Origin of the sequence: Amycolatopsis lexingtonensis (assembly GCF_014873755.1) — a bacterium.
GTDB classification, from domain to species: domain Bacteria; phylum Actinomycetota; class Actinomycetes; order Mycobacteriales; family Pseudonocardiaceae; genus Amycolatopsis; species Amycolatopsis lexingtonensis.
Map to the genome: position 1 here is coordinate 2,556,450 of NZ_JADBEG010000001.1, position 115,343 is coordinate 2,671,792.

Annotated in this window: 92 protein-coding genes (2 of these 92 cut by a window edge); 34 read left to right on the top strand and 58 right to left on the bottom strand. The window is 72.9% G+C overall.

Annotation, left to right across the window (positions count from 1 at the left end; all coding sequences use genetic code 11):
* On the bottom strand, positions 1–127 hold the 5' portion of the coding sequence (locus tag H4696_RS11840; RefSeq protein WP_086859689.1) for an LLM class flavin-dependent oxidoreductase. The gene continues 896 nt to the left of window position 1, outside the view; only the first 127 of its 1,023 coding nucleotides appear in the window; it begins with the start codon at positions 125–127; the stop codon falls past the left edge of the window.
* Positions 128–257: 130 nt separating this feature from the next.
* Between H4696_RS11840 and H4696_RS11845 the strand changes: the two genes are divergently transcribed.
* Both H4696_RS11845 and H4696_RS11850 read left to right on the top strand, forming a co-directional pair.
* Positions 258–722 (top strand): hypothetical protein, encoded by a 465-nt coding sequence (locus H4696_RS11845; protein ID WP_086859687.1) that lies wholly within the window; start codon positions 258–260, stop codon positions 720–722.
* A gap of 93 nt (positions 723–815) precedes the next feature.
* Positions 816–2,513, top strand: a complete 1,698-nt coding sequence (locus H4696_RS11850) for an alpha/beta fold hydrolase (RefSeq protein ID WP_249026985.1) — start codon at positions 816–818, stop codon at positions 2,511–2,513.
* Here the strand turns inward: H4696_RS11850 and H4696_RS11855 are convergent.
* The 4 genes from H4696_RS11855 to H4696_RS11870 all read right to left on the bottom strand — a co-directional run bounded on the left by H4696_RS11855 (position 2,497) and on the right by H4696_RS11870 (position 6,298).
* A complete protein-coding gene (locus H4696_RS11855; RefSeq protein ID WP_225955657.1) occupies positions 2,497–3,843 on the bottom strand; it encodes an alpha/beta hydrolase family protein in 1,347 nt (448 codons plus the stop codon). The genes H4696_RS11850 and H4696_RS11855 overlap by 17 nt on opposite strands.
* 51 nt (positions 3,844–3,894) lie before the next feature.
* Positions 3,895–4,347, bottom strand: a complete 453-nt coding sequence (locus H4696_RS11860) for a MarR family winged helix-turn-helix transcriptional regulator (protein WP_249026984.1) — start codon at positions 4,345–4,347, stop codon at positions 3,895–3,897.
* Positions 4,348–4,380: 33 nt separating this feature from the next.
* The gene (locus H4696_RS11865; protein ID WP_086859684.1) at positions 4,381–5,319 is read right to left on the bottom strand and encodes an alpha/beta hydrolase fold domain-containing protein; all 939 of its coding nucleotides are present in this window, start codon (positions 5,317–5,319) and stop codon (positions 4,381–4,383) included.
* 433 nt (positions 5,320–5,752) lie between these two features.
* Complete coding sequence (locus tag H4696_RS11870; protein WP_086859682.1) at positions 5,753–6,298, bottom strand: TetR/AcrR family transcriptional regulator; 546 nt, start codon at positions 6,296–6,298, stop codon at positions 5,753–5,755.
* A gap of 127 nt (positions 6,299–6,425) precedes the next feature.
* Between H4696_RS11870 and H4696_RS11875 the strand changes: the two genes are divergently transcribed.
* Complete coding sequence (locus H4696_RS11875; protein ID WP_086859680.1) at positions 6,426–7,991, top strand: cytochrome c biogenesis protein DipZ; 1,566 nt, start codon at positions 6,426–6,428, stop codon at positions 7,989–7,991.
* On the opposite strand, the gene H4696_RS11880 is transcribed toward H4696_RS11875, so the two are convergent.
* Positions 7,978–8,400 carry a TetR/AcrR family transcriptional regulator gene (locus H4696_RS11880; RefSeq protein ID WP_249026983.1) on the bottom strand — a complete coding sequence of 141 codons (423 nt, stop codon included), beginning with the start codon at positions 8,398–8,400 and terminating at the stop codon, positions 7,978–7,980. The genes H4696_RS11875 and H4696_RS11880 overlap by 14 nt on opposite strands.
* A gap of 81 nt (positions 8,401–8,481) precedes the next feature.
* Between H4696_RS11880 and H4696_RS11885 the strand changes: the two genes are divergently transcribed.
* Both H4696_RS11885 and H4696_RS11890 read left to right on the top strand, forming a co-directional pair.
* The gene (locus H4696_RS11885; protein ID WP_086859677.1) at positions 8,482–9,942 is read left to right on the top strand and encodes an aldehyde dehydrogenase; all 1,461 of its coding nucleotides are present in this window, start codon (positions 8,482–8,484) and stop codon (positions 9,940–9,942) included.
* Positions 9,939–11,321: an MDR family MFS transporter gene (locus H4696_RS11890; protein WP_086859676.1), complete on the top strand. Its 1,383-nt coding sequence runs from the start codon at positions 9,939–9,941 to the stop codon at positions 11,319–11,321. The genes H4696_RS11885 and H4696_RS11890 overlap by 4 nt, the downstream gene beginning before the upstream one ends.
* Here the strand turns inward: H4696_RS11890 and H4696_RS11895 are convergent.
* Positions 11,285–11,770 (bottom strand): carboxymuconolactone decarboxylase family protein, encoded by a 486-nt coding sequence (locus H4696_RS11895; RefSeq protein ID WP_086859674.1) that lies wholly within the window; start codon positions 11,768–11,770, stop codon positions 11,285–11,287. The genes H4696_RS11890 and H4696_RS11895 overlap by 37 nt on opposite strands.
* Positions 11,771–11,942: 172 nt before the next feature.
* Between H4696_RS11895 and H4696_RS11900 the strand changes: the two genes are divergently transcribed.
* Together H4696_RS11900 and H4696_RS11905 are read left to right on the top strand one after the other, a co-directional pair.
* Positions 11,943–12,704, top strand: a complete 762-nt coding sequence (locus H4696_RS11900; protein ID WP_086859673.1) for a GNAT family N-acetyltransferase — start codon at positions 11,943–11,945, stop codon at positions 12,702–12,704.
* A gap of 10 nt (positions 12,705–12,714) precedes the next feature.
* Entirely contained in the window at positions 12,715–13,413 is a 699-nt protein-coding gene (locus H4696_RS11905; RefSeq protein ID WP_158104300.1) for an alpha/beta hydrolase, read from the top strand.
* Between the two features lie 14 nt (positions 13,414–13,427).
* On the opposite strand, the gene H4696_RS11910 is transcribed toward H4696_RS11905, so the two are convergent.
* A complete protein-coding gene (locus H4696_RS11910) occupies positions 13,428–15,080 on the bottom strand; it encodes a DUF6461 domain-containing protein (RefSeq protein WP_086859670.1) in 1,653 nt (550 codons plus the stop codon).
* Positions 15,081–15,123: 43 nt separating this feature from the next.
* On the bottom strand, positions 15,124–15,456 hold the full coding sequence (locus H4696_RS11915) for a cupin domain-containing protein (RefSeq protein WP_086859697.1): 333 nt from the start codon (positions 15,454–15,456) through the stop codon (positions 15,124–15,126).
* Between the two features lie 72 nt (positions 15,457–15,528).
* Here H4696_RS11915 and H4696_RS11920 point away from each other — a divergent pair, with 72 nt between their 5' ends.
* Together H4696_RS11920 and H4696_RS11925 are read left to right on the top strand one after the other, a co-directional pair.
* Positions 15,529–16,467, top strand: coding sequence for a GlxA family transcriptional regulator (locus H4696_RS11920; RefSeq protein ID WP_086859668.1), 939 nt, complete (start codon positions 15,529–15,531; stop codon positions 16,465–16,467).
* A 51-nt stretch (positions 16,468–16,518) separates the two neighbouring features.
* A complete protein-coding gene (locus tag H4696_RS11925) occupies positions 16,519–16,884 on the top strand; it encodes a hypothetical protein (RefSeq protein WP_086859666.1) in 366 nt (121 codons plus the stop codon).
* 155 nt (positions 16,885–17,039) lie between these two features.
* On the opposite strand, the gene H4696_RS11930 is transcribed toward H4696_RS11925, so the two are convergent.
* From H4696_RS11930 to H4696_RS11955, 6 genes are all read right to left on the bottom strand, one after another.
* On the bottom strand, positions 17,040–17,468 hold the full coding sequence (locus H4696_RS11930; RefSeq protein WP_086859664.1) for a nuclear transport factor 2 family protein: 429 nt from the start codon (positions 17,466–17,468) through the stop codon (positions 17,040–17,042).
* Positions 17,465–18,346: an SDR family NAD(P)-dependent oxidoreductase gene (locus tag H4696_RS11935; RefSeq protein WP_211299671.1), complete on the bottom strand. Its 882-nt coding sequence runs from the start codon at positions 18,344–18,346 to the stop codon at positions 17,465–17,467. The genes H4696_RS11930 and H4696_RS11935 overlap by 4 nt, the downstream gene beginning before the upstream one ends.
* Positions 18,343–19,629 carry a phthiocerol/phthiodiolone dimycocerosyl transferase family protein gene (locus tag H4696_RS11940; RefSeq protein WP_086859660.1) on the bottom strand — a complete coding sequence of 429 codons (1,287 nt, stop codon included), beginning with the start codon at positions 19,627–19,629 and terminating at the stop codon, positions 18,343–18,345. Before H4696_RS11940 ends, H4696_RS11935 begins: the two co-directional genes overlap by 4 nt.
* Positions 19,626–20,798 (bottom strand): FAD-dependent monooxygenase, encoded by a 1,173-nt coding sequence (locus H4696_RS11945; RefSeq protein WP_211299670.1) that lies wholly within the window; start codon positions 20,796–20,798, stop codon positions 19,626–19,628. Before H4696_RS11945 ends, H4696_RS11940 begins: the two co-directional genes overlap by 4 nt.
* Positions 20,788–27,819 carry an amino acid adenylation domain-containing protein gene (locus H4696_RS11950; RefSeq protein ID WP_192782259.1) on the bottom strand — a complete coding sequence of 2,344 codons (7,032 nt, stop codon included), beginning with the start codon at positions 27,817–27,819 and terminating at the stop codon, positions 20,788–20,790. Before H4696_RS11950 ends, H4696_RS11945 begins: the two co-directional genes overlap by 11 nt.
* Positions 27,820–28,150: 331 nt before the next feature.
* On the bottom strand, positions 28,151–28,921 hold the full coding sequence (locus H4696_RS11955) for an inositol monophosphatase family protein (RefSeq protein WP_086861995.1): 771 nt from the start codon (positions 28,919–28,921) through the stop codon (positions 28,151–28,153).
* Between the two features lie 27 nt (positions 28,922–28,948).
* Between H4696_RS11955 and H4696_RS11960 the strand changes: the two genes are divergently transcribed.
* Entirely contained in the window at positions 28,949–29,848 is a 900-nt protein-coding gene (locus H4696_RS11960) for a LysR substrate-binding domain-containing protein (RefSeq protein WP_086861996.1), read from the top strand.
* A 128-nt stretch (positions 29,849–29,976) separates the two neighbouring features.
* Here H4696_RS11960 and H4696_RS11965 read toward each other — a convergent pair whose 3' ends face one another.
* Positions 29,977–30,585 carry an NAD(P)-dependent oxidoreductase gene (locus H4696_RS11965; RefSeq protein WP_086861997.1) on the bottom strand — a complete coding sequence of 203 codons (609 nt, stop codon included), beginning with the start codon at positions 30,583–30,585 and terminating at the stop codon, positions 29,977–29,979.
* A 144-nt stretch (positions 30,586–30,729) separates the two neighbouring features.
* On the opposite strand from H4696_RS11965, the gene H4696_RS11970 reads away from it, so the two are divergent.
* Together H4696_RS11970 and H4696_RS11975 are read left to right on the top strand one after the other, a co-directional pair.
* Entirely contained in the window at positions 30,730–31,773 is a 1,044-nt protein-coding gene (locus H4696_RS11970; protein WP_086861998.1) for a DUF2235 domain-containing protein, read from the top strand.
* Positions 31,774–31,913: 140 nt separating this feature from the next.
* A complete protein-coding gene (locus tag H4696_RS11975; RefSeq protein WP_192782260.1) occupies positions 31,914–36,479 on the top strand; it encodes a DUF6531 domain-containing protein in 4,566 nt (1,521 codons plus the stop codon).
* Positions 36,480–36,481: 2 nt separating this feature from the next.
* On the opposite strand, the gene H4696_RS11980 is transcribed toward H4696_RS11975, so the two are convergent.
* The 5 genes from H4696_RS11980 to H4696_RS12000 all read right to left on the bottom strand — a co-directional run bounded on the left by H4696_RS11980 (position 36,482) and on the right by H4696_RS12000 (position 41,312).
* Positions 36,482–37,081, bottom strand: a complete 600-nt coding sequence (locus H4696_RS11980) for a TetR/AcrR family transcriptional regulator (protein ID WP_086859045.1) — start codon at positions 37,079–37,081, stop codon at positions 36,482–36,484.
* Between the two features lie 28 nt (positions 37,082–37,109).
* Positions 37,110–38,117, bottom strand: a complete 1,008-nt coding sequence (locus H4696_RS11985) for a hypothetical protein (protein WP_086859044.1) — start codon at positions 38,115–38,117, stop codon at positions 37,110–37,112.
* Positions 38,114–39,553, bottom strand: a complete 1,440-nt coding sequence (locus tag H4696_RS11990) for an FAD-dependent oxidoreductase (protein WP_086859043.1) — start codon at positions 39,551–39,553, stop codon at positions 38,114–38,116. The genes H4696_RS11985 and H4696_RS11990 overlap by 4 nt, the downstream gene beginning before the upstream one ends.
* Positions 39,554–39,616: 63 nt before the next feature.
* On the bottom strand, positions 39,617–40,414 hold the full coding sequence (locus tag H4696_RS11995; RefSeq protein ID WP_086859042.1) for an alpha/beta fold hydrolase: 798 nt from the start codon (positions 40,412–40,414) through the stop codon (positions 39,617–39,619).
* 229 nt (positions 40,415–40,643) lie between these two features.
* Positions 40,644–41,312: a TetR/AcrR family transcriptional regulator gene (locus H4696_RS12000; protein ID WP_086859041.1), complete on the bottom strand. Its 669-nt coding sequence runs from the start codon at positions 41,310–41,312 to the stop codon at positions 40,644–40,646.
* A gap of 128 nt (positions 41,313–41,440) precedes the next feature.
* On the opposite strand from H4696_RS12000, the gene H4696_RS12005 reads away from it, so the two are divergent.
* From H4696_RS12005 to H4696_RS12015, 3 genes are all read left to right on the top strand, one after another.
* Complete coding sequence (locus tag H4696_RS12005) at positions 41,441–42,349, top strand: SDR family NAD(P)-dependent oxidoreductase (protein ID WP_086859040.1); 909 nt, start codon at positions 41,441–41,443, stop codon at positions 42,347–42,349.
* A 76-nt stretch (positions 42,350–42,425) separates the two neighbouring features.
* Entirely contained in the window at positions 42,426–43,292 is an 867-nt protein-coding gene (locus H4696_RS12010; RefSeq protein WP_086859039.1) for a helix-turn-helix domain-containing protein, read from the top strand.
* On the top strand, positions 43,289–44,068 hold the full coding sequence (locus tag H4696_RS12015) for an SDR family NAD(P)-dependent oxidoreductase (protein ID WP_086859038.1): 780 nt from the start codon (positions 43,289–43,291) through the stop codon (positions 44,066–44,068). The genes H4696_RS12010 and H4696_RS12015 overlap by 4 nt, the downstream gene beginning before the upstream one ends.
* Here H4696_RS12015 and H4696_RS12020 read toward each other — a convergent pair.
* Positions 44,053–44,499, bottom strand: a complete 447-nt coding sequence (locus H4696_RS12020) for a MarR family winged helix-turn-helix transcriptional regulator (protein WP_086859037.1) — start codon at positions 44,497–44,499, stop codon at positions 44,053–44,055. The genes H4696_RS12015 and H4696_RS12020 overlap by 16 nt on opposite strands.
* Before the next feature lie 63 nt (positions 44,500–44,562).
* Between H4696_RS12020 and H4696_RS12025 the strand changes: the two genes are divergently transcribed.
* Entirely contained in the window at positions 44,563–45,252 is a 690-nt protein-coding gene (locus tag H4696_RS12025) for an SDR family NAD(P)-dependent oxidoreductase (RefSeq protein ID WP_086859036.1), read from the top strand.
* Positions 45,253–45,292: 40 nt separating this feature from the next.
* Positions 45,293–51,577: an SDR family NAD(P)-dependent oxidoreductase gene (locus H4696_RS12030; protein ID WP_086859035.1), complete on the top strand. Its 6,285-nt coding sequence runs from the start codon at positions 45,293–45,295 to the stop codon at positions 51,575–51,577.
* On the opposite strand, the gene H4696_RS12035 is transcribed toward H4696_RS12030, so the two are convergent.
* A complete protein-coding gene (locus H4696_RS12035; protein WP_086859034.1) occupies positions 51,561–52,460 on the bottom strand; it encodes an SAM-dependent methyltransferase in 900 nt (299 codons plus the stop codon). The genes H4696_RS12030 and H4696_RS12035 overlap by 17 nt on opposite strands.
* A 79-nt stretch (positions 52,461–52,539) precedes the next feature.
* Between H4696_RS12035 and H4696_RS12040 the strand changes: the two genes are divergently transcribed.
* Positions 52,540–53,100, top strand: a complete 561-nt coding sequence (locus H4696_RS12040; protein WP_192782261.1) for a TetR/AcrR family transcriptional regulator — start codon at positions 52,540–52,542, stop codon at positions 53,098–53,100.
* A 169-nt stretch (positions 53,101–53,269) separates the two neighbouring features.
* Positions 53,270–54,040, top strand: a complete 771-nt coding sequence (locus tag H4696_RS12045) for a hypothetical protein (RefSeq protein ID WP_143265043.1) — start codon at positions 53,270–53,272, stop codon at positions 54,038–54,040.
* Between the two features lie 5 nt (positions 54,041–54,045).
* On the opposite strand, the gene H4696_RS12050 is transcribed toward H4696_RS12045, so the two are convergent.
* Both H4696_RS12050 and H4696_RS12055 read right to left on the bottom strand, forming a co-directional pair.
* Positions 54,046–55,146 carry a hypothetical protein gene (locus tag H4696_RS12050; protein ID WP_086859031.1) on the bottom strand — a complete coding sequence of 367 codons (1,101 nt, stop codon included), beginning with the start codon at positions 55,144–55,146 and terminating at the stop codon, positions 54,046–54,048.
* Positions 55,147–55,245: 99 nt separating this feature from the next.
* On the bottom strand, positions 55,246–55,824 hold the full coding sequence (locus H4696_RS12055) for a TetR/AcrR family transcriptional regulator (protein WP_086859030.1): 579 nt from the start codon (positions 55,822–55,824) through the stop codon (positions 55,246–55,248).
* Between the two features lie 70 nt (positions 55,825–55,894).
* On the opposite strand from H4696_RS12055, the gene H4696_RS12060 reads away from it, so the two are divergent.
* Positions 55,895–57,442 (top strand): FAD-dependent monooxygenase, encoded by a 1,548-nt coding sequence (locus H4696_RS12060; protein ID WP_086859029.1) that lies wholly within the window; start codon positions 55,895–55,897, stop codon positions 57,440–57,442.
* 122 nt (positions 57,443–57,564) lie between these two features.
* The gene (locus H4696_RS12065; protein ID WP_086859047.1) at positions 57,565–57,984 is read left to right on the top strand and encodes a barstar family protein; all 420 of its coding nucleotides are present in this window, start codon (positions 57,565–57,567) and stop codon (positions 57,982–57,984) included.
* Between the two features lie 82 nt (positions 57,985–58,066).
* Here the strand turns inward: H4696_RS12065 and H4696_RS12070 are convergent, their stop codons facing one another.
* The gene (locus H4696_RS12070) at positions 58,067–58,708 is read right to left on the bottom strand and encodes a hypothetical protein (protein WP_143265042.1); all 642 of its coding nucleotides are present in this window, start codon (positions 58,706–58,708) and stop codon (positions 58,067–58,069) included.
* Positions 58,709–59,261: 553 nt separating this feature from the next.
* Here H4696_RS12070 and H4696_RS12075 point away from each other — a divergent pair.
* From H4696_RS12075 to H4696_RS12090, 4 genes are all read left to right on the top strand, one after another.
* Entirely contained in the window at positions 59,262–62,057 is a 2,796-nt protein-coding gene (locus H4696_RS12075; protein ID WP_086859027.1) for an AfsR/SARP family transcriptional regulator, read from the top strand.
* A 147-nt stretch (positions 62,058–62,204) separates the two neighbouring features.
* The gene (locus H4696_RS12080; protein ID WP_158104296.1) at positions 62,205–64,250 is read left to right on the top strand and encodes a phage tail tip lysozyme; all 2,046 of its coding nucleotides are present in this window, start codon (positions 62,205–62,207) and stop codon (positions 64,248–64,250) included.
* 11 nt (positions 64,251–64,261) lie between these two features.
* Entirely contained in the window at positions 64,262–64,639 is a 378-nt protein-coding gene (locus tag H4696_RS12085; RefSeq protein WP_086860131.1) for a hypothetical protein, read from the top strand.
* A 19-nt stretch (positions 64,640–64,658) separates the two neighbouring features.
* Complete coding sequence (locus tag H4696_RS12090; RefSeq protein WP_086860133.1) at positions 64,659–65,870, top strand: sigma 54-interacting transcriptional regulator; 1,212 nt, start codon at positions 64,659–64,661, stop codon at positions 65,868–65,870.
* On the opposite strand, the gene H4696_RS12095 is transcribed toward H4696_RS12090, so the two are convergent.
* The 5 genes from H4696_RS12095 to H4696_RS12115 are packed head-to-tail and all read right to left on the bottom strand — an operon-like array spanning position 65,779 to position 72,710.
* The gene (locus H4696_RS12095) at positions 65,779–66,585 is read right to left on the bottom strand and encodes an amidohydrolase family protein (protein WP_086860135.1); all 807 of its coding nucleotides are present in this window, start codon (positions 66,583–66,585) and stop codon (positions 65,779–65,781) included. The two genes, H4696_RS12090 and H4696_RS12095, sit on opposite strands and share 92 nt — an antisense overlap.
* Positions 66,585–68,378 (bottom strand): hypothetical protein, encoded by a 1,794-nt coding sequence (locus tag H4696_RS12100; RefSeq protein WP_086860137.1) that lies wholly within the window; start codon positions 68,376–68,378, stop codon positions 66,585–66,587. Before H4696_RS12100 ends, H4696_RS12095 begins: the two co-directional genes overlap by 1 nt.
* Entirely contained in the window at positions 68,365–69,708 is a 1,344-nt protein-coding gene (locus tag H4696_RS12105; RefSeq protein WP_192782262.1) for a hypothetical protein, read from the bottom strand. The genes H4696_RS12100 and H4696_RS12105 overlap by 14 nt, the downstream gene beginning before the upstream one ends.
* Before the next feature lie 6 nt (positions 69,709–69,714).
* Positions 69,715–71,412, bottom strand: a complete 1,698-nt coding sequence (locus H4696_RS12110; protein WP_086860139.1) for a hypothetical protein — start codon at positions 71,410–71,412, stop codon at positions 69,715–69,717.
* 32 nt (positions 71,413–71,444) lie between these two features.
* Complete coding sequence (locus H4696_RS12115; RefSeq protein WP_143265072.1) at positions 71,445–72,710, bottom strand: RNA polymerase factor sigma-54; 1,266 nt, start codon at positions 72,708–72,710, stop codon at positions 71,445–71,447.
* A gap of 162 nt (positions 72,711–72,872) precedes the next feature.
* On the opposite strand from H4696_RS12115, the gene H4696_RS12120 reads away from it, so the two are divergent.
* A complete protein-coding gene (locus tag H4696_RS12120) occupies positions 72,873–73,367 on the top strand; it encodes an SRPBCC family protein (protein ID WP_086860143.1) in 495 nt (164 codons plus the stop codon).
* On the opposite strand, the gene H4696_RS12125 is transcribed toward H4696_RS12120, so the two are convergent.
* Positions 73,355–73,876 (bottom strand): 2'-5' RNA ligase family protein, encoded by a 522-nt coding sequence (locus H4696_RS12125; RefSeq protein ID WP_086860145.1) that lies wholly within the window; start codon positions 73,874–73,876, stop codon positions 73,355–73,357. The genes H4696_RS12120 and H4696_RS12125 overlap by 13 nt on opposite strands.
* A gap of 45 nt (positions 73,877–73,921) precedes the next feature.
* Between H4696_RS12125 and H4696_RS12130 the strand changes: the two genes are divergently transcribed.
* Positions 73,922–75,583: an MOSC and FAD-binding oxidoreductase domain-containing protein gene (locus H4696_RS12130; RefSeq protein ID WP_086860147.1), complete on the top strand. Its 1,662-nt coding sequence runs from the start codon at positions 73,922–73,924 to the stop codon at positions 75,581–75,583.
* A gap of 405 nt (positions 75,584–75,988) precedes the next feature.
* Here H4696_RS12130 and H4696_RS12135 read toward each other — a convergent pair whose 3' ends face one another.
* A complete protein-coding gene (locus tag H4696_RS12135; RefSeq protein WP_169734981.1) occupies positions 75,989–77,212 on the bottom strand; it encodes a DUF222 domain-containing protein in 1,224 nt (407 codons plus the stop codon).
* A 161-nt stretch (positions 77,213–77,373) separates the two neighbouring features.
* On the opposite strand from H4696_RS12135, the gene H4696_RS49965 reads away from it, so the two are divergent.
* The 3 genes from H4696_RS49965 (at position 77,374) to H4696_RS12145 (ending at position 79,342) form a co-directional block, all read left to right on the top strand.
* Entirely contained in the window at positions 77,374–77,583 is a 210-nt protein-coding gene (locus H4696_RS49965; RefSeq protein ID WP_249026994.1) for a DUF6444 domain-containing protein, read from the top strand.
* Positions 77,514–78,725, top strand: coding sequence for an IS66 family transposase (gene tnpC, locus H4696_RS12140; RefSeq protein WP_143265073.1), 1,212 nt, complete (start codon positions 77,514–77,516; stop codon positions 78,723–78,725). Before H4696_RS49965 ends, tnpC begins: the two co-directional genes overlap by 70 nt.
* Positions 78,726–79,180: 455 nt before the next feature.
* Positions 79,181–79,342 carry a hypothetical protein gene (locus tag H4696_RS12145; protein ID WP_086860151.1) on the top strand — a complete coding sequence of 54 codons (162 nt, stop codon included), beginning with the start codon at positions 79,181–79,183 and terminating at the stop codon, positions 79,340–79,342.
* A 2-nt stretch (positions 79,343–79,344) separates the two neighbouring features.
* Here the strand turns inward: H4696_RS12145 and H4696_RS12150 are convergent, their stop codons facing one another.
* The 3 genes from H4696_RS12150 to H4696_RS12160 are packed head-to-tail and all read right to left on the bottom strand — an operon-like array spanning position 79,345 to position 81,303.
* Entirely contained in the window at positions 79,345–79,671 is a 327-nt protein-coding gene (locus H4696_RS12150) for a hypothetical protein (protein WP_086860153.1), read from the bottom strand.
* A gap of 32 nt (positions 79,672–79,703) precedes the next feature.
* Positions 79,704–80,498: an SDR family NAD(P)-dependent oxidoreductase gene (locus tag H4696_RS12155; RefSeq protein ID WP_086860154.1), complete on the bottom strand. Its 795-nt coding sequence runs from the start codon at positions 80,496–80,498 to the stop codon at positions 79,704–79,706.
* A 4-nt stretch (positions 80,499–80,502) separates the two neighbouring features.
* Entirely contained in the window at positions 80,503–81,303 is an 801-nt protein-coding gene (locus tag H4696_RS12160) for an alpha/beta hydrolase (protein WP_086860156.1), read from the bottom strand.
* 140 nt (positions 81,304–81,443) lie between these two features.
* Here H4696_RS12160 and H4696_RS12165 point away from each other — a divergent pair, with 140 nt between their 5' ends.
* Positions 81,444–82,406, top strand: a complete 963-nt coding sequence (locus tag H4696_RS12165) for a LysR family transcriptional regulator (RefSeq protein ID WP_086860158.1) — start codon at positions 81,444–81,446, stop codon at positions 82,404–82,406.
* A gap of 1 nt (position 82,407) precedes the next feature.
* Here the strand turns inward: H4696_RS12165 and H4696_RS12170 are convergent, their stop codons facing one another.
* From H4696_RS12170 to H4696_RS12250, 17 genes are read right to left on the bottom strand one after another with little or no spacing between them, the layout of a single operon-like run.
* Positions 82,408–83,139: a phytanoyl-CoA dioxygenase family protein gene (locus tag H4696_RS12170; protein ID WP_143265074.1), complete on the bottom strand. Its 732-nt coding sequence runs from the start codon at positions 83,137–83,139 to the stop codon at positions 82,408–82,410.
* The gene (locus tag H4696_RS12175) at positions 83,139–84,077 is read right to left on the bottom strand and encodes an ATP-grasp domain-containing protein (RefSeq protein ID WP_086860161.1); all 939 of its coding nucleotides are present in this window, start codon (positions 84,075–84,077) and stop codon (positions 83,139–83,141) included. Before H4696_RS12175 ends, H4696_RS12170 begins: the two co-directional genes overlap by 1 nt.
* Positions 84,074–84,868 (bottom strand): serine/threonine-protein kinase, encoded by a 795-nt coding sequence (locus tag H4696_RS12180; RefSeq protein WP_086860163.1) that lies wholly within the window; start codon positions 84,866–84,868, stop codon positions 84,074–84,076. The genes H4696_RS12175 and H4696_RS12180 overlap by 4 nt, the downstream gene beginning before the upstream one ends.
* Positions 84,868–85,614: a hypothetical protein gene (locus H4696_RS12185; protein ID WP_086860165.1), complete on the bottom strand. Its 747-nt coding sequence runs from the start codon at positions 85,612–85,614 to the stop codon at positions 84,868–84,870. The genes H4696_RS12180 and H4696_RS12185 overlap by 1 nt, the downstream gene beginning before the upstream one ends.
* Positions 85,611–87,863 carry a hypothetical protein gene (locus H4696_RS12190; RefSeq protein ID WP_086860167.1) on the bottom strand — a complete coding sequence of 751 codons (2,253 nt, stop codon included), beginning with the start codon at positions 87,861–87,863 and terminating at the stop codon, positions 85,611–85,613. The genes H4696_RS12185 and H4696_RS12190 overlap by 4 nt, the downstream gene beginning before the upstream one ends.
* A gap of 4 nt (positions 87,864–87,867) precedes the next feature.
* A complete protein-coding gene (locus H4696_RS12195) occupies positions 87,868–89,337 on the bottom strand; it encodes a baseplate J/gp47 family protein (RefSeq protein ID WP_086860169.1) in 1,470 nt (489 codons plus the stop codon).
* A complete protein-coding gene (locus tag H4696_RS12200) occupies positions 89,334–89,855 on the bottom strand; it encodes a hypothetical protein (protein ID WP_086860171.1) in 522 nt (173 codons plus the stop codon). The genes H4696_RS12195 and H4696_RS12200 overlap by 4 nt, the downstream gene beginning before the upstream one ends.
* Before the next feature lie 10 nt (positions 89,856–89,865).
* Positions 89,866–90,198, bottom strand: coding sequence for a hypothetical protein (locus tag H4696_RS12205; protein WP_086860173.1), 333 nt, complete (start codon positions 90,196–90,198; stop codon positions 89,866–89,868).
* Positions 90,198–92,210, bottom strand: coding sequence for a hypothetical protein (locus tag H4696_RS12210; protein ID WP_086860175.1), 2,013 nt, complete (start codon positions 92,208–92,210; stop codon positions 90,198–90,200). Before H4696_RS12210 ends, H4696_RS12205 begins: the two co-directional genes overlap by 1 nt.
* Positions 92,210–92,752, bottom strand: a complete 543-nt coding sequence (locus H4696_RS12215; RefSeq protein WP_143265076.1) for a hypothetical protein — start codon at positions 92,750–92,752, stop codon at positions 92,210–92,212. The genes H4696_RS12210 and H4696_RS12215 overlap by 1 nt, the downstream gene beginning before the upstream one ends.
* An 11-nt stretch (positions 92,753–92,763) precedes the next feature.
* Entirely contained in the window at positions 92,764–93,255 is a 492-nt protein-coding gene (locus H4696_RS12220) for a hypothetical protein (RefSeq protein WP_086860178.1), read from the bottom strand.
* A complete protein-coding gene (locus tag H4696_RS12225; protein WP_192782263.1) occupies positions 93,252–95,135 on the bottom strand; it encodes a hypothetical protein in 1,884 nt (627 codons plus the stop codon). Before H4696_RS12225 ends, H4696_RS12220 begins: the two co-directional genes overlap by 4 nt.
* On the bottom strand, positions 95,132–97,798 hold the full coding sequence (locus tag H4696_RS12230; protein WP_086861729.1) for a hypothetical protein: 2,667 nt from the start codon (positions 97,796–97,798) through the stop codon (positions 95,132–95,134). The genes H4696_RS12225 and H4696_RS12230 overlap by 4 nt, the downstream gene beginning before the upstream one ends.
* Positions 97,795–97,989, bottom strand: coding sequence for a hypothetical protein (locus H4696_RS12235; RefSeq protein WP_086861730.1), 195 nt, complete (start codon positions 97,987–97,989; stop codon positions 97,795–97,797). Before H4696_RS12235 ends, H4696_RS12230 begins: the two co-directional genes overlap by 4 nt.
* 12 nt (positions 97,990–98,001) lie before the next feature.
* Complete coding sequence (locus H4696_RS12240) at positions 98,002–98,463, bottom strand: hypothetical protein (RefSeq protein WP_086861731.1); 462 nt, start codon at positions 98,461–98,463, stop codon at positions 98,002–98,004.
* Between the two features lie 13 nt (positions 98,464–98,476).
* Positions 98,477–99,673 (bottom strand): hypothetical protein, encoded by a 1,197-nt coding sequence (locus H4696_RS12245; protein ID WP_086861732.1) that lies wholly within the window; start codon positions 99,671–99,673, stop codon positions 98,477–98,479.
* A gap of 59 nt (positions 99,674–99,732) precedes the next feature.
* The gene (locus H4696_RS12250; protein WP_192782264.1) at positions 99,733–100,485 is read right to left on the bottom strand and encodes a hypothetical protein; all 753 of its coding nucleotides are present in this window, start codon (positions 100,483–100,485) and stop codon (positions 99,733–99,735) included.
* 173 nt (positions 100,486–100,658) lie between these two features.
* Between H4696_RS12250 and H4696_RS12255 the strand changes: the two genes are divergently transcribed.
* The 3 genes from H4696_RS12255 (at position 100,659) to H4696_RS12265 (ending at position 107,459) form a co-directional block, all read left to right on the top strand.
* Entirely contained in the window at positions 100,659–103,475 is a 2,817-nt protein-coding gene (locus H4696_RS12255; RefSeq protein WP_249027202.1) for an AfsR/SARP family transcriptional regulator, read from the top strand.
* A gap of 466 nt (positions 103,476–103,941) precedes the next feature.
* Positions 103,942–105,915, top strand: coding sequence for a hypothetical protein (locus tag H4696_RS12260; protein ID WP_086864367.1), 1,974 nt, complete (start codon positions 103,942–103,944; stop codon positions 105,913–105,915).
* Positions 105,916–105,917: 2 nt separating this feature from the next.
* Complete coding sequence (locus H4696_RS12265; protein WP_225955660.1) at positions 105,918–107,459, top strand: hypothetical protein; 1,542 nt, start codon at positions 105,918–105,920, stop codon at positions 107,457–107,459.
* A 15-nt stretch (positions 107,460–107,474) separates the two neighbouring features.
* Here H4696_RS12265 and H4696_RS12270 read toward each other — a convergent pair whose 3' ends face one another.
* From H4696_RS12270 to H4696_RS12290, 5 genes are all read right to left on the bottom strand, one after another.
* Complete coding sequence (locus H4696_RS12270) at positions 107,475–107,720, bottom strand: hypothetical protein (RefSeq protein WP_086857678.1); 246 nt, start codon at positions 107,718–107,720, stop codon at positions 107,475–107,477.
* A 72-nt stretch (positions 107,721–107,792) separates the two neighbouring features.
* Entirely contained in the window at positions 107,793–109,637 is a 1,845-nt protein-coding gene (locus H4696_RS12275) for an OmpL47-type beta-barrel domain-containing protein (protein WP_086857677.1), read from the bottom strand.
* Between the two features lie 61 nt (positions 109,638–109,698).
* Positions 109,699–113,562 (bottom strand): ThuA domain-containing protein, encoded by a 3,864-nt coding sequence (locus H4696_RS12280; RefSeq protein WP_420831559.1) that lies wholly within the window; start codon positions 113,560–113,562, stop codon positions 109,699–109,701.
* A gap of 95 nt (positions 113,563–113,657) precedes the next feature.
* Complete coding sequence (locus tag H4696_RS12285) at positions 113,658–114,635, bottom strand: multicopper oxidase domain-containing protein (RefSeq protein WP_169734890.1); 978 nt, start codon at positions 114,633–114,635, stop codon at positions 113,658–113,660.
* Between the two features lie 18 nt (positions 114,636–114,653).
* Positions 114,654–115,343, bottom strand: the 3' portion of a protein-coding gene (locus H4696_RS12290; protein ID WP_086857674.1) for a TIM barrel protein. It continues 165 nt past the right edge of the window; only the last 690 of its 855 coding nucleotides appear in the window; its start codon lies off the right edge, out of view; its stop codon occupies positions 114,654–114,656.

A 115,343-nucleotide genomic window follows, 5' to 3' on the forward strand; every position in this document is an offset into this window, starting at 1 on the left:
CCACGCCGAGCTCCTCGGCGGCGATCGCCAGGTCTATCGACTGGTGCAGGAAGTCCGCCGCCGACCGGGTCTCGGAGTGCGCGCCCGGCGACCAGTGGCCGAACGACAGGAAGCCGATTTTCTTCACGCCCCTCCCAGCGTCCGGCGGCCGCGTTTGATTCCCGGGTGTGAGCAGGCCGACCGGTGTCGCTCGATCCGGTGAACCGCGACCCGTGCCCGGCCCGGCCGGGTACCCCGCCGGAAACGAGGAGGTGCGCATGCCCGACAACGACCTCACCGGGTTCCTGCTCATCGGGCTGGTCATCGTGCTGGCCGACGGCCAGGTGCTCTACCGCGGCGCCCGCCGCTACTGGGACGGCACGGGCGGTGGGGAGGAGACCGGCTCGATGGCGTGGCCCGTGGTGACCGTCTTCCACCTGGTCGCGTTGGGCGTCCTGGCGCTCCTGTCGGTGGTCGGCCCGCAGTGGTCGGGCTCGGCGGCCGCGCTGGTCGGCCGGCTCGGCGTGTTCCTGCTGCTGCTGGCCGTGGTCCACGTGCTCACGCTCGCCGTGCTGGCCCGCGGCCGCCAGGACCGGATCGTCGAGGCCCGCTTCCAGGAGCGCGAGGCCGAACGGCCGGGTGGCGAGCTCACCGAGCCCACCGTCGCCCCGGTGCCCGGCCAGGAGGGCCGGCACCCGGAGGTGAGCCCCGACCTCGGGCACCACGGGCCGTACCGCACCTGAGCGGGTTCACCGGTTCGAGGTCAATCATGATCTTCGTGCTGCCTCTCCCCGGCCCGTCGTGCTTGGATTTCCGGGGCGACGAAGGGAACTGCGGTGCGAACGTCCCGGGCAGGGTTGGCGGTGGCCGTCTCGGTGCTGGTGGTGACGACGGCGCCCGCCGCCGCGACCACGCCCGATCCGCTGGCGCCGTACCTGACGCAGCAGGTGTCGTGGGGTGGCTGCCCGTTCGCGAAGCGGATCGAAGCGCAGCCGACGCAGTGCGCGCGGATCACCGTCCCGCGGGACTGGGCCGCGCCCGGCGCCGGCACCGACCTGAAGGTGTCGATCAGCCGCGCGGCGGCGACCGGGAGCCGGCGCGGGGGGATCCTGGTCAACCCCGGCGGCCCCGGTGGCCAGGGCACCTCGCTCGCCGGCGTGCTGGCCGGGCTGGAACCGTCGCTGAACGAGCACTTCGACCTCGTCGGCATGGACCCGCGCGGCACCGGCCAGGAAGGCGGCGACGACGCCGGGTTCGTCTGCCGGGTGCCCACCGGGCGGCTTCCGCAGGACGACGACCTCGACGCCCGTGACCGTTCGCCCGGCAGCATCACGAAGCACCAGCGGGCGCCGCGGGCGGTGGCCGAGGCGTGCCAGAGCGACGCGGTCGCGCCCTACATCACGACGTGGCAGACCGCGCACGACATGGACCTGATCCGCGCGCTGCTGAAGGACGAGAAGCTGAACTACCTCGGCTTCTCCTACGGCACCTGGCTGGGCGCAAAGTACGCGTCGCTGTTCCCGGACCACGCCGGCAAGTTCGTGCTCGACTCCAGCGTCAACTTCGAAGGCCGGCTGCAGGCCGCGTTCGAAGCCTTCCCGAAGATCGACCAGCGCCAGTTCGACGACGTCTACGCGCCCTGGCTGGCCCGCCGCTACCCCGAGCAGCTCGGCAAGACCGCCGGCCAGGTCCGGGCGAAGTGGGAGCGGCTGCGCGCGTTCTTCAAGCGCGAAGGCCTGTCGCCGGACCTCTTCGACCACGTCTTCGTCGGCAACGGCAGCACGCGCCAGTGGCTGGCCGGCGCGCTGATCCTGACCAAGGGCGCCGAGGCGCTCGACGCCACCTCCGCCCCGCCACCCGCGGCCCTGAAGGACGACCTCGACGACGTCTCGCGCGCGGTGTTCGGCGTCCCGGCCGCCCGGCTGACCACGGCGGACGTCGTGCGGACGCTCGCGGCGCCCGAGCCGGACTACGCCGACGTGCCCGGCACCCGGCTGGCGGTCGCGTGCGCCGACCAGCCGTCGCGGAATTCGGGCTGGTACAAGCTGCTCAGCGACCTGCAGGGGCCGAGGTACCCGCTGTTCGGCTGGGCGTACGGCCTCAGCGAGCCGTGCGGCTACTGGTCCGAGCTCCCCCGGCACGAGCTGCCGAAGCTGCCACCGAGCGCCGCGAAGAACGTCCTGGTCGTCCAGGGCGAGTTCGACCCGCAGACCGGCTACGAGCAGGCCGAGGCGGCGGCGCGGGCGGCCGGTGTCCCGATGGTCTCGGTGGCGGATTCGCCGTTCCACGGCCAGTACGCGGTGAGCGGCAATTCCTGTGTGGACGATCTGGTGAACGGGTTCTACCTCGGCACCGCCCGCCCGGCGGCGACCATCTGCCCCGGCGTCCCGCTTCCCGGGGACAAGGAGGTCTTCCCGGTCGAGGGCCCGGCGGGCGAGCCGGAAGCCGCACCGGAACCGGCGCCGCGGGACGGTCTTTCGGCCGCGCGGCACCGGCTCCAGGACACGATCAGCGCCGTCAACCGCGGGCGCTGAACCCGCCGGTCAGCCGCGGCGGGTCGAACCGCACGTACCGCCCCGGCTCGCCCAGCGCGGCGGCGGCTTCGTTCAGGCGCGCGGGCTCCGCGACGTCGGCCCAGCGCCCGGACTCGATGCGGGACTCCAGCGCCTGCAACGCCGCGATGCTTTCCGCCGGCCGGAACGCGCAGTGGCCCGTGGCCCCGACGTACGCCTGGCGCAGCAACGGCCCGCGACCGGCGCGGTGCACCTGCCCGGCGTACCAGTCCTCCTGTTCGACCGGCACGAGCTGGTCGAAGGTGGTGTGGATGTCCAGCGCCGGGACGCGCAGCCGGCCGGTCGCCATCGACGTGCGCGCGAGGGTGCCGATCGCGCGCGGGTCCGGCCGGATGTCCGCGTCGCGGGTCAGCGCCGCCAGGTCGGCGTCCAGGTCGAGACCGGCCGCCCGGTACAGGGCGCGGACCTGGCGGGCGTGGCTGCTGCCCGCGAGCAGCGCCCGGTAGTCGACGCCCGCGGTGGCCGCGCTGTTGCCGCCCGCCGCCAGCTCGACCTGGTAGCGGCCGCTCACCACGAAGCCGAGGACGAACTGCGAGAGTTCTTGCTGCTGCTGGACTTCCTGGCCCGGGTAGTCGGTCGGCGCCGGCGGGGTCGGGCCGGTGAACCAGCCCGCCTCGTTGAAGAACGCGGCGGCCAGCGCGATCCGCGCGCGACCCGCCGGGGTGGCCTGGGCATCGGTCGCGAGCCGGGTCAGCGCCGCGGCCGACGCGCTCGCTTCGTCCGCGCTGGCGAACCGGACCAGCTTGACGTCCTGGCCCGGCGCGAGCAGGCGGGCGAGCGCGTATTCGCCGTGCAGCTGGTAGTCGTTCAGGTTGAGCGCGCCGGCGACGAGGCCGCAGGTACTCAGCACGCCGTCGAGCCGCGGGGTTTCGGCTTCGAGCGCGCTGACGAGCCCGCCCATCGACGTGCCCCACCCGATCGTGCGCCGCGGCTTGCCGGTCACCCGCTCGAGCGCGGCCAGCGCGCCGAACTGGTCGTCGACGGCCGAGGCGAGCGCCCACCACGACGGGCCGCTGTAGGACGACCCGACCAGCGCGTACCCGCGGGCGAGCAGCGCGTCCCTGGTCTCTGTGTTCGGCGCGTCCTGCGCGGCGAGCGGCCCGAACCCGTGGCTGTAGAGGATGGTCGTGCCGTTCCAGGCGGCCGGCACGTCGGCCACCCAGGTGGCGCCGCTCGCCAGCTGTCCTGTGTGGTGCCCGGCAGCGGAGGCGACCCCCGCGGTCAGGCCGAGCGCCGTCACCATCGAAACGGCCAATGCGGTCACGCGGCCGTACCACCTGCGCATGCTCATGCGGGCAGGGTGCCACGCCGCCGGGACGATGTACAGGTTTCCTGTACTTATTCAGTGGGACGGCCGGTCCGAAAGCGCCGAATGGCAGGCGACGACGTAGTCGCGGAACCGGGCGGCGTCCCCCGCGTCCAGCTTCGCGAGCATCCGCTGTTCGAGTGCGGCCACGTCGTCGCGGACGCGGTCGAGGACCTCGCCGCCGGGACCGGTCAGCCGGATCACGCGCCGCCGCCGGTCGCGCGGGTCGCCTGCCCGCGCGATGAAGCCCTGCCGTTCCAGCGCGACCACCATGTCGGCCATCGTCTGGTCGGTGACGAACGAGTTCCGCGCGAGCTCCGCCGTGGTGAGCCCCGACCGCCGCTCCAGCACGGTGAGCGCGGTGTACTGCAACGGCGTGAGCGCGACCGGGCGCAGCACCTCGTCCAGCCGGGCCCGGACGGCGAGCTCGAGCTGTTTCACCAGGTACAGCAGGCCGGGCCCAGGCCGGCCGGCGGGGATTTCGGACACCGAACCATGGTGACCGACCGGCGCCCCCCGCGCTCAGGCGGGCCGCGCGAGCAGCCGCCTCAGCCACGACTCCCGCGCGGCGACGCACGCCTTGGCGACGGCCGACTCCGGGGCGATGTCGTGGAAGCCGTGGAACGCGCCGCCCCAGACGTGCAGTTCGGCCTCGCCACCGGCGGCCCAGACGGCGCTCGCGAACGCGACGGCCTCGTCCCGGAACACCTCGGCCGCGCCGGCGTCGACGAACACCGGCGGCAGTCCACTGAGGTCGGTCGCGCGGGCCGGGGCCGCGTACGGCGAGACGTCACCGGTGCCCCGGCGGTCGCCGAGGACCATCGTCCACGCCGTGAGGTTGCTGGTCCGGTCCCAGACGCCGACGCCGTCGTACTCGCGCGCCGACCCGGTCTCGTTGCGGTCGTCGAGCATCGGGCACTGGAGCAGCAGGCCGGTCACCGCCGGGCCGCCGCGGTCCCGGGCCAGCAGGGTGGCGCCGGCGGCGAGCCCGGCCCCGCCGCTGCCGCCGAAGACGACCAACCGGTCGAACCCGAGCGCGGCCGTCCACTTCAGACCGGCGTAGCAGTCCTCCACCGGCACCGGGTCGGGGTGTTCGGGCGCCCGGCGGTACTCGACGGTGACGGCCACGGCGTCGTGCTCCAGCACCCATTCGATGAGCGGGTGGACGGAGGCGAACCGGTCGCCCATGACCATCCCGCCCCCGTGGGCGTGGTAGATCCCCAGCCCACTGCGGCGGCCATCGGCGCGTTCGAGCACGGAGACGGTGATGTCGGCGCCGCCGTACCCGGGGATGGTGTGGTCGGTCCAGGTGACCGGGCGGCCGCCGATCTGCTCCTCGATCGAGGGGAACGGAAGTGCCCGGTAGCGGCCGAGCTGCTCGGCGGTCATGCCGACGGGCACCCGGCCGGCGAGGGCGGGCAGGAGGGCGGCGAGTTCGGGGTCGTACACGGGCTCGGCCATCCGCCCGAGCTTAGGGATGTCGCGTTGACAACCGGTATACGCGGTGCTGGGGCCGTTCCGGAGGGTCTTGAACGACTCGTTCACCTCGTCCGGTGTCAGGGCTCCGGCAAAGTCGCGTCGGTGCGGTCCGCAGCGGTGCGCCGACGTCTTGAATGAGTCATTCAGGACGTGCGAAGACCTGAATGACTCATTCAAGACGTGGGGCGAGCGGGTCAACGGCGGCGAAGTGCCCTGGCCGCGTGACTTTGCCGGGACCCCGGCCGTGATGTCGTGAACGACTCGTTCATGTCGTCTGGTGCGGTGAACGACCCGTTCATGACGTGCGGGCAGCCGGATCGGCCGTGCTGATCCGACTTTGCCGGAGCCCTGCCGTCCGGTGTCACGAACGACTCGTTCATGACACCGGGCACGGCCGCGGTAGTGGCCGAGCGGGCTACCGGTCCGTCCCGAAGGCGCGCAGGAACGTGTCCACGATGACGTCGGCCGCCTGCGCGTCGCTCAACCCGGGCATGTCCCGCGTCGCCAGGTGCACCAGCTGGCCGAGCACGTTGCCCGGCCAGCGCTCGGGCACGCCGTCGCGGAGCAGCCCCTCGTCGGTGGCCCGCTGCAGGAAGCGGTCCACCTCCTCGACCGACCGGCGGCGCCGCTTCCAGATCTCCGGGTCCGTGCGCATCATCGCGAGTTCCGCGGGCCACTTGCGGTTGACGCCGACGATCTCCTCGACGTACCGGTGCAGGGCCACCGGCACCGGCGCCTCGCGGAGGCGGGCTGTCTCGATGGCCGCCTCGATCGCGTCCAGGCGGGCCTCGTACACCGCCGCCAGCAGCTCTTCGCGGCCCGTGAACCGGCGGTACACCGTGCGGCGGTCCACGCCGGCCTCGGCGGCGATCGCCGCGATGCTCGTGGCCGGGTCGTCGGCGAGCATGCGGGCGCCCGTCGTCAGCAGGAGTTCGAGGTTGCGCGCGGCGTCGGCTCTCACCCCCTCAACATACGCTCCGCTGTCGCCCTCATGCCGGTAACCGCCACAGTGCTGAGACGATGACGAAACCCTTACCGCCCGTTCGCGCCGCGGCTGACCGGGTGCGTCCGCGGCTAATTTCGGGCGGGTGCCCACCCTCGTCCTCGCCGGCCTGCTCGCCGGGATCGTCACCAGCCTCTCGCCGTGCGTGCTGCCCGTCCTGCCCGTCGTCCTGACCGCCGGGGCGCGCCGGCCCTGGGGTGTCGTCGGCGGGCTGGTGACCAGCTTCAGCCTCACGACGCTGTTCGGTTCGCTCGTGCTCACCGCGCTCGGCCTGCCCGCCGGGCTGGTGCGGGACGCGGGGATCGTGGCGCTGGTCCTGCTGGGGATCGGGCTGCTGGTCCCGCGCGTGGGCGAGTTGCTGGAACGGCCGTTCGCCCGGCTTCGGGGCCGAGCGGCCGCGCCGGGTCGCGGCGGGTTCGCCACCGGACTCGCGCTGGGGCTCGTCTACGTGCCGTGCGCGGGCCCGGTGCTGGCCACCATCGCCGTCGTCGGGGCGACACACCGGATCGGCTTCGACAGCCTGCTGCTGACCGCGGCTTTCGGCGTGGGCACGGGCATTCCGCTGCTCGTGCTTGCCGCTTCGGGTGGCGCGCTCGCCCGCCGCGCGCGGTTCCTGCGGGCGCACGCCCGCGGGCTGCGCGCCACGACCGGGGCCGCGCTGCTGCTGGTCGCCGCCGTCACCGCGTTCGACCTCGCCGCGCCGCTGCAGCGCGCGGTACCCGACTACACGGCCGCCGCGCAGCAGGCCGTCGGCGCGGAGCAGCTCGACCGGCTGACCCACGCGCCGGAGTTCACCGGCATCACGACGTGGCTCAACACCCCCGGCGGGCAGCCGGTGTCCCTGCGCGCGCGGCGCGGCAAGGTCACGGTCGTCAGCTTCTGGACCTACAGCTGCATCAACTGCCAGCGGGCGCTCCCGCACCTCGAGCGGTGGTCCGACACCTACCGCGACGCCGGGCTGACGGTCGTCGGCGTGCACACCCCGGAGTTCGCGTTCGAGCACGACCCCGGCAACGTCGCCGACCAGGCCAAGGCGCTCGGCGTGACCTACCCGGTCGCCGTCGACGACGAATACGCCACCTGGACCGCCTACGGCAACCAGTACTGGCCGGCGGCCTACCTCGTCGACGCCACCGGGCAGGTCCGCCGCACCAGCTTCGGCGAAGGCGGGTACGCGGACTTCGAACAGCAGATCCGCGCCGCGCTCACCGACGCCGGGGCGACTTCCCTCCCCCGGCCCACCGACGTCCCCGACACGACCCCGACCGGCGGGCTGACCCCGGAGACGTACCTCGGCGCCGAGCACGCTCCCCTGGCCTCCAGCGGCAGCCACGTCGCGGCCGGGCAGACCCGCGGCTACACCTTCCCGGCCGCCGTCGACCCCGACACGTTCGCACTGGACGGCACGTGGACGGCGGACCCCGAGCACCTGACCGCCGGCCCCGGCGCCCGGCTGCGGCTGTCCTTCCGCGCCACTTCCGTCCACTTGGTACTCGGCGGGACGGGAACGGTGACTGTCGATGGCACGCGGACCTTCGCGGTCGGCGGCCCGCCGACGCTGTACACGGTGCTGGACGGGCGGTCCGGGCCCGGCGAGGTGACGTTGTCGCTCAGCCCGGGGACGCAGGCGTACTCCTTCACGTTCGGCTGACAGCGGCCCCGCGCAGCCGCTGCGCCTCGAGCAACGGCGCGCCGGCGTCGCGCAGCGCCTTGCGGCACGTGACCAGCGCGTCCCACGGCTCGAGCCCATCCAGCCCGGACGCGGCGGGGCAGAGCTGTTCGACCTCGTCGCGGTGGACCTCCGCCACCAGGTCCTCGCGGGTCGGGAAGTTGCGGTACAGCGTGGCGATGCTCACCCCGGAGCGCCGCGCGACGTCCTTCATCGAAGCCCGTGATCCGTTGTCCGCGAACGCTTCCCGCGCGGCCGCGACCAGCGCGTCGAAGTTCCGCCGGCGTCGGCCCGCCAGGTCAACGCCGCCACGCCGGGCTACACCGCCACCGGTCTCACCGGCTTCCAGGGCACCCGCAGCGTCGAGGAAGGCCGCCTGCCCTGGTGACACTGTGCACCGCCTCACACCTGCGTCCCTTCGTCCACCTAAGTGCTACATTGATGTGACAGAAGACAACGCAGGAGGCGCACAGTGATCACCCGGAACCAACTCTTCGTCGGCGGCTCGTGGACCACCCCGAGCAGCACCGAGCCGCTCGACATCGTTTCCCCCCACAACAACTCCGTGCTCGGGCGTGCCGTGCAGGCGCTGCCCGCCGACGTCGACCGGGCCGTCGCGGCCGCCCGGAAGGCGTTCGACGAAGGTCCGTGGCCGCGGACCGCGCCGGCGGAGCGGATCGCCGTGATCCGGCGGCTGACCGCCCTGCGCGAGAAGCGCGCCGACGAGATCGCGGCGCTCATCTCGGCGGAGAACGGCTCGGCGCTGTGGTTCACCAAGGCCGGCCAGCCCGGGCTGACCCGGCAGGCCAACGCCTACCTGAAGGCGGCCGAGGAGTTCGGCTGGGAGCAGACGCTCGAGCCGTCGGACCCCGCCGCGCCGTTCCGGTCGGTCGTGCGGCGGGAGGCGGTCGGCGTGGTCGCCGCGGTCATCCCGTGGAACTCGCCGTTCTCCTCGGCGCTGGCGAAGATCATCCCCGCGCTGCTCGCCGGCAACACCGTCGTCCTCAAGGTCTCGCCCGAGAACACGCTGAGCATGAGCCTGCTCGCCGACCTGCTGGCCGAAACCGGCCTGCCCGAAGGCGTCGTCAGCGTGCTGCCCGCGGACCACGAGACCAGCGAGTACCTGGTGAAGCACCCGGACGTCGACAAGATCGCGTTCACCGGTTCGACCCGCGCCGGGCGCCGCATCGCGTCGCTGGCCGGTGAGCAGCTCAAGCGGGTCAGCCTCGAGCTCGGCGGCAAGTCCGCCGCCGTGTTCCTGCCCGACGCCGACCTGCCCGCGGCGATCCAGGGCGTCAAGTTCGGTTCGCTGCTCAACAACGGCGAATCGTGCATCGCGCAGACGCGGATCCTCGCGCCGCGCAGCCGCTACGAAGAGGTCGTCGCCGGCCTCAAGGAGCTGATCGAGTCGCTGCCGGTGGGCGACCCCGCCGACGACAAGACGTTCATCGGCCCGATGATCCGCCGGGACCAGCAGCAGCGCGTCCTCGACTACGTCCGCACCGGCATCGAAGAGGGCGCCCGGCTCGTCACCGGCGGCCCGGACGTCCCGGCGGGGCTGGAAGCGGGCAACTACGTCACGCCCACGCTGTTCGCCGACGTCGACCCGTCGATGCGCATCGCGCAGGAGGAGATCTTCGGCCCGGTGCTGGTCGTCCTCCCCTACGACGACGAGGACGACGCCGTCCGCATCGCCAACGACTCCGAATACGGCCTCTCCGGCGGGGTGTGGTCGGCCGACCCGGCGCACGCGCTGGCCGTCGCGCGCCGCATCCGCACCGGCACGATCACCGTCAACGGCGCGCCGATCGGCTTCGACGGCCCGTTCGGCGGGTTCAAGGCCAGCGGCCTCGGCCGCGAATACGGCGCCGTCGGGCTCGGCACCTACACCGAATACAAGACCATCACCGTTCCGGAAAAGAAAGACCGATGACTCTCGACACCCCCGCCAGACCCGCGGTGCGCCCGGCGATGGCGGCCCTCTTCCTCGCCGTCCTGCTGGCCGCACTGGACCAGACCATCGTGGCCACCGCGCTGCCGAAGATCGCCGCCGACCTCGGCGGGTTCCGCGACATCGCCTGGATCACCGCGGCCTACCTGCTCGCCTCGACCGCGGCCACGCCGCTGTGGGGCAAGCTCGGCGACATGCTCGGGCGCAAGCGCCTGTACCTCATCGCCACGACGGCGTTCCTGATCGCCTCCGCGCTCTGCGGCCTGGCCCAGGACCTGCCCCAGCTCGTCGCCGCCCGCGCCCTGCAGGGCCTCGCGGGCGGCGGGATGATCGTCCTGACCTTCGCGCTCGTCGGCGACATCGTCGAACCCGCCGAGCGCGGGCGCTACCAGGGCCGGTTCGGCTCGGTGTACGGCGTCGCGAGCATCGCCGGCCCGCTGCTCGGCGGGCTGTTCACCGACCACCTCTCGTGGCGGTGGGCGTTCCTGGTCAACGTGCCGGTCGGGCTGGTCGCCGTGGCCCTCGCCGCGCGCGCCCTGCCCGCGGCGCCCCGCCGGACGGCCGTCGCCCGCGTCGATTACCCGGGCGCGCTGCTGCTGGCCGGCGCGGCCACCGCGCTGGTCCTCATCACCTCCTTCGGCCCCCGGTGGGGCTGGACCTCGCCGGGCACGCTGGCGCTCGCGGTCGCGGCGATCGCCTTGGTGGCACTGGTGATCCCGGTCGAACGCCGCGCCGCGGCACCGGTGCTGCCGCTGACGATGTTCGCCTCGCGGACCGTCGTCATCGCCGCGCTGGTCGGGTTCATCGCCAACGTCGCGATGTTCAGCGTCCTGGTGTACCTGCCGACGTACCTCCAGGTCGTCGACGGCGTGTCGGCGACCCTGTCCGGGGTGCACCTGCTGCCGCTGGTGCTCGGGCTGGTCGTCAGCCAGTCGTTCGCCGGCCGCTGGGTGGCGAACCCGGCACGGGTCCGGCCGGTACTGGTGACCGGCATGGCGCTGAACGTCGCCGGGCTCCTGCTGCTGAGCACGCTGACGCCCGGCCTCTCGCAGCTCGCCGTGATCGGCTACTTCGCCGTCACCGGGATCGGCATCGGCATGGTCCCGATGGTCGCGCTGACGGCCGCGCAGAACTCGGTGCCGACCACGGACATCGGGGCCGCCAGCGCCGTGGTGACCTTCGCCCGGTCGATCGGCGCGGCGTTCGGGGTGGCCGTCTTCGGCACCCTGCTGGGCGCCGACGTCGCCGGCCACATCGGCGGGGCGTTCCTGGCGATCGTCCCGGTCGTCGTGGCCGGCACCGTCCTCGCCGGACTGCTGCGACGTCACTCGGCGAGCGCGGCGAACATCCCCGCCTCGTAGGAACCGCCCTTCTGGTGCACGAGCACGGCCAGCCGGTTGGCCGCGTTGATCAAAGCGACCAACGCGACCAGCGCGGCGGCCTGTTCGTCGTCGTAGTGCTCGCGCATCCGCGCCCAGGTTTCGTCGGACACGCCTTCGTGCGCGTCCGCGAGCCGGGTGCCCTCCTCGGCCACGGCGAGGGCGACCCGCTCGGCTTCGGTGAACACGGTCGACTCCCGCCACGCGGCGACGAGGTTGAGCCGCACGGACGTCTCCCCCGCGGCCGCGGCGTCCTTGGTGTGCATGTCGATGCACCAGCCGCACCCGTTGATCTGGCTGGCCCGCAGGCTCACCAGCTCGCGGGTGGTCGCGGGCAGCGGGGACCGCTCGAGCACGTGGCCGAGGGCGGCGAACCGCTTCGCCAGCCGGCTGCCGGTTTCGGTGCTGAACAGGTCGAGACGGGTTTCCATGGCTTCGTCCTCACTCGTGTCGCGGGGTGAACGGCCTCAAGACACCGGCGGGGCCTGCCTTGTGACAGCCGGGATGTGTACATCCGGTTTACGGCGGTCCGGCGGCGTAGACGGGACGTCGATCTTCCCGCACTAGCGTGGCCGCAGCGTCACGCGAGAGAAAAGGAAAACGATGGAAAACGGCACGACCGGCCGGGCCGCACGGGCTTGGCTCGGCGCGATGGCGCTGTTCGCCGATACCCAGCCGGGCGGCTTCTTCCGCGAAGGCGCGGGCGGCACCGCCGAGCTGGTCTCGGGCGCGCCGATGCCCCTGCTCAACGGCGTCATCAGCGTCGCCCAAGAGCCGGACGCCGGCGAGATCGCCGAGTTCGCCGGCTCGGCGCGGCTGGCGGCCGCGGCGTGGAGCGTCCAGGTCCGCGGCGAGCGGGCCGGCGACCGGATCGCCGCGGTGGCGGCGGCCCACGGCCTGAACCAGCGGGCACTGCTGCCCTTCATGGTGAAGGACATCGACGGCGGCGACGGCACCCCACCCGACGGCCTCGACGTCCGGCGGGTGTCCGGTGTGGACAGCGACGTGTACCGGACCACGATGGCCGCCGGGTACGAAGGCCCGGACGCGCTGTTCGCCGTCTTCGCGCGGCCGTCCGTGCTCGACCACCCCGCCATGCGCGGGTACGTCGCCGAGCTCGACGGCACCCCGGTCGCGACGTCGTTCGGCGTACTGGTGGACGACCTGGTGGGCGTGTTCAACATCGGGGTCCCGCCGCGGTACCGCCGCCGGGGCTATGGCCGCGCCGCGACGGCCGCGGTGCTGCGCGAGGGGTACGCCCTCGGTGCGCGGACGGCGTTCCTGCACGCCAGCCCGCTGGGCGTGCCGCTCTACGAGGCGATGGGGTTCACCCACGCCGAAAACTGGTCGCTGTTCACCGCCTGAAAGAGGAAGCATGACCGAACCGAAGAACCTCGTGCTCGTGCACGGCGCCTGGCACGGACCCTGGTGCTGGGAGCTGCTCGTGCCCGAGCTGGCCGAGCGCGGCTGGACGGTGTCCACTGTGGACCTGCCGAGCACGTCCGGCGACGCGGCGGCCGGGATGCACGCCGACGCCCGCGCGGTCCGGGAGCACCTGGCGTCGATCGCGGGCCCGGTGACCGTGCTCGCGCACTCCTACGGCGGCGTCCCGGCCACCGAGGCCGCCGGAGCGAACGTCCGGCAGCTCATCTACCTGGCCGCGCACGTACTCGACGCCGGCGAGTCCGTGGTGACGCCGCTCGGCGGGCCGTGGTTCCCGCCGGAAACGGACTTCACGCCGGGCGCCGACCCGATCCCGGCCCTCTACCACGACGTCCCGACCGGCCGGGCGCGAGCGGCGGTGGCCCGGCTGCGGCCGCAGAGCGCGAAGGCGTTCACCGAGGAGCTGACCCGCGCGGCCTGGCGGGACATCCCGTCGGCGCTGATCGTCTGCGACGACGACCGGAGCCTGCCGGCGCTGTTCATCGAACGCGCCGTCGAGGAGGGCCGGGTGGGCGTGGTCCGGCACCTGCCCGGGGGTCACTCGCCGTTCCTGGCCCGGCCGGCGGAGCTGGCCGGGCTGGTCGACGAACTGGCGCGGGACCGGACGGCGCCCGCTGCGCCGGTGGGCTGAACCGCGCCCGTCGCTCAAGCGCCGGGGATCCGGTACCCCACCCCGGCGCGTTCGATGACTTCCAGGTCCCCGGCGTCGAGCCCGCGGCCGGTGAACCGCTCCACCGCCACGAGGCCCTTCTCGTCCAGGTCCCGGTAGTCCTCGAAGTCGAGCCCGGCGAGCGCCGCCACCACCTCCGGGTCCGCGGCCGGCTCTCCCAAGCCCGGCTCGAACGATGCCATTACCTCGCCGTCGCGGGCGAAGGACAGGCGCGTGACCGCGTTGACGTTCCAGAACATGCTCGCCGCCCGGCCGCCCTGCGAGACCGCCGTCAGGACCTCCTCGTGCGAACCCAGGTAGCCGTTCTCCTCGATCGCCAGCACGACGCCGCCGAGGTCCAGCACCGACAGCCACGGGTCGCCGTACGCCTCCCGCAGTTCGGGCAGGGGCTCCGGCCGGTCCGGGTCCGCGCCGAAGCCGCGCACCACCTCCGCGGCGGGCAGTCCGGTGACCACCGTGACCGTCGCCGCCACCGTCAGGCGCGACTGCCGGATCCAGCGGTAGCGCACCTCGGGCCGGTCCGCGAGCGGCGGTTCGGGCTCGCCGCGCAGGCGGTGGCCGAGGCGGTCGGCGCGGGCGTGCACGCGGGGCGGTTCGGCGGGCGCCGCCCAGATCCAGAGGGCGTAGCTCTCGGCGTCCGGGTCGTCGCGGCCGTAGGCGTGCACGCGGACGCGGTACTCGCCGGGCCACGGCGGCGTCGTCACGCTCGTCCCCGCCGACGGCGCCAGGCTCGCCGAGCCGTGTTCCGCGCGCCAGCCGACGTCCACGACCTCTTCCCAGCCGGCCGTCTCCACCTCGGTGGGCGGCTCGGCGAGCACCCGCACGCTGACCCCCACGTGCCCGGCCTCGACACCGGTGCGGATCACCACGCCGCCGGTGGCGGCTTCCACCAGGCCGTTCTCCGCGAAGTCGCCGAACGCCGGGAAAGCACCCTCGGTCAAGGCGAACACGTGGTCGCGGACGTCCACGGACGTGCTCGCGGACCGCGGCAGCCGGTACTCCGCCCGCTCCTTCTCCCGCACGGCCTCGGCGTACCCGGCGGGCATCGGCACCGCGCGGAGCAGCCCGGCCGCCACGCCGAGCGCCGTCCCGACGATGGCCGCGATCCCGGGCTGCCCGGCCTCGCGCGCCGCGATCGCCGTGGTGACCAGCGCGATCGACAGGTAGGCGCCGCCGTGCGCGGCCGCGATCGCCGCTTCGTCACCTTCGGCGGTCAGGAGGGGTGCGAGCGCTTCGTCAGCCGCGACGGCCGCGGTCAGGTCCGCCACGAGAGCGAGCAGGTCGGGCCGGAACTGGGCCAGCAACCGCGTTTCCCGCACCGCTTCCGCTTCGCTGTCGGAAGAGAGGAAGCCGAACGAGCCGGACTGCGGCGGCGTCAGCTCCCCCGTTACCGGCGGCGCCGGGATCACCAGCGCGGCCAGGGTCAGCTCGACCGCGCCGTGCACGCGCTCGACCACCCACGACGGCACGGACCGCAACGAGCGCACGACCTCGGCTTCGGGCCAGTCCGGGAACCGCGGCGGCGGTTCGAGCGCCAGCCGGCCCAGCGCCGCCGCCGGCGCGGGCGGGAGCACGGCACGGACGACGGGCACGGCGGCGGCCACAGCGGCCGCGAGATTTTCCCCCATGCGGCCACTTTGCCAGAACCGGAGTGTGCCGACGAGGCGCGGGTCAGCCCTCGGGGTAGAACAGGAACAGGGTGCAGCCGGTGGCGCTCGCGGGCACGTGCCAGGACCCGGCCGGTGCGTGCAGGAACGTGCCCGCCGGGTAGTCGCGGGCGCCGTCGTGGAACGTGCCCGCGACGACGAAGACCTCCTCGGGCCCGGGTTCGTGGACGTCGCGGCGCGGCCACGACGTGCCGGCGTCCATTTCCAGGACGCCCGCGTGCGCGCTCCCATTGGTCCACAGTGGACGGAAGCGGATGCCGGGGAACAGTTCGCGGACCGGGGCTTCCGTGACGGTGGCGGCGGTGTAGCCGTCCTGGTCGAGGATCTCGGGGTGCATGTCCGCCACCCTGCCCGGCCGCGGCGGGGCAGGGCCAGTGTCCGGGAAGACACCTTGGGGTACTTTCGTGCCATGCATCGCGTGGTGGCACTGGTGCGGCCGGTGCAGTCGACGTTCGAGCTCGGCATCGCCGCCGAGGTCTTCGGCACGCCGCGGGCGGGCGTGCCGCGGCACTACGAGTTCGACGTCTGCACGGAGACCCCAGGCCCGGTCCCGACGACGGCCGGGTACGCGATGTCCGTCCCCAGTGGACTGTCGGCGCTCGCCACCGCCGACACCGTCCTCATCCCGGGCTGGGCGCCGGTCGAAGCCCCGCTGCCCCCGCGCGTCCGGCGCGCGCTGCGGCGAGCGCACGCCCGCGGCGCCCGCCTGGTGACCATCTGCTCGGGCGTGTTCGCGCTGGCCCGCACCGGGCTGCTGGACGGCCGGTCCGCGACGACCCACTGGGCGCGCGCGGACCAGCTGCAACGGGAGTTCCCGGCGGTCCGCGTGGAACCGGACGTGCTGTACGTGGACCACGGCGACGTCGCCACGAGCGCCGGCGCGGGCGCGGGGATCGACCTGTGCCTGCACCTCGTCCGGAAGGACCACGGGGCCGCGCACGCCGCCCTGGTCGCGCGGCACATGGTGATGCCACCGCACCGCGAAGGCGGCCAGGCGCAGTTCGCGCCGCCGGCCGCGCCTCCCGACGCACTGGACGGCCTGCTGGACTGGGCGGCCGGCCGTCTCGGCACGGCGTTGTCGGTGAGCGACCTGGCCGCGCACGCGGGCGTCTCCCCGCGCACGCTGGCGCGCCGGTTCACCGAGCAGCTCGGGACGAGCCCGGGCGCGTGGCTGCTGGCGCGCCGGGTGACCGAGGCCCGCACGTTGCTGGAGGACACCGACCTCCCGGTGGAGGCGATCGCCACCCGGGTCGGCCTGACGTCGGCGGTCAACCTCCGGCGCCGGTTCCGCGATCAGGTGGGCACGACGCCGGGCGCGTACCGGCGGGCGTTCCGGTCACCGTCCTGACGCGGGAACACGTGCGGCGCGCACGACGGGTGGCCGGGATAGCCTGGAGGCATGTTCTTCCGGCGCGCACGCCACCGCGCACGCCTCTCCGCCGTCGCCGATCGCATCGGCGCGCGGAACGGCGTCGTCCTGAACGACTACTTCTCCGGCGGCAGCGGCGCCAACGGACCACTCGTCCTGGGGGTCATCACCCTTCGGGACGGCGATCCCGCCGAGGTCCTCCGGACGCTGGTGGACGACGCGGCCGCCGGGGGTTACCCGGTTCGGCCGAGGCGCATCGAGGCCAACGGGTGCGGGTTCACCCGGGTCCCGGGGCTGCCGATGCTGGTCATCGAGACCTTCGCCGCGGGCAAGGTGATCCCGTGGCACGGCGAGGTTCCGCCGGGGAAGACCGGCGTGGTGGTGAGCTTGACCTAGTGCCGCGCGTCCGAGGTTCGGTGGCGGTGAGTGCGAACGTCTTGAATGAGTCATTCAGGTCTTCGGAGGTCCTGAATGACTCATTCAAGACCTTTGGGCCGGGCCGGGCGAGCGCTCCGGCGGCCCGAACGTCAAGCACCTTGCGACGCGCGACACTAGGCGACGATCCGCAACGCCGCCTCCGCACCACCCAGCGCCGCCAAATGGGACAGCGGGTTCCAGAAATCCCGGTACAGCAGGATTTCCCCGTCCCGGACCCGCACCACCGAAATGTACCGCTGGTGGAATTCCAGCCCGGTCTGCAATGCCCGCCCGTCCGCGCGGTACTCGGCGATCACCAATTCCGGATCCGCCGCCGGATGGAATTCCAGTCCCGAAAACGCGACTTCCAGGTGCTCGGCGAACTTCTCCATCTGCTGCCACAACGCGGCCCGTCCCGCGAACCGGTCCGGCCACCCCGTTGGTGCGTAAGGGAACTCCAGCACCCCGTCCGGGGCGAACAGATCCACCCACCCCCTGGCGTCTCCCGCTTCCAGCAGATCCAGGCTGTGCGCCAGTACTTCCTGCGCCGGCGAACGCGTCATGCGGCACCTCTCACGATTTCCTCGGTGGCGGGCGCGACGACGCCCGTGAACATGCGGTCGATCAGGCGGTCCGGGAGCAGCCGGGCGATGCGGGCGCCGCGGATCGCGTCCGGGCCCACCGGGTAGCGGGTCTTCGGACGGGAGGACGACAAGGCGTGGTGGACCGCCGCGGCCACGTCCTCCGGGCGGGTTTCGCTGGCTCGCGCGCCTTGTTCGTTGCCGGCCAGGAAGCGCAGGAACGTGCCGCGGTACAGGCGGGCGACCGGCTCCGGGGCGGCCGCCAGCACCGCGTTGCCGCCGCGGGAGACCTTGTCCCAGATCGGGGTCATGATCGCGCCCGGGCGGACGACGGAGACGCCGACGCCGGCCGGGGCCAGCTCGCGGCGGAGGGCGTCGCTCATCGCTTCCTTCGCGAACTGCGCCATCGCGTACGCGCCCAGGTACGGGACCACCAGCGCGCCCAGGCCCGACGTGACGTTGACGACGCGGCCGCCCGCCGTGCGCAGCAGCGGGAGGAACGCGCGGGTGACCGCCAGCGTGCCGATCACGTTCGTCTCCAGCTGGCGGCGCAGGTCGGCCGACGACAGGCACTCCACCGGCGCGGAGACGCAGATGCCCGCGTTGTTGACCAGCCCCCACACGCCGTCCGGGCCGGCGAGGGCACCGGCCGCCGCCGCGATCGAGCGGTCGTCCGTGACGTCGATGAGCGCGTAGGTCAGGGCGGCGGACTCGGCGAGCAGCGCTTCGCCGTCCGCGGCGCGACGCACGCCGGCCACCACCCGGAAGCCGGCTTCCGCGAGCGTCAGTGCCGTCGTCCGGCCGAGCCCGGTCGACGCGCCGGTGACCACGACGGTCCGGCCGTTGTCCCTGCGGCTCAACACTGTTCTCCTCCGCCCGCGGCGCGCACCGCGTCCAGGCAGCGGTCGGTGAGGGCGGCGGCCCGGGCTTCGGGCACCGCGTCCGCGATGTACGCGCAGTTCCAGAACAACCGGCCGTGGCTGGTGTTCACGGTCGCGACGACGTAGCCGTTGACGGACAGGCCCGCCACGAACTGGCTGCCGCTCACCTCCCACCGGCCGATGACGTCGGGCACGGGGAACCGGCCGAGGTTGGACAGGCACAGGTTGATCGGCCCGCTCTCCTCCATGTACCGCATGATCGGCTCGGCGTCCGCCATCGACTTCAGGCCGCTGCCCGCGACGAACCCGACCAGGTCGAAGTGCTCGCCGCTTTCCTTGCGCCGGGCCAGGTCCGCGCTCGCCGCCCGGGCCGCGTCCCACAGGGGGACGTCGCAGTCGACGAACGTCGGGATGGTGGCCACGTACGTCCCGGTCTCGTCGCCGGCGACCGGCGGGACCAGCTCGGCCCGGAAGTCGACCGGTGAGCCGATCGCGACGTGGCCGGAGTCCCCGGCGGCGCGGGCCATCGCCGCCGCCAGCAGCCCGTGCACCGTCGTCCCCTCACGCCGGCACGCTTCGACGACGGCGACGAGTTCGGCGCCGGCCAGCTCGCGGTGCAGCACCCGGGTGCGCCGCGAAGCCATCGGCACCGCCGCGCTCGGCTCGAACCGGCTCGGTCGCAGGCGCGCGATCTCGTCGGCGTCCCGCCGCTGCTGGTCCGCGCGGCGCTGCTCGCCCACGCTGCCGAGGTTCCGGGCCGGCATCACGTCCTCCGGTGACGGCGGCAGCCGCGACGGTGCCGGCAGCGGCTCGCCCCGCTCGACCTTCGCCGCCAGTTCCAGGCACTCGCGGGCCAGCGAAAGCGCGGTGGTGCCGTCCGCGACGCAGTGCGGCAGGGTGAGCACGAGGTCGTGCTCACCGTCCCGGTCGATCAGCGTCGCCCGGATCATCGGGCCGAGCCGCCACGGCACGGGTTCGGCCAGCTCGGTCTCATCGACCTCGCGCACCCAGTCCCCACCCGTGACGTACCGCAGCGGGATCCGCCGCGTGGCCGGGACCCACACCGGGTCGTTGCCGTCGGCGTCGGTCTCGATCCGCCGGCCCAGCACCGGGTGCCGCCGTTGCAGCGCGTCGAGCGCCGCGCGCAGCAACCGCGGCGAAAGCTCGCCGCGCACGGAAACCCGCGAAACCACGTTGAGCGGCGAGACCTGGTCACACCACCAGTACCAGCGCTCGACGGCGCTGAGCGGACGGCCGTTCATACGTGGACACCGGGGAAGGTCAGCAGGTCACGCTGACTGGCGATCAGCTCCTCGAACGACGTCCCGCGCAGCTGCTCGTCGCGCGCCCGCCGCAGCTCCGGGTCCTCCAGCTGCTCGCTCTCGCTCAAGGCGCGCGACGCCTCGACGACCATCCGGGTCCGGTCCCGCCGCTGGTCCTCGTAGCGGCGCAGCGCGGACACGGGGTCGTCGCCGATCCGCGCCAGGGTGGTGGCCAGGACGACGGCGTCCTCGACGGCCATCCCGGCGCCCTGGCCGAGGCTGGTCAGCATCGGGTGCGCCGCGTCGCCCAGCAGCGTCACCCGGCCTTCGCCCCACTTCTCGAGGAAGACGCGCTCGCGCGCGGGGACGGCGATGACGTTCTCGATCGGCGTCGCGGCGATCGCGGCCGTGACCTCGTCCGCCCAGCCGGCGTAGAGCGCCAGCAGGTCTTCGCGGGTGCCCCGCCAGTCGCGGGCTTCGGCCACCGGCAGGTTCTTGGTGCCCCACCAGTAGCAGTCGCCGCCGCCGATGTCGAGCAGCCCGAAGCGCTGGCCGCTCCCCCAGTAGTGCGCCACGGCGCCCTTCGGCAGCGCCGGGTGGGCGAACGGCGTGATGGCCAGCCAGCAGACGTACCCGGGCTCCAGCACCGGCTCGTCCGCACCCGCGAACTGGCGCCGCACCACCGAGTTGAAGCCGTCCGCGCCCACGACGACGTCGCCCCGGGCCGTGCTGCCGTCCTCGAACTCGACCGTGGCACCGTAGACCCCGGACTCGACGCGGACCGCCCGCTTGCCCAGGAAGACCGGGACGTCACCGGCGGCTTCGCGCAGGGCCTCGTGCAGGGCGTTGCGGCCGATGCACACGCTCGGCGCGCCCAGCTCGCGGCCGAGCTCGGGCATCGGCAGCCGGACGATCGGGCCGCCCTGGGCGTCCTTGATGTCGAAGGCGGTGACGACTTCGCCGCGGCGCGCCAGGTCGAGGTCGATGCCGAGGGAGGCCAGCGCGGTGATCGCGTTGGTGATCATGCCGAGACCGGAACCTTCGGCACGCAGCGACGTGGCCCGTTCGTGCACTTCGGCCTCGATACCGCATTGCTTCAGCGCGGCCGCGAGGGCGAGGCCGCCGATGCCGGCCCCGAGCACGATGACCTTCAGGTGTTCAGCTGGCATGGGACTGCGCCTCCTGGCCGTGGATCAGTTCGCTGACGACGCGGGCGAGCCGCGCGACCCGGGGTTCTTCCATGATCGTCAGGTGGTCGCCCGGGGTGGTGACGATTTCGACGGTGCCGCCGGTGAGCGCGCCCCAGCCGTTGTCGGGCAGGTGGTGCAGGCTGCCCGCCGCGCCGTGCATGGCTTCCAGCACCTTGGGCAGCGGCTCTTCCGCGCGGACGAGGACGATGTCCTGCCCGGTCTCCGGCGGCCGGTAGGCGAGCGTGGCCTCCCAGTTGGCGCGGTAGAGCCGGAACAGCCGCCGGATCACCGCGGGCGAGCTGCCCGCCGGCAGCACGCCCAGTTCGGCGGCGCGCCGCGCGATGTGCTCGAACCGGTCGTCGACCGACACGACGTGCTCCGGCAGCCCTTCCAGCGGCGAGGCACCGCCGCGCTCGATCCAGAGCAGCTCCCAGAAGAACCAGCCGAGCAGCGCCTCGTCGGTGTAGCTCTCCCGCAGCAGCGGGTTCACCGCCACCGTGTCGAGCAGGATCGGCCGGTCCACCGCTTCTCCGGCCGCCCCCAGGCGCCGGGCCAGCTCGAACGCGACGAACCCGCCGAAGGACCACCCGGCGATCGTGTAGGGACCGCGGGGCTGCACCGTGCGGATCTCCGCCAGGTAGCTGCCGACCAGATCCTCCACAGTGGACAACGGGGTGCTGCCCGGCTCCGCGCCGGCCGCCTGCAGGGCGTAGACCGGCAGGTCGTCGGGCAGGTGCTTGACGAGCGGGACGTAGCAGAGCACGTTGCCGCCCATCGGGTGCACGATGAACAGCGGACGGCGGGTGCCGCGCGGGCGCAGCGGGACGAGTGCCGAGAACACCTGCTTCGCCTCCCCCAGCCGGCGGGCGAGCGCCGCCACCGTGGGCGCGCCGAGCAGGGCCGACGGCGCCAGCTCAGTACCGAACCGCTGCTCCAGGGTCACCACCACCCGCATGGCGACGAGCGACGTCATGCCCAAGTCGAACACGTTGGCGTGCACGCCGATCGCGGGCAGCCCGAGCAGGTCGGCGACCAGCTCGGCGAGCACCCGTTCGCGTTCGTCGCGCGGCGGGGTGGTGTCGTGGGTGCCGCCCACTTCCAGCGGCAGCGCGCGCAGGGCCGCGTCGTCGCGTTTCCCGCTCGGCGTGCGCGGCAGGTCCGGCAGCCACTGGAAGTGCGTCGGCACCAGGTGCTCCGGCAGGGTCTCCCGCAACGCCGCGCGCAGCCCGCCCGCGTCGGCGGGTGCCCCGGTCAGGAAGGCGACCAGCTCGTTGTCCCCGCCCGGCTGCCGGGGCCGGACGACGACGGCGACCTCGCCGAGCCCTCGGCCGAGTTCGCCGAGGGCGAGTTCCGCTTCCGCCGGCTCGACGCGGAAGCCGCGCACCTTGGCCTGGTCGTCGGACCGGCCGGTGCAGACGATCGAGCCGTCGGGCAGCGCGTAGCCGAGGTCGCCCGTGCGGTAGAGCCGGCCGGATCCGGTGTCCCGGAAGCGTTCCGCGGTGAGGTCGTCGCGGCCGAGGTAGCCGTGCGCGAGGCAGGTGCCGGCCGCGTACAGCTCGCCCGTGACGCCGGGCGGGAGCAGGCGGAGGTCCGCGTCGAGGACGTGCAGCGCGGCACCGTCGATCGGCGTGCCGATGGGCGGCAGGTCCGGGAAGCGCTCCGGCGGGCCGGTGAGCGCGTGGTGGGTGACGACGTGGGTTTCGGTGGGCCCGTACTGGTTTTCCAGCAGCACCCCCGGCACCGCGGCGCACAGCCGCCGGATCTCGTCGGTGATCCGGAGCTGCTCCCCCGACGAGATGACGACCCGGAGATCCCCGGGGTACGAACCCGAGGCGACCGCGGCGGAGGCGAGCTGCTGGAGCGCGACGTACGGCAGGAACACCCGCTCCACGCGGTGGGCCCGCATCAGCCGCAGCACCGCCGCCGGGTCGCCCCGGTCCAGGACCAGGCACAGCGTCCCGCCGAAGCACAGCGTCGCGAAGATCTCCTGGAACGACACGTCGAAGCTGAGCGGCGCGTACTGGAGGGTGACGGCGGCGCGGCCGCTGGCCGTCCGGTGCTGCCAGGCCACCAGGTTGGCCAGAGCCCGGTGCGGCATGGCGACGCCCTTGGGCAGCCCGGTCGAGCCGGAGGTGAACAGCACGTACGCGGTGGTTTCCGGGGTGACGGCGCCGCTCGGCGGCTCGCCCGCCGGGCGCAGGAGGTCTTCCGCGGCCACGGTCCGCCGCGCGGGCAGCGCCGGGTGGGACCCGACGACCAGGTCCGGGTCCGCGTGCTCGACGAGGTGCGCGAGCCGCCGCGGCGGGTAGCCGGTGTCGAGCGGCAGCACCGCCGCGCCCGCCTTGAGCACGCCGAGCAGGACCGCGATCGTCTCCGGGTCCCGCCCGGCCGCGACTCCCACGATCGCCCCGGGTCGCACGCCGCGGCGCCGCAGGTTCGCCGCGACCGCGCCGGCCGCCGCCGCCAGCCTGCCGTACGTCCACTGCCGCTCGCCGGTCAGCGCGAGCGCGGCCGGGTGGTCCGCGGCGCACCGGTCGAACCGCGCGACGACGTCGGCGTGGTGCGCCACCGGGACGACCTCGGGCGGCGGCGCGGTCAGGAAGCCCACGCCGGCGGGGTCGTCCGGCCGGTCGAGCAGTTCGCGCAGGACGCGCACGTAGTGCTCGCCGTACAGGCGGAGCTGGGCGGCGGTGATCGTGGTGCCATTGCCGTCCACGCGCAGCCACAGGTGGTCGTCGGCCGGGTCGGTGACCACGTTGACGAGCAGTTCGAAGCTGGTCTGTTCGTAGGTGTCGAACGCCAGCAGGTCCACACCGGGGATCCGGACCGCTTCGCCGAGCTGCCGGAAGTGGACGTAGTTGAACGCCGTCACCGCGGGCGGGCGGCCCAGCCGGTCCTGGATCGCGCTGAGCGGGTAGCGGCGGTGCGCGTAGGCCGCCTGCTCGGCGAGGAACGCTTCGCGGACGACGCCGGACCAGCTGCGACCGCCGGCGGACACCCGCAGCGGCAGGGTGTTGAGGAAGAGCCCGGCGACGCCGTCGTGGGTGCGGCCGTGCGTGACGACGCCGGTCGTGACATCGGGGTTGCCGGAAAACAGGCCCAGCGTCAGGCAGTGCGCGGCGACGAGGACGGACTTCACCGAAAGGGCGCGTTCGCGCGCGAACTCCCGGACCCACGTGCCGAGCTCGGGCGCCAGGTCGGTGCGGTGCGAGGTAGCCCGGTCGCCGCGCGGTTCGTGCGGGCCGAACCCGCCGATCGAGGAGGCTTCGCTCCCGTCGAGGGTGCCGAGCCAGAAGTCCGCGCTCTCCGCCGAAGCCAGCGCGTGCCGTTCTTCGCGCAGGTACGCCGCCGCCGAGGGCAGCGGCAGGTCCGGGACCGGCTCGGCGCGCAGGCCCAGGCCGTGCGCATAGCCGCGCAGCAGCTCGCTCACCAGGGTGGCGACGCTGCCGCCGTCGAGCAGGGCGTGGTGGAAGCTGAGCACCAGGTCCAGGCCGTCGTCGCGGACGTGCGCCCGAAACAGGTACAACGGCGGGCTCCCGAAGTCGTAGTCGTGGTGGCGGCGCCGCTCGATGTGGGCCAGCACCTCGGCTTCGGCCGCCTGGCGGTCGACGTCCCGGAGATCGACGACCTCCAGCGCCCCGGGCACGGCGTGGTGCACGATCTGCACCGGCTCCGCGTACTCGCCGGGGTGGAAGCTCGTCCGCAGCGCGGGGTGGCGCCGGGCGAGGCGGGCGACCGCTTTCCGGAACTCCGGCTCGTCCCACGGCACGCGCAGGCGGTACCGGAAGACGTCTTTGTAGACGGTCGAGCCCGCTTCCCGGCTGTGGTAGAGCAGGCCCTGCTGGAGCCGGGTCAGCGGATAGGCGTCCTCGACGTCGCCCAGGCGGACGCGGTCCACCGCGGACACCAGGCCGAGCCGCGGCGGCGCGGCTTCGTCGGCTCCGCTGCTTTCGACGTGCTCGGCCAGCCCGGCGATGGTCGGGTGGCGCACGAGATCGGCGAGGGCGAACCGCAGGCCGCGCTTCTCGGCGAGCGCGCGGATCCGCAGCATCAGCAGGGAATCGCCGCCGAGGGCGTAGTAGTCCTCGTCGGGTGACTCGGGCGTGCGGCCGAGAACTTCGCCCCAGATCCCGGCGAGCACGGCTTCCCGCGCGGTGAACGGACGAGCCTCGCCGGTGCTGCCCACCGCCGGTTCCGGCAGCGCGCGGCGGTCGGCTTTCCCGTTGGGGGTCAAGGGAATGCGCTCGAGCGGGACGAGGAACGCCGGGATCATGAACTCCGGCAGCTCGCGCGCCAGGTGCTCGCGCAGGCCGGTGCCGTCCCCGACGTAGTAGCCGACGAGGTGGGTGCCCCTGCCGGCGGTCGTCCGGTCGACCACCACCGCGCCGGTGACCCCGGGCGCGCTCAGCAGGACGCCGGCGACCTCGCCGGGTTCGACGCGGTTGCCGCGGATCTTGACCTGGTCGTCGAGCCGGCCGAGGTATTCGAGGTCGCCGCCGAGGAGCCAGCGCGCGAGGTCGCCGGTGCGGTAGAGTCGGCCTTCCCCACCGAACGGGTCCGGGACGAACCGTTCCGCGGTCAGCTCGGGCCGCCCGAGGTACCCGGCGGCGACCCCCACCCCGCCGATGCAGAGTTCGCCCGCGACACCGAGGGGTAGCAGCTCCCCGTGCGCGCCGACGACGTGGAGGCTCGTGTTGTCGATCGGGCGGCCGATCGGGACCCGCGCGATGGCGGCGTCCGCCGGGCAGTCGTAGTACGTGACGTCAACGGTCGCCTCGGTCGGGCCGTACAGGTTCACCAGTTCCGGGCCGCCACCGTCCACCCGGAACAGGTGGTTGAACCGCTCGACGCTGGCGGTGGGAAGCGCTTCCCCACTGCAGAAGACCCGGCGCAGCGGCCCGGCGTCGCGCTCGCCGGCTTCGAGGAACGACCCGAGCATCGAGGGGACGAAGTGCACGACCGTGACGCCGTGCTCGGCGACGGCGGCCCGGATCGTCCGCGGGTCCTTCTCGCCGCCGGGCGGCAGCAGCGCGACCGCAGCACCTTCGAGCGCCCACCAGAACAGCTCCCACACCGAGACGTCGAACGACGTGGGTGTCTTCTGCAGCAGGACGTCGTGCTCGCCCAGCGGGTAGCGGCGTTGCATCCACGCCAGCCGGTTCACGACCGACCGGTGGCGCACGAGGACACCCTTGGGACGCCCGCTGGAGCCGGAAGTGTAGATGACGTAAGCGATATCGGTGGCCGTCGCCCGCGCGCCGACCGGTGAGGAATCTCCCTCGCGCAGGTCCCCGACCCGCCACACCGGCGTCCCGCCGAGGGGCGGCAGCGCGGTTTCGCCGGACACCAGCACGGCCGCGGGACGGCTGTCTTCGACCAGGAACCGGACGCGTTCGGCGGGGTGCGTCGGGTCGACCGGCACGTACGCGGCGCCCGCCTTGAGGACGCCGAAGAGCGCGGGCAGCAGGTCGGGTCCGCGTTCCAGCGCGACGACGACCCGGTCGCCCGGGCCCACGCCCGCGGCGATCAGCTTGCGGCCGACCTGGTTCGCGGCGGCGTCCAGTTCCGCGTAGGTCAGGCGGAAACCCGGGCCGGTGACGGCGACCTGGTCCGGGCGCCGGGCGGCCTGCTCCTCGAAGAGCCCGCTCAGCGTGGCCTCGTCGCGGAACGGCACTTCCGCGCCCCGGCCGTACGCCTCGAGCAGCGCCCGTTCGGCGCCGGGCAGCATCGGCAGGTCCGCCACCGGCCGGTCGGCACCGTCGATCCCGTTCTCCAGCAGGCACCCGAACAGCGCCGCGACGCGCTCGGCGGGGAGTTCGTCGCCGAAGACGTCCCGCGCGCAGTCGAGCGACACCTCGACGTCGTCCTCGTCCTCGACCGCCGTGACGACGATGGCGAGCGCGTCCTGCTCGTGGCACACCGTCTCCATGACCGTGCGGTGCACCAGGTTCGTCCGCAGGCCGGGCAGCCGCACGTAGCTGAGGGTGACGTCGTAGAGCTGCCGGGGCCGGCCGGGCAGCTCGCGCAGGATGTCTTCCAGCGGCGTGCGGCCGTGGCGGCGCACGCCCCGGGTGGCCGCCTCGACGTCGGCGACCAGCGCGCGCACGGTGCTCCCGCCGGGCACCGCGACCCGCAACGGCACGGTGTTGGTGAAACTCCCGACGGTGTCGAGGAATTCGTCGTCCCGGTTGAGCAGCGGCACCCCGATGACGCCTTCCGCGGACCGGTGCACGCGCGAGAGGAAGACGCCGGTTATCGCGGCCAGGTAAGGGAAGATCGGCAGCCCGGCGGCGCGGACCCGGGCCACCCAGTCCCCCGGCAGCCGGAAGCTGTGCCGCGCGCTCCCGGGCGCGGTCCCGGATTTCGCGAAGAGCACGGGAGCGGCTCCGTCGAGGGCGGCGCGGTGGAACGCGAGATCGTCCCGGAACGCCGCGGATTCCCGGTAAGCCGCGGCCGGGGACAGGCTCCGCCGGAAGGGAACCGGCGCCCGGCGGATCCGGGTAAGCCCTTTCAGCGCGTCGTCGTAGTCTTCGACGAGCTGGTTCGCCACCACCGTGAACGAGCGCCCGTCGGCGACGAGGTGGTGCGCGACGAGCTGCGCGTGCGCGACACCCGGCGCCTCGACGAAGAGCGTCGCGCGCACCATCTGGCCGCCCGGCGGGAAAGGCCGGTGCTGCTCTTCCCGCATCGCCGCCACGGGATCCGCCACACCGGACAGGTCGGCCACCCGCACTTCCGGGCGATCGGCGGCCCGGAAGTCCTGGTAGGGCACGCCATCGACGTCGAAGAACACCGTGCGGAAGGTGTCGTGCCGGGCCAGCACCCGCGCGAACACCTTGGCCAGCAAGGGCAGGTCGAGCTCGCCTTCGAACCGCACGCGCAGCAGCAGGTTGTACTGCGCCGAGTCGTTGTCCAGCGCGACGGCCGCCCAGATACCGGTCTGGTAAGGGGAAAGGCCGTGCACGTTTTCTCCCGGGTTCGCCCGCCGGTGGTCGCGCATGGACCGAGGCTAGGTCCGGCGCGCCGGACACCTCCTCCTGTCGAATGCGATCGGACCGGGAAGGTGAACATGACACCGGCGGCGTATGAGATCGGCCCGCCGGCACATGAGCGGCGCCTGGTGTCACGCGTCGAAAGTTGGTTGACGCTCGGGCTGAGCGCCCCAATGTGGCGTTCGGTGCGTCCAGCGCACCCAATGTGGCGTTCGGTGCGTCAGACGCAACCAACGCCACATTGGGGCGCACGCCGGGACGCTTCGCTGGTCAGGAGCCGGGTGAGCACGCCGGACGACTTCTGATCCACGGCGTGACGGGGTCCCGCGCGGGACCCCGTCACGCCGTGAGGACCTCCAGCGCCGCCGCGTGCACCCCGGGCGCGGCGGCCAGGTAGCCCTCGCTCGTGAGGTCCCACGGCTTGCCGTCGAGGTCGGTCACCACCCCGCCCGCCTCCTGGACCAGCAGCACCCCGGCCGCGTGCGAGCGGACGTTTTCGAGCTGCCAGTGCAGGTCCATCCGGCCCGCCGCGACTTGGGCGAGCTGGTGACTCACCGGCACGGAGATCCGCACGTACAGCGCGGCCGCCGACATCGCGGTGAACGACCGGCCCATGCGCTCGAAGAAGGCGGCGTCGTGCCCGGGTCGCGCCTGCCCGGTCCCGGCCAGCGCACCGTCCAGCGCCGTCTTCGCGGAGACCCGCAGCGGTGCCCCGTTCCGGAACGCCCCGCCGCCGTCGACGGCGGTGAACAGCTCGTCGGGCACCGGGGCGTACACCGCCGCCAGCACCGGGCGCCCGTCGCGGACGAGGCTGACCCCGATGTTCCAGTCGGGCATGCCGTGCACCGCGTTGACGTTGCCGCCGACCGGGTCGACGAGCCACCACTCGCCCGGGGCCAGCGCCCCGGAGCCGTGTTCGTCGTCGAGCCAGCGCGCCTCCGGCCGGATCGCGGCGAGCGCCGGGCGCAGCACCTCGGCGACGGCGGCATCGTTGTCGTGCAGGTTCGCCAGCACCTCCGGCAGCCCCGGCGGCCGCGATTCGGTGGCGTAGCGCGCCAGCATCCGGGCACCGGCCTCGCGGACGGCGGTGGCGAGCAGATCGTGGGTCATGGTTCCTCCTGTGGTTGTCTTGCGTTCGTGCATCTGGACTTGAACCTGCTCACCGTGTTTGACGCGCTGCTCGAGGAAGGCAGCGTGATGGGCGCGGCCGAGCGGCTGCACCTGTCGTCGCCTGCGGTGAGCCGCACGCTCGGGCGGCTGCGCAAGGTGACCGGCGACGACATCCTGGTGCGCACCGGCCACTCGATGGCGCCGACGCCGTACGCGCTGTCGGTGCGGGAAGACGTGCACCGGCTGGTCCGGCAGGCCCGCGAGGTGCTGACGCCGGCCCGCGAGCTGGACCTGGCCGAACTGGACCGCACCTTCACGATCCAGTGCCACGACGCGCTGGCCGCGTCCGTGGTCCCGCTGCTCGTCGGCCGGCTCATGGCGCGGGCCCCCGGCGTGCGGCTGCGGGTGCTGGCCGAGAACTCGGCCGACACCGACGACCTGCGGCACGGCCGCGTGGACCTCGAACTCGGCGGTGCCCGGCCGGAGCTGCCCGAATTCCGGTCCGAGATCGTCGGCCACGACTCGCTCGTCGTCGCGATGCGGCGGGGGCACCCGTGCGCCGACGGCCTCGACCTGCGTGCCTACGCCGCGCACCCGCACGTCGTGGTCTCCCGGCGCGGCCGGCTGACCGCGCCGATCGACGACGTCCTGGCCGCCGAAGGCCTGCGGCGCCGGGTGGTCGCCGCTGTGGCGACGCTGTCGATGGCCCTGCAGACGGCGGCGCGCGGCGACGTGCTGGTCACCTGCACCGAGATCCTCGGCCGCCCGCTGGTCGACGCGTTCGGGCTGGTCACCCGCCCGCTGCCGGCGGACTCGACGGCAGCGTCGGTCAGCTGCACCTGGCACCAGCGCTACGACTCCGACCCCGCGCACGCCTGGCTGCGCGAGCAGGTGTCGGCGGCCCTCGACGAGATCGGCGCGGGCTAGCGGCGCGCACACAGGATCGGCTGACAGCGGTCCGGCGATGCGCCCCAATGTGGCGTTGGTTGCGTCCAACGCACCGAACGCCACATTGGGTGCGCTCGGCCCGAGCGTCATCCAACATTCCTCGCGGGCTAACCGGCCAGCGGCAGCGCGACCGCGCCGGCGAAGCGCGGGTGCTCGGCCTCGTCGAGCATCGCCGCCGCGACAGTCGCCCGGCTGACCTTCGCCCCGAGGTCCAACGGCGGCGCCGCGGCCAGCCCGGCGGTGCGCCGGCCGGGCCTTTCCGGTCCGTCGGCGAGCATCCCGGCGTGGAAGACCGTGCCCCCGGCGGCGAGGACGGCGGTGTCGGCGGCGACCTTGTCCCCGAGCCGGTCGCCGAGGAGCTGCCCGAGCACACCGGCGGCTTCCCCGGCGGCCTCGGCGGACGGGCCGGTGCCGTACGCACCCAGCCAGATGATCCGCGCCGGCCCGGCGGCGATCACGGCTTCGGCGCCGGCCAGCAGCGTCCCGGCCCGGTCCGTGCCGAGTCCGGAAAGGACCACGGATTCCGCGCCGACGACGGCGGCGACGCTCGCCGGATCGGTCACGTCGGCCGCGGCCTTGCGCAGCCCGGCGCCGTCGGGCAGCGGGATGCGGGCGGGGTCGCGGGCGACGGCGGTGACGGTGTGGCCACGCCGGAGTGCTTCGCGGGTGAGCTCGAGGCCGGTCCGGCCGGACGCCGCGAGGACGGTGAGGTTCATGCCTCCGACGGTAGGGACGTGGGTAATTCACATCAAGTGCAACGATCGCAAGGAATGAGTTACCCAGACGCAATCCGAAGCGGACCGCGTAACGGGCCACCCGCCGCCCGCGACTCACGCATGTCCGGCGCCGGGGAGGCAAAGATGGCGAAACGACTGGTCGTGTGCTGTGACGGCACGTGGAACTCACTCACCCAGAAGGCGCCGACGAACGTCGTCAAGGTCAAGGACGCCGTCGCCGCGGTGGATCCGGCCGGGACGCGGCAGCTGGTGCACTACCACGAGGGCGTCGGGACCGGGAAGCGCTGGTGGGACCGCCTGGCCGGCGGCGCGTTCGGCTGGGGGCTGTCCGCCAACGTGCGGGACGCCTACCGGTTCGTCGTCGAAAACTACGAGCCCGGCGACGAACTGTTCTTCTTCGGCTTCAGCCGCGGCGCCTACACCGCGCGCAGCGCCGTGGGCCTGATCCGGAACTGCGGCGTGCTGCTCCCCCGGCACGCGAGCCGGGTCGGCGAGGCCTACCAGCTCTACCGCGACCGGGACCCGGCGACCGGCCCGGCGAGCCCCGCGGCGCGGAAGTTCCGGAGCAGCTTCTCGCACCAGGACGTGACGCCGGTCCGGTTCATCGGCGTCTGGGACACCGTGGGCGCGCTGGGCATCCCGCTCAGCGGCGGCCGCCTGCTCAACCTGCTGAACCGGCGCTGGCAGTTCCACGACACGCAGCTGACGTCGATCGTGCAGTCGGCCTTCCAGGCACTGGCGGTGGACGAGCACCGGAAGGCGTTCCGCCCGGCCGTCTGGCAGCCCTCGCCCGGCGCGGACGGCCAGGAGCGCGAGCAGGTCTGGTTCTGCGGCGCGCACTCCGACGTCGGCGGCGGCTACCCCGAGCAGGGCCTGTCGGGGCTGGCCCTGCACTGGCTGGTGGCCAGTGCCGAGAAGTGCGGGCTGGTCTTCACCCCGGGCGCGTTCGACGGCCTGCCGCCCGCGGACGACCTCGGCGTGCTGCACAACTCGCTGAACCGGCTGTACCGGTGGTTCGGCTCGATCGACCGCGAGATCGGCGTGGTCGACCCGCCGTCGGAGTCCGTCGCGTCGTGCGTGCGGCACCGCCACGAGAACATGCGGCCGCCCTACGCGCCCCCGAACCTCGTCAAGTACCTCGAGTCGCCGCGCGTCACGGAGGTGTGACCACCCGACCTTGCCCGCCTGGGCCACCGTTTCGCGGATTTTCGGGCATCCGGGTAGCAGAGCTGACACGGACTGTTCAGACGCTGTTACCTTGCTTGAAAGTTTGACGAAACGTCCGGCCTGGGCCCGGGAGGTCGTTCATGGGGAATCCCCTGGTCGCTGAGACCAAGGACTCGACCAAGGCGTATTCGGGCATCTCGCTGCTGGAATCGGCGAACGACCTGAAATCCGCGATCGAATCAGGCGACTGGGCCTCCGTCGCGATGGGCGCGGTCGGCACCGCCCTCGACGCCCTGTCGATGGCGATGGACCCGTTCGGGGCGATCCTCGCCGCCGGGGTGGGGTGGCTGATGGAACACGTCGGCCCGCTCAAAGAAGCCCTCAACGGGTTGACCGGGAACGCCGATGAGATCGCCGCCCAGTCCGAGACGTGGAAGAACGTCGCGACCGAGCTGGGCAGCATCGGGCAAGATCTGACCGGGATGGTGAAAGCCGACACCGTCTCCTGGACCGGGCCTGCCGCTGATACTTACCGTCAGCGGGCGCAGGACACCGTGACGCTGCTGGAGACCGCGCAGAAGGGCTGCGAGGGTGCGTCCAGTGGGGTGAAGACCGCCGGTGAGGTGGTGGCGGCGGTGCGGGCGCTGGTGCGCGACATCATCGCGGAGCTGATCGGGCATTTGATCAGCTGGGCGTTGCAGGTGGTGTTCACCCTCGGCATCGGGTTGACGTGGGTGGTGCCGCAGGTCATCAACGCCGTCGCCAAAACCGCCTCCAAGATCGCCGACCTGGTCAAACGACTCGTCACCGCGCTCAAAGCCTTGGTGCCGTTGCTCAAGCGGGCCGGGGACCTGTTCTCGGACGCGGCGAAGGCGTTGAAGAACATCAAGCCGGGCAAGGCCGCGCCCCCGCCGAAGCACGCCGACATCAACGGCAACCCCAAAGGGATCGACGGCACCCACACTTCTGGTGCCAAAGACGGGCCCGAAGCCCCGCCCAAGACCGACCCGCCACCCAAGCCGGACGCGCCACCCAAGAACGATCCGCCGGTCAGCCCGCCACCCCCGAAGGTCGAGACGCCGCCGCCCGGCGGCACGCCCAGGGGCGCTCCCAAGAGCGACCCGAAGGGCGACGGCCCGCGCGACCGCGCCCAGCCGTCGGACAGCAAGACCTACTGCGGCGACCCCGTGGACATCGCGACCGGCGAGGTCGTGATGACCCAGGTCGACCTGGTCCTGCCGGGCGACGCGGGCGACCTCGAACTGACCCGCACCCACCTCTCGGCCTACCGGGCGGGCCGGTGGTTCGGCCGCTCCTGGGCGTCCACTTTGGACCAGCGGCTGGCGGTCGGCGCCGAAGCGGTCCGGTTCTACGCCGAAGACGGCATGGTCCTCGTCTACCCGGTGCCCGCCGGTGAACCCGTGCTGCCGCTGGAAGGCCCGCGTCTCCCGCTGCACCGCTCCCCCGGCGGCTACCGCCTCGCCGCCGGTGACCGCGAGCTGCACTTCGCCGCCGACGGCCGGCTCACGGCGATCGAGCGCAACGGCAGCCGCACCGAGATCGCCTACGCCGCCGACGGCACGCCCGCCGCGCTGCGCCGCGACGACGGCGTCGAGCTCCGGATCGCCACCGACGGCGGCCGCGTCGTCGCGCTCGGCGCGCCCGGTGCCGCCCCGCTGGTCCGGTTCGGCTACAACCGCCTCGGGCAGCTGACCACGATCGCGGACTTCGCGGGCCGCCCGATGACGCTGGACTACGACTACGACCACCGGCTCGTCGGCTGGCGGGACCGCACCGGCACCTGGTACCGCTACGTCTACGACGCCCAGGGCCGCTGCGTCCGCGCAGTCGGGGCGAACGGCTTCTACAACGCGACCTTCGCCTACTCACCCGGGACGACCCGGCACACCGACGCGCTCGGCCACACCTGGACCTACCGGCTCAACGACGCCGGGCAGCTGGTCGAGCGGACCGACCCGCTCGGGAACACCCGCCGGTACACGTGGAGCCGCTACGACCAGCTGCTGTCCCAAGTGGACGAACTGGGTCGCGAAACCCGCTACGACTACCAGGATGGCGAGCTGGCCACCGTCATCCGGCCCGACGGCTCGGTCGTCCGGACGGCACCCGCCGCCGAGGGCGAGGTCCGGCTGCGGGTGGGCGACGGCGACGCGGCCGTCCAGCGCGTGGTGCCCGCGGCCGACCCGTTCACCGTCCTGCCCGGCGCCGCGGTCACGGCCGGGCCGGGGACGGCGCCCGACCCGCTCGGCGACGCGCCGGTGACGGACGCGTCGGTGCGCCCCGGCGACCGCGACCTGTTCGGCAGGCCCCAGCTCGTGCACACCGCGTCCGGCGGCGCTGCCCGGCTGGGCTGGACGGCGGAGGGCCGCCGCGCCTGGCGGATCGGCCCGCACGGCGACCGGGAAACCTGGCTGCACGACGCCGAAGGGCAGGTCGTCGAGCACCGCGACGCGGCCGGGGTCGTGCGGCGCCGCCGCTACGGGCCGTTCGGCCTGCCGGTGGCGGACATCGACGCGACCGGCGCGCGGACGACGTACACCTACGACGGCGAGCTGCGGCTCACCTCCGTGACGAACCCGGCCGGCCGGACCTGGCACTACGCCTACGACCCGGCCGGGCGCCTGGTCGCCGAGACCGACTACGACGGACGGCGGCTGACCTTCGCCTACGACGCGGCCGGGCAGCTGCGGCGGATGACGAACGGCCTCGGCGAGGCCACCGAGTTCGCCTACGACCTGCTCGGCAACGTCATCGAGCGGCGCACGGCCGAGGACATCACCCGCTACGCCTACGACGCGCTCGGGCGGCTCGCGCTGGCTGAGAACGCCGAAGCCCGGCTCGAGCTCACCCGCGACGGGCGCGGCCGGGTGATCGCCGAGACGGTCAACGGGCTCGGCGTCGCCTGGGACTACGACGAGACCGCCGTGCGCCGCCGCACGTCGTCCGGTGTGGACAGTGAGTGGCGCTTCGACGGCGATGGCCTGCCGCGGTCGCTGCGGATCGCCGGGCACGACGTCGGGTTCGAGCACGACGCGGCCGGGCGCGAGGTCACCCGCAGCGTCGACGGCGAAGTGGTGCTGCGGCGGCGGTTCTGCGTGGAGGACCGGGTCGCTTCGGAGGAGATCGCCGGCGTCGGGGTCCGCACCTACGGCTACCGGCCCGACGGCCGGCTCGCCGCGGTCGGGGACACCACGCGGCCGTGGCGGCTCGAATTCGACGCCGCGGGCCGCGTCAGCGAGGCGCACGGACCCGGCGGCACCGAGCGGTTCACCCGCGACGCCGCGGGCCGCCTCGGCACCGGCCGCGGCGAAACCCGCTACACCGGCGACGCGCAGGGCCGCGTCACCGTGCGGACCCGGGGCGAGCGGTCCTGGACGTACTCGTGGGACGGCCTGGACCGGCTGCGCGGCGTGCGCACCCCGGACGGCGCGCGCTGGACGTACCACTACGACCCGCTGGGCCGCCGGTTCGCCAAGCGGCGCTGGGTCACCGGCGCCGACGGTGAAGCCGAGCTCGTCGGCGACACGCGCTTCCTGTGGAGCGGCTTCGACCTCGTGGAGCGGATCGAACTCGGCCCGGACGGTTCACGCCGGATCCTGACGTGGGAGCGTCACCCCGGCGACGGCCACCCGGTCGTGCAGATCGAGCGGACCGCGGCCGGCGAGCGGTTCCGCAGCGTCATCACCACCCCGGCGGGCACCCCGACCGAGCTGCTGGACGAGCGGGGCGCGGTCACCTGGCGCGACCACAGCGCCTTCTGGGGCGCGCCGCTGCCGGGCGCCGACACCGCGGCCGTGCCGCTGGCGTTCCCCGGCCAGCACCGCGACGAGGAAACCGGGCTGCACTACAACGTCTTCCGCTACTACGACCCGGAAACCGCCCGGTACCTCAGCCAGGACCCGCTCGGCCTCGCGGCCGCCCCCGACCCGGTGGGCTACGTCGCCGAGCCGCTGCTCACCGGCGACCCGCTCGGGCTCGTGGGCACCTGCGGCAAGTCCGGGCCGCCGTCGCAGAAGCGGCCCCGCCCGGACGACTTCGACGAGCACCCGGACCTCAAGCCGCCGCCGTCGAAGAAGCCCGACCTCGGCGTCGACGTCAACCGCATGACGCGCGAGGAGTGGGAGGCGTTCAAGCCGAAGCTGGACGACATGATGAAGGCGGACAAGCACTTCTTCTGGTCCGGCGGCTACAAGAAGGGCCACGGCGCGCCGGACGACCCGTACCTGGGCTCGATCGAGTTCAAGGCGAACTCGGTCGCCAAGCAGCACGGCGGCAACACGCTCGAAGGGCTGGTCGCCGACAACCACCTGAAGATGCCCGGCTGGGTCGACGACAAGATGATGAAGGACCCGGACAAGGGGTACTGGTCGCACGGCGACCACGGAACGTCCAACCTGGACCAGAAGACCTTCGTCAAGGAGAAGTGGGACCACGCGTCGGAGACGTTCGCGAAGAACTCGAACGCCGACACCCACGTCGTCTTCCCGGACAAGCCGGGCGCGCAGACGAGCACGGGCATCCCCAATCCGGACGGCGACATCTACCCGTACCGGCGGCCGGACAACATCTTCGACGAGATCGAGTACAAGAAGCTCGAGGAGAAGGGCATCCAGGTCACCGAGCACAACGCCGAGACTGGAGCGACGAAGCCGTACCAGAAGCCGCCGCCGGTGAAGAAGCCCTGACCTCAGCCGCCGAGTGCCGGGCCGAGCCAGCGGCGGACCAGCGCGCGCAGCTCGTCGTCGGCGGGCGGCGGCGTGGTCGGGTGCTGCAGGAACGACATGAACAGGCGCATCAGGATCTCGGCCAGCCCGCGGAGGTCCTCCTCCGTGGCGACGCCCGCCGCCGCCCAGTCGACCGGGACGTTGCGGAGGATGCGCGTGCCGAAGGAGAACGCGAGCGGCGAGATGACCCCGTCGGTGAAGAAGTCGGCTTCGCCCGCCTGCAGGAGGAGGCCGAGGTGGGGCTCGCCGGGGACCGTGCGGACGGCCCACACCACCGACTCGACCGCCACTTCGGTGGCGGTACCGAACGTGGCCAGATGGCGTTCCATCCGCGCGGCGAACTCCTCGACCCCGGCCAGCCCGACCGCGCGGAGGATGTCCTTCAGGCTCGGGAAGTAGCGGTAGACGGTCTGCCGGGTGACGCCGGCTTCGGCGGCGACGTCGGACAGGCTCGTCTTGGCCGGCCCGACGCGGTCGAGGCACGCCGTCGCCGCCTCGACGATGCGGCGGCGTGCCTCGTCCTCCGTGCCGGGCGGGTTGCCCCGCCATCCGTGGTGCCCCATGCCCGCCATCTTCCCCGACCCGGCCCGGTCACACCGGGGCAGGGCGGCGGGCCCGGTGCAACGCGGCCAGCACCAGGCCGGCCGCGGCGAAGCAGGCCAGCGCGTAGAGCCCGCTTTCGAGCGGGACGTCGTGGGACGGGAGCGCGGCCAGCCAGATGACGGCCAGGACGCCCAGGTAGGCGGCGGGGTAGAGCCGGGCGAAGGCGGACACCGGCCCGGCCGACCGCTGGGTGGCCACGATCCAGCCGCCGGCCAGCCAGACCAGGGCCAGTTCGACGCCGAGGATCCAGGCCTGCGCCGTGAAATGCCCCTGGAAGAGGCTCGCCGGGAGGCCCGCGACCACCATCGCGAGCGGGGTGAGCACGCCGGCCAGCAGGAACGCGGCAGGGCCCCGCAGGCGCACGACCAGGTAGGTCATCGCCGCCATCGAAACGGAGGCGAACAGCAGCATGCTGGTCAGCGGCACCGTCGCGAGCGCGGGGTGGTTGACGATGTCGTTGCCGGGGTTCCAGGCCCACCACTTCAGCGGCGGCCCGATCTGGTCGAAGACCTCGTAGAACACCTGGCACACGAAGGCGACGGCCACCGAGCCGCGCAGCGCGCCGCGCCGGAAGATCCCGAGCGACCGCACGACCTCGTACGCGAGCTGGCTGAACGCCGGGTAGAACGCCACGATGTACAGCGGCAGCCGGTCCGCCATGAACTGCACGGTGAACCGGTTGTGGGCGAAGATGAAGCCGTACAGCTGGTCGAGGCCGAACCACTCCGGGAAGTACAGCGGGGGTTCGGTGACGAACAGGTAGACCAGGGAAGCGCACCACAGCGCCAGGTTGACCGGATCGCCCGCGCGGTACCGGCGGACGGCGTGCACCAGCGCGAAGACCGCGCCGGCGACGATGAGCGCTTCGAGCACCGGCATCGTCCAGTCCGCCAGGTCCCACGGGAAGCGGACCGACACCACCGGGGAGACGTCGTGGCAGTCGAAGCCGAGCCCGCGGGTGACGGCCTCGGCGTCCGGCCCGCACGCCGTGCTCATCGCGCGGCCACCGTCGAATAGTCCGTGGCCGGCGGCTCGGCGCGGGGATCGAACCCGAACGGGACCCGGTGCCGTCCCAGCGCCGCGCGGACGCGGTAGCGCACGAGCCCCGCGAGCACGCGTGGGTTGCGCAGCATGTCCCCCAGCGACTCGTCGAGGTTGAACACCTTGGCGAAGTGCTCGTCGACGACGTCGTCTTCCCGGGCGGCGCCGACGATCAGGCTGAACGCCGGTGCGGACACCGCGGCGAGGATCCGGCGCTTCCACTCGGGCGGTTTTTCCGTGCCCTCGGCGCATTCGTAGCCCTGGTCCCGCGCCATCGCGAGGCTCCACGGCACTTGTAGGGCTTTGCGCTGCGCGGCGAGGAAGCGCTTGCTGAAGCCGTCGTCGAGGCGACCGGCGCGGGAAAGGTGTTCCCGCAGCAGCAGTGCCGAGCCCGCCGCGGAGCTGATGCCCTGGGCGTAGAAGGGGTTGAAGGCGCAGATCGAATCCCCGACGAACGCCAGGCCGCGCGGCGGCGTGCGCAGGCGGTCGTAGCGGCGCCACTTGTTGCCGGTCGAGCGGGTGAGGTGCACTTCGGACGTCGGCTCGCACCGCTCCATCGCGGCGGCGAACAGCGGCGTCCGCACCCGGCGGGCCACCTCGGCGAACGCGTCGGTGGTGCGGGGCATTTCGAGTCCCCAGGAGCCCATGCAGGCGATGACCTTGTTGCCTTCCACGGGGAAGAAGTTGACCAGGAACTCGTGCTCGGCGGGGTGCTCGCCCTTGTCCGGGGTCGGCATGATCACCAGGTGCCGCCACCACCAGGAGGCCGGGCGCTCGGCGGGCAGGTCGTACCAGCGCGAGGTGTAGGTGACCTTGGCGTCGAGCGTCTTCGTCGCCGGTTCGGGCCACCCGGCCGCCGCCAGCCAGCCGGCGACGGACGAGCCGCGGCCCATCGCGTCGACGACGAAATCGGCGTCGAGGTGCTCCCCGCCGGCCTCGACCCCGGTGACCGCCCCGCCGTCGAAGCTCAGGCCGCCGGCGGTGGTCCCTTCGCGGATGACTACGTTCGGCAGCTCCCGCACTTTGTCGCGCAGCACCCGCTCGATGAGGATCCGCGAGCCGTAGATCATCGTCATCGCACTGCGCTTGCGCGCCGACCAGCCCTCGCCGTCGAGGTAGGCGGCGTCCATGGACGGCATCAGGTGCAGCCCGCCCGCCGCGATCAGGTAGTCCTCGAAGCCGGGGAACAGCGCACCGATCGCCCGCCGCCCCGAGTTCAGCAGGAAGTGCGGGTGCTTGCTCTGCGGCACCCCGCGCCGGTGTTCGGCCCCGGTGGGGAGGCGGTCGCGTTCCAGCACGAGCACCCGGTCGAAGAAGGGGGCGAGGGCACCGGCGGTGCAGAGACCGGCGGCACTGCCACCCAGGACGACGGCGGTCTGGCCGAGCCGCATGCGGATCAACTCCCGTCATTCATACAAAGTGACGACGAATGTATGAATGAGTGGGCAGGCGTGTCAAGACACCGCCATCTCCCGCACGGCGCCCGCCACCACACCGGCATCCTTGCGCAGGATCGCGCCGTGGTTGCTGCCGACCTTCTCGCTCGTGATGTTCGGGTTCCGGCCGGTCACCGCGTCGAGGCTGCGGCGGATCCGCTCCTGCTCGTCACCCTTGCTGCCGAAGGAGGTTCCCGACGCGACGACGTACCGGACGGGGACCGTGATGCCGTCCAGCACCGGGCCCAGTTCGCGCTCGCGGGAGAGCTTGCCGAGCTCGATGTTGCTTTCGGCCTGCTGCGCGGCGGTCATCCGGGGCGCCAGGCCGGTCGGGCGCAGCAGCGGGAGGAACCAGCTCATCCGCTTGAACAGCTTGCGGATCCGCACCTCCATGGCGTCGTCCAGCCAGTCGTGCGGGTACGCGCCGTCGACCAGGACCGCGCCCAGGGTGCGCTCCGGGTTGCGGTGCGCCCAGTGCGCCGCGACGACCGCGCCGTAGGACCAGCCGACGACGACCGCCCGGTCCACGCCGCGGGCGGCGAGCACGGCGTCGACGTCGCGGACGGCGGCCTCGAACGAGTAGTCCGCCGAGCGCTTCGACTTGCCGCGGGCGCGCTCGTCGAAGGTGATGTGCCGGACGCCGTCGCCTAGCTCGGCGAGGACGTGGCGCCAGTAGCCCCGGGTGGCGAACTGGCCGTTGAGGTAGACCACCGGGACACCGGGGCCGCCGGTGTCGGTGACCGCGAGGGCCGTGTCTTCGACGGCCACCAGGCCGGTCCAGTGGGAGCGGGTCGGGGAGATCGCGTTCTTCGTCATGCCGGTTACTTTCGGCGCCCCGCCTGACACGGCGCGGACACCGCGCTGACACGGCTCAGCCCTGGGTCCCGGCAAAGTCGCGCCGGTGCGGGTCCGCAGCGCTCCGCCAACGTCTTGAATGAGTCATTCAGGACCTCCGAAGACCTGAATGACTCATTCAAGACGTCAGGCGAGCCGGTCACCGGCGGCGCAGTGGCCGAGCCGCGCGACTTCGCCGGAGCCCTGCGGCTCAGCCGGTGCGGGCCATGGCTCCCGAGATCAGCATCGCCAGCCCGTTTTGCAGCGCCGGCGCCAGCTCCAGGTGCAGCGCGGCCAGCGCCGGGTCCGCCTCGTACGCCGCCAGCGCGCTCGGTGAAGGGCGGCAGTGCGTCCACAACCCGCCGGTCATGATCATCGCCATCAGGCAGACCGACGCCGCCTCCGCGCCCACCTCGGGGACGTACCGCCGGAGCAGGTCGGCCATCGACTCCAGGCTCGTCAGTGCCGACTGCTTGAACCGCACCACGACGCCGACCGACACGTTGTGCTCCAGGACACCCGCCTGCGCGCCGATCAGGTCGCACAGCACCGTGCGGCGGGCCAGGGACCGGGCGACCACCGCCGCGAACGCCTCGCCGCGCTCCCCCGCCGGCCGGTCGCGGTCGACGCCCGCGGCCAGTTCGTCCGCCACCTCCGCCAGCCAGTCCCGCAGCGCGCCCTGGAGCAGTTCGAGCAGGACCGCCTCACGGGATTCGAAGTAGCGCAGCACGTTCGACTTCGCCAGGCCGACCCGACGGCTGAGCTCGTTGAGGCTCACGTCGGCCACCGGCATCTCGTCGAGCATGGCCAGCGCCGTGTCGAGGATCGTGCGCCGCCGCTCCTCTCGCTGCTCCGCGCTGCGCGCCCGCTGGAACGTCATGAGATCAGCCTAACCCCCTTCGCGCGAAGTTAAAGACCGACAGTCTCTTGACAACAGACCGATGGTTCCTTAGCGTCGGGGATATAACAGACCGCCGGTCCGCAAGGGCCACCACCGGAGGGACCCCCATGAGCAAGAACTGGACCGAGCGCGACATCCCGAGCCAACAGGGCCGCGTCGCCGTGATCACCGGCGCCAACACCGGGCTCGGCTTCGACACGGCCAAGGTGCTGGCCGACCGCGGCGCGACCCTGGTGCTCGCCGTACGCGACGTCGAGAAGGGCAAGAAAGCGGCCGCCAAGCTGGGCACGACCGCCGACGTCACCGTGCAGGAGCTGGACCTCGCGTCCCTGGACTCCGTCCGCGCCGCCGCGGCCGAGCTGCGCGGCACGCTGCCGAAGATCGACCTGCTGATCAACAACGCCGGCGTCATGTACCCGCCGCGCCAGACCACCCGCGACGGCTTCGAGCTGCAGTTCGGCACCAACCACCTCGGGCACTTCGCGTTCACCGGCCTGCTGCTCGACCTGCTGCTGCCGGTCGAGGGCTCCCGCGTGGTGACCGTGTCCAGCGTCGCCCACGACATCCGCGCCGCGATCCACTTCGACGACCTGCAGTGGGAGAACTCCTACGACCGCGTCGCCGCCTACGGGCAGGCCAAGCTGGCCAACCTGATGTTCAGCTACGAACTGCAGCGCCGCCTGGCCCCGCGGGGCACCACCGCCGCCGTCGCCGCCCACCCCGGGGTGGCGCGCACGGAGCTGATGCGCAACTCCCCCGTGGTCGTCCGCGCGCTCTTCCCGGTCGTCGCGCCGTTGTTCACCCAGAGCTCGGAGCGGGGCGCGCTCCCGATCCTGCGCGCCGCGACCGACCCCGGCGCCCTCGGCGGCCAGTACTACGGTCCCGACGGCTTCGGCGGCTACCGCGGGCGCCCGCAGGTGGTCGCCTCGAGCCCGCAGTCCTACGACGCCGCGGTGCAGCGGCGCTTGTGGACGGTGTCGGAGGAACTCACCGGCGTCAAGTTCCCGGTCGGCTGATCCGTCCACAACGGACCGACGTCCCTGGGGGTGACAGGACCAGGCACCGGCGCCGCGCGCGGATTACCGTGAAGTCGTGACCGACGAACCGAACCTCCTGGGCGATCACCTCCGCGCCCGCCGGGAGCTGCTTTCGCCCGAGCAGGCGGGTATCCCGGCCGGCGGCCTGCGGCGGGTGCCGGGGCTGCGCCGGGAAGAGGTCGCGCAGCTGGCCGGCATCAGCGCCGACTACTACCTGCGCCTGGAGCAGGGCCGCGACCGCAACCCGTCGCGGCAGGTCCTCGAAGCGATCGCCCGCGTGCTGCAGCTGGACGACGACACCACGGCGTACCTGATCGGCCTCACCGGGCAACAGCCTCGGCTGCGTCCTTTGAAACGAGGGCGACGGCGCCGGAAGGAGACCGTCCCGCCCGGCATGGTCAAGTTCCTGGCGGCGGTCGGGCTGCCCGCGTTCGTCGAGGGCCGCTACCTCGACGTGCTGGCGGCCAACCAGCTCGCCGAGACGATCTCGCCGCGGCTCGTCGCGGGCGCGAACCGGCTGCGGGACGTGTTCCTCGACCCGGCCGAGCGGGCCCTCTTCCCCGACTGGCACCTCGCCACCCGCGACCTGGTGGCGGGGTTCCGCCAGTCGGTCGGTACCGAGACCGACGACCCGCGGTTCATCGAGCTCGTCGGCGAGCTTTCCCTGGCCAGTCCCCGGTTCCGGGAGCTGTGGGCCCGCCACGACGTCGCGAACCGGCGGGGCGCGACCGTGCGCTTCGACCACCCGCAGGTCGGCGAACTGGTGCTGAACCGGGAAAAGCTGGAGCTCAGCGACGCGCCGGGGCTCGTGCTCGCGGTCTACCACCCCGATCCCGGCACCGACGCCGCGGACAAGCTGGCCCTCCTCGGTTCCGCCGCGCTCGCGCCGGCCCCACCCCTCCGAAAGGATGTTCGATCATGACCAAGCTCGCCCTCGTCACCGGCGCCACGTCGGGCATCGGCCGGGCGTTCGCCGAGCGCCTGGCCGCCGACGGCCACGACCTGGTGCTCGTCGGCCGGCGCCAGGAGCGGCTCGACGAGTTCGCCGCCGCGCACACCGAAGTCAAGGTCCGCACGGTGGCCGCCGACCTGTCCACCGACGAAGGCATCGACGCCGTCGCGGACATCGCCGGCGCCGAACCGCTCGACGTGCTGGTGAACAACGCCGGGGTGGCGCACTACATGCCGTTCGCCGACCTCCCCGCGGACAAGGCCCGCGAGCTGGTCAAGGTCAAGGTCCTCGCCCCCACGCTGCTCGCGCGCGCGGCCGTGGCGGGCATGGTCGAACGCGGCCGGGGCGCGATCGTGAACGTGGCGGGGATGATCGCCTTCAGCGGACCCGCCCCGCAGGCGCGGCTGCCGCGGCGGACGGTCTACGCCGGGACCCTCGCCCACCTCGTCACGATGTCGCAGACGCTCAGTGCCGAACTGGACGGCACCGGCGTCCGCGTGCAGGTCGTGTGCCCGGGGGTCGTCGCGACCGAGTTCCACTCGCGCCAAGGTCTGGACCTGAGCGCGGTGCCGCGGATGAGCGCGGCCGACGTCGTTTCGGCTTCGCTGCGCGGGCTCGGACTCGGCGAGGTCGTGTGCGCGCCGGGCGTGGAAGACGCCGGGCTGCTGGAGTCGGTCTTCGGGGCCGAGCTGGCGGCCTTCGGCGGCCAGAGCCCCGAACTCGCGAGCCGTTACCGCCCCGCCTGATCCCCGGAAGCCTTCAGCAGCAACCGGTGCAGGGTTTCCCGCTCGCGCGGGGTCAGCCGCGCGAGCAGCTCATCGGTCACCGCGCCCGAGATCTCCTCGGTCTTCGCCACCACCTCCCGGCCGGCGCCGGTCAACGTCAGCACGTGCCGGCGCCGGTCTTCGGTGTCCCGTTCGCGCACTACCCAGCCCGCGGCCTCCAGGCGGTCGAGCACCTTCACCAGGTCGCTGCGGTCGAGGCCGAGGCGGTCGGCGACGGACTGCTGAGACAGCGGGCCGTATTCGCCGACGCAGACCAGGACGTAGAAGTCACGCAACGACGTGCCGATCGCCGCCAGCTCTTCGTCGATCCGCGCGACGCCGCCGCGGTGGAGGCGGCCCATCAGGTAGGTCGGCCAGCGCAGCAGGGCCCGGGGGCGGTCGGCGGAGGACATGGCCGTGATCCTAGGCGGGAAAGCGGGTTGGCACAATTGTAGGAGTTCCCTACAGTAGGAGCCATGAACGAATCCAAAGTCGCCCTCGTCACCGGCGCGAGCCGGGCGCAGGGGCTCGGCTTCGCCGTCGCCCGCGAACTCGCCACCCGCGGCTACCACGCCGTGCTTGCCGGCCGGAACCTCGAGCAGACCCGGGACTTGGCCGCCCTGCTGGCCGCCGAAGGGCTCTCCGCCGACGCCGTGCGCCTCGACATCACCGACCCCGAAGACATCGCCGCCTGCGTCGAGCACCTCCGCGACACGGCCGGACGGCTTGACGCGCTGGTCAACAACGCGGCGAACATGCCCGACTTCACCGTGACCTCCCTGCTGGACGCGGACATCGCCGCCGCCCGCGCCTCCTACGACGTCGTCGTCCTCGGTTCCTTGGCCCTCACCCAGGCCTGCCTGCCGCTGCTGCGGGCCGCGCCCGCGGCCCGGATCGTCAACGTCTCCAGCGGCGCCGCCGCGCAGATCGGCGCCGGCGTCGAGGCCGTCCGCGCACCCGGGTACGCGCTGGCCAAGTACGCCCTCGAAGGCCTGACCTCGGCTCTCGCCGCCGAACTGCGCGGCAGCGGCATCCACGTCGAAGCGGTCGATCCCGGCTCGGTGGCCACCCACCCCGAACGCGGTGATGACGCCGACGACCGCTCGCCCGCGGAAGCCGCGCTCGACATCGCCGCGGCCGTCACCGGAGAGTCCACAAAGGACTGAGCCGACCGGCACCGGGCCGAATCCCGCTAAGTTGGTTTCCATGGGGAGAATCCACACCGATCTGCTGCGCCCGTTGCCGTCGCTCGTCCTGGCGCACCCGGGCGAGCGCCCGGCGGTTTCCGACGGAACCCGCTCGGTGACGTACGGCGAGCTGGCGGAATCGAGCGCCCGGATCGCCGGCGCGCTCGGCGTGGCGCGGGGCGAGCGGGTGCTGCTGCACGTCGGCCGCCGGGTCGAATACGTCCAAGCCCTGCTGGCCGTGGTGCGCGCGGCGGCGATCGGGGTGCCGGTGAGCGCCGGCGCGACCGACGCCGAGCTGGCCGCCATCGCCGACGACTCCGGCGCCGCCCTGCTGCTCACCGAAGCCCGGCACCTGGACCGGGCCCGCGAACTGGCGGCGGATCGGCCGCACCTGCGCGTGCTGGCGGTGGAAAACCTGAGCGGGGACGGCGCACCCTGTGACGACCTCGGCCTCGACGAACCCGCCTGGCTGCTCTACACCTCCGGCACGTCCGGCCGGCCGAAAGGCGTGCTGACCACGCAACGGGCGGTGCTGTGGACGGTCGCCGCGTGCTACTCCCCTGCCCTCGGGCTCGGCCCGGACGACACCGTGCTGTGGCCGCTGCCGGTCCACCACGCCTACGCGCTGTCGCTCGCGATGGCCGGGACGATCGCCACCGGCGCGCACACCCGGCTGGCCGACCGCGTCGACGCCGAGCTGCTCGCCGCGTACCCGGGCTGCGTGCTCGGCGGGGTTCCCGCCACGTTTGCCGCCCTGCGCCACGAAATCCACGGTCCGGTGGTGCCGCCACGCCTGTCCCTCACCGCGGGGGCCGTCTGTGGACCGGTCGCGCGGGCCGCCGTGCGCGACCTGTTCGGCACGCCGCTCGTCGACGGCTACGGCAGCACCGAAACGAGCGGGAAGATCGCCATCGGTCAGCCCGGGGAAACCGGGCTGACCCCGGTGCCCGGCGTCGAAATCCGGGTCGACGCGGGCGAGGTCCTCGTCCGCGGGCCCGGGCTGATGCTCGGCTACCACGGGCAGCCCGCCCTCGGCGACGGCTGGTACCGCACCGGCGACGCGGGCCGCTTCGAATCCGGAAAGCTCTTCCTCGACGGCCGGGTCGACGACGTCATCGTCTGCGGCGGCCAGAACGTCCACCCCGCCGAGGTCGAGGCCGTGCTGGCGGAATCGCCGTCGGTGCGGGACGTGCTCGTCGGCAAGCGGCCCGACGAGATCGTCGGCGAGGTCCCGATCGCCTACGTCGTGCCCGCGGGCGGGAAACTCGACGGCGCCGAACTGCGCCGGCTGTGCCGGGAACGCCTTTCGCCGTACAAGATCCCGGTCGCCTTCCACGTCGTCGACGCGATCCCGCGCACGCCGTCGGGCAAACCGCTGCGCCGCGCGCTGACCGCGCCGGTGCCGGACGACCTGACCGGGCTCGTACGAACGGAACTCGCCGAGCTGGCCGGCCATGACCTCGGGGACGACTGGCTGGACCGGCCGTTCGCCGAACTCGGCCTGACGTCGCTGGCCGGCGTGCAGCTGCGGCACCGGCTCGCCGAATACGCGGGCACCTCGCTACCCGTCTCCCTGATCTACGACTTCCCCACACCCCGCCAGGTGATCGCGGAAATCGCCCGCGGCACCCGGCCCGCCGCGCCGGTGCCCACGGCGGCACCGGCCGACGAGCCGATCGCCGTCATCGCGATGGCCTGCCGGTTCCCGGGCGGCGTGCGCACGCCGGAGGACCTGTGGCGGCTGGTCTCCGACGGCGAGGACGCAACCGGCGACTTCCCCGCCGACCGCGGCTGGGACCTCGACCGGCTCTACGACCCGGACCCCGACCGGCTCGGCACGTCGGTCACCCGCCGCGGCGGCTTCCTCCCCGACGCCGCCGACTTCGACGCCGGCTTCTTCGGGATCTCGCCGAAGGAAGCGCTCGCCACCGACCCCCAGCAGCGGCTGCTGCTGGAGACCACCTGGGAGGCGTTCGAACGCGCCGGCCTCGACCGCGCGACCCTGCGGGGCAGCGACACCGGCGTCTACGTCGGGGTGATGAACGAGGACTACGCGAGCCGCTTCACCAGCCACGAACTCGAGGCCTGGCTGGGCATCGGCTCCTCGCACGCGGTCGCGTCGGGCCGGATCGCCTACACGTTCGGGCTGACCGGGCCGACGCTCACCGTCGACACGGCGTGCTCGTCGTCGCTGGTGGCCGTGCACCTGGCGGTGAAAGCCCTGCGCGGCGGCGAATGCTCCCTCGCCGTCGCCGGCGGCGCCACGGTGATGGCCACGCCGAGGACGTTCCTCGCCTTCAGCCGTCAGCGCGGGCTGTCGCCGGACGGGCGCTGCCGGCCGTACTCCGCCGACGCCGACGGCACCGCGTGGGCCGAAGGCGCCGGAGTGCTGCTGCTGGAACGGCTTTCGGACGCCCGGCGGCGCGGCCACCCCGTGCTGGCGCTGGTGCGCGGGTCCGCGGTCAACTCCGACGGCGCCTCGAACGGGCTGACCGCCCCGAGCGGCCGGGCGCAGCGCGCGGTCGTCGCCGCGGCGCTGGCGGACGCCGGGCTGGCCCCGGCGGACGTCGACGCGGTGGAAGGCCACGGCACGGCCACGCCGCTGGGCGACCCGATCGAAGCGGAAGCGCTGATCGCCGCGTATGGCAACGGCCGCGAGAAGCCGTTGTGGCTCGGCTCGGTGAAGTCGAACATCGGGCACACGCAGGCCGCGGCGGGCGTCGCCGGGGTGGTCAAGATGGTGCTCGCGCTGCAGCACGGGCAGCTGCCGCCCTCGCGCTACGCGGACAACCCGACCCCGCGCGTCGATTGGTCGTCGGGCGCCGTGGCGTTGCTCGCGGACGCCCAGCCGTGGCCCGCCGGAGAACAGCCGCGCCGCGCCGGGGTGTCGGCGTTCGGGATCGGCGGCACCAACGCGCACGTGCTGCTGGAGGAAGCCCCGCCGGAGACATCGATGGCCTCGCCCGGGTTCCCGGCCACGCCGTGGCTGCTCAGCGCCGACGACGAACACGCGCTGCGTGCGGTCGCGGCGGGCTTGGCCGACGCACCGGACAGCGTCGACGTCGCCTTCACCCTCGCCGCCCGGCCGGCGCTGCGGCACCGCGTGCTCGCCGAGAACCGGGAGGCACTGGGCGCGATCGCCGCCGGTGCGGTGCGCGGCCGGACGGTCCGCGGCGAACCGCGGCTGGCGTTCCTCTTCTCCGGGCAGGGAACCCAGCGCCCGGGCATGGGCCGCGAGCTGGCCGCCGCCTTCCCGGAGTTCGCCGCCGTGTTCGACGAAGTGAGCGACGAGCTGGGCACCTCGGGCCCCGACCTGCTCTCGGCCGATCTCACGCAGACCGAGCACGCGCAAGCCGCGTTGTTCGCCTTCCAGGTCGCGCAGTTCCGGCTGCTCGAGTCGTGGGGCCTGCGGCCGGACGTCGTGCTCGGGCACTCCGCGGGCGAGATCGCCGCCGCGCACGTCGCCGGTGTGCTGTCCCTGCCGGACGCGGCCGCACTGGTGACCGCGCGAGGACGTCTGATGGCCGCGCTGCCGCCGGGCGGCGCCATGATTGCCGTCCCGGTGACCGAAGCCCAGGCCACCGCGGCGATCGACGGCGGGCCGGTCGCGATCGCGGCCGTCAACGGGGAACGCGCGGTGGTGCTCTCCGGCGAAGATGCGGCGGTCACCGCGGTCGCCGGGTGCCTGGGCGGGGGCACCCGATTGCGCGTCGGCCATGCTTTCCACTCCCCGCTGATGGACCCGATCCTGGTCGACCTGCGGGAAGCGATCGCCGGGATCCGGCACCACCGCCCCGAAATCCCGTTCGTGTCCGCCCTGACCGGCGGGCGGTTCGACCCGGCGGGCGGGCCGGAGCACTGGGTGCGGCACGTCCGGCAGCCGGTGCGGTTCGCCGGCGCCGTCGCGGCCGCCGCGCCCGGAGCCGCGCTCGAAATCGGCCCGGCCGCGGTGCTCAGCCGGGTCGTCGACGCCGCCGTCACCACCACCCTCGACGGCGCGGGCGTGCTCACCGCGCTCGGCGCCCTGCACACCGTGGGCGTCCCGGTCGACTGGCGGAAGGTGTTCGGGGGCAGCGGCGCCCGGATCGTCCCGCTGCCGACGTATCCCTTCCGGCGCACGCGCTACTGGCTGGACCCACTGGCGCCCACCGGGCCGGGCCACGCGCTGCTCGGCCCGCCGCTGGAAGCCCCGGACTCGCCCCGGATCGTGCACGGCGGCGCGCTGCACCCGCGGGCGCACGGCTGGCTGGCCGACCACGTCGTGGGCGGGGTGCCGGTGGCCCCGGGCGCGCTGTTCGTCGAACTCGCGCTGCACGCGGGCACGGCCGCCGTCGACGAGCTCGTCCTGGAGGCCCCGCTGCCCGTCGAAGACCACGACCTGCAGGTCGTCGTCGACGGGCCGAAGTTCGACGCCTACGCCCGGCCGCGCGCCGATCAGCCGTGGCGGCGGCACGCCACCGGACGGCTCCGGCCGCCCGGTCCGCCGCCCGAGCCGTGGAAGACCGAATGGCCGCCGGCGGCCGCGACCGAACTCGACGTCCCCGTGGCTTACGAGCGGCACGCCTACGGACCCGCTTTCCGCGCGGTGACCCGGTTGTGGCGCGACGGCGACGACGTTTTCGCCGAGATCGAGCTCCCGCCGGGGGTGGGCGGCGCGTTCGGGGTGCATCCGGTGCTGCTGGACGCCGCGGTGCACGCGGCGGCGCTCGCGGCCCCGGACGCGGAACCGCGGATGCCGTTCCTGTGGAGCGGCGTCGAGCTGTACGCGCCGCGGATCCGGCACGCACGGGTGCACGTCACCGCCGCGGGGCCGGGCGCGGTCGGAGTCACGGCGTACGGCACCGACGGCGTCCCGCTCGCCCGGGTGGACTCCATGGTCACGAAGCCGGCCAGCCCGGCGGCCACGATGCTGTACCGCCCGCGCTGGGTGCCGGTGGCGCCGGTCCCGGCCGGTGAGCCGGTGACCGTGCTCGAGGCGCCGGCCGGCGACGTCCGCCCGGCGACCGCCGGCGCGTTGCGGCTCCTGCAGCGGCGGCTCGCCGAACCCGGCCGGCTGGCCCTGGTGACGCGCAACGCGACCGGGCCTGCCCCCGACCCGGCCGCCGCGGCGGTCTGGGGCCTCGGCTGTTCGGCGGCCGCGGAGTACCCGGGGCGGCTCACGATGGTCGACCTCGACCCCGGTGCGACCGCCGACGTGCCGGGCCTGGTCGGCGACGGCACCGAACCGCAGATCGCCGTCCACGGCGGCGTGCCCCACGTGTTCCGCGTGGCGCGGGCCACGCCGTCGACCGGACGGCCGATCGATCCGGCCGGCACGGTGCTGATCACCGGCGGCACGGGCGCGCTGGGTGCGCTGGTCGCGCGCCACCTCGTCCGCGCCCACGGCGTCCGGCACCTCCTGCTGGTCAGCCGGAGTGGCCCGGCCGCCCCCGGTGCGGCCGAGCTGGCCGCGCTGGGCCCGGGCGTCCGGATCGTCGCCGCGGATGCCGCCGATCCGGCTCGGATGCGGCGCCTGGTCGAGACGTGCGACCCGCCGCTGACCGCCGTCGTGCACTCGGCCGCTGTGGTCGACGACGGCGTCCTGTCCGCCCAGAGCCCCGAGCGGCTCGACGCGGTGCTGGGCCCGAAGGCGGACGCGGCGCTGGTCCTCGACGAGGTGACGCGCGAGCTGCCGCTGACGGCGTTCGTGCTGTTCTCCTCGATCGCGGGCACCTTCGGCAAAGCGGGCCAGGCCAACTACGCCGCCGCGAACCGGTTCCTGGACGCGCTCGCGTCCCGCCGGCGCGCGGCGGGCCTGCCGGCAGTGTCGCTGGCGTGGGGCCTGTGGGAGGTCGGCACCGGGCTCGGCGACCGGATCTCCGCGACCGCCCACCGCCGGATCACCGCCTCCGGCGTCACGGGAATGACCGCGGAGCAAGGACTCGAGCTGTTCGACGCGGCACTGGCGTACACCGAGCCCGTGCTGATCCCGGCGCGGTTCACCCACGCCCCGACGGCGGTGAACCCGCGCCCCGCGCCGGGTTCCCGCCCTTGGCCCCGGCAGCCGGCCGGTTCCGAACTCCGCGACCTCCTGCGCACGGAGGTGGCCGCGGTGCTCGGTCACCCGGACCCGCACGCGATCGCGGACGACCGGCCGTTCCCGGAGCTGGGCTTCGATTCGCTGACCACGCTGGAGATCCGCAACCGCGTCACGGCCCGCGCGGGCATCGACGTCCCGGCGACGGCGCTGTTCGACCACCCGACGGTGGCCACCCTCGCCGAGTACCTCGCGGCGCGGCTCGGCGCCGCTACCGGATCCCGGTGATGTAGCGGACGCCGCCCATCCGCAAACCGTCGTCCGCCAGGGGCGGCAGTCCGTAGGCGACGAAGAGGTCCCGGACGCTGCGCCCGGTCACCGTCCAGCCGAGGCCGGCCAGGTAGGGGGCGGCTTCGTTGCGCGCGCCGAAGTACCGCAGTCCCGCGTGGTCGAGTGCGAAACCGTGCTCGCGCCAGCGCGCGGAGATGCGGTCCAGGCTCTCTTTCGTCCGCTCGTCCTCGCCCGGCCGCGGGTTCGGCCGGCTCTCGGTGGCCACCCGGCTTCCGGGCGCGCTGAGTCCGGTGATGGTGTCCAGCAGCCGGTCCTGCGCCTCCGGTGGCAGATAGCCCAGGAGGCCTTCGGCACTCCACGCCGTCGGCCGGCCCGGGTCGAACCCGGCGTCACGCAGCGCGTCGGCCCACTCGTCGCGCAGGTCCACCGCGGCCACCCGCCGTTCGGCCGTGGGCACCGCCCCCAGCTCGGCCAAGGTCCGGGTCTTGAACCCGGCGACCCGCGGCTGGTCGACCTCGAACACCACGGTCCCGGCCGGCCAGGGCAGCCGGTAGGCGCGGGAATCCAGCCCCGAAGCCAGGATGACGGCCTGGGTGACGCCCGCGTTCGCCGCGTCGAGGAAGAAGTCGTCGTAGAACTTGGTCCGCACCTTGGCGCCGTCGATCGCACCCCGCCCGACGAGGTCGCCGGGAGCCGTCTCGCCGGTCGCCAGCCGGGTGAGGAGATCGACGCCGACCGCGCGGACGAGCGGCGCGGCGAACGGGTCGTCGACGAGGTTCTCACGGCTCGCCACGGCCCGCGCGACGGCGGCGAGGGTGGCGGTCGCCCCGACGCCCGAAGCGGGGTCCCAGCTGTCGCCGTCGTGCCTGATGGATGTCATGTCCTGCCCATGCTTTCCGGGGGCCGTTCGCCGGTGGACGGTAACGAACCCGCGTGGCCGTTCACCTAAAGTGAGAGCGATGACCGCCCGCTTGCCTCGCACCGACGCCCGCGACAACCGCACCCGCATCCTGGCCGCGGCCCGCACGGCGTTCGGTTCGGCAGGCTTGGACGTCCCGGTCCGCGAGATAGCCCGCCGCGCCGAAGTCGGCCCTGCGACGGTGTACCGCCACTTCCCGACCAAGCGGGCCCTCGTCACGGAGGCGTTCACGGACCAGGCGCGCGTTTGGCAGTCCACGTTGGCCCGGGGCCTCGCCGACCCCGATCCCTGGCGCGGCTTTTGTTCCGCGGTGGAGACGCTGTGCGCGCTGCAGGTGCGTGACCACGGCTTCATCGAGGCGGTCAAATCGGCGTATCCGGAGGCGTTGGATTTCGGGTCGATGCGGGCTTCTTCGCTGGCCGCGGCGGCGGAACTGATCCGGCGGGCGAAGGCCACGGGCCACCTGCGCCCGGACGTCGGCGTGAACGACCTGATCCTGATGATCACGGCGGGCGGCGGCATCAAGGCGGATTCCCCGGCGGCCCGGACCGCCGCGGCCCGGCGGTTCGGCACGCACGTGATCAGCGCGTTCCAGGCTTGACCAGCGTGGACGCTGGTCACGGAACGGCTTTGTGGATGTGGTCCAGCTGGGTCATGATCACGCCGTGGAACTCGACTGGGGCTACTTTCGTCAGCTGTACGAAGGCTTGCTCGCTCACGATGACGACGCCGCCGGCCGCCGGGCATACCTGAGCGGTCAGGGGCCGACCGTGGCTGACCACTTGGCCGAGTTGGAGCCGCTGCGGAAACGGGAACGAATACCTGCCGGCGGCTACTCCGGGGACGACGAGCAGCTGTGGCGGATCATGAAGCTGTACGGCCTCAGCCGGGTCAGCGACTACCTGATCGAACGGTTCTGCACGCAGGGCGAGCCGCCCGCGGTGCACCAGGAGTTCTTCTCCGGCCTCGGGCTGACCCCGTTCGACCACGCCGAGGCGTTCTCCCCGTTCCACCACGAGGTCTTCGCCGTGGTGCAGGACCCGGCCGCGACGCGCGTGACCGTGGAGGAGGTGTTGTGGCCCGGCCTGTGGTTCGGCGACCTGCTGTTCAGCCGTGCCGGTGTGCGGGTGCGGGCACCGCGGCACCTCATCGACGCCACGGCGGCCAAGACCTCGACGCTGTATTTCACTTTCCGCCGCCAGCCGCGCCCGACCGCTGACCTGTCGCACGGCTGGGGTTCGAACTCCCAGTGGCGGACATCTTTCAGCCGGTTCTACTCCGACGAGGAGGGCCTGCACCTCAACTGGGACGGCGAGGTGGACATCGCCGTCGATCCTCCGGCGCCGCGGGCCGGTTGGTCCGAGGACGAGATGGAGCCGCTGGACCAGCGCCGGGAACTGCTGCTGCACCGCTGTCTCGTCCGCGGGCCGCTGCCGGCCGACGAAGGTGATCGGCATCCCTTCGGCGATCGGCTCAGCCTCCGCGCCGCGGAGTGGCCGCTGCGTCCGGAGTCACTCGTGCACGTGCCGTGGACCGAATAAGTCGTTCAGGCGTATCGGGTCGGTCTGGGAAACGGGGCGGCCATCGAGGAGGCGAGCACCGCTTCGAAGTCGGGCGGCGGTGTCCAGCGTGGTGGCTTCTCCGCCGGAATGGGCTCGCCGCGCACGGCTTGGCACAGCGAGTGCTGGGCGAACGTGACGGACAAGTCAGTCTCCGGGCCGGGATCGCGGAGAAACCGCAGCGCGGTCCGGTACCGCTCGGCGAGTTCGGTGTCCTTGACGAGGTGGAGCAGCGGGTCGTCGCCGGCGGGCAGCCTTGCCTCGCGTGTGAAGCTCGTCAGCCGGCGCAGCATGAACGCCGCGACGGTTTCGCCGGTGAGCTGACCGGTGATCTCCTGGACGTCGTCCGGATCGTAGACGTCGATCGCGCGGGTGTTCCCGTTCATGGCGGCGGCCCGGGGCACGAAGACATCGCATCGGACGCCGAGTTCGTCCGCTACCACGGGCACGGCGTCGGCGGGTATGTCCCACACCTCGGCGACTTGCGTGCGCCGAAACCAGCGATCGCGAGTCGGATTCAGCCGGTCGACGACCTTCCGGTGTTCGACCTCGACGCCGGGCAGGGTGCTCAGCCACTCCGCCAGGGTCCGGGCGTCCACGTCGATCCGCTCGGCGCCCCGGACGGTCTCGTCCGCCAGGCACACCTCCAGTTCGACACCGGCGGGTTCGGCGAGCTTCACGTGTTCGACGACGGCGATCGACCGCAACGCACTGGTCTGCGACGCCCCGGACAGTCGTTTGACGAGCACCCGCGCCGGGTTCTCCGCCGGGTTCAGCTCGACCCACCGCGCGGCGGAACGCAGGCTCCACGGCATCGCGACCGACAGCACCAAACCGAGGGCGGCGAGGACGCCGCCGAGCACCAGGGCGGTGTGCCACATCGTGGCCCAGCCGAAGAAGACCGCGACCACGGGGAGGACCACGACGGCGAGCAGCGGGCCCGCAACCGCGAACGGGATGGCCAAGCCGCCGGCCCACGTCTTGGTCAGCAGGCGCGTGACGCGCGGCACGAACACCAGCCGCACCGTCCCGGACGACGTCGCCACGACCGGCCGCAGCTCCTCGGGAACGGCTGAGGAAACGTCCATGGGAAACTCCCCCGATCGACGCCAGAGGTCGTCAGGCTACCTCGTGCGGTGCCGAATCGAGGATGTCGGCAAAAGCGCCGTCATCACCTGAGGAGCAGCTCAACGTGGTGCGGCGCGCCAGCCGTGTTCGAGGATGGCGAACGCGGCTTCGACGGTGCGGGCCGGATCTTCGGCGCGGATCGCGAGCGCCGAGGTTTCCAGCGCGAAGTGGGCCAGCGCGGCGCATCCGGGATCGGTTTCGGGTGCGCCGGTTTCGGCGGCGAGGGCGCGGCTGAGCGCGTCCTCGTGCCGCATCCACATCCGGTGCCAGTACTCGCTCAGTGCCGGCGTGCCGCGCACGAGGGTCATGAATTCCGACGCCCCGTCGGCGGCGGCGCCGCGCTCGACGCGGGCCAGCGTGTGCTCCCGCAGCGCGGCGAGCACCGAAGTGCCCGGCGCGCGGTCGCGCACAGCGGCGATCAGGGCCTCCTCGATGTCGGCGTCCCGGTCGAAGACGAGGGATTCCTTGCTGGGGAAGTGTTTCTGCAGGGTCGTGGTGGACACGTCGGCGGCGTCGGCGATCTCGCGGACGCCCACGTTGTCGTAGCCGCGTTCGAGGAACAGCCGCAGGGCCGCGTCGGCCAGCGCCCGGTGGGTCGCCGCCTTCTTGCGCTCCCGCCTGCCCATCCCGGTCGTCATGCCTTGACGATACCACTAGTTGTACGGTGTACTCAGTTGTACCGTGTCACTTTTGGCTCGAGGAGTTCCGATGACGGTTCGTGTTCCGGTTCTGATCAGCGGTGGCGGCATCGCCGGGCTGACCGCCGCCCTGCTGCTGCGGCGCGAAGGGGTGTATCCGGTGCTGGCCGAGAAGCACGCCGGTGTGTCGCCGCAGCCGAAGGCGCGCCGGTTCAACCCGCGCAGCACCGAAGTGTTCCGCCTGCTGGGCCTGGCGGCCGAGGTCGCCGAGGCGAGTGCGCCACTGGCGTCGTTCACCGAGGTGCTCGCCGGTCCGACACTGGCCGCCGCCCGGGTACGGGAAATGACCGGTACCATGCGGCAACGGCGGCTGCAGCAGGCGAAGATTCCCGAGCTGAGCCCGGGACCGAACGTCTTGTGCCCGCAGGTCGTGCTGGAGCCGATCCTGCGCCGGGCCGCCGAAGAACGGGGCGTGTCCGTGCGGCTCGGCACCGAACTGGTGTCCTTCACCCAAGACGACGACAGGGTGACCGCGCTGCTGAAGCCCGTGGACGGCGAGCCGTACGAGCTGAGCGCGGACTACCTGATCGCCGCCGACGGCGCCCGCAGTCCCATCCGCACGGCACTGGGCATCCCGCGCGGCGGCCACGGTCATCTCGCCGACAACCTCGACCTCTACTTCCGCGCCGATCTCACCGAGCTCGCGCGGGAAAAACCGTTCAACCTGTGCGAGATCGACAACCCGGTGGCCTCGGGCGCCTTCCTCTCGGTCAACGGCACGGACCGCTGGCTGTTCTCGACGGCCGACTTCCCGGAGGCGCACACGCTCGGCGACGGCGACTGGCACGACCTCCTGCGCATCGTGACCGGCATCCCGGACCTCGACGTCGAACTGCTCAGCCGGTCGCACTGGGAGTCGGCGATGCGCGTGGCCGACCGGTTCCGCGACGGCCGCGTGTTCCTGGTGGGCGACGCCGCGCACATGATGCCCCCGATGGCCGCGGCCGGCGCCAACACCGCCATCGCCGACGCGGCCAACCTCGCCTGGAAGCTCGCGGCCGTACTGGCCGGACAGGCGGCGCCCGCCCTCCTCGACACCTACCACGCCGAACGCCGTCCGGCCGGCTACGCGATCGCCGAAGCCTCCAGCACGGTCCGCGGGCACGTCGGCGACATGCTGGCCGCCTTCACCAAGCCCGACAGCCGGCACGACGACCTGCCGGCCACGATGTTCGGCACCCAGTACCCCGAAGGCGCGTTCGTGACCGACGGCCGCGACCCCGCGCCCGTCGACCACTACGCCCCGGCGGGCCGTCCCGGCACGCGTGTGCCCCACGCCTGGCTCGACGCCCGGACGTCCACTGTGGACCTCGCCGGGCCCGGCCTGACCCTGCTCACCGGCCCGGACAACGGACGCTGGATCGCCGAAGCGGATCGTCTCGGGTTGCGCGTGGCCACGGTGTCGCACCCGGACTGGCTCGCCGAGGTCTGCTTGCCCGCCGACGGCGCTCTGCTGCTGCGTCCGGACGTCATCGTCGCCTGGCACTCGGCAGGCGGCACGCCACTCGCCGAGGCAGTGACCCGGGTGCTCGGCACCGCGGCGGGCGTCCCCGCGTAACGGGCAAATCAGCCGCCGGTTGTGCTGTGCGGTGCGATCAGGATCCAGTCGCGTACGGCTGCCGTACGACAGGACTCGCGAAAATGGCGAGCGGTTGGAGCGCCGCGTGCCATGCTCGGATCATGGCCGACCGTGGAGACGACCTTCCTGTACTGACCATCGACGGAGCCCGCTTCTCCGACTTCGACGGGTTCACCTGCGAGTTCTCACGGCTGCTCCGTGACCACACGTGGCAAGGGAACCTCGATGCCTTCGACGACATCCTCGGTGGCGGTTTCGGGACGCCCGACGGCGGCTGGATTTTGAGGTGGCTCAACTCGAGGCGGTCAAGGTCCGCGCTCGGCTACCAGGCGACAGTCCGAAGGCGAGAGCAGCTTCTCCTCACCTGCCACCCGTCGAACCGTCCGACCATCCACGCCGAGATCGTCAACGCCGAGCGCGGCGAAGGCCCGACGCTGTTCGACGAGATCGTCGGGATCATTCGCGATCACGGACCGGATGAGGACGGGACTCGAGACGGCATCCGTCTCGAGTTGCTCTGACCGAGCAGAGCAAAGGCGACACTCGCTCATCGGCATGAGCGTGCGTTGACCCGGCAGCAAGGTTGATGGCAGGGCGTTGGCGCTACGGAAACGGCCGCCATGACGGTGGAGGGTCTTGCGCGCGTTGGGCCTCGACGGAGGTTCGGCGGTCACCGTGGAAGAGCGCCCGCCACCAACGTCTCCCTGCTGCGGTGAACTCCTCCACGGGAATCGGGCTACCGTCGAACCGTTCGACGGCCAGCTCCGTGAAGTCGACGACACCCTCGATGCAGTGCGGCAAGAAGCCGTCGAGTCCGGGAAGGCCGCACTCGTTGAACCAGTACAGCGAGTGCGCTGCCCCGGCCGGCTCCCGGGTGTGCGCCAAACTGATCACCGAGGGCCAGTCGTCGGTCAGGTCGGGGTCGTCGAGGAACTTCCAGCCGTACATCGACCCCGGCACCGCGATCGAGGCAAAGAACTCCTCGACCGCGTCGAAGTCACGCAGTGGGATCGCGGGCCCGTACCGGGGACTTTCGGCTGGTCGCTCACGGCGCAAGAGCACTCGGACCGTGGAGACCCCGGACAGGACCAGGGCCCTGCGCGGGTCCGGGTCGGCTGGACCGTGCTCGGGCAGCGTAAGCACGTGAAGCAGGATCACGACGCGTCCGTCCGGCCTCAGGCGAAGTCCGGCCACCGTAGCCTCGTTCAGTGCTTCGTCGAGATCTTCCGCGACCCACGCGACCATGACCGTGATGATCGCCGGTCCACGGGCCGGCATGAGAACCTGGGTCGCATAGTGATCCGGATGCTCGCGTCAGGGGAGGCACCAGTGAGCCGCTCAGCGTGGCTACAGGCGGCCGTTCGGGTTACCGAGGGCGTTCGAGAAAACCTGCGCTGCCCGGAAAATGACGATGACTTCCTGGAAGTGGAATGGTTCCCGTATACCGACAGCGGCAGCGGCGAGTACAGGCTGCGCTGCCCGTCGTGTGGTGCTGAAAACTGGATGCGGCACCACCGAGATCCTCAGTAACGGCCTCGCGCGCGGCCATGCCAGGCTGTCGTCCGCTCATCGTCATGAGCGGACCGCTCCAGCAAGCGCCGGATGCGCCGCCGCCACCGGCGGGCCGCGGCGAACTCCTGCTGGACGTCCGCCCTCCGCGCCACCAAGTACTCGAAAGAAATCATCACGCCTCCCCCGGTGCCGCTGTCACAGTCCCCGCATCGCGTTGGGAAAACCTTGCGCGGACCTTGTACCGGCGCCTCCGATCCGCTAGGCCTGAGAGCAGGGAGGGGACGCCGTGGTGGAACTGCGCGTGCTGGGCACCGTCGAGGTCGTGGCCGGCGGGACCCGGCTCGACATCGGGCACGCCCGGCAGCGGGACGTGCTGGCGGTGCTGCTGCTGGACGTCGGCCGGGCCGTGCCGGTCGACCGGCTGATCGACCGCGTCTGGGGCGAACGGCCGCCGCGGCAGCCGCGGAACGCCCTCTACGCGTACGTCTCGCGGTTGCGCGGGCTGCTGGCTCCGCTCGAGGGCATCGCGATCGAACGCGATCGCGGCGGCTACGTTCTCGTCGCCGACCCGCTCACGGTGGACGTGCGCCGGTTCGACGACCTCCTGCGGCGGGCGCGGGCGACGGCGGACGACCAGGCGGCCCTCGCGCTGTACGACGAGGCGCTGGCCCTGTGGCGGGGCGAACCGCTGAGCGAGCTGGACTCCCCCTGGGTCGACGGCGTCCGCGGCGAGCTGGAACGCAAGCGCCAAGCCGCGGAGCTGGACCGCGACGACCTCCGGCTGCGCACCGGCGCCCACGCCGAGGTGCTCGCCCGGCCCGGGCCCGCGACCGGGGAACGCGCGGCGGCGCAGCGGATCGAGGCGCTCTACCTCGACGGACGTCCGGCCGACGCGCTGCGGGAGTACGAAGAGGTCCGGTCACGGCTGGCCGACGAGCTCGGCGCCGACCCGGGGCCGCGCCTGCGCGGGATGCACGAGCGGATCCTGCGAGGCGGGCACCCGCCGGCCCCCCGGCAGCTCCCGGCCGCGCCGCCGTCCTTCACCGGGCGCACCGGCGAACTCGCGGCGCTCGACCGGCTGCTCGCGGAACCGGGTGCGGTGGCGGTCGTCTCCGGGGCCGGCGGCCTCGGGAAGACCTGGCTCGCCATGCGGTGGGCGACCGGTCACGCGAGCCGGTTTCCCGACGGACAGCTCTACGCCGACCTCCGCGGCTTCGACCCGGCCCACGAGCCGGTGCCCGCCGAACGCGCCCTCCGCGGGTTGCTCAGCGCGCTGGGCGTGGCTCCGGCGTCGATCCCGCCGGAGCCGGACGCGCAAGCGGCGCTGTACCGGAGCCTCACCGCCCAGCGCCGGCTGCTCGTGTTGCTGGACAACGCCCGCGACACCGCGCACGTGACCCCGCTGCTCCCCGGCGGGTCCGCTTGTTCGGTCCTGATCACCAGCCGGCACGAGCTGGGCGGCCTGCTCACCACCCGGGGCGCGGGGGCGCTGCCGCTGGGTACGCTGGACGAACCCGAGGCCAGGGAACTGCTCGCGCACAAGCTGGGCGCGGCCCGGCTGGCGGCCGAACCCGAGGCCGCGCGGGAAATCCTGCACCGGTGCGGCGGGCTGTCGCTGGCGCTCGCGATCATCGCCGCCCGGGTCACCGCCCAGCCGGACCGCCCGCTGGCCGCGCTGGCCGCCGAACTGCGCGAAAGCCGGCTGGACGCGTTGGACACCGGTGAGCTGTCCGCGAGCCTGCGCGCGGTGTTCGAGGTGTCCTACCGCTGCCTCGACGCAGGTGCCGCCACGGCGTTCCGCCTGCTCGGGTCGACTCCGGGCGGCGGCATCGGGCGCGCGGCCGCGACCGCGTTGATCGGGGACGTCCGGCCGCTGCGCGCGCTGTGCGCCGCGAACCTCCTGGCGGAGGACCCGCCGGGCCGGTTCCGGATGCACGACCTCGTCAAGCTCTACGCCGGCGAGCTCGCCGCCGAGACCGACGACCCCGGCACCCGGCTCGCCGCCTCGACCCGGCTGCTCGACCACTACCTCGGCTGGGCCTCGGCGGCCATGGACCTGTTCTCGCCCCACGAGCCGTACCTGCGCGAGCCCGCCGTGTGTCCGGCCGGCCCGCGGCCGGGCTTCGCCGACGCGGGCGCCGCGCGGGCGTGGCTGGACGCCGAGCGGGCGGCCATGCTGACGGCGGCCACCCAGGCTCCGCCCGAGCTGGCCGGGCACGTGGCCCGCCTGTCGGCGACGCTGTGGCGGTACCTGGAAGTCGCGGCGCACTACCACGACGCGCTCGCCCTGCACTCGGCCGCGCTCGCCGCGACCTGCCCCGGCACGCCGGAACGGGGCTTCGCCGACAGGGCCGTCAGCACCGCCTTGATCCGGCTCGGCCGCTACGACGAAGCCGCCGGCCACCTCGAGCAAGCGCTGTCCGTGGCCGTGGCGCGGGGAGACGACCTGCTCGAGAGCATGGTGCGCAACGCGTTCGCGACGATCGACGACATGCGCGGCCGCCGCGCGGCGGCCCGGGAGCACCTCGGCTTCGCGCTCGCCGCGGCACGACGGACCGGCCACCCCCTCCTCGAAGGCATCGCCCTCTGCAACATCGGCGAGCACCACCGCTGGTGCGGCGACCACGACACGGCGGTCGGCTACCTGCGGCGGAGCGGCCAGATCGCGCTGGACCTCGACTCGGCCGGCCTCGGCGGACCGGTACTGGCCGCACTGGGCGGCGCGTACGCGGGTCTGGGCCGGCCGGACGAGGCCGACGACTGCTTCCGCCGCGCCCTGGAGTTCGCGAAGACCGGCGGAGACACGAACCTCGAAATCTCGGCGCTCAACGAATTCGCGGCCACGAAGACCGGCACCGAGGCGATTTCGTGGTACGAGCGGGCGCTGGCTCTCGCCGAGCGAACCGGTCATCTTCGTGAACGGGCCGTCGCGCACCACGGGTTGGGTACGGCTCACCGGGCCGCGGGGAGCGACCCGGAAGCGAAGGTGCACCTCGAAGCCGCGTTGGTGGCGTACACCGAGCTGCGCAGTCCGGAGGCCGACGAGGTGCACGCCTTGCTCGTGCCGGATGGTGATTCATAGCCCGGATATCGCCGCGATGTGGTCGCCCGGCAGCGGTAACACTTCGCCCGCTTCGACCGCTTCGTAGGCGTGGGGTGGGAGCTCCGCTGCTGGCCCGCATCTTGCAGGAACGAGGGCCGACACCCGGAGCTTCGGAAAGGGTCGGCCATGACGGCATCTCCCGCGGCGGTGCTCGAACACCGCGCCGGCAGCAGGCACGGCGGCAGGCTCGTCGTGGCCCGGCTGCCGCAATTGGCGAACCACCGGGGCGGCGGCCCGGACCTCGTGCTGCGGTGGGGGCCGATGCCGCCCGCCGCCACCGTCGACGTTGTCGTGCACCTGCACGGCTTCTCCGCGCGCGGGGCTCGGATGACGCTGCCGGACGACAAGGAAGCCCGCAGCGGGCTCGATCTCGCGGATCCCGCGAACCCTTCGGTGCGGGGCAGGCGCACGCCCACGCTGCTCGTCCTCCCCCGCGGGCACTTCCACGGCGGGAAGTCCGGCGAGGGGTACAGCTTCCCCGCGCTGACCCCGCCGGGCGCGCTCGCGCGGCTGGTCGGCGACGCGCTGCGCCGGTTCTCCGCCGCGACCGGTGTGCGGGCCACGCGCGGCAAGCTCATCCTGACCGCGCATTCCGGCGGTGGGGCGGCGCTCATGGCGATCCTGCGGCACACCGACCCGGACGAGGTGCACGCGTTCGACGCGCTGTACACCGATCCGGCGCCGCTGATCGCCTGGGCCCGGAAGCGGAAGGCTGCCGGGACGGGTGCGCTCCGCGTACTGTTCCGGCCCGGTGAAGCGACCGCCGCCCACAGCCTGCGGGTCGCCGCCGCCCTCGCGCCGGGTACCCGGACCTTCCGGGTGGAGCGGACGCGGGTCGCGCACGACGACATCCCGCGGACTTTCGGGTGGCGGCTGCTCGCCGATCCCGGGGCGGACCTGCCGGAGACCGGCGAGCCGGAGCACGAGCTGGCGCCGCCGGGCGGGCCGCCGCTGTGCGAAGCGATCGCCAAGGTGGCGCGCGAGCAGTTCCGGCGCTGGCGGCCTGGCGGTGGGGCCGCGCTGAAGGAGACCGACGCGGCGGCCTCGGCCATCCTGCGCGAGTACTACCGCGACGGGGTCGGCGCGACCGTGACCGACGCGCAGCTGCGCAGCAAGGCCTACCAGTCGGGTCATCCGTGGAGCGCGGTGTTCATCTCGTACGTGCTGCGCAAAGCGGGCGCCGGGCCCGCGTTCGCCTATTCGGCCGCGCACCAGTCCTACATCCGCGCGGCGCTGGCCAACCGGCTGCGCCGGGACACCGCGAACCCGTTCTGGGCGTTCCGGGCGACCGAGGTCGCGCCCCGCGTCGGTGACCTCGTGTGCGCGGCGCGGCAGGACAGCGGTGCCACCTACGACAACATCGGGGACGCGCGGTACCGGGCCACGCACTGCGACGTGGTGACCGACGTGCGGCCGGGCCGGATCCGGGTGGTCGGCGGCAACGTCGGCCAGACGGTCGGCGAGAAGTCGCTGCGCACGCGCCCGGACGGCAAGCTCGACCTCACCGGCGCGCAAAGCTCGTTCTTCGCCGTCATCACCTGCCGCCGGGACGCGCCGCCGCGACAACAGCAGCAACAACCCCCGGGTACCACGCGGGACGCCCGGGTCCGGCGGGTCATGGAGCTGCTCGTGCACACCTACGGCTATCCCGTCAACGGCGCGGCCGGCGTCGTGGGCAACCTGCTCGCCGAGTCGGGGGTGCAGCCGGGCCGGATCGAGGGCAGCCGGGAGGACACCCCGATGCGGTCCGCCGACTTCACCGGCCGCGTCCGGGACTTCACGCCGGACGAGGTGCGGGACCGCAGCACGACCGCGCGCACCGGGCCGCGCCTGCCCGGCGTCGGGCTCGCGCAGTGGACGAGCGCGAACCGCCGGGCCGGGTTGTTCCGGCACAGCTTCCGCGGCCGGGTACCGGGCTCGGCCATTCTGTCCGATTTGGACGCTCAGGTGGACTACCTGGTCACCGAGCTGCGCCGGGACTACGCCGCCGTCGACGCGGTGCTGCGCTCCCCTGGCGTGACCGCCGACCAGGCGGCCGACGTGGTGGTGCTGCGGTTCGAACGACCGGCCGCGGTGCTGGACCGGCCGGTGGGCGATCCCGGCGTCCAGGCGGTGCTCGCCCGTCGCCGGGCGCACGCCGCACAGGCGCTCGCGATCCACCGGTCTCGATGAAGGGACGTGCTGTGAAGGATTTCTGGTTCGAAATATTCGCCACGGAAGAAGGCCGCTACGGCTGGGTGTTCTTCTCCGGTCGCCGCGGGCAGCAGCGAGAGCTGGCCCGGTCGACCCGGCTCTACAAGTCCGCCGGGAAGACCCGGCGGGCGATCGGGAAGCTGCGGGGCGCCCGGATCGGCCGGCCGTTCACCCTCCCGCGCACGACGTTCGAGTTCGTCCCGGGTGTGGTGCCCCTGACCGCCAAGGAGGCCGCGACGGGCGGCAGGCCCGTCGCGGCGGCCGAGCGGGCGGCCGGGAAGCCGCGCCGGAAGCCCGCCGAACCCGCGGAGCCGAAGGGAAAACCACGGGCCACCCGCACGCGGCGCCCGAAGGCGGACGCGCGGTGACCCGCGTGCGGCCCCGGCGTTGACCACCGCGGCCGGCCCGGCGGCGACGGTCGACGCCTGGCTCGAGGTCGCCGGGACACCCGGCGGCGTCCTCGAGTCGTTCGTCCGGGCCCTCGGCGAACTGGACGTCGCGCTGCGCCCGGGCGACGACGGCCCGCGCAACGGCGTCCTCGCCTTCGACACGCCCACCCCGGCGGTCGCCGATCGCCTCCGCGCCGTGTCGCGGGAGCGGCCCGGCCGGGTGCTCGCGGTGTCGACGTCCGGCCGGGCGCTCGGCGCGGACAGCTGGGCACTGCTGCGCGCCGGTGCTTCGGACGCCTGCACCTGGCGCGACGGCGACGCCACCGCGGCCCGGCACGTCGCCGAACGCCTGCGCCGCTGGCAGGCCATCGACGAGCTGCTGGCGTGCCGCCACGTCCAGGACTTCCTGGTCGGCGACAGCCCGGTCTGGCAGGCCACGCTGCGCGACGCCGTCGAGGTCGCCCGGTTCACCGGCGCCTCGGTGCTGATCACCGGCGAGAGCGGCACCGGCAAGGAACGGGTTGCGCAGCTGATCCACGAGCTGGATCCGCGGCGGGGCAAGAAGAAGCTCGTCGTGCTGGACTGCAGCACGGTCGTCCCGTCGTTGTCCGGCAGCGAGTTCTTCGGCCACGAGAAGGGCGCGTTCACCGGTGCCGCGGCGCCGCGGGCGGGCGCGTTCGAGCTGGCCGACGGCGGCACCCTGTTCCTCGACGAGGTCGGCGAGCTGCCGGCGCCGCTGCAGGCCGAGCTGCTGCGCGTGATCCAGGAGGGCACGTTCAAGCGGGTCGGCAGCAATCTGTGGCGCAAGAGCTCGTTCCGGCTCGTCTGCGCCACCAACCGCGACCTCACCGCGGCTCGCGCGGAGGGCGCGTTCCGCGACGACTTCTACTACCGGATCGCGGAGTGCACGCTGCGCCTGCCCAGCCTGCGCGAGCGGACCGGCGACATCATCCCGCTGTTCCGGCACTTCTTCCGCCAGGCCCGCCCGGACGCCGGCCCGCCCGAGCTGGAGGACGCGGTCCGCGAGCTGCTCGTCGGCCGGTCCTACCCGGGCAACGTGCGGGACCTGCGCAGCCTCGTGCTGCGCATCGTGCACCGCCACCTCGGCAACGGCGTCGTCACCGTGGGAGACGTGCCGGACCACGAATGGCCGGACCCGGACCCCGCTCCCCCGGCCGGGTGCACGAGCTGCGGCGCGCCGCGCGGGTAAGGCGGAGGAAGTTCCCGCCCAGCACCAGGGCTTCCGCCGACGGCGGCAGCCGCAGCAACCGGACCTTCGCCAGCTCCAGCCCGGGGTGCAGCCACGGCCCGTCCGAGCCGAACAGCACCTTCTCCGGGCCGGCCAGCGCGATCGCCCGCTCCAGCAGGTCGAACCGGCGCACCCCGGACGTGTCGGTATGCACGTTGGGGTGTTCGGCGAGCACGCCGGTGAACGCCAGCTGCGCGCTCCAGTCGTCGGCGAAGCTGCCCAGGTGCGGCACGATGAAGTCGACGCCGGGGAACTCGGTCGCGAGCAGCCCGGCCGCGGCGGTCTCGCCGACGACGTCGTACAGCACGGGCAGCCGGAACTCCGCCGCGACCTCGCAGATCTCCCGGCTGATGCGGGCGTCGTGGCGGTGCACCTTGATGCCGCAGAAGCCGAACCCGGTCACGGCGCGGCGCACCAGCGGCCGGACCCGGCCCCGGTCGCGCTCGGCGTGCACGAACGCGAACCCGAAGAACCGGCCGGGCCGCCCGGCGACGATCCGGCCGACCGCTTCGTTGGCGGTGGCGTAGTCGGAGTGGAACGCGGCGAACAGCGTCGAAGCGCCGATCCCCGCCTCGTCGCAGCGCCGCAGGTAGCGGGTCAGCGGCGCCGAGGTGTCCCACGGTCCGCTGAACCCGTCGCCGGGACCCGCGTGGCAGTGCGCGTCGATCACCCGCATCAGGAGCGGTAGGCACCGTGGCGCACCGGGGCAGGCGCGGCGTCGCGCCGCGTCAGGTCCACGCCGCTGACCGCGCGGTAGGCGTAGATGTACCCCTTCACCTCGGCGCGGAAGTACCGGGCCCACTGCGCCGCGTTCTCCGGGTTGATCACCACGCTCCACGCGGCGAACCGGATGCTGAGCAGCAGCTGCTCGCCGAACACGGCCAGGTCGCGGAAGTGCTGCACCGACACGTCCGTCCAGTGCTGCAGCCGGTTCATCGCCTCGACCCGGTCCATCCACGGCTCCTGGTACGCGACCATGGTCCGGGTCGCCAGGAAGTCCTTCAGCTCCGGGCGGGCGAGGATCCATTCGGCCATCAGCATTTCGTGGCGCGCCGTCCACGGCAGGTCGCCGTACTGGTTGTGCGCGCCCTGGGTGAGCAGCAGGTGGGTCTCCTTCAGCGCGTTCAGCATCCCGAACCCGTCGGCGATGACCGTGGTGTCGTCGTCGCAGCGGTAGAACACCTCGCACAGCGACAGGAGGTTGTGGAACGCGTCGAGGAACCGCGACCGGCTGTCCACGCCCCGCACGGGCGGGCCCTGCCGGGTCGAGAGCTCCAAGCCGTAGGCGTGGTCGTACTCGTAGGCGCGGCGCGACATCGTGAGCCGGTGCTGCTCGTCCTGGATCCAGCCCCAGACGAGGTTGTTGAGCGGGCGCAGCGGATCGATGTCCATGGTGGCCAGCGGATCCCGCCGCGGGGAGCCGGCCGCCCGGTTCTGGAACCGCCAGCTGATCGCCTTCAACGCCTGCAGCGGGCCCGCTTCGTCGGTCCAGAACGACCAGATCAGCTCGAGGAAGCACGGGTGCACGAGCTTGTCGGCCAGTATCCCGAAGCACGCCTCCGCGTCTTCGTCGTCGTTCGCCTTCCCGGTCACCGCCACGTCCCGCAACTGCAGCCGGATCAGCCCGAGGTAGGGCAGGACGTCCAGGGTGCCGCCGCCGTTCCCGCGGTCGACCTGGACGAGGTAGTCGCGGAACTCGCGCTCGATGTCGTTCTTGCTGACCGTCCGGTTGAGCCGGCGGGACTCCTCGGCGACGTCGACCCCGTCGAACACCCGGCGGTCGACCCCGCAGTTGACCATCAGGAAGACCTCGGCCGCGGCCTTGAGCAGGCGGTAGCGGTTGACGTTCGGGAACGGCAGCGCGGTGCGGCGCTCGACCCTGGCCAGCGCGCGCCGGTCGGCCCGGTCGAGCCTGCCCGGCGTGTCCCCGCACATCACCTGGTCGACGAACCGGCTGAAGTTCTCGAAGCCGATCGCGGTGGTGCTGTTGCGGATCGCGATCCACAGCGACTGGTCTTCGGTGGGCGGGACCTGGGCGCGTTTGAGCGTGACGGCCACGTCGTCGCCGGCCGCGAACGGCCGTTGCAGCACCTCGATCGGCCCCGAATCGGCGGCCAGTTCCTCGTCGCCGCCTTCGATGCCGACCGGCACGAGCAGCAGGCTGACGGTCCACGAGCCGACGGCCAGCGGGGTGGTGTCGAGGGTGGCCCGCAGCACCTTGTGCTCCCCCTCGGAGACCTCCACCCGGTCGCCGACGACGCTGGTCGCGCCGAGCAGGGCGATGCGGGTGGCCTCCGTGGTCAGCACCACCGGCCCGGTGAGGGTCCACGAGACCTCGTAGGTGCGGGAGACGGCGGGCAGCACGGCTTCGAGCAGCACGATGCCACCGGCGGTCGTGCGGTCCGGCTGCGCGGTGAGGACGAGGTCGTAGGTGGTGTTCTCGCCGCCGAGGCGTTCAGGGTTCGACACGGTGTTCCTCCAAGTGCGGTGCGCTGGCTGGCTGGGGTGGTACCGGGAGCAGGGGCTGCCCGGCGAACAGGCGGCTGGTGGCGCGGGCCGTCTCGAGCGTGCTGGTGACGGCCCACGTGCCGATCAGGCGGCGCAGCGTCGCGCTCTCCCGCTCCGGCGGGAGGAGCCCGTCCGCCCGCGCCTGGCCGAGCACGGCGAAGGCGAGCATCGGCGGCGCGGCCGCCATCCGGTCCGGGTCCGCCTGCCAGGACCAGAAGTGCCGCGACAGGGCCGGGCGCGTGCGGTCCGGGCTGGCGAGGACGTCACCGAGCGCGCGGCCCCGCAGCCGTGGCGGGCGGTGCCCGGCGACGAACCCGACGAATTCCGGGATGTCCGCGCGCAGGCCGTCCAGGGTGTCGGCGAGCTCGGGCCGCAGCCCGGTCAGCGGGTACATGGACTGCCACGTCTCCGCCAGCCCGGACCACTGCGGGTCCGGGTAGAAGTGAGCACCGACCGCGCAGCTGAGCAGCACCCGCAGCCACGGGACGGGGTGGGGGTCGTCGTCCGGCGGCCGGAAGACGAAGCCCCGCGGCAGGCTCACCAAGCCGAGCAGGCCGAGCGTCGAGCCGATCCCGACCTTCGCGACCGCCCAGACGTCGGCGACGATCTCGCTGAGCCAGTTCCGCCACAGCTCCCGGACGTGGTCGCCGGCCCGCCACGGGGTCTCGTCGAGCCGGGCTCGCAACGACTCGACGAGCCCGAGCAGCGCCGCGCCCTGGTGCCCGGCCTCGTGCCCGAGGGTCGAGGCGATCCCCAGCCCGATCCGTTCGCGCGGGATGCGCAGGAGCGCGACGGGGTTGTCGCCCCCGCCCGGGAGCCGGGTGCGGGATCGGCGGATCGAGCCGCCGATCCCGCGGTGGAACGAGCAGACGACGGGTGGTCCTTCGATGGGCGTGCCGGGCAGCCGCAACGCGTCCGCGGCGGCCAGGTCGAGCCCGGAGAGCAGGACGCCGTTGTCGTGCTCGCTGCGCTGGGTGATCACCTCCGAGAACAGGTCGAACTGGGTCAGCGCGTTCTGGAAAGCCAGGCGCAGCACCCAGAACCGGCGCTGCTGCTCGGCCGCGGGGACGGCCGCGCCGTCGTCCCGCAGCCACCGCAGGAACTCCTCCGCCCGGCGGCGGACCACCCGCCTGCCCGCGATCAGGTACTGCTCGATCCCCGACAGCGCGGCGGGCGACAGCGCCGCCGCCGCGACGCAGGTTTCCTGCAGCACGAACGGTTCGACCGCCGCGAGCCGGGTCAGCAGCGCGCGGGTCTCCTGTTCGAGCAGCCAGCCGGCGGACACGGCCATGGTCGCTCACAGACCGCCGTGGCGGGAGTGGCCCCGCCCGTTCGCGCGGTACGCGTATTCGCTCTGCGACGCGGGTGCGCTGTCATCGGACGGTTGCGCGGGCTCCGGGGCCGGGGTGGGATCGGGGGCGTCGACCGGCACGGCGACCCACCGGAAGCCGGGCCGCGGCGGTCCGGGCGGCTGGGCCGGTTCGGCCGCGGGCTCGGGTTCGGGGCCGGTCGGGTACGGATACCCGTAGCCGGGGTGGCTGTAGCGGGGCCGGTAGCCGAAGCCGTGGTAGCCGTAGTGGCGCCGGTGCGGGCTGCCGTGGCGGCGGCGGAAGCTGCGGTAGCGGCGCCCGTAGAACCGGCGGGCCATCGGGGAGATCCGGCGCAGCCCGCGGCGGTACAGCGACGGCGCGAACCGGCGCGAGGCCCGGAACAGGCCGAGTTCGCCGACCAGCCGCGGCGAGCCGCCGTCCGGCGCGGAAGCCACGTCCTGCGCCGCCGCCGACGTCAGGCGGACGATCCGGCGGGCCGTCTCGAACTCCTCCTGCTCCTGCGTCAGGGCCGTCTCGCCCTCGAACAGCGACCCGGCGGCGGTGCCGAGCGCCGAACCGACCTGGGTGCCGATGCCGGGCGCGATCGCGGTGCCGATGGCCCCGCCGAGCGCCGGCAGCGCCGACTTGGCCAGCGGCTTGACCGCGGCGATCAGCGCGCGGCCCTGCGGGGAGTTCGCCGCGCCGCGCACGCCCTGCACGACCTTGCCGACGGCGTTCACCAGCCCGCCGAGGAAGTGGTCCAGCTCCTCCTCGCTGGAGACCTCCATCAGGTGCCCGGCGAACTCGGCTTCCTGCGCCGGCGAGAGCGCCAGTTCGTCGTGCTCGGCTTCCTGGCCGAGGACGCGCTTGAGGATCTTGCCGAGGAACTCGTCCTCCGCCTCCCCTTCGCCTTCACCCTCGGCTTCGCCGTAGCCCGACTCGTACTCGCCTTCCGCCTCGCCTTCCTTCATCAGGCCGCCCAACAAGCCGCCGAGCACCTTGCCCGCGAGCGGGATGAGCGGCAGGAACCGCTCCTCCTCGGCCTCTTCGGACTCCTGGTACTCGCCCTGCCCGTATTCGCCCTGGCCGTATTCGCTATTGCCCGCCTGTTCGTACTCGCCGTAGCCCTGCTCGGCCTCGTACGGGGCTTCGCCTTGGCCGCCGTATTCTTCGTCGTCGGGCCAGCGACCGCGCCGGCCGCGCCGCCCGTACTCGGCCTCGCCGTACTCCGCCGGGGTTTCTGTTTGGAACATGCGGGATTCCTTTCCTGGTCGTGGCGCGAGCCCGGGCACGAACTCGCGCGCCGCCGCTTCGACCGCCGCCGCCACGCCGTCCGGCGTGCGCGCCGCCCGGCCGGCCGCCGCTTCGGCGAACCGGACGAACCGGCGGGCGAGCTCGTGGTCGCGGTCTTCGGCGCTCATGCCTTCGAGCGCCAGGCCGTACACGTGGGGTGCGGGCACGCCACCGGCACCGACCAGCGCGGTCAGCGTCGGCACGGTCCGCAGGGCGGTCGTCGTGAGCACCCCGGTGAGCGCGCGGCCCGCCTCGCGGGAGAGCCGCCCGCCGCCCGCGCGGGTGACCAGCTCGCCGACGAACCTGGCGAGCCCGTCCCGGCTGGTCACGTCGAGCAGCCGGGCCGCGGTTTCGAGGTCCCGGGTGCGGGCCTCCCACTGGGTTCTCTGCACGCCCTGGACGTTGCAAGAACCGGGCCAGCCGGTCAGCGCAGCGCGGTGGAAGCGAACCCGAGGCGCGCGCGGTGCTTGGCGACCGTGCGGCGCGCGATCGGGTAGCCCGCCGCGCACAGCAGGTCGGCGAGGCGCTGGTCCGACACCGGGCCGTCCGCCGCGGCCAGCAGCCGGCGCAGTTCTTCGTCGATGCCGCCGCTGACGCCGAAAAACTTCGCCAGCGGCACGATCGTCCGGTCCGGCAGCAGCACGAACTTGTCGGCGACCGCGCGGCTCACCGTGGACTCGTGCAGGCCGAGCTCGGCGGCGGCCTCGGCGCGGGTCAGCGGGCGCAGCGCGGCCGGGCCGTCGCGCAGGAAGTCCTTCTGCCGCTCGACGGCGAGCTCGACGACCCGCCGCAGCGTCTCCCAGCGGTCGCGCAGCAGCGCGAGGAACGACCGGGCCTGCGGCAGCTGGCCGCTGTCCCGCCGGATCCGCAGGCGGTTCATCGCCGGCTCCACCAGGGTCACGGCGAATTCGCCGGAAATCTCCTCGTGCGGCCGGACGAGCACGTCCGGCACCACGTAACCGGTGCGGGGCGCGGCGTTGCCGTCGAACGCCGGGTACGGGCGCAGCCGCACTTTGACGAACTCCAGCACGCGCCGGACTTCGTCGCGGGACACCGACAACGCCGTCGCGATCGCCGCGAAGTGCCCCTTCGCCAGCGCGGGCAGGTGACCGGCGACGACTGCCCGCGCGAGGCGCGCGGTCGGGTCGTCCGGGTCGCAGTCCAGCGCGTCCAGCTGGCGCAGCAGGCACTCGGTGACCCCGCCCGCGCCGACGCCCGGCGGCCCGACCCGCCGGATCACCTCGGCCACCCGGGCCACCACGGCCTCCGGCACGCCGAGCTCGGCGGCCACCTGCGCGCACGACCGGTCGAGGAACCCGTGCTCGTCCAGGCTGCCGACCAGGTATTCGGCCACGGCCACCTCGGCGGTCCCGACCTCGGCCCGCACAGCACGCAGCAGCGCGTGGGTGTCGGGTTCGGCGTCCGGGGTCTCGAGCGGGGCGGCGAACGGGCCGGGACCACTCGCGCGCGCGGGTGGCGCGCACACCGGGCACCGCGTGCGCCAGCGGCCCGCGCAGACCGGGCATTCGCTCTCCAGCCGCTCGAGCGCGGTGTTGCCCACCAGCTCGTCTTCGATCGCGGCTCGCATCGCGTCGTAGGGCAGCATGAGCATCTCGCCGAAGACCACGAGCGCCGGCGACACCTCCAGACCGAGCCTCGGCTCCATGCCGAGTTCGAGTGAGAACACCACCTCGACCTCCCCCACCAGGCGACTTGGGCTTCGAGCCTCCTCAGCAAGAATCGGGCCAGACCGGCGTTCCGTGACCGCGACTGAAAATTTCGGCCGCGCGGTGTCGAAAGGCAGCGAGTCCGTTCGTGGTGGGGGTGAGAGCCTCCGAGAAAGGACTTCACCATGTCGGACCACGAGAACGTGCGCGCGACCCTGACCTTCCCGGTGCCCGCCGAGCGGGTGTTCGCGGTGCTGGCGGACCCGACGACCCACGCGGCGATCGACGGCACCGGCTGGGTCCGGGAGCCCGTCGACCCGGAGCCGCTGGGCCGGACCGGCCAGCTCTTCCGGATGGACATGTTCCACGGCAGCCGTCCGGTCGGCGAATACCAGGTGGTCAACCGCGTCGAGGTGTTCGACGCGCCGCGCGCCATCGGCTGGGTGACGGGCTACCGGAAGGACGACGGCGAGCTGGAGTTCGGCGGCTGGCTCTGGCGGTACGACCTCACCCCGCTCGGGGCGTCGAGCACCGAGGTGACGCTGTCCTACGACTGGTCGGCGGTGCCGCGGTACATCCGCGACCGGGGCATCGCGTTCCCGCCGTTCGGCCCCGGCCACCTCGGTGACTCGCTGCGTCATCTGGCGGAGCTCGCGGCGCCCGCCGCTCAGCTCGGCTGACGCCGGGCTCGGCGGCGCAGCCCGCCCAGCGGCTCGGTGGCGAGGTGCTCCCACGGGCCGCCGAGGTCGAGCCCGGTCGCCGTCGCGGTGCGCGGGCCGGGGTCGAGGCGCAGCGCTTCGAGCGTCTCGGCGGCGACGTCCGGCCGCACCTTGTTCTGCACGGTCACGTGCGGCTTGAACGGCTGCGCGTCCTGCCGGGTGAGCCAGCCCGCCCAGCGCGCCCGCAGTTCGGCGTGCAGGCGCAGCAAGGGGGCGGCGGTGACGTCGAGCGCGGCTCCTCGCCCGAGCGACCGGGCACCGGTGACCGTGAGCTCGAAGGGTTCGGCGGCGCCCGCCACCTCGGCGCTGTCGGCGAGCACCGTCGCCAGGTGCTCGCCCGGGAGCGTGTGGAACAGGGTCAGGTGGGCACCGACGACCAGCCGGTCCGGCGGGAACCACCTGCGCCGCAGCGCGTTCCACGCCGCTTGGGCGGGTCCGTCGACGGCGAGGGTCACGACCAGCGGCGGCACGTGCCGAGCATAAGGTCTGGGGCAACCGGAGTGAGGGGAACGAGCATGGCGCGGTTGGTGTCGCTCAACGTCGGGATGCCGAAAGACGTGGCCTGGCAGGACCGGACCGTCCACACGGGAATCTTCAAGTACCCGGTCGAGGGCCCGCGGCTGGTCCGCCGGCTCAACGTCGACGGCGACGGCCAGGGCGACCTGGGCGGCCACGGCGGCGAGAACCGCGCGGTGCTGGTCTACCAGCGCGAGTCGTACGAGCACTGGCGGCGCTTCCTCGGCCGCGACGACCTCGAGGACGGCCGGTTCGGCGAGAACTTCACCGTCGAGGGCCTCCCCGACGACGAGGTGCACATCGGCGACCGGTACCGGATCGGCGAGGCGGAGTTCGAGGTCACCCAGCCGCGGGTGACGTGCTTCCGCGTCGGGATGCGCCTGGGCGAGCCGCGGATGCCGGCGCTGCTGGTGGCCCACCACCGCCCGGGCTTCTACCTGCGCGTCATCACCGAGGGCCACGTCCAGGCCGGCGACGAGATCGTCCGCACCCGGACCGGCCGCCACGCATTGAGCGTCGCGGCCGTCGACGCGCTCCTCTACCTGCCGGACCGCGACCGGGACATGCTGCGCAAGGCCCTCGACATCCCCGCGCTCAGCCCGGGCTGGCAGGGCTCGTTCCGCGACCTGCTGTCGGCTCCGGCACCGCAGGTTCAGCGCGGGTTCCGGCCGCTGCGCGTGACCCGGGTGGTGCCCGAGAGCACGACGGTGACGTCGATTCACCTGACCGCCGACGAGCCGCTCCCCCGTCCCGAGCCCGGCCAGTACGTGACGCTGCGCGTCCCGGGCGCGGGCGACCCGGCACCGATCCGCAGCTATTCGCTGTCGGCGGCACCGTCGGAGCGCGAATACCGCATCAGCGTCAAGCGCGACGGCGTCGTGAGCAGCTACCTCCACACGCACCTGGCTCCGGGCGCGGTGGTGGAGGTGGCGGGCCCCCGCGGCGACTTCGTCCTGACGGAGGAAGACCGCCCGGTGGTCCTGGTCTCGGCGGGCATCGGCGTCACCCCGGTGCTGGCGATGTTGCACGCACTGGCGGCCCGCGGATCGACGCGGGAGGTGTGGTGGGTGCACACCGCCCGGACGGCCGCCGAGCAGCCGTTCGCCGCCGAGGCCCATCGGCTGCTGGCCGGGCTCCCCCACGGGCGCGAGCACGTCTTCCACACCTCGGAGACGGGGCGGCTCAGTCTGGATTCTTTGTCCGCTTTGGACCTTCCGGTGGACGCGGCGGTCTACTTGTGCGGGCCGGACGCGTTCATGACCGCCGTGCGTGCCGCGTTGGTGTCGCTGGGCTTCGACGCCGCTCGCGTCCACAGTGAACTGTTCGGCGGGGTGTCGGCGATCAACCCGGGACTGGTCGGTAACGTCCGGAAAACGCCCCACGCACCGGCGGGCACCCCGGGAAGCGGACCGGCGGTGACCTTCGCGCGCAGCGGGCTGACCGTGCCGTGGGGCGAGGGGTATCCGAGCCTGTTGGAGTTCGCCGAGGCGTGCGATGTGCCGACGCGGTGGTCGTGCCGGACCGGGGTGTGCCACACGTGCGTGACGCCGGTGCTTTCGGGGAGTGTTGCGTACGAACCCGAGCCGCTCGAACCGCCCGCGGCCGGGGAGGCCCTGGTGTGTTGTGCTCGGCCGACAGGGGATGTCGTGCTGGATCTTTGAGTCTGTTCAGGGCCAGGTCGGTGGACTTGGGGCGGGTCGGCACTGTGTGCGTCGCTCTGCGGGTGGGTGGGCCCGTCCGGCACGGATTTCTGCGGCGGGAAGCGCCCGTCCTGCAGTCGACGGCAGTCGGCCGACGGGATCCGGTGGCGGCGCCCCGCCGCGGGACGTGGGATCTGCCGGACCACCGCCGAAAACGTGGCGACGGCCTGCAGTTCATTTCGGTCCTGGCCGGGATCCGGGCGAGCAGGCCGCGCATCGAAAGGCCAGGCGGTCGAAGGCGGACGGCCACCGGCCTCAGCGCCGAGACCAGCTAATGGCTCTGATCCACTTCGATAGCGGCCCAAGCTGTCGCTAACTGGTCGTGGGTGTAGGCCCGTAGCCGGTGGCTGCGGGCCTATCCCATCTTCAGGCTGCGAATGGCAGGGGCTGATGGATGTTATTACGCCTGGGTTTTCGGCGTTTGTCCAAGAACCGCGGCGGTAGGAACTCCGGATGACCGTCAGTGGCGATGCGGACCTGCCAACCCGACCGGTGCAGCAACCGATGATGGTGGCCGCACAACAGGACCAGGTTCGCCAGGTCGGTCAGGCCGCCTTCGGACCAGTGGTGGATGTGGTGGCCCTGGCAGTGCCGGGGTGGGCGGTGACAGCCCGGGAACGCGCACCCGCGGTCGCGCAGGAACAACGCCCGGCGCAGCCCGGGTGAGATCAGGCGACGGGCCCGGCCCAGGTTCAACGGTTCGCTGGCGGTGCCGAGCACGGCGGGGATCAGGGTGCAGTCGCAGGCATGGATCCGGGCCTCGGCGGCCGAGATCAGACCGGTGTCGCCCAGGGTCGCCGTGCCGAGTCCGGAGCGCAGGTCGGTGAGGGAGACCGCGACCATCACGTGGACGCGCTCCCCGGCTTGGGTGGGCAACTCTGGGGAGTTGAGGGCCAGGTCGACTGCGTCGGAGAAAGCGTCGCCGTAGCGTTCCTGCGGGGACCGGAAGTCCGGGCCATCCTCGGCACCGCGGCGTTCAGCGAGGGCGTCGAGCAGGGCGCTGGCACGGGTGCCGGTCTCGTCGTCGAAGCGACCGGACAGTTCCCAGGTGCCGGTGCGTTTGCGGCGCAGCGACAGTTCCCGCACCGGCGTGGCGGGCTCGGTGTCGTCGGGGGCGGTGCCGTCGGGGTCGAGGTGGGCCAAGATCCGGGCGCCGAGGGCAGCGACCTGTTTGTGGCCCGCGTCGGCGGCGAAAGCCAGCAGATCCGCCTCGGCCGAGTCGCGATGAGAGGCGGGGATCCGGGAGACAGCCTCGATGATGGTATCGATCATCGGCGTGCTCAACCGACCAGCAAGGGCAGCGACACCGGTGGCGGGAGCAACGGCGGGGGTGGCGTCGAGAGCGTGGCTGGGGTGCAGGGCCTGGGCTCGTTTGACCATCTTGTCGGCGGCGGCGCGCGGGAGGTCCGCGAGATGCTCCAAGAGTCGGGCGGCAGAGCGGTAGCCGAATAGTTCTTGCACGCCACGGGATTCGATTTCCACCAGCAGCGCACCGATTTCCGCTTCAGCGGACCGCATGACGGTGAGCAGGCTGCGGAGGTGGTCGGCCAGGGCCTCCGCGTCTGCTTGCCACACCGTTTCTCTGTCCACACACCAAGATTACGGAAATACGAACAAACGTTCATCACTCGATCAGGGTAACTGTTCAGGCCGTTTCCGGGCTGTGAGCGGGCCTGTGGGATGATCTTGTTGTGGGGGAAGGTGTTCGTCCGTCGTATGACGAATTGGCCGTGCTGGTCGCAGCGCAGGCTGTGGAGCTCGCTCGTGCACGGGAGGAGATCACCGCGTTACGGGCCGAGGTCGCCGCGCTCAAGCGTCGCCTGGGCACGAATTCGGGTAACTCCTCGATGCCGCCGTCGTCGGACCGGTTCAGCAAACCTGCCCCAAGTCGTTGCGGGGCAAGTCCGGACGCAAGCAGGGCAAACAGCCCGGCGCGCCTGGCGCGACGCTGTCACTGGTGAAGAACCCGGACACGATCGTCGACCACACACCGTCGGCGTGCGCGGGCTGCGGCGCGGGTCTGCGCCGCACCGACCGTGCCGGGGTGATCCGCCGCCAGGTCGTGGACCTGCCACCGGTGCGCCCGGCGGTGACCGAGCGCCACCTGCACCGGCTGCGGTGCGGAGGTTGCCACCGCGTCACGACTGCACCCGGCCCGGCCGAGGCGACCGCGCCCGCCTGCTACGGACCGAACGTGACCGCGCTGGCGGTCTACCTGCTGACCTACCAGCACATGCCGGTGGCCAGGACAGCGCAGCTGCTGGCGGACCTGATGGGGTTGCCGGTGTCGACCGGCTGGGTCGCCGGTGTCCTCACCCCGGTCGCCGCTCAGCTCGACGGATTTGCCCAGCAGGTCGAGGACGCGTTGCGGGCCGCGCCGGTGGCGCATTTCGACGAGACCGGCATCCGGGTCGCAGGGAAGAACTGGTGGCTGCATGTCGTGCTCACCGCGTATCTGCCGCATCGGCAGCGTGGTGGTGAGGCGATGGACGAGTTCGGGATCCTCACCTACTTCCGCGGTGTCGCCGTCCACGACGGCCTCATGTCCTATGAAGACTTCGGGCGCAAACACGCCCGCTGCAACGCCCACCACCTGCGCGAACTGGACGCGGCCGGCGAAGCCCACCCCGAATACGCCTGGCCCCGGATCGCGATCACCACCCTCGAACAGCTCAACACCGCCGCCCACACCGCACGCGATGCCGGCCAGGCCACGATCCCCGCCCACATCGTCGATCCGTTGCTCTCGAGGTTCGTCCGCACGATCAACGTCGGCCTGCTGCTGCACCCACCGGATCGGGGGCGTAAGCAAAGCAAGACCCGGAACCTGCTGGTGCGCCTGCGCGACTACCAGCACCAAGTGCTGCTCTTCGCCCGCGACCTCACCGTCCCGTTCACCAACAACCAAGCCGAACGCGACCTGCGCTTGATCAAGGCACAACTGAAGATCTCCGGTGGCTGGCGCACCCCACACGGCGCCCACGCCTGGCTACGCGTCCGCAGCTACATCTCCACCGCCCGCAAGAACGGCCACGTCATCACCGCACTACGCGACGCCATCACCGGAAACCCCTGGCTACCAACAACAATCGAAACGGCCTGAACAGTTACCGATCGGGTGCACCCGATGCACTGCCTGTGCCGAGTCAGCGGGGGGGCGGACACGATCGGAGGCGGAGCAACCAGCAGGGCTGGAACCGGCGGGCGCTCGCCCACCTGGACTCGACCTGCGCTCGCTGGAGGAGGGCGCGCTCGGAGACATTGCCGGCAACGACCTCATGCAGTGGCACTGAGCCTCTCCCCTTCGCCGACAACGGGAAAGAGTGGGGCGGCCGAGGTGCTCGCGACCTGCGTGGTCGAGTCCCGCCGCTTCGCCGAACTCATCGCCCCGGACGGCCGGCGGTGACGAACACGCCTCTCGCCGGCTGGTGGTGTCGGCCGGTACGGGGCAGCTCCCCGACGGCGAAGCCGAGCTGCTCGAACACGGCCCGACCGCGCCACGTGTAACCGACCGATCGGCCGGGTACCACTCCGGGCACCGTCAGGAGGGAAGCTGAAATGGGCCTTCTCGTCGGACTGCTCGTGATCTGGGCCGTCCTCGTCGTGCTCGGCATCGTCGTCAAGGGACTGTTCTGGCTGATCATCGTCGGCGCGGTGCTGTTCGTCGCGACCGGGGTGATCGGCTTCGTCAAGCGGGAGGCCCTCGGCAAGCGGGGGTGACGTCAGACGCGGTCCTGGTGCTCGCCGCCGGTGGTGAAGTGGCGGTCCAGGTACTCCGCCGGTGGCAAGGCGCTGTCGCGCAGCAGCGAGAACACCTCGGTGCCGGGCGCCAGCTCCCGCTCGCCGGTCGCGTAGCCCTGGGCGAGGCCGAGGTAGCCGACCCCGGCCCGCTCCGCGTACTCGCGGGCTTCCGCCTCGGCGAGGGCCAGTGCCTCGTCGAGGTCGGGCGCGCGCCACAGGGTGATCCGCTCTTCGTACGGTTCTTCGCCGGCGTGCGTCCACCGGAAGACACAGCGCACCGCGAACCATTCGCCGGATTCGTCCGTCACCGCTCCCCCGTCCCCGATGGTCGGGCGGAATTTTAATGGGTTTCGGTGGTGTATCCCCCGTCGAGGGTGAAGGTCGCGCCCGTGATGTTGCCCGCCACCCGGTCGGCGGCCAGGAAGGCCGCCAGGTTCGCGACCTCCGCGGGCTGGGTGAACCGGCCGGTCACGGCGTGGGTGGCGGCTTCGTCGGCCACGGCGCCGGGGGTCGCGCCGGAGCCGGCCGCGACGGTCTCGGCCACGCCGCCCGCGCCGAGCCACAGGTCCGTCGCGACCGGGCCCGGGTTGATCGCGTTGGCGCGGACGCCGTGCGGGCCGAACTCCTTCGATACCGACTTCGTGAAGTTGACCAGCGCCGCCTTCGCCGCGCTGTAGTCGATGACGCCGGGGTCGGGCAGGTGCGCGTTGATCGAGGCGATCGTGACGATGCTGCCCCGGCCCGCGGTCACCATCGTCGGCAGCGCTGCCCGCGTGGCGCGGACCGCGCTCAACAGGTTGAGGGTGATCGACCGCGTCCACTCCTCGTCGGTGACCAGCAGGAAGCCGTTCGGCCGCGGGGTGACGGCGCCGACGTTGTTGACCAGGATGTCGACGCGCCCGAGCTCGCTCAGCGCCAGCTCCACGAGCCGGCCCGGGCCGTCGGCGGTGCCGAGGTCCACGGCCAGCGCGTGGGCCTTTCCGGCCCGTGCGAGCTCTTCCAGCTCACGCCCGGGAGACCGCGCCCCGGCGACGACGTGGACGCCCTCGGCGACGAGGGTTTCGGTGACGGCCAGCCCGATGCCCCGGCTGGCCCCGGTGACGACGGCGACCCGGCCCGCGAGGTCCAGTTCCACGGGCTCAGACCCCGTGCTCGCGCAGCCAGGCGAGCACGGCGTCGGCGACGTCCCGCCAGCCGCTGTCGATGGTGAGCGAGTGGCCCCGCCCCTCGAACTGCTTCAGCTCGGTGACGGCGGTCGAGTCGCGGTACTGCTTGAGCGTCGAGCGGGTGACCACGTCCGGGACGGTGTGGTCCGCGGTGCCGGAGACCAGCAGCAGCGGGCCGCGGTCTTCGCGGCGGGTGTCGACCTTCGCCTCCGAATGCAGCACGAAGTTCGCGGCCGCGGCCTGGAACAGCGGCCGGGCCGGCGACGGGATCGTCCAGCGCCGGAAGAGCTCCGCCGACTCTTCGTCGGTCAGCGCGTTGCCGAAGCCGAACCGGAACTCCTTTTCCGTCAGCGACACCGCCCGGTGCAGGTTGGCCGGGTTGCCCAGGGCCGGCAGGCCCGCGCGCAGCTGCGCCAGCGGGAGCGGCAGGACGCCCTTGATCTGCGCCGGGTCGATGGCGACGCCGGCCGCGCCGATGCCCTGGCCGAGCAGCTTCTCGGTGATCAGGCCGCCGAACGAGTGACCGATGACGACCGGCGGCCGGTCGAGGCCTTCGATGATGGCCGCGAAGTGGCTCACGGCGTCGTCGATGCCGATGTCCGCGACGGCTTCCGGGTGCGCTCTGGCCTGTTCGACGGTTTCGGGCTCGTGCGGCCAGCCGGGCGCGACGGGCGCGTACCCGGCGGCCCGGAAGTGGTCGATCCAGGGGTGCCACGACGTGGCGTGGAGCCACAGACCGTGGATGAACACGACAGGGGTGCCCGCGGCTGCCATCGGATCCTCCGGATTTTCGGGACGGCGTGTCGGGCACGAGCCAACCCGATCCGGGCCGGGCCGTCCAAGACCTGGTGCGTGCGCATCGATAGCCGCAGTGGCATCGTTGGCGCTCCACTCCCCCGCTCGGGAAGGCCCGGATGGACCTCGACCTCAGGCTGGTGCGGTACTTCGTCACGGTCGCCGACGAGCTGCACTTCGGCCGGGCCGCCGCCCGGCTGTACATCAGCCAGCCGGCGCTGTCCAAGCAGATCCGCCGGCTCGAGGCCGAGGTCGGGGCGCCGCTGCTGGTGCGCGACAGCCGCCACGTCACCCTGACACCGCGCGGCGAGCGGTTCCTGCACCTCGCGCGGCAGCTACTGGCGACCGCCGGGCAGATGCTGCGCGAACCCGCGCCGAACCGCCTGCGGGTCGCGCACATCTTCGAGCTCGACACCAGCCGGATCGTCACCGACGCCTACCTCGCGGCCCACCCGGGTGCCGAGGTGGTCCAGAGCCAGATGGACAGCGCCCGCCAGCTCGCCGCGCTGCTCGACGACCACCTCGACGTCGCGATCCTCCGCGTCACGGCCGCGTTGCGGGCCGAGTACCCGGCCGGCTGGCGGCACACGCCGCTGCGGCTCGAGCCGTTCCGGCTGGTCGGCAGACCCGGGGAGCCGAACCGGACGTCGGTGTCGATGCACGAACGTCCGCTCGAGGTCTTCGCGGACGGCCCCGGTACCGCGCTGTACAACGTGCACGGCCACTACCTGAGTTCGTTCGCCCGGCACACCGGGCTCACCCTGCGCTGGCTGGGCAACCCCGGTACCTTCGACCACTGCCGCACCGCCCTCGGCCGCGCGCCCGGCAGCGCGTTCCTGTTCGAATTCGACAGCTACGCCCGCCGCTACCCCGAGCACGGGTTCCCGGTGCACCGGCCGCGGGAGCTGCAGCCGGTGTACCCGTGGTCGGTGGCCTGGCGCGAGGGCGACGAGCCGGAGCCCGTGCGGGAGTTCCTGCGCATCGCCGGCGAAACCGCCGAGCGGCACCGCTGGCTGCTACCCGAACGCACCGGGGGAGCGCCGCTGTGGACCCCGCCGGAAGACCTCTCCGCCGCTCCGTAGCTCACCAGAAGAAGATCCAGCGGCCGTCCAGGCGGACGCCGTGACCCTGGTAGGTCACGCGGCGCTGTCCCGGCGTGCGGCAGCGGGACCCGGAGATCCGGTGCCACAGCTCGGACTCGGTGAACACCATCGTGCCGGCGCGGTACGGCACGGTGATCGCCTCGCCCCCGCCGTGCCGGCCGGGCGCGGCACCCGGGATGTCGGCTTCGAGGTCCAGGCCACTGCCGCCGTCCGGCAGTTCGAACGGGACCGTGAAGGTGACCACCGCCGAGATGTCGTCGGCGCGCCTGATCAGCGACGGCGCCTGCGTTTCGAGGGCGTCGACGTGCCAGCCGCCGCCCGCGTAGTCGCCGGGGGCGTCGAAGCCGAACACGTGGAAGCCGGGGACGGCGAGCTCGTCCGCGTACACCACCGGGAGCGCGTACCGCTCTTCGAAGAAGGTCGCGACACGCTCGTGCACGAGTCGGAAGTGCCGGTAGAGCAGCCGGTTTTCCCGCCGCGCGCACTCCGCGTAGTGCTCGAGCTTGCCGCGGCTGCGGTAGAGCGCCTCGCCGATGGTGGCCATGCGGCCGACGCCGGGGGTGCGCCGGCCTTCGTGCCACAGCTCGGGCGGTGCCGCGTCGACGGCGGCGCGGACCTGGTCGACCTCCGGTGGGCTGAACAGGTCGACAGCGAAGACCCGGGCGCCGCCGAAGTGGATCTCTTCGACCGGCCGCGTGTCCATTGTGGTCATCAGACGTGCTCCTTGCACAACGCCGCCGCAGCGAGCAGCCCGGCGACGGCCGCCGCGATCGGCTGGCCGGTTCTCGATTCGTAGTAGGTGAAGCCCGGCGACGGGTTGACTTCGAAGCAGTACCACTCGCCGTCCGGGGTGCGCCGCAGGTCGATGCCGGCCACCGGGAGCCCGATCCGCTTGGCCAGGTCGAAGCAGCGGGCGGTGACGTCCGGCGGCAGGTCGATCGCCGTCAGGACCGGATCGCGGTGGCCCAGCGCCCGGGCGTAGCGGTAGTCGTCGGCGTCGCTGTCCACCTCGGCGGCGAACACCTCGGCCCCGACGACGTGCACCCGCACGTCGGTCCCGGGCACGCGGCGCTGGAACTGCGTCGGGCAGGCGGCGACGTCCGCGAGCCGGTCGCCGGGCCGGACGCGCCGCACCCGGCTGCGCACGCCGCTGGCCGACTTGACGATGACGTCGCCGTGCTCGTCGAGGAACTCCGCGACCCGGTCCGGATCGTTGGTGACGAGCGTCGGCGGCACGGCGAACCCGGCCGCGGAGACGGCCCGCAGCTGGAACGGCTTGGACGCGTTCCCCGCCGCCGCCTCCGGCCGATTGAGGACGTAGGCCGCGGTGCGGTCGGACCAGGCGTTGAGCACCTGGTCGACCTCGGCGGCGTGCCGCCACTCCGGCGAAGCGGGCGGGCGCGTGCGGAGGCCGGGCAGCTGGGTGCTGTCGTGCGGGCGCACGTACGCGGCCCGGACGCGGCCGAGGTCGAAGGTCTCCCCCGCGACGGTCACGGTCGTGCGGCTGGTGCGGCCCGCCTCGACCTGGACGGTGGTGTCGAGGACCTGCCGCTGGTCGAGGAAGAACACGGGCGCGTCGAGCCGCCGGAGCTGGGTCAGCACGGCGGACATGGGCTGGTCGCGGACCAGGCCCCAGAGCAGGATGCTCATCCGGCCACCGCCTTGACGCCGGAGGAATCCGCGAGCGACGTGAGAGGCGCGTAGCCGGGCGGAGCCTCGGGCACATGCCCCGGCGACTCCCCCGCCACGGCGACCCCACGACCCGCGGCCCGCCCCGGTGCCACCGCGAGCGCGTCCGCCACCGCCGGGTCGGCCAGGTCCGGCCACGCCGAGATCTCCCGCACCTCCGCCTGCGCTCCCAACCCGGACACGGTCGCCGTCAGCAGCGGGGTCCCCGCCAGCTCCGCGAGCGCCCGCAACTGCCGCCCCACCAAGGGGTGCACCTCCCCCACGCACACGTCGCCCACCACGTGCACGCGATGGGTCCCCGGCGGGACGGCCGGCGCCGGGGGCAGGCCGAGACCGACCGTCCGGTGCACCGGCGCCACCCGCAGGCCCACCGCGGCCGCCGCGTCGGCCCACTCCTCCGGGTACCAGGCCGGGCCGTTGAGGCACCTCGGGTTGGGCGGGTTCAGCACCGGGGCCGGGCACGCGTCGAGCCACGCCAGCAGGAACGCCGTCAGCTCCGCCGCCGCGTACGGCCGGTCCTCGCGGCGGATCCGGAGCAGGTCGGCGCCGGTGAGCACGCCGAGGCGGTTCACCACGCCGGTGATCGGGGCGCCGACGGACAGCTCCGCGCGCACCCCGCCGTCGCGGTCCACCGAGAGGCTCCACCGGGCCTGGTGCAGTTCGTCGACGGTCAGGAGCAGGGCCTCGCTGCCCCACCGGTCCGCCAGCGCCCGGGCGGCCGAATCGCGGGCGTGGGCCAGGATCAGCAGCATCAGCTGTCCTCTTCGGACAGTGCGTCGCGGCCGACGTCGGGGCGGTCCGCCAGCGAGATGAACGTCCGCTCGTCCCCCTCCACCTCGGCCCCGGAACCCGAAGCTTCCGGCGGGAAGGTGCCGGCGAGGTCGACGAACTCCTTCTGCCCGTCCTTGCCCCGGTCCTTCTCCTTCCCTTCCTTGCTGTCCTTCTCCTTGGTCTCCTTGTTGTCCTTGCCTTCCTTCTCCTTCGAGTCCTTGGTCTCCTTGGTGTCCTTCTCCTTCTCCTTCGACTCCTTGGTCTCCGTCTTGTCCTTGATCGGGTCGATCCGCCGGTCGATCGCGGTGATCTTCACCTGCAGCTCCTGGACCACCCCGAACAGCTCCAGCCGCAGCTCCTTGATGCAGTTGCTGACCGTGCGCAGCGCCTCCGCGACCCCGCCGAGGTCGGTCTCGATGGCGTGGAACCGGTGGTTGAACCCGATCTCCGTCGGCGTCTCGCCCGCCTGCACCACCGTCACGCCGTCGATGAAGTCCGGGTGCGTGAACGCCGGCTCGAAGTGCAGCTCGCACTGGGGCGCGGTCTGGGGAACGCTGGTCTGGAAGACGAACGGCGGGCTCACCGTCGCCGCGAGGCCGGGGCCGGACGACCGGGCGATCGCGCGGCCCAGCACCGCGACGACGTCGTCCTCCGCGACGCCCGCGCCGCGCAGGGCTTCGACGATCGTGTGGGCCGGGACGCCGTAGACGAGTTGTTCGTCGCTCATGAGATCTCTCCTTGTCCTGCCCGCGCGGACGGCGCCAGGCGGTAGTGCCGGTAAGCCCGTGCGGCGGCGATGTTCAGGCCCGTGGGCCGGCCGGAGCCGTCCACGTCGACGTGCCGCCGCCGGATGGCGAAGGTGTCCGCCCGTACCCCGACGGGCGTCGCCAGCTCGACGATGTTGAGCAGGTGCTCGTACTGGCGCAGGGTCAGCAGCGCGCCGTCGGGCAGCGAGGGCCGCCAGGTGTACGGGTCGTTCGCGCCCGAGCGCTGTCCCACCACGCACGACACGACGCTGATCCCGCTGTTGAAGAGCGGGATCGAGACGACGGCGCCGCGCCTCGGCGAAAGCGTGGCGTGCTGGTCGCCGAGCCCGCGCACCTGCCAGCGGTGGATCAGCGTGTGCTCCCCCGCCAGGTTGGCGCCCGCCAGCGGCAGCCCCGTCACGCCGAACAGCAGCGCCAACGTCCCGGCTCCGGTGGCCAGCGCGACGACGCTGCTCGCACCGGCCGCGGTCGCCGTGGTGAACAGCGGGCTCAGCAGGGCCGAGTTCGCGATGACCGCGGTCGTGCGCGTGGCGCCGAGGTCGAACAGCACGTAGTCGCGCGGCGAAACGGTGTCCAGCTGCCGGGTGAACGCGGCGACGTCGATCACCTTGGGGACGCTCCGGCCGTCGAGCGCGGCGTCCAGGCCGGCGACCGTGCTCGTCGGCCGCGCGGCCGTCAGGACCGCGGCGGGATCCGCGACCGGGGTCAGCTGCGACCCCGCGAGCGCGGTGATCACCGAGACCACCGGGACGTCGTGGTTCGGGTCGGTGGCCGAGACCAGCCGCGCGGTCAGCGTCAGCGGGACGTCGCCCGAGGCGTCCGGCTCGACGTCCACGACCAGCGGGCCCATCGGCGCGGTGCTGACGAACACCGTGCCGTCGGCGCCCTGCTCGACCGTGCGCAGGCCGCACGCCTTGAGCAGCCACGCCCCGGCCGGATCCGCCGACCTCGGCTGCGGCACCAGGTTGGGGTCCTTGAGCTTGCCCGCCGCGGTGACCGCGGCGTCGAGCTGGGCCGCGACCGGCGCCGCGAACAGCGCGCCGAACCCGAGCTCGAACCGCGACCCGCCGGCGTTGTCCTGCCCCTTGAGCACCTTCGGCCACGGCCGGGCCCCGAGCTGCCCGCACCGCCGGTCCAAAGTGGTCAGTGCGTCGGCCACGGTCGGCGCGAGGGGCTGGAAGGGCTGCACCTGCCAGGTCGCGAGCGCCGCGCGCTGAGTGTCGACGCGGGCGGCCACGTCCGGCGGCAGCAGGCGGTGCGCGTGCGCGTCGTCGCCTTCGGTGCTGCCCGCGGGCCAGATCATGTGCACCCGCCGGATCGCGTTGAGCAGCTGCCCGATGGCGGCCGGCGCGCCGGGTGCGACCAGCCGCAGGGCGATCAGCTGCGGGTCGGGCGCCTCGTCGACGCCCACCGTGCCCGGCACGCCGACGTCGGCGAGGAAGTCGTCCAGCGCGGAGTCGAGCCACGGCGTGCTGGGCAGCCGCACGCCGCGCAGGATCCGCAGCCGGGCGCGGTAGGACGCGTCGTCCTCACGCGCGCCGGGTGGCTGGAGCGGCCGGGTGGCGGGAGTCTGCTCGTCGGCGTCCCAGAACAGCTCGTCGGAGAACCGCGGGCTGGACAGGTCGGCGCCGATCCGGTCGAGCGCGTTGCCGCTCGCCACCGCCAGGGTCCGCGACGCGCGGATTTCCCGTGCGGTGCGCCGGATCCGGCCCTTCTCATCGAGCAGTACGGTCAGCAACCGGCCCAGCACGCCCTCGACGAGGTCGAACCGGACGGCGGCGATGAGCTGCGCGGTGCTCAGCCCGACGCCGGTCTCGCCGCCGAGGATCCCGCGCGCCAGCACGGAAAACGGCGCGGTGACGTCGCCCTTGCCCGCCGGTGGCAGCGCCGCCACCAGCGCGGTGCCCGCCGCGGTGTGCGGCGCGAACGTCACCACCGGCAGCGACTGCGGCGCGCCGCCGCCGGTCTTAACCGCGGGCAGCACGGTCAGGCCCTGGCCGTCCACATCGGACAGGACGGTGCACAGCACCAGCGGGTGCCGCGTCGTCGTGTCGACCACCGCCTCGGCCTGTCCCGGCGACGTCGTGGCGCGCAGGGTCAGCGGGCGCGGGGTGGCCGCCGGCGACAGCGGCCCGATCAGTTCGGCCGCCGCGGCGGCCAGCACCCCGGCGCCGAGGCGGTCCGGGTCGAGCGGGGAACGGGTCGTCATGGCTTCACCGCACCGTCAGCCGGCCGGGCGACTCGACGAAGACCGCGATCTGGTCGGCGCCGACGACGAGGTTCTCGTCCAGGTCCAGCACGTCGGGCGAGGTGTCGCTCTCCCCGCCGGACCCCACGCCGTCGACGGCGTACGGGAACCGCATCAGGTGGAGGTCGCCGACGTCGACGACGCCCGGCTCCGCCATCATCGCCGCCGACAGCGCCGCGGCCCGCACCGGTTCCGCCAGCGACAGCCCGTCGACGACCCCGCGCAGCCGGGCCGCGAGGCGCTGCTTGAGCGCCAGCGCGGCGGGGCTGAGGTTGCGGCTGGCCACGGACCCGGACGGCAGCGGCAGGCCCGAGGTCGTCACGTCGGCCTGGACGGTGAAGAACACCTGCTCGGCCCGCACCACGTCGGGGAAGATCCCGACCGGCCGGACGTCCCGGATCGCCTGCTGCACGGCCGCGCGCAGCCCGCCCGCGCCCTCCCAGACCGCGGCTTCGGTCGGCGCGACGAGGACGGTGACGAAGAACGGCGACGACAGGTCCCGGTCGGCCGCGAACAGCCGCTCGAAGAAGGCGAACTGGCCGAAAATCGACTGGGACAGGTCGAGCCCGCCCCAGCCGTCGCGCACGACGACCTGCCGCACGCCGGGGACCAGCGCCACGGTGGCCGCGATCGAGTCCGCCGTCCACAGCGACCGCGGCGCCGCGAGCAGCAGCGCCCGGTAGCGGTCGTCGTCGAACTGCGCGTTGCCGCCGGTCAGCGCCTGCGGGTGCTGGACGCGGACCAGTCCCTGGCCGATCGACGACGCCGTGGCGAGGAACCCGGCCGCCACGTCCGCCGCGATCATCGCGGCGAGCTTGGCGTCGGCGATCTCCCAGCGGTCGATCCGCTGCGGGTGGCCGCCACCGGCGTCGGTCACGGCGGGGTCGAGGTTGCCCACCGGCCCCGGGTCGAAGCTCGTCACCGGCACGACGGCAGTGGTCACCCCGGTCGTGAACTGGACCGCGGCGGCCAGCGCGACGCGGTGCCCGCCCGGCGTCGAGAGCCGGGAACCGCGCGACAGCACCAGTTTCGGCACGCCCGGCGGCAGCGCCTTCGCCAGGGTCAGCGTCACCGAGCCGGTCGCGCTGAGGAACGGCCGGGTGATCCCGAGCTCCTCGCCGAGGTCGGACAGCGCGCGGCCCCGGGCCGTCGCGACGAAGCTGTCGTCGTACTCCGCCGCCAGCGCGGCCCAGGTCCGCGCGTCCTCGAGCGCGGTGACCTCGAGGAGCTTGCGCACGACGCTGCCGCTCGAGAGGTCGATGGCCGGGTCGATCAGCTGCTGCGCGAGCGCGATCTTCTCGGCCAGCAGGCGGGTGAACGGCTTGGGCAGGAACCCCGCCGGGGTCACGCCGAACCCGGCGCTGCCGCTGGACCGGGTGACCGTGGCGTCCACGGCGAGGACGTCGGTCAGGTCGATGCTGGTTTCGTCGCTCATGGGGCCACCTCACCGAACGGGGTGCCGGAGGCGAGGCCGCCGGTGTTCAAGGTCGCCGGGTCGCCGCTGACCGCTTCGAACGAAACGACCACGTCGAGCCGGCGGGAAGCGACGTCGCCGGTGGGCGACGGCGCGGACAGGTCGACCACGCGGCGCACCCGCGGGTCGGCCGCGACCAGCTCGACCACCGCGCTGCGCAGGCCTTCCCGCGCCAGCACCGGGGACGTCTGGTCCACCATCGGCGTCAGGCCGAGGAACCCGAACCGCAGGTTGAACGGGTCGCTGCCGCGCAACGTCGTCAGCCCGACCGCGAGGTCCTGGCAGAGCGCGTCCACCCCGTCCACGAGGTCGAGGTCCACCCCGGTGGGAGTGCCGCGCAGCACCAGGTCCCGCGCGGTGTCGGCGGGGTCGGTCAGGTCGGCGCGCACGCCGACGCCGAGTAGCGCACGCCGGCGGGCGGCGGAGTCGTCGCCCGGCGCGGCGCCCGGGGGCGTCGGGGGCGGGGGCAGGGAAGTCATCGGAACTCCTTCACGAAGCGGTGAGAACGGACTGCCCGGCGGCGACCTGCACGGGCGTGGCCGAGGGCAGGGAGCTGGCGGTCAGGGAATCGAGCAGGACGGCGGCGCCGCCGACGGTCAGCCGGGCGGCCCGGCCGGCACCGGGCGGCGACAGCGCGGAACTGGCGCACGTACCGGGCGGGGTGGACGCGGTGCAGCCCAAGTACTTCTGCTTGAGCACTTCGTCGAAGAGCACGACCTTCCCGTTTTTCACGGTCAGCCGCCGGTCGCTGGCCGCGGTCAGCGCGACGGCGCCCTGGTGCCGGCACTCGACCGAGCCACTTTCGGTGACGGGGGCGGCCATCAGCTCACGTCCATCGTGCCGCCGTCGAGCTGCACCCGGACGTCCTTGGCGTTCAGCTCGATCCGGTCCTCGGCGTCGAAGGTGATCGACTTCGCGCTGATCGTGACGCTGCCGTCGCCCTTCAGCACGATCCGCGCGGCCCCGTCGCCGGCGCGGCTTTCGATGAGCACGCTGCCGTCCCCGAGCCCGTCGTCGGGAGCCGGCCGGGCGGGGACGCGGGTGAGCGCGTCGGTGACCCGCAGCACGAACCGCGCGGTCTCGATGACGCGGGTGCCGTCCCCGTCGACCAGGTCGTGGCTCGCGAGGCCGTCCGGCGGTTTCTGCTGATCCGGATCGCGCAGGTGCTGCCGTTCCGTGATCCCCACGGGCAGCGCCAGCCAGTAATCCCCCGGCCGGGCGTCCGGGCCCGCGTTCTGCGGCCAGATCGCCCCGACGTCGACGAAGTCCGCCGAGCTGCCGCCGACGTTCGCGAGCACCACCCGGGTGCCCGGGTAGCGCGGCAGCACGAGGCCGTAGCTGCCCCACGCGAACGGCGTCACGTACGGCACCTGGGTCAGCTCCGCGTGCGCGCCGGCGGTGATCTCCGTGCGCTGCGCCGCCTGCGGCAGGCCGTCCGGTGCCGTGTCGGCGTGCCAGACCTCGCTGGTGTGCTTGGGCGTGTCCGGGGACACCGCGTGGTCGTGGATCACCGCGGTCCGCGACCGGGTTACCCCGAACGTCCGCTCGATCCGATCTCCCACGACGTCGCCGATCGTGCTCGCCACGCCCTGCGCGCTGTCGGCGAACGGGACGCCCGACCGCCGCGCCCGCTGGGCGTCCTTCGCCGTGCCGGGCTTGACCTCGTCCCAGCCGTCGTCCTCGGCGGTCAGCACGACCGCGCGGATCGTCGTGAGGAACCCCCGCTCCCGCGAGATCTCGTGGCGCACCTCGATGATCCGGCACACCGACGCGTCGGCCTCCGGGTCGGCGACGCCGGCGGGCAGGTTCGGCAGCGACGTCAGCAGGGTCGCGCCGAGGCTCGACGGCTCGGTGACGACGAAGTCCTCCGGCGGCAGCACCGGCGAGACCCGGTCCCCCGGCTTCAGGTCCGGGCGCCCCAGCGCCGTCACGGCGAACGTGGCCCGCGGCGGCCTCGGGCCGAACAACCCCGGCGGGATCCGCGAATCCCGCGGCAGGTCCGCGCCGCGTTCGATCGCGAGCAGGCCGCTTTCGTCGTCCATCGGCCGCTCGCCGTCCAGCCGCGGGGTGGTGGTCCCGTTCTCGGTCCACTTGCCAAGGTGCAGGGTCCCGTCGCGGATCACGGCCGTCTCCTGGCTGTAGAGCCCGAGCGCGGCCTGCACCTGCGTGCTCAGCTCGAGCATGGCGGCCAGCGCGGTCCCCGGCGGGACGGCGGCGTAGTCCCGCACCCCCGGCGTGGGCTGCGCTCTCGCCAGTCCGTGCCCGACGACGGGCACGTCGTCGCCCGCGACGTTCTCGACCGCGACCTGGAGGCCGTTGGCGTCCGCGCGGGCGGTGAAGCAGCGGCCCTCGACGCGGCGCTCGGCCAGCCGGGCCACCACCCGTTCCCGGCCCTTCACCACGACGTCCATCCGCCGCTGGCCGGGCCGCCGCCACAACCGGTCCACCCGGAGCTCGGCGACCAGGCTGCCATCCGGCGGGACCGGCGTGGTCGCCGACAGCGGGTTGTCCAGCCCGGTGAACCTCGCGAGCCCGCCGAGCACCCCGGTCGGCGCGTCCTTCCACCACAGGTGCAGCGACGCGTCCAGCGGGGTCCCGGGCGCGAGGCTGATCTTCCGGTAGTCCTCCGCCGTCATGCCTTCGACGACGACTTCGTACGCACCCCCGGTCAGCCCGACCGGCAGCGACGCGCTCACCGTGCCGGAGTAGGTGTCGCTGCCGAGGGTGCACAGCTCGGTGCCGCGGACGCCGTGGCGGAACACCAGTGCCCAGGCGGGCACGGTGCCCGGCACGACCTCGTGGCCGCGCGCGAAGGTGAAGCCCTTGAAGGCCATCACATCTCCTTCCCCAGCTGCGTCAGCAGCACCGGGACACCGGGGTCCCCCACCGGGTGCGGCGGGCCGTCGTCGGGCGCCGGCGCGAGATCGCGCCAGCGCAGGGAAAGCCGGCTGCCGAACCGGCCGGGGCTGCGCAGGGAACCGGCGGTGAGCACGAGCTCGTCGACGGTCACCTCGACCGCGGCCGTCCCCGGGCTGCCGGTCAGGCGGACCGGCACGCCGGCCACCACCGGGACCGTCGCCCCGATCGCCCCGGTGACCACCAGGGTCAGCCGGGGCCACGCGGCGCCGTAGTCGCGGAACGCCGTGCCGTCACCGGGGTTCGCAGTGGTGAACACGACGGCCGACGGGTCGGCGGCGAGCACCGCCCGCGCCACCCCGAGCGGCACCGCGAGCACGAGCGCGCGGGCGGCGTCGAGGTCGACGCGGACGGGCAGCCCGGCGGTCAGTTCCTGCCGCACCACCCGGACCGCGGGGTCCGGCGGGGGCGCGACGGCGGGTACCGGGTGGGCGATCAGCGCGGGCAAGGTCCTGGACATCGTCGCCCCCCTCAGACCGGCAGCGCGTCGGTCAGGGCGCCGACACCGATCGACGAGACGTCGAGCAGCTTCGCGAGGCTGCCCGGGCGCGGCAGGTGCAGCAGCCGCAACGCCACGTCGAGGGTGTCCCGCCGCTGCGCGCTCTGCGAGAACGTCAGCGACTGCACCGCGAGGTCGGTCCGGATGGTCGCGGTGGTGATCAGCACCAGGCCGCTCTGCGTGCCGCCGGTGACCCGGGACAGCGCGGTGCCCTGCCTGCTGGACTCGGCGAGGTTCTCCAGCGCGACCTTCCAGGTGAAGCGCAACGGGCCGAGCAGGACGGCGCTCAGCGACAGCGAATCGTCGTGGCTGACCACCGCGACCCGCCGCCGGGTCCCGCCGACCTGCGGCACGAAGTACGCCGAGTCGATCGACAGCTGGGTCACCGCCCACAGCGGCACCGGCACGATGCCGTCGGAGAGCACGGCGCTCGGCGTGTGCAGGTACGGTTCGAAAAAGCTCATCGTGTTTCCCCTCCGCGGGGTCCGGTGCCCGGCTCGCGCAGCCGCTGCTGGATCTCGGTGAAGCTGGTGCGCAGGTCGGCGAAGTCGATCTTCAGGTCCAGCAGGCGCTGCTGCAGGTAGCTCAGCTCGCCACCGGCGTTGGTGACCACCCGGCGGACCCGGATGTCCGGGTGGTCGAGGATCGCGGCCGCCTTGGCCTGCCCTTCGGGCGTGGCGAGTTCCGCGGCGGACAAGCCCTTCAGCCGGTCCCGCGCCTTCGCGAGGCGGCCGATGGCTTCCGCCACCCCCGACGCTTCGCCGGTGAGCGGGTCCGGGACGTCCCGCACGCGCTTGGTCAGCTCGGCGACGTCCTTCTGGACGTTCTTGCCGATGTTCTCGACCAGGCTGGCGACTTCGCCGAGCCCGGACTGGGACAGCGTCTTGTTGTCGCAGAGCCAGATTTCCCGGCTGCCCTTGACGAGCACGATGAAGTCGGTGCCGCCCACGGTCACGCCGAGGTCCGGTGCCTTCAGCACGAGGACGTCCTTGCCCAGCTGGAACACCGCGGCGAACTCGCCGGCCAGGCCGCGGACGTGCTTGCTCATGATCACGTCGCGGACGTAGACGTCCAGCGGCACCAGGTCCGCGCCTTTGGCCTCGTCCCGCACCACCTTCTCCAGCCAGGCTCCGGCGAGTTCGTGCAGGTGGCTCGGGTTGCGGGTGCCGAGGTCCCGCAGCAGCGCGGAACCCCGCAGTGCCTCGGCGACCAGCCCGGCCGGCGGCAGCCCGAGCTCGGCGGCCTGGCGGTTCAGCTGCGCGGCCCGGGAGCGGGCGTCGGGCGAATCGCCGACGCCGGCTTCCACGGCCCGCCGTTCCGCCTCCCGCGCCCGGTTCAGCGCGATCAGCGCGCGTTCGAGGTCGGCCCGGTCGCCCGCGCCGAGCCCGTTTTCCGCGGCGAACCGGTCCATTTCCGCCGTGCGCCACGGCACCGGAACGCCCTGCGCCTGGCCGGGCCGTTCCTCGCCGAGGGCCATGGCCCGCACGAATTCGGGGTCGGCGGCCGCGACGCGGTCGAGCACCGCCCGCTCCCCCGTCGGCAGCACGTGGTAGGTGGCCTGCACCCGGGCGTCCGGCGGGCGGCTGCCGCGCAGGCCGCCGCCGAGCGCGTACGCCGTGTCGGGCGTGCGTGTCATGCCGATCGCCTCCGTCACCTGGGCCAGTTCCTGGTGCCCCAGTACGCCGTTCAGTTCCTCCAGCACCCGGATCACCGCCCCGGGCCGCCCTTCCAGCGCCGCGTCCACTGTGGACCGTCGAAGCTGCCGGGCGCGGCGCAGCGGCACGCGCAACGGTTCGGGCAGCGCGTCGATCCGCTGGTTCACGCGCCGGGTCGCCCACCGCGGCCCGGCCAGCGGCCGCGCCACCGGTTCCCGGGCGGACGCCTGGGCTTCGAGGTCCGCGAACGGGTCAGCCACCGGCTCCGGCGGCGCGTGCGGCGCGGCGCCGGGCGCTTCCGGGGCCGTGCGCAGCTGCCGCTGGGCCCAGACGTCCGGCGGGACCAGCTCCTTGCCGACCTGGCGCAGCCGTTCCAGCGCCGCGCGCAGCCCCGCCAGCTCCTCGGTCCGCAGCTTCGCGCGGAAGGCCTTCCGGTAGTAGCCGTCCACCTCGCGGCGCAGCCGGCCGACCCGCTCGACCGCCGCGCCCATCTCGTTCACGTACCGCGTACCGAGGTTTTCGAGGGCCCGCAGCACTGACCGGTCGAGGTGTTCGCCGACCAGCTTTTCGGGGATGCCGGCCGCCTTCGAGATGTTCTCGACCGCTTCGCGCAGCCGCGGGAACTCCCGCACGCGCGCGCTCACCCGCGCCGCGGCGGCGAGGTCGACGACGACGCGGTTGCCCGTCACGAGCCCGCCTCCGTGCTCGCGGCCACCGCGGCGGCCATCGTCCGCGCGGCGTGCCCGGCGATCCCGGCCTTCGGGACCGTGCCGTCGAGCCGGTAGTCGGCCGCCACGGACTCGGCGAATTCGCCGACCACCGCCGACAGCGCCAGGTTCAGCACGTACCCGGTGGTGAGCTGGGTGAGGAAGCTCTTGACGAACTGCTCCGCGGTGATGGTCGCGAGGTGTCCCGCCACCACCGCCAGCTCGCGCCGCAAGGTCGCCGCGGTGACCGCGGTCAGCTCGCCCTTGGCCAGCGCCCGCACGCTGGTGAGCGCGTCGCGCACGGTGGCAGGCAGTTCCGGTGCGATGGCGAGGAAGCCCTGCACCCACGCGGCGGCCACCTCCGCCTCCACCTGTGCGCGGGAGATGATGTCGTCCCCGCCGAGCAGCGACCGCTGCAGGTCGGCGTGCTCGTGCGCGGTGTGGATGCCTTCCGCGGCCTGGAACAGCCCGAGCACGAACGCGGCTTCGGGGAAGAACACGGCGAGCAGGGTGAAGCCGGCCAGCTCGAAGAACTCGCGGAACCGGGCCTTCGCGATCTCGTGCCCGGCCAGCGCGGCGAGGCCCTCGACGTAGATGTGCTCGTCGCCGAAGATCGACGCGCCGCTCTTGCCCTTGGTGAACATGCCCCGCAGCCGCTCGTCGGCCAGGTCGTGCACGCCGCTCAGCCGGGCGTGCAGCTCGGTGCTGTCGTCCCGCTCGAAGGCCGCCAGCCCGTACGCGACCATCCGGTCTTCGCGCGCTTCCCGAGTCTTCTCGCGGTTGGTCTGCTGGATTTCCGCCAGCACGGCGAAGAACTCGCGGTCGACGGCGTCGGTCACCACCCGCCCGGCGGCCTGCGCGCCCAGGCCGTCCAGCTGGCGCGCGGTGCGCAGCCGGCGCACCACGCCGGGGAGGTCGGCGAGCTTCTCCAGGAACGGATCTGTCAGCTGGGCGTTCGACCGCAGGTTCTTCACCTCGGCCTCCACCTCTTCGAGCGTGTGCCAGACGCCCTGGGCGTCCTGGATCCGGTACCCCGTGCGGAACGGGTCGCGGGCGGGGTCGGTCCGGCCGGGGAAGACCGGGGTGCGCACGACCTCGACCCCGTCCACCGACCGGTGGTTGTGCCCCGGCTCCGGCCCGATCCGGGCGGTGCCGTCGTTGATCGCCTTGGCGCGGCGCAGCTTCGCGAGCAGATCGGACAGTTCGGGTAGCTCGGCGAGCAGGACCGACAGCACGAGGCGGGTGGCGGGCAGCCAGTCCGTGCTCGCCAGCCGGCCGGCGATGTCGGTCGCGCTCTGCTCCAGGCGTTCCAGCAGCGCGTCCTGGCAGGCGGCGATGAACAGCGACGCGACCACCTTGCGGCGCAGCGGGAAGTAGTCGCGGTGCAGGTAGCCCGCCCACTCCGCGGCGTGCCCGGCCAGCGGGCAGGGCAGCTTCCGCGCCTTGTCGCGGGCGAGCACCGCCTTGGTGTAGGCGAAGAACAGGACGTTCACCGCTTCCAGGGCGGTCACGAGGTGGCGAAGCACGTCTTGGCGGGCTTGCGTGCCCACGAGCCACCCCAGGCCGTCGCTTCGCCGCGCGATGAGGGCGAGCGCGGCGAAGAGGAACGACCCGATGAACCGCGGCTGTGCCATGGAGAGTTCGGCGGTGATCGTGTCGATCAGGTCGCCGAACCCGCCCTCGTCCCAGTCGGACACCTCCAGTTCGTGCAGGTAGGGCCGGTCCGGGTCGGGGTTTTCGGCCGCGTCCGGGTCGTAGCGCAGCGGTTCGCAATCGGTGCCGTAGCGCGTGTCCCGCGCGTCGGGCACCTCCTCGGTGAGGACGAGCACCGGCAGCCCGGCCCGGTCGGCCAGCCCCGCCCGCCCGGCGAACCAGGCGATCGGGGTCCCGCCGGACCGGTACTCGTAGAGCGAGCCCTTCAGCCGGTACCGCTTGGCGCGGGCCGCCGCCCGCGCGGCGAGCCGGGGTCCGGGAACCTCCGGGGTCGCGGCGCGCCAGATCCGGACCAGTGCCGCGGTCAGCTCCTTGCGGAAGGCGTCCTCGTCGGTGGTTTCGGCCACGAGGTGGAACGAATCCGGGTGCCCCGCCGAATAGCCGGGCACTGCTTCCGCGTCCCGCCCGTCCGCCGGCAGCACGAACCGGTTCAGCTTGGTGCCCCACGCCACGCCGAAGGACCCGTCGCCGCCGGCGTCGACGAACAGCATCACCGCGGCACCGGCGGAGTCCGCCGCGACCACGAGCACGCGGGGCGGGCGGGTTTCCCCGCCGTACCGGACGGAGAGCGCGTCGAGCAGCTCGTCGCCGGTGGCGAACCGCCGCAACCGGGTGGTCGTGCGGACCGGCGCCGGGCCCGGGGCGGCCGGCGGCCGCAGCTTCGCGACCGCCGTCCGCACGGCGGCGTGCGCACTGGCTTCCAGGTGCGCGGCGGCCCACGCCGGCACCGGCGCGCCGAGGAACCGCACGCTGACGTCCGGTGCGCGGCCGGACCAGACCGCGCCGTCGAGCGCGTCGGCCCGGCCGGCCCGATCGGCGGTGCGGGCCGCCGCCGCGACGGCCGCCTCCCGCACCAGGTCCAGCACGTGGGTGTCCAGCGGATCACCGGTCAGGTCCAGCCGGATCCGCACCGGCATGCGCACGGTGGTCACGTCAGCCCTTCCAACGCCGCGGTCAGCCGGTCCAGAGCCGTGGTCACCAGCTGGTCCGGGTCGTACGGCGCGACCACGCGCACCTCGATCTCCACCGGGAACTGGAACACGAGCCCGTCCGGCCCGGACTCGTCACCCTCGGACGGCAGGATGACGCCGCTGCCGTCACCGGTGACCAGGTCGTCGAGCACGGTTTTCCCCTTCTACAGCGCCGACTGCAGCGGACCGGACGTCTTGGCGCCGCCGGCGTCGGTGGCGTCCACGTGCATCGAGAAGCCGGAGAACGTCGCCTGCGGCGCGCCGGCCACCGTCGCCGCCGTCGGCGCGGCGCTCGTGATGACGCACCGGCTGAGCACGATCGTGGAGAACGACCAGTCGTCGCCGCTGCGCTCCTGCATCGAGATGCTGAACTCGGTCGCGTTCAGCGCCAGCGACGTGAGCTGCGCGGTGGCCGGGCCGATCGCGTTGACCGTCAGCGAAAAGGTCAGCGAGTACGGCTGGACCACCACGCCGACGTGCGTGCGTTCGATGCTGTGCAGCGGCTCGGCCGTGGTGGCGAACGTCGGCGTGAACGACTGGATCGGCGAGATCTCGTGGTCCACGCCCTTGTCGTCGGTGTAGCGCACGGCGAGGCGGGTGTTCCAGCTGGTTTCGGGACTCGACATGGGGGCTCCTGGGTCAGAATTGCGGGGCGAGGGTCACGTTGAGCCGGTGCACGGCGGGCCCGTACGTGATGCTGATGAGGACGGACACCTGCCGGGTCTGGCGGGCGGTGACCACCTGGGCCCGTTCGGCGGCGCTGCGCGCGCTTTCCGGCAGCGCGAGGATCGCCAGCAACGGGATGCTGACCGAGAAGTCGTCGATCACCGCGCCCAGCTGCAGCGGGCCGAGGATGCCCTCCACCCGCACGCGCACGGCGGTCAGGCCGGCCTTGGTGATGCGCGCGTCCCCCACCGTGCCGATCAGCCCGGCCCGCAGCCGGAACTCGAGGTCGTCGAGCACCCGGCAGATGTCCACGTAGTTGCGGGCCGGGTCGGCCGAGAACGTGCCGCCGTCGGCCAGGAACAGCCCGGTTCCGGGCACCAGCGCCGGGTCGATCAGCGGGATGGCGCCCTGCCCGGCCAGCCCGGTGACCTCGGCGGGCACGTACTGCTGGGTGACCGGGATGGTGAAGCCGCGCACCTGCTTGAGCACGACGCTGGTGGCCGGGGCCTGGCCGGCGATCGCGCCCATCACGGCCGCGGCCGCGTCGGCGACCGGGTTCGGGCTCACCGTCTCCTCGGTGGTCGCGCCGCGGGCGGCGACGAGGATCATCCGGCCGGTCGCGCTCTTGAGCGCGCCGTAGGAGTTGGCCGCCAGCACGGTGTCCACGTAGGTCGCGCTCCGGGGCGTGGCCGGGTCGATCATCGCGACCGCCATCCGCCGGTTCCCCGCCGCGGACATGTTCTCCACGTGCTCGGCCAGCGCGCGCAGCCCGGTGGCGGGCGTGCCGCCGGTGGTCGCCGCGCCGACGTTCACCTCCCCGGCGAGGCAGACGAACGTGACGTCGTCCGCGGCCTCGAGCCCGGCGAGCGCGGCGGCGTAGTTGCCGGCCGCCGGCGTGCGGACGCCGTAGATCTTGGTGGGCCGCGGGTCCTGCGCGAGCACCAGGTCGAGGCTCCGGCTCAGCGCGGTCGCCGCGCCGGCCTTGCCGAACAGCGCGAGCGCGTCGGCGTGGCCGGTGACCACCAGCGGCGTCGACGCGGGCGCGGCGGCACCGTCGGCGTTGCCGACGACGGCGACCACGCCGGGCGAGCGTTGCGCGGCCGGGACCAGCGCGCTGGTGTCGATGACGACGTCGACAAAGGGGAAAGCCGGTTGCACGAGGGTGGCCATACCGATCTCCGTACGTGGTTCGGGCGTGGTCGATGCGCGTTTCGCGCGGGACTTGGTGGTCATGTGGGCTCCGTGGTGGTGAGGACGGCGACGCCCTGGCCGGCGAGCCAGCTCCGCGCGGCGCCCAGCCGGTCCGCCCGCCGCTGCTCCGGCGACGTCCCGGTCCGCGCGCCCGGCCAGCCGGGGTCGTCGAACGCCGTGGCGGGCACGACCCAGCAGACGAGCCGGTCGAACCGGCGTTCCGGCGCCCCGGGCGGGGCGTCGGCGACGGCGTAGCGGGCCGCCGCGAGCCGGGCGGCCGGCGTCGCCCGCAGCAGTTCCCGTGGACTCGCGTCCGCGGCCGCGGCGAGGAACGCCACGAGCACGGGCAGCGGGACCGGGGCCGGCGGCGGGTCCGCCCCCGGCGGGCCCATCGCCACGGTGGCGTCGAGCGCGACCGGACCGTCCACACCGGACTGTCGCGCGGTGACGTCCACAATGGTGCCGTCCAGCACCGCCGTGCGGACCACGACGGCACCGGTCCAGACCGCGTCGGCCGCGACGGGCGGTGCCTGCCCGGTGTCCCAGGAGGCGGCGACCTCCCACGGCACCGGTTCCCCGGTCCGGCGGAACTGGGCCATCGCGGATACCCTGGGGTCGAGCGGAACCGCGAGGTCGAACCGGTCGAAGACGGCCGTCACCGGCTCGGTCACGAGCGTCGGGTCGAGCTCGTAGGCCACGGTGCCGAGCGCGAGCAGCGCGTCGGCGGTCAGCACGGAAGCGCGGGCCGCCGGATCGGCGAGCCGCAGCACGATCTCGCTGGCGACGTCCATGGGCCCACCGTGGCAAGGCCGGTCGACAGCCCGTCGACAACCGGTCGACAGCACGGAAGTTGGGCCGAACGGCCCTGTATCCACACCGTCGCCCGGTCCTCCTGAGAGAGGTGGGGACGGACGACCCGAGCGGAACCAGTGCGGCTCAAGGACAGGCAAGACCGGAGTTCCGCGTGCTCGGCGCGTTCGAGGTACGGCTGCGCGGCCGGCCGCTCGACCTGGGCGGACCCCGCATCCGCACGCTGCTCGCGCTGCTGATCGCGAACGCCGGGCGGGTGACCGGAGTGGACACCATGGCGGACGCGTTGTGGGACGTGGACGCCACTCCCGGCACCCCGCGCACGGTCCGGACGTACATGTCACGCGTGCGCCGCTCGCTGGCCCCGGTCGCCGAAGCCCTCGGCGTGGCCGACCTGCTCGAGACCCGCGCGGCCGGCTACGCCCTGAAACTAGACCCGGCGCTCGTCGACGCCCGCGAGTTCGAAGCGCTGGTCACCGCCGGGCGAACCGCTTTGGTGGCAAGCGATCCCGTGACAGCGGCGGAGAAATTGTCACGCGGGCTCGCGCTGTGGCGCGGTGACGCCTACGAGGACTTCGCCGGCTCCACGGCGTTGCAGGCCGAAACGCGGCGGCTGCACGCCTTGCGGCTCGGCGCCGTCGAAGACCGCGTCGAGGCCGACCTCGCCACCGGCGCGGGCGAGACCCTGATCGGCGAACTGACGACGTTGAGCGAGCAGCACCCCGGCCACGAACGGCTGTGGGGACAGCTGATGACGGCGCTGTACCGCGCCGGGCGCCAGGCGGACGCGCTGGACGCGTTCACCCGCGCCCGGTCGGTGCTCGTCGGCCAGTTCGGTTTGGACCCGTCGCCGAGGCTGTCCGAAATACACCGGCGGATCCTCGACAACGATCCACGGTTGCTGCCCACCGCGACCGCGCCGGCACGGCCGGTGGTGGTGGCGGGCCGCAACGACCTGCCCGGCGACATCGCCGACTTCGCCGGCCGCGAACCGGAACTGTCCCGGCTGCTGTCGGTCCGGGACGGCGTCGCGCACACCGCGCCGACCGCCGTCGTGATCGAGGCGATCGACGGGATGGCCGGCATCGGCAAGACGACGCTGGCCATCCACGCGGCGCACCGGCTCGCCGGGCAGTACGGCGACGCGCAGCTGTTCATCGACCTGCACGGGCACACCACCGGCCAGGAACCGGTCACGCCGGCCGCGGCGCTGGACACCCTGCTGCGCGCGCTCGGCGTGGCGGCGGACCGGATCCCGCTCGACCCCGACGCCCGCGCGGCGCTGTGGCGCGCGGAGCTCGCCGGCCGGTCGATGCTCGTCGTGCTGGACAACGCCGCGGACGCCGCGCAGGTCCGGCCGTTGCTGCCGGGCAGCGCGCGCACGCTGCTGCTGATCACCAGCAGGCGGCGGCTGGTCGGGCTGGAGGCGGCGCACACGCTGTCGCTGGACGTGCTGCCGGAGCCGACCGCGGTCGAGCTGTTCGCGGGCATCGTCGGCGACGACCGGCCGGCCGCCGAAGCCGGCGCCGTCCGCGACGTCGTCGAGCTGTGCGGTCACCTCCCGCTGGCCATCCGCATCGCGGCGGCCCGGCTGCGCACGCGTCCCGCGTGGACTGTGGCGCACCTGGCCGACCGGCTGCGCCAGGCGGGGCGAGCGCTCGCCGAGCTGTCCGCGGGCGACCGCAGCGTCGCCGCGGCGTTCGCCTTGTCCTACGGCCACCTCGACGCGGCGCAGCAGCGCATGTTCCGGCTCCTGGGTCTGAACCCGGGCCCGGACATCGACGTCCCCGCCGCCGCGGCCCTCGCGGGCGTGGCGCCGGGCGAAGCCGAGTGGCTGCTGGAAAGCCTCGTCGACGACCACCTGCTCCAGCAGCCGGTGACCGGCCGCTTCCGCTTCCACGACCTGGTCCGCCAGCACGCCAACACCACCGCGCAGACCGACGAGCCCGAACCCGGCCGGCGCGCCGCGATGCGCCGCTTGGTCGGCTTTTATCTCCATACCGGCCACCGCGGCAGCCGCCTGCTCGACCAGCAGCACCCGCCGATCGACGTCGGAGAGCCACCGGAAGGCTGCGTCCCGGCCCCGCTCCCCGACGACGCGGCCGCGATGACGTGGTTCGACGTCAACCACCACTGCGTCCTGGCGGCCCGGCAGGCGGCCGAGGACAACGGGTGGGACACGTGCGTCTGGCAGCTGGCCTGGACGCTCGACAATTTTCATTACCGCCGCGGCCACCTGCAGGCCAACATCACGTCGTGGCTGGCGGGTTTGGCCGCCGCGGAACGCCTCGAGGACCTCGCGGTGCAGGCCCGCGCCCACCGCCGCCTCGGCCTCGTCTACGGCCCGTTCGGGCAGGCCGCAGAGGCGTTGCACCACCTGAACCGGTCATTGACGCTGGCCAAGGAAATCCGCGACACGCTCGGGCAGGCGGGCGTCCACTTCGTCCTGGCGCTGCACTGGACGCACGAGAAGGACGACGAGCGCGCGCTCGGCCACGCGACCAGCGCGCTCGAGCTGTACGGGGCTCTGGAAGACCGGAAGTGGGAGGCCCGCGCGTTCAGCCTGATCGGCGCGTGCCTGAGCCGTCTTGGCCGGCATGACGAGGCCCGCGGCCATGCGGAATCCGGGCTGGCGCTGTGCCGCGAGCGCGCGGACGTGTACGGCGAAGCCGACGCCCTCGACAGCCTCGCCACGATCGCGGCGGAGACCGGCCGGCCCGCGGAGGCGCTGGGCCAGTCCCACCAGGCGCTGTCGCTGTGGCGTCACCTCGACAACACCTACCGCCAAGCGGGCACGCTGGCGGCGATGGGCGACGCGCACCACGCGCTGGGGCACCCGGCTCAGGCGCGTGATGCGTGGCAGCGGTCGATCGACCTGTACCGGGCGCGGGGTTTGCACCCGGCGGCGGATGAGGTGGAGAAACGGGCGGCGAACTCGGGATGTGCGCGTGTGGCCCAGCGCCTTGAATGAGGCTCGCCGCCGGGTCGCGACCCCAAACCCGCAGCCTCCGCCCGCGACCACCGAAGCCCGACCGGCCGATCCCGCGCCGCCCAGCGTCCTGAATGAGTCATTCAGGTCTTCGGTGGTCCTGAATGACTCATTCAAGACCTCCGCCGCCGGGCCGCTTCCCGCCGCGGGCGTCGCGAATGACTCGTTCGGGACCACCAACGTCCCGAATGAGTCATTCGCGACCCCAAACCCACCACCCGCAGCCACCGGCCGCCGACCGCACCCGCGCCCCACGAAACGCCTTGAATGACTCATTCAGGTCCCCAGACGTCCTGAATGACTCATTCAAGACCCCGGCAACCCCATACCGCCGGGCAGACCAAGCCCGATCGGCAGTTCAGCCCAACTCCCTGCGGCGCCGGACCCAATTCGCCCACGATTCGTCGTCTGCTCGTATCAAGACGTCACACCTCTTACTCTCAGTGTTGTGGACGGCATCGACAGTCTCCGGCACGCCATCGAAACGATCCCCATCCCCGGCGCCCCGCCCCGGCTGTCGCGGCAGGGGGCCGCCGTCGGGCTCGCGCTGCTGGACACCTCCCTGCGGCTCAACCACGTGCGGCGGCTGACCGAGCGGCTGACCGTCGTCGAACACGGAACAGCTCGGCGCAGCACCGAAGTCGACGTCAGCCTCAAGCTCCTCGACGAAGGACAGCGCCAGGCCACCGCGCAGCTGCAGGACCTCATCGGGCAGGAACACGGCGGACGCGCCGCCGAGCGGCCGGCGCGGCAGCGGTCGCTGTGGGTGCCGCTGGCCCGGCTGCCGCGGCGGGACGTCTCCCCCATCGACGTCTTCGACAGCTCCGGCCAGAAGCTGCCGCGGCTCACGCAGCACGAGGCGTCGCGGCTGGTCGCCGCCGGGCTCTACCGGTTGCTGCGCGGGATCCTCGGCAGCGACGAGAACGCGCAGACCGCCAAGCACGAGCTGAACACCTTCCTGTTCCAGGTGCACGAACCGCGCTGGCTGATCCAGCAGGCACTGCTGACGCTGCTCACCGAGCGCAACCACCCGGAGGAGGAGTTCGCGCTGGCGCCGTCCGGCGGCACCGTTCCCGGGTACGGGCGGCAGTGCCGGGAGCTGGCGCTGGGCATCCTCGACGGCTGTGCCGAACTGCTGGTCGAGTACGCGTACCTGCTGAACGTCGCCGTCCGGGACTACATGCTCGTGGTGGCCCTCGACGACTCCGTGGAGGAACACCGGCTCAGCTACGAAACCCCGCTGCACGTCGACGCGCGGCAGCCCGTCGCCAAGGAGCAGTGGCGCCGGCTGGCCGCCAGCCGGCGCGGGTACGTCGTGAGCTACCAGACCATGATCCCGGCGACGCTCAAGTCCTACCACCTGGTGGCCCGGACCGCGCCGGAGGCCGAGATCTCGCGGATGTACCTGTCCACCGACGCCGACCAGCACCAGGTCGAAGGCCTCGCCGAGGACCTCGGGTCGCTCGCCGAACGGCAGGACGCCGCCCCGTTGCAGGAAGCCGACGGGGCCCGGCACAAGATCCTCGAGCTGCAGGCGCAGACCGTGCTGCGGCGGCTCGCGGACCTGCTGCGCCGCCGCAAGTGGGAGGCCGGCCAGTCCGGGGTCGAGCTTTCCCCGCGCAGCCTGCCCGCCTGCCACCGGCTCGCCGCCGCGGCCACCACGGGCGAGGCGGTGCGGACGGGGACCAACGAGCTGGACAACTCGCTGCGGCGGCACCCGGAGTTCACCGCCGCGAACCTGCGCGAGGCCGCGCGCGAGCTGACCGACCGGGAGTTCGGGCAGGACCTCGTGCTGGTCAACGGCATCGCCGACAACGAGGCGCGCGCGTACTGGCGCCGCTCCGGCGGCCGCGACCAGCGTGGCGACCACGTTCGCGTGCGCGCGACGCTCGTGCTCAAGGACTCCACGAAGTCCGGTCCGCTCAACGTGACGTTCTACGCGCTCGCCGTCGCGACGGTGTCGTTCGTGCTCGGCTGGCTGCTGGTGGGCAGCCCGTGGCCGTACGGCCGGGAGGCCACCGAAGCGCTCGGGCACATCGGTGACGGCCAGTCCGTGATCACGATGTTGCTGCTGCTGCCCGGTTTCCTCTACAGCCGCCTCTCGCTGCCGCCGCGCCGCACCGTGCTCGGCTACCTCGGGACGCTGCCGCAGGCGCTCGTCCAGCTGAGCATCGCGGCCATCGCCGGGTTCGCCGCGACCGTCGCGACGCAGAGCCGTGGCGAAGTCGTGCAGGTGGCGCTGACGGTCGCGGTCGCGCTGCCGGTGCTCGCCGCGCTCGTGCTGTTCGGGCAGGCGTCCTGGCGCGAATCGACGGTCCCGCTCTCGCGCATCGGGGCGCCGCGGTGGGCGGGCACCGGCGCCTGGGACCGCCGCCGGCCGCTGGAAGCCGACGTCCGGTTCGACTCTTCGGGGGGATGGTGAGGATGCGCGGTCAACGGGTCTCCGTGCGCAACGTCGCCGATCTGGCGCGCGCGGGTTTCGAAATCGCGCGGCAGCCGGTGACCAAAGTGGACTTCGAGGTGCACCACGCGCTGGCGCGCCACGGCTACCTGCGCGACCTGGTGACCGCGGACGCCGACAGCGCGGTCTTCCTGGAAACGCTCTGCTCGGCCACGAACGGCGCCGGCGTCGTGATCGGCACCCGCACCCGCAAGCCGCTGGACGGCACCGAGGTCGTCGAGCACGTCGACGGCCGGCAGCCGGCGGAACGCCCGGAGCAGCGCGACGGCGGCTGGGTGTTCCGCCAGACGACGTCACCCAACCCGACGTTCATCTACGAGTCCGAGCAGACCTTCGAGGGCCTGATCTCGATCGACCCGGCGGCCCGCGAAGTCTGCGAGTGGCACGGGCTCGCCGTCCGCGACCTGGTGCGGGAGATCTCCGACGCCGCGGCCGCCTTCATCGACGCGCCGCTGCTGTCGCTGCAGTGCCCGGCGCAGCTGCCGCTGGTCGTGAAGACCCGCAACCACGACCTGCGCACCCGCAAGGAGATCGCGTCGCCGTGCACGTCGCTGGCGGTCCGGTTCGCGATCGCGCTGCGGGACGTGTCCGCGGCCGCGCGGTTCGAGCTGGCCGACCGCTTCCGCGAGCTGTGCGAGAAGCACGGCTACAGCTTCTGGCTCGCCGACACGCGGCCGGGGCACCGGCAGGGCAACTGGTTCGAGGTCTACCACGCCGACGGCGAGTTTTCCCCGCTGTACAAGGGCGATCTCCGGTCCCGCCAGCGCATCGGCAGCTGCCTCCCGGTGACCTTCGTCGGCCCGGCCCGCATCGGCTCGACGCACGCGATCGTCTCGTTCCTGCAGCGCTACCCGCAGGTGGGCGTGGTCGGCTGCGCCGGCACGACGCTGTCCGACGTGGCGTTCGTCCACCTGCAGCTGTCGATCCACGGCGTGGCCGCGGACCGGCTGAACCGCATCCTGGCGAAGCTGCTCGGCGAGTCGTCGACCCCGGCCCGCCCGCAGAAGCTGCTGCGCGAGCTGTTCAAGCGCCTCGGCCTGCCCCCGGACCCCGACGACCCGGCCCCACCCGCCACCGACCCGACGGCCGACTACCAGACCTTCGCCGGCCCCGCGTTCACCTACCGCCCGTTCCAGATGCCGGACTGCCTGGCGGTGTGGGTGTCGTGGGAGATCGCCCGCCAGCACCAGGCACTGGCGGCGCCGCTGGATTGCCTGTACCGCGCACTGAGCCAGGTCGCGTCGGCGGGCGACCTGGCCACGGTGGAGTACCTCATCTGCCGCGCGACCGAGCAGTCGGTGATCCGCGGCAAGGCGAAGCTGGCGGTGCCGAAGTCGGTCCTGCGGCAGTTCGCTTCGGGCGGCACCGAGCTGCCGGCGTCGAAGCTGTGCGCGATGGTGGAGGAGGCGTGGAAGGCCCAGGTGGACCGGTCCGGAGTGGACGGCGTCAGCGAGCTGACGGTCGCGTGGCGCGAGTCCTGGCTCGGCCACTGGACGTACTCCTGACGCCTGCGCCGGCGCTTACCGCACCGCGCCGAGGTAGAGGACGAGCCCGAGGCCGACCAGGAGCAGCGGGACGACGACCAAGGTCCAGGCCAGCAGCCGCTTCAGCTTGTAGACGGCGACCAAGGTCTCGTACTTGATCTGCAAGTCGGCCTCGTCGGCGTCGTCCGCCTCGAGGATCCGGGCCACCACCTGCTCCATTTCGGTGCCGGCCCGGACCTCGTGCGCGGTCATGATGCCGAACTGCGCGAGTGTTTCAGCCATGGCGGTGACCTCCTGCTTTCCGCTGCTACTCGCAGGTCGTCCGCAGCGGCACCGCCGTTACTCCCGGCCGGCTTACAGGCGCTTCTTCACGTCCGGCTTGCCGTTCTTCTTAACGTCCGGCTTCGCGCTCGTCGCCGGGGTGCCGCCGATGTCGGACTCGATCGCCGCCGTCACGATGCGGTTGCGGTCGCCCGAAGACAGCACCCCGTTGCCCACCAGTTCCTGGGTCACTGCCTTCACGTGCTTCACGAAGGCGTCGTGCGACGCGTACTCCGCCGTCTCGTCGATGACGTCGTTGAGCGTGCAGCCGTTACCGATGTCGATGTTCTCCACCTGGCTGTCGACGCCGCCGATCACCACCGTGTCGCGGGTGTCGGAGTTCGGGCACGCGTCCGGCGGCGGTGCGGCCGCGACCACCGTGAACGTCCCCGACACCTCCGCCGAAACGTTCCCGGCGACGTCCGTGGCCCGCGAACGCACGGTGTGCGCACCCAGCGCGGGCACGACCACCGGGGCCGAATACCGCGTCCACGCTCCACTGTCCAGTTTGTACTCCACGAAGTCCACACCGGACTCCGCGTCGGAAGCAAGAACCGTGACAGTCGCCGAACCCACGTAGTTCCAGCCGCCGTCCTGCTTCCCGGTCACCTGAAGCGACACAGCAGGCGCAGTGGTATCCCCGCCGGCGACCACGGTGAACGCCACCGAACCCTCGGCGGACGCGTTCCCGGCGACGTCACGAGCGCGGTAGCCCACCGTGTGCGCACCTACCGCCGTCACGGCGACCGGTGCCGCGTAGGCGGTCCACGCCCCACCGTCCACCTTGTACTCCACCGCGGCGACCCCGGACCCCGTGTCCGAAGCCGTCACCGTGACCGTCGCCTTGCCGACGTAGTTGCCGTCGGAATCTTGCGTTCCGGCCACCGCGGCCGAAACGACAGGAGCCGTCGTGTCCCGCTTCACCACCGTGAAGCTGGACATTCCCTCCGGTGACGTGTTCCCGGCGGCGTCGGTGGCCCGGAAGTGGACCATGTGCGCGCCCGCCCCGGTCACCGCGACCGGTGCCGAATAGCCCGTCCAGGCACTGCCGTCGAGCTGGTACTCCACCGAAGCGACCGCGGAGTCGGCGTCGGTCGCCGTCAGGGTGACCGTGGCGACGTCGAGGTAGTTGCCCGCGGAATCCTTGTACCCCGACAGCGAGGCCGTCACCGTCGGCGGCGTCGTGTCGCCCTGCCCCTCGACGATCGTGAAGTGCGCCATCCCCTCTTCGGACGTGTTCCCGGCGACGTCGGTCGCCCGGTAGTGCAGCATGTGCATGCCCACCGCGGACACCACCACCGGCGCCGAGTACGCGGTCCACGTGCCGCCGTCGAGCTGGTACTCGACCGAGGCCACCCCGGAGCCCGCGTCGGTCGCGGTCAAAGACACAGTCGCCGACTCGATGTAGTTCCCCGCGGGATCCTTGTCCCCCGCCACCGCGGCGGTCACCACCGGCGGCGTGGTGTCCCCGGTGCCGTCGGAAACGACGAACTCGCCGACCATCGCGCTGTGGCCCGGGATCGTGCAGAAGTACCGGTACTTGCCCGGCGTGAGCGTCACGGTCGCTTCGTGCCGCCCGTTCTGCGGGTCGAACGGGTTGGCCAGGATGTTGAGCGAGACGTCGTGGTTGTAGCCCGGCGTCGAGGTGTCGAACGTCAGCGTGTGCGACATCCCGGTCGTGTTACCGGTGGCTTCGCTGTTCTCGAAGACGATGGTGGTCTCGCCGGGCAGCGCACCGGTGGGCGCGGACGCGTATTCGGTGGTGCTGTTGTTCCCGGTCCAGGTCAGCGTCTGGACCGGCGCCGCCACCGCGGGGGTGGCCAGCCCGAGCAGGGCGAGAAAAGCCGTCAGCAGCACGGCGATCAGTCGTGGGGACATCGCGGGAGAACCTTCCTGGGATGGGAGGGATGGGGGCCGGGCGAGCCCGGCCCCCATCGCGCTACAGCTGCCGCACCCGGATGTTGCGGAACTCGATCAGGTCGTTGTCGCTGTGGTTCTGCAGCCCGATGAACCCGCTGACGAACTGCCGCAGGTCGGTCGGCGGGTCACCCGCGCGCGACGACTGCTGGCCCGGCGTGTTGTCGAACTCGTTGATCACCACGCCGTTGCGGATCATCGTGTAGTGCTGCCCGACGACCTTGATCTCGTACTCGTTCCACGTGCCCTTCGGCCGGGCACCCGCCTGGTCGAGCGGGCGCGGGTCGAAGTTGTAGACCGACCCGGTCTTCTGCGGCTCACCGGAGTCGCCGTCGTAGATCTGGATCTCGTGACCGCAGTAGATCGCGACCCACGCCTGCGAGTCCCGCGCCGACCCGACCGTGCCGCAGCTGCCCGGCGGCCGCTGGGCCAGCGGTGTCCGCGGATCCGGGAACCGGACGAACACGCCGCTGTTGGCGCGGTTCGGATCCGGTGCGATGTCCTTGAACTGCACCTTCACCGAGAAGTCGCCGAACTGCCGCTGGGCGTACCACAGCATGCCCAGCCCGCCGGCCGAGCGGATCGACCCGTCGGGTTGCAACGAGAACTGACCCGAAGGCGCTTGTTCCCACGCTCGCAGCGACGCGGCCGTGCCGTCGAACAGCGCCTCGTAACCGGTGGTGCCGGCGGTTCCGATCGGCGACGCCGCCGCGGCCGCGTTCAACTCGGCCACCTCGGCGTCGTTCAGCACCCCGAGGTCGGACAGCGTCTGCGTGGCCTGGTCGACGTGGTTGACGAACGCCGCGTGCGTGCTCCACGTGCCTTCGTCGTCGATGAAGTCGTCGACCGTGCAGCCACCGCCGGCGTTGCGGTTGACCACCTTCGTGATGCTGTCGCCCAAGGTCACCACCGGGCTCGGGTCGGCCACCAGGCAGCCGACGTTCACCGAGGTCCGGGTGGTCACCGCTTCGCCGTTCGCGTAGGTCACGGTCAGCTTGGCGGTGAAGATCCCGGTCCGCGGGTAGGTGTGCCGCGGGTCGGCCTGGGTGGACACCGAGCCGTCGCCGAACTCCCAGCGGTAGGACACACCGCCGGACTTCGACCCGGTGAACGCCGCCGTCAGCGCCTTGTTCTGCACCATCGTCGACGACGCCGCCGGCGCCGGGGTCGGCGCGCCGCCCGTGTAGCTGATCTTCAGCAGCTTCTGGTTGGCGTCCAGGGAGAAGAACCCGTTGCCGTAGTCCAGGACGTACAGCGCGCCGTCCGGCCCGAACTTGGCGTCCATCCAGCTCTGCACCCGGGTGTCACCGGCGCCGCCCGGGATGATCTGCCGGAACGTCTCGGCGAACACCGGCGGCTGGTGCGTCGGCACGCCCGCCGGGTCGACGGTCACCGCGACCCGGTTCTGGGCGTTGGCCTCGTCGCCGATGAACCACTTGTTGTCCCAGTACGCCGGCCATGCGACGCCGCTGTTCGGGTTGACCAGCGAACGGTGGTAGGTCGGCCCGGACATGATCGCCTGGCCGCCGCCCCGCAGGTACGGCTCGGTGTAGGTGGCGTCCGCCGCGACGTACGTCGGGATGGACGAGCCCGGCCGCTTCGGGAAGACCGGCCCGCCGCCGTCCGGCGAGTACCAGATCATGTTGTCCTTGATCGGCGGCAGGTTCACCAGGCCGGTGTTGCGCGGCGAGGTGTTCACCGGGTTGTCGCAGTCGTACCAGCCGGTCAGCTCCGCCGCGTTCGTGCTGCTGCGGTCGCGGTAGGGCTGCCGGTTGCCCATGCAGTACGGCCAGCCGTGGTTGCCCGCCTCGGTGATGATCGTCGCCGTCTCGTACTTCGCCGGCCCGAGTTCGGGGCTCGGCGAGGACGCGTCCGGACCGACCCAGCCCGCGGTCATCCAGTTGTGCACCGGGTCGATCTGCAGGCGCGAGATGTTGCGGACGCCCATCACGTAGATCTCCGGGCGCGTCTTGTCCGCCGGCCCGTTCGGGAAGAGGTTGCCCTGCGGGATCGTGTACGTCCCGTTCGCCTCCGGGTGGATGCGCAGGATCTTGCCGCCCAGGTCGTTGGTGTTGCCCGCCGTGCGGCGCGCGTCCTGGAACGAGATGCCCTTGTAGTCGAGCGTCCAGTTGTTGCCCGAGTAGCCGTTCGAGCCGCCCGAGGAGTTGTTGTCCCCGGACCCGATGTAGAGGTTGCCGTCCTTGTCGAACGCCATGCCGCCGCCGGCGTGGCAGCAGCTGTGGATCTGGACGTCCCAGGACAGCAGGTCCTTGCGGGTGGCCTGGTCGAGGGTCTGCGCGGTCAGGTTGTAGGTGAACCGCGAGACCGTGCGCTTGCCGATCCGCTTGTCGCGGTCGATCGACTCGTGCGGCATCCAGTAGGCGTACATCCAGCCGTTCTCGCTGAACTTCGGGTCCAGCGTCAGCCCGAGCAGGCCCTCCTCGTTCTTCACCAGCTCGTCACCGCTGCCGCGGTTGCCCATCACGCGCAACGTCGTGAGCAGCTTCGGCTTCTTGGTGACCGGGTCCCACTGGTGGATCGTGCCGCAGCCGAGGCCGACGTTCGGGTCGTCCCAGCTGACGACCGGCCCGGTCGGGCAGGCCGCCTTGCCGATGTAGAACACCTTGCCGTCGGGGGCGATGGTCAGCCCGTGCGGCTCGCCGATCTGGTCGAGCTGCCCGGCCGCGTTCTGGCCGGTCAGCCGCTCGACCTTGTAGTTCGCGGCGATCCCGGCCTGGCAGTCACCGCGCACCATCCCGGTCGTCCAGCGCAACGCGCCGAGCAGGTGCTTCCGGAACTGGTCTTCGCCGTAGGACCCTTCGGTGCGGCCCATGCCGGTGTAGAAGGAGCGGCCGCCGTCGTAGTCGCGGCACCACGAGATCGGGTGGAACGCGCCGTTCGCGCCGACCCCGGGGTTGTAGCCCTTCTCCTCGACCTGCGCGACGGTGTGGACGGTGCCGACCGGGTTGGTCTCCCAGTTGAGCCAGCGGTCGGTGCGCGTCCAGTTCTGCGGCAGCCCCTGAGTGGCCGGGTGCTGCGCGTCGAGGACGTCGATCACGGCCTGCTGCGGCGCCGGTTCGGGCGGCGGCGGGGTGGTCGAGGTGTCCTTGAACAGCTTCAGGTCGGCGAGCTGGATGATCGGTTCCCCGGCGTTCGCGGTGATGTTCAGCCGGTAGTTCGCGTACGCCGTGGTGTTGGCGAAGGTGAACGTCCGGGTCTGGAACGGATCGGTGAACACCTCGTTCGCCCGCGTGTCCAGGTCGGTCCACGTGGTCCCGTCGGCGGAGCCCTGCAGGGTCCAGTTCTTCGGGTTCCGGCCCGGGAAGTCGTTCGCCGACACCAGCGAGTAGCTGCTGACCGCGACCGGCGCCGCCATCTTGTAGGCCGCCCAGCCGGTGGTGGCGAACGTCAGCCACTTGGTGTTCTCGTTGTTGTCGGCGAGCTTTTCCTTGGTCTCGTTCGGCGGGTTCTCCCCGCTCGCCGTCACCGCCGCGACCGCCTCGGGCGTGGGCCGCGCGCCGATCGGCCGCGCGCCGATCAAGCCCGTGAACCACTGGGACGAGTCCTGCGCGCGGGCGGCGTCGGAGATGCCGAGGAACCCGCCACCCGCCTTCATGTACGCCTGCAGCGCGCCTTCCTGTTCACGGCTGAGCGTCACGCCCTGCGCGGACAGGTAGACGACCCCGCGGTACTTCGCGAGGTTCGCGGTGCTGAACACGGCGGGGTCCGAGGACGCCGTCACGGTGATGCCGTTGTCCGTGCCCAGCCGCGCGATCGCGTCGGCCGCGCGCAGCACGGGGTCCTTCTGATCCGCCGGCGTGCCGTGGAAGACCAGCACGTTGACGGGCACGTTCACCGCGGCGGGCGCGGCCTGCGCCACCGGCATCGTGATCAGCGGGGCCCCGGCCGCCAGGACCGAGCCGATGGCGAGCACGAGCGCCCCGCGCCTTCCGAACCACCGTTTTCCCATAGCTCCCGTCCTCATGCGTGCGTCCGTCCATCCGGGCTCATGTCGTGCCCGGAATGGTCATGCAGCTTGAACCGGTCGATCGCTTCCTGCGCTCCCTCGGGGAGGCTGCCGTCGGCGTTGCGGACCAGGAACAGGCCCACCATCCCGCCGTCGGAGTGGGTCTGGACGTGGCAGTGGTACATCCACGCCCCCGGCCCGACGCCCTCGCCGGCGATCACCTGGAAGCCGAACGAGCTGCCGGGGTCGAGGTTCTTGTTGTCGACGATGGCAGCGTTGTCAGCGGCGCTGCTGAGCATCCCGGTGCGGGTGTCGGCCCAGCGGTGCGCGTGCAGGTGGAACGTGTGCGGCAGGCTGCCGTACCCGATGCAGACCCATTCGACGCGCTCGCCGAGGCGGGCCTCGAGGATCGGCGTGTCGGGGGCCATCTTGTGGTTGATCATCATCTCGTTGAACACGACCGTGTACTGCTTGCTCGGCAGCAGGTCGCCGCGCTTGCGCACGATCAGGCCGCCGTAGAGCCCGCGCGCGAGCCCGGCGGTGCCGTGGTCGGTGCCCATCGCGTGGTCGTGGTAGTGCCAGTAGCCGGCGTTGCCCGGCATCCAGAACCCGCCGCCGGCGTCGTAGCGGGCCCGCGTCTTCCAGGTGTAGGTCCGCGTCTCGCCGGGCTTGTTGAACGACGCGTTGAGCGGGGCGCCGTCGGACCCGGTGTCGTAGTTGACGCCGTGCGGGTGGATCGACAGCCGCTGGTCGGTCCGGTTGACCAGTTCGATCTCGAGGGTGTCGCCCTCGTAGATCTCCAGCAGCGGCCCGGGGATGGTGGCCTTGCCCGGTTCGAGGCCATAGCCGTAGAGGCCGCCGGGCAGGGCTTCGGCGTAGATGGTGATCTGGCGGTTCAAGCCCGCCGCGAAGGCCGAATCGGCCATCCCGACCGCGGGCGCGAGGACGCCCGCGGCGGTTCCGGCCAGCATCGACCGACGTGACACTCGCATGTGGATTCCCCCGGGGTCTCAGAACCGCACGGTGCGGAGGTATTCGAAGCCGACCTTCGCCGTGTTGAGCGGATCGGCGGGCTGGTCGTGCTCGACGATGTACTCCGCGATGTTGTGGCAGGACGCGGCGAAGATGCGCGGGAAGTTGATGACACCCGCGCCGGGATCGACCATCTGCCCGTCCGCGGTCCGGTCCTTGACGTGGTACTGCCTCACTCGCGGGTAGTTGCGGCGGAACAGCTCGACCGGGTCCGCGCCGCCGTTCACCGCCCAGAACAGATCGATTTCCAGGTGCACGAGCCGCGTGTCCGTCTTCGCGGTGAGCACGTCGTAGGGCACGACGCCGCCGATCGGGGCGAACTCGTGGTCGTGGTTGTGGTAGCCGAGCTTCAGCCCGGCCTTCTTGAAAGCGACCGCGGCGGTGTTCATGCGGCCCGCGAAGGCCTCCCACTCGGCGATGGTGCCGAAATTCGCGTATGGCACGACGACGGAGCGGTTGCCGAGGACCTTGGCATCGGCGATGGCCTGGTTCAGGTCGCCGTCGATGCCGACGTGCGTCGAGGAGGCCTCGAGGTGGCACCGGTCGAGGATGGCGCGGAACTCGGTGGCGCTGCGGCCGTACGTCCCGGCCAGCTCGACCTTGCGGTAGCCGATGTCTGCCAGCGCGGAAAGCGTGCCTTCGGGATCGTTCTGGAGCAGGGAACGCAG

What these genes read in the sequence shown, in the direction of transcription:
- H4696_RS11845 (WP_086859687.1), top strand. Translation starts at nt 258, where the DNA reads ATGCCCGACAACGACCTCACCGGGTTCCTGCTCATCGGGCTGGTCATC.
- H4696_RS11855 (WP_225955657.1), bottom strand. Translation starts at nt 3,843, where the DNA reads ATGAGCATGCGCAGGTGGTACGGCCGCGTGACCGCATTGGCCGTTTCG.
- H4696_RS11865 (WP_086859684.1), bottom strand. Translation starts at nt 5,319, where the DNA reads ATGGCCGAGCCCGTGTACGACCCCGAACTCGCCGCCCTCCTGCCCGCC.
- H4696_RS11890 (WP_086859676.1), top strand. Translation starts at nt 9,939, where the DNA reads ATGACTCTCGACACCCCCGCCAGACCCGCGGTGCGCCCGGCGATGGCG.
- H4696_RS11895 (WP_086859674.1), bottom strand. Translation starts at nt 11,770, where the DNA reads ATGGAAACCCGTCTCGACCTGTTCAGCACCGAAACCGGCAGCCGGCTG.
- H4696_RS11900 (WP_086859673.1), top strand. Translation starts at nt 11,943, where the DNA reads ATGGAAAACGGCACGACCGGCCGGGCCGCACGGGCTTGGCTCGGCGCG.
- H4696_RS11905 (WP_158104300.1), top strand. Translation starts at nt 12,715, where the DNA reads ATGACCGAACCGAAGAACCTCGTGCTCGTGCACGGCGCCTGGCACGGA.
- H4696_RS11910 (WP_086859670.1), bottom strand. Translation starts at nt 15,080, where the DNA reads ATGGGGGAAAATCTCGCGGCCGCTGTGGCCGCCGCCGTGCCCGTCGTC.
- H4696_RS11915 (WP_086859697.1), bottom strand. Translation starts at nt 15,456, where the DNA reads ATGCACCCCGAGATCCTCGACCAGGACGGCTACACCGCCGCCACCGTC.
- H4696_RS11920 (WP_086859668.1), top strand. Translation starts at nt 15,529, where the DNA reads ATGCATCGCGTGGTGGCACTGGTGCGGCCGGTGCAGTCGACGTTCGAG.
- H4696_RS11925 (WP_086859666.1), top strand. Translation starts at nt 16,519, where the DNA reads ATGTTCTTCCGGCGCGCACGCCACCGCGCACGCCTCTCCGCCGTCGCC.
- H4696_RS11930 (WP_086859664.1), bottom strand. Translation starts at nt 17,468, where the DNA reads ATGACGCGTTCGCCGGCGCAGGAAGTACTGGCGCACAGCCTGGATCTG.
- H4696_RS11940 (WP_086859660.1), bottom strand. Translation starts at nt 19,629, where the DNA reads ATGAACGGCCGTCCGCTCAGCGCCGTCGAGCGCTGGTACTGGTGGTGT.
- H4696_RS11945 (WP_211299670.1), bottom strand. Translation starts at nt 20,798, where the DNA reads ATGCCAGCTGAACACCTGAAGGTCATCGTGCTCGGGGCCGGCATCGGC.
- H4696_RS11950 (WP_192782259.1), bottom strand. Translation starts at nt 27,819, where the DNA reads ATGCGCGACCACCGGCGGGCGAACCCGGGAGAAAACGTGCACGGCCTT.
- H4696_RS11955 (WP_086861995.1), bottom strand. Translation starts at nt 28,921, where the DNA reads ATGACCCACGATCTGCTCGCCACCGCCGTCCGCGAGGCCGGTGCCCGG.
- H4696_RS11965 (WP_086861997.1), bottom strand. Translation starts at nt 30,585, where the DNA reads ATGAACCTCACCGTCCTCGCGGCGTCCGGCCGGACCGGCCTCGAGCTC.
- H4696_RS11970 (WP_086861998.1), top strand. Translation starts at nt 30,730, where the DNA reads ATGGCGAAACGACTGGTCGTGTGCTGTGACGGCACGTGGAACTCACTC.
- H4696_RS11975 (WP_192782260.1), top strand. Translation starts at nt 31,914, where the DNA reads ATGGGGAATCCCCTGGTCGCTGAGACCAAGGACTCGACCAAGGCGTAT.
- H4696_RS11980 (WP_086859045.1), bottom strand. Translation starts at nt 37,081, where the DNA reads ATGGGGCACCACGGATGGCGGGGCAACCCGCCCGGCACGGAGGACGAG.
- H4696_RS11985 (WP_086859044.1), bottom strand. Translation starts at nt 38,117, where the DNA reads ATGAGCACGGCGTGCGGGCCGGACGCCGAGGCCGTCACCCGCGGGCTC.
- H4696_RS11990 (WP_086859043.1), bottom strand. Translation starts at nt 39,553, where the DNA reads ATGCGGCTCGGCCAGACCGCCGTCGTCCTGGGTGGCAGTGCCGCCGGT.
- H4696_RS11995 (WP_086859042.1), bottom strand. Translation starts at nt 40,414, where the DNA reads ATGACGAAGAACGCGATCTCCCCGACCCGCTCCCACTGGACCGGCCTG.
- H4696_RS12000 (WP_086859041.1), bottom strand. Translation starts at nt 41,312, where the DNA reads ATGACGTTCCAGCGGGCGCGCAGCGCGGAGCAGCGAGAGGAGCGGCGG.
- H4696_RS12005 (WP_086859040.1), top strand. Translation starts at nt 41,441, where the DNA reads ATGAGCAAGAACTGGACCGAGCGCGACATCCCGAGCCAACAGGGCCGC.
- H4696_RS12015 (WP_086859038.1), top strand. Translation starts at nt 43,289, where the DNA reads ATGACCAAGCTCGCCCTCGTCACCGGCGCCACGTCGGGCATCGGCCGG.
- H4696_RS12020 (WP_086859037.1), bottom strand. Translation starts at nt 44,499, where the DNA reads ATGTCCTCCGCCGACCGCCCCCGGGCCCTGCTGCGCTGGCCGACCTAC.
- H4696_RS12025 (WP_086859036.1), top strand. Translation starts at nt 44,563, where the DNA reads ATGAACGAATCCAAAGTCGCCCTCGTCACCGGCGCGAGCCGGGCGCAG.
- H4696_RS12030 (WP_086859035.1), top strand. Translation starts at nt 45,293, where the DNA reads ATGGGGAGAATCCACACCGATCTGCTGCGCCCGTTGCCGTCGCTCGTC.
- H4696_RS12035 (WP_086859034.1), bottom strand. Translation starts at nt 52,460, where the DNA reads ATGACATCCATCAGGCACGACGGCGACAGCTGGGACCCCGCTTCGGGC.
- H4696_RS12040 (WP_192782261.1), top strand. Translation starts at nt 52,540, where the DNA reads ATGACCGCCCGCTTGCCTCGCACCGACGCCCGCGACAACCGCACCCGC.
- H4696_RS12050 (WP_086859031.1), bottom strand. Translation starts at nt 55,146, where the DNA reads ATGGACGTTTCCTCAGCCGTTCCCGAGGAGCTGCGGCCGGTCGTGGCG.
- H4696_RS12055 (WP_086859030.1), bottom strand. Translation starts at nt 55,824, where the DNA reads ATGACGACCGGGATGGGCAGGCGGGAGCGCAAGAAGGCGGCGACCCAC.
- H4696_RS12060 (WP_086859029.1), top strand. Translation starts at nt 55,895, where the DNA reads ATGACGGTTCGTGTTCCGGTTCTGATCAGCGGTGGCGGCATCGCCGGG.
- H4696_RS12065 (WP_086859047.1), top strand. Translation starts at nt 57,565, where the DNA reads ATGGCCGACCGTGGAGACGACCTTCCTGTACTGACCATCGACGGAGCC.
- H4696_RS12070 (WP_143265042.1), bottom strand. Translation starts at nt 58,708, where the DNA reads ATGGTCGCGTGGGTCGCGGAAGATCTCGACGAAGCACTGAACGAGGCT.
- H4696_RS12080 (WP_158104296.1), top strand. Translation starts at nt 62,205, where the DNA reads ATGACGGCATCTCCCGCGGCGGTGCTCGAACACCGCGCCGGCAGCAGG.
- H4696_RS12095 (WP_086860135.1), bottom strand. Translation starts at nt 66,585, where the DNA reads ATGCGGGTGATCGACGCGCACTGCCACGCGGGTCCCGGCGACGGGTTC.
- H4696_RS12105 (WP_192782262.1), bottom strand. Translation starts at nt 69,708, where the DNA reads ATGGCCGTGTCCGCCGGCTGGCTGCTCGAACAGGAGACCCGCGCGCTG.
- H4696_RS12120 (WP_086860143.1), top strand. Translation starts at nt 72,873, where the DNA reads ATGTCGGACCACGAGAACGTGCGCGCGACCCTGACCTTCCCGGTGCCC.
- H4696_RS12130 (WP_086860147.1), top strand. Translation starts at nt 73,922, where the DNA reads ATGGCGCGGTTGGTGTCGCTCAACGTCGGGATGCCGAAAGACGTGGCC.
- H4696_RS12145 (WP_086860151.1), top strand. Translation starts at nt 79,181, where the DNA reads ATGGGCCTTCTCGTCGGACTGCTCGTGATCTGGGCCGTCCTCGTCGTG.
- H4696_RS12160 (WP_086860156.1), bottom strand. Translation starts at nt 81,303, where the DNA reads ATGGCAGCCGCGGGCACCCCTGTCGTGTTCATCCACGGTCTGTGGCTC.
- H4696_RS12165 (WP_086860158.1), top strand. Translation starts at nt 81,444, where the DNA reads ATGGACCTCGACCTCAGGCTGGTGCGGTACTTCGTCACGGTCGCCGAC.
- H4696_RS12170 (WP_143265074.1), bottom strand. Translation starts at nt 83,139, where the DNA reads ATGACCACAATGGACACGCGGCCGGTCGAAGAGATCCACTTCGGCGGC.
- H4696_RS12175 (WP_086860161.1), bottom strand. Translation starts at nt 84,077, where the DNA reads ATGAGCATCCTGCTCTGGGGCCTGGTCCGCGACCAGCCCATGTCCGCC.
- H4696_RS12180 (WP_086860163.1), bottom strand. Translation starts at nt 84,868, where the DNA reads ATGCTGCTGATCCTGGCCCACGCCCGCGATTCGGCCGCCCGGGCGCTG.
- H4696_RS12185 (WP_086860165.1), bottom strand. Translation starts at nt 85,614, where the DNA reads ATGAGCGACGAACAACTCGTCTACGGCGTCCCGGCCCACACGATCGTC.
- H4696_RS12190 (WP_086860167.1), bottom strand. Translation starts at nt 87,863, where the DNA reads ATGACGACCCGTTCCCCGCTCGACCCGGACCGCCTCGGCGCCGGGGTG.
- H4696_RS12195 (WP_086860169.1), bottom strand. Translation starts at nt 89,337, where the DNA reads ATGAGCGACGAAACCAGCATCGACCTGACCGACGTCCTCGCCGTGGAC.
- H4696_RS12200 (WP_086860171.1), bottom strand. Translation starts at nt 89,855, where the DNA reads ATGACTTCCCTGCCCCCGCCCCCGACGCCCCCGGGCGCCGCGCCGGGC.
- H4696_RS12205 (WP_086860173.1), bottom strand. Translation starts at nt 90,198, where the DNA reads ATGGCCGCCCCCGTCACCGAAAGTGGCTCGGTCGAGTGCCGGCACCAG.
- H4696_RS12210 (WP_086860175.1), bottom strand. Translation starts at nt 92,210, where the DNA reads ATGGCCTTCAAGGGCTTCACCTTCGCGCGCGGCCACGAGGTCGTGCCG.
- H4696_RS12215 (WP_143265076.1), bottom strand. Translation starts at nt 92,752, where the DNA reads ATGTCCAGGACCTTGCCCGCGCTGATCGCCCACCCGGTACCCGCCGTC.
- H4696_RS12220 (WP_086860178.1), bottom strand. Translation starts at nt 93,255, where the DNA reads ATGAGCTTTTTCGAACCGTACCTGCACACGCCGAGCGCCGTGCTCTCC.
- H4696_RS12240 (WP_086861731.1), bottom strand. Translation starts at nt 98,463, where the DNA reads ATGTCGAGTCCCGAAACCAGCTGGAACACCCGCCTCGCCGTGCGCTAC.
- H4696_RS12245 (WP_086861732.1), bottom strand. Translation starts at nt 99,673, where the DNA reads ATGGCCACCCTCGTGCAACCGGCTTTCCCCTTTGTCGACGTCGTCATC.
- H4696_RS12250 (WP_192782264.1), bottom strand. Translation starts at nt 100,485, where the DNA reads ATGGACGTCGCCAGCGAGATCGTGCTGCGGCTCGCCGATCCGGCGGCC.
- H4696_RS12265 (WP_225955660.1), top strand. Translation starts at nt 105,918, where the DNA reads ATGCGCGGTCAACGGGTCTCCGTGCGCAACGTCGCCGATCTGGCGCGC.
- H4696_RS12270 (WP_086857678.1), bottom strand. Translation starts at nt 107,720, where the DNA reads ATGGCTGAAACACTCGCGCAGTTCGGCATCATGACCGCGCACGAGGTC.
- H4696_RS12275 (WP_086857677.1), bottom strand. Translation starts at nt 109,637, where the DNA reads ATGTCCCCACGACTGATCGCCGTGCTGCTGACGGCTTTTCTCGCCCTG.
- H4696_RS12280 (WP_420831559.1), bottom strand. Translation starts at nt 113,562, where the DNA reads ATGCCGGTGGCGCAGGCCGCGCCCGCCGCGGTGAACGTGCCCGTCAAC.
- H4696_RS12285 (WP_169734890.1), bottom strand. Translation starts at nt 114,635, where the DNA reads ATGCGAGTGTCACGTCGGTCGATGCTGGCCGGAACCGCCGCGGGCGTC.